Below are 107,325 nucleotides of genomic sequence, written 5' to 3'. Positions count from 1 at the left end.
CGCCGCCGGGCTGCTGCTGAACAGCTGGTGGCTGATCGCCATTCCGCTTGCCGGCTACGGCTTTGCCTGGGGCGCGCATTTCGGCGTCGAGCGCAACCGGCCGGCAACCTTCACCTATCCGCTCTGGTCGCTCTGGTCCGATTACCGGATGTTCTTCCTGTGGATCGGCGGGCGGCTGGGGCCGCACCTGAAGCGGGCGGGAGTCGCGGAATAGATTGCGTTGCTTGCCTCTGCCGGGGGCGGGCTCCTATCTAGCGCCCATGCACGTTTCCCAGAACACGCTCGCGCTGATCGGCAACACGCCGCTCGTCCGCCTCAAGGGCCCCAGCGACGAAACCGGCTGCGATATCTTCGCCAAGTGCGAATTCGCCAATCCCGGCGCCTCGGTGAAGGACCGCGCCGCGCTGTACATCGTCAACGATGCGGAGGAGCGCGGCCTGCTCGCGCCCGGCGGGACGATCGTCGAGGGAACGGCGGGCAATACCGGCATCGGCCTTGCGCTGGTCGCCAACGCCAAGGGCTATCGCACGATCATCGTGATGCCCGAGACCCAGTCGCGCGAGAAGATGGACACGCTGCGCGCGCTCGGCGCCGAGCTGGTGCTGGTACCGGCGGCGCCCTATTCCAACCCCGGCCATTTCGTCCACACCAGCCGGCGCATCGCGGAGGAGACGCCGAATGCGGTCTGGGCCAACCAGTTCGACAATACGGCGAACCGCAAGGCGCATATCTACGGCACGGCGGAAGAGATCTGGGCGCAGATGGACGGCCGGATCGACGGCTTCACCTGCGCGGCGGGCACCGGCGGCACGATCGCCGGCGTGGGGCTGGGGCTGAAGGCCAAGGACGAGGCCGTCACCATCGCGCTCAGCGACCCGCACGGCGCGGCGCTCTACGAATATTATGCCTGCGGCGAGCTGCGGGCCGAGGGCTCCTCGGTTGCCGAGGGCATCGGCCAGGGGCGGATCACCGGCAATCTGGAAGGCGCACCGATCGACACCCAGTTCCGCATCTCCGACGAGGAGGGGCTGGAATGGGTGCGCCGGCTGCTGGCGGAGGAGGGGCTGTGCCTCGGCCTCTCCTCGGGCATCAACGTCGCCGGCGCGGTGCGGCTGGCCAGGGCGCTGGGGCCGGGCAAGCGGGTGGCGACGATCCTGTGCGACACCGGCTTCCGCTATCTCTCGACGCTCTACAATGCCGAATGGCTGCAGGCGAAGGGGCTGACGGTGCCGCCATGGTTGACGCGCGGTTGAGGCTGCGCTCGACAAGCGCGCGCTTGTGCGTTACATTTATGCCACAGTCATGAAAATCGGCCCGCACCAGGATCACGCCCAGGCCATGCAGCGCATCCGCGTCGGCATGACCGGACTCGCGGCCGTGATCCTGCTGATGGTGCTGTCCTTCGCGATCTTCTCCTCGGCCAATCGCGAGGCACCGGTCAGCGCGGCGGGGGCATCCAATGCGTCCGTCGTCGCCAACCTGACGGGAGTCGACAATGTCGCGGCGGATCGCTCCCGCGACGAACCGCTTGCCGAACTGGGCGTGGCACCCAGCACCGACGATCCGGCCGGCGCTGCCCAGGCGCGCGAACAGGCACATCGCGACGACGCCGCAGGCAAGTAACGCCGCGGCCATCGACTCGGCGGGGATTCGTCCCCCACTGCAATTGCATCTCGGGGAACGACGGGGAATTCGCCCCACTTTCACGGGCGGCTGAAGCCGCGCGGCGATCGCCCATCTGATGTCGTGATAAAAATGCTTCAGTTTCTGTAACTTGCGGGTTCTTGCGCGAACGGCCGCGTTCCGGAGCCGGTTTTGCCGGATGGACTGATTGTGCGCCGGATTAAGGAATTAACCGGACAGACGGGCGCGGTGGCAGGATCACAAAGAGAACATAACGGGATCAATGCAGGAAAAGCGGCCAAAGGTGGCGATCAGTGGCTGAAATTCCCGTGCTATCCCCAACTGTCCCGTTGTCTCCCGCGCTATAATGTGATTAAAAGGGCACACTAAAGGGGGGCACGAACCCTTTTTCTCCCGAACATCACCAGCTGGAGCACGATCCGCGTGACTCCGGCGGCGGGAGAGTCGTGCCCGGCTTGGGGTTTGGCGTGGCAGACAGGGAGCTCTTCGAGGGATTTGCGCTCCAGGCGGTCGACCAGAAAGGTCGCGTCGCCATACCCGCAGACCTGCGCGCTGCTGCCGAGCGCAATTCGGATGTCCGCCAGATCGTCGTCGGCGTGCATGCGGAGGATCCGTGCCTCTCCGCGCACGATACCGGCTGGTCGCAGAAGAAGTATGATCGCATCGACAAGCTCGACCAGCAGGCGCTCGACCGGGGCGAACAGCCCAGCGCGGCTCCCAAGCGGCGTGCCTTCGGCCTCGTCGAAAAGGCCCCCTATGACGATAGCGGCCGGTTCGTGCTGCCGCCCTTCTTCCGCGCCAAGGCCAAGATCCAGAAATGGGCGTTCTTCGTCGGCAGCGGCGACACGTTCGACATCTGGGCGCCCGACGTCCTGCTCGCGAGCGAGACGGCCGATCCCGAACTCAAGGAAATCTGCGCATTCCTGATGCAGCAGAAGGGGGCGATGTGACCGACGCTCCTCATATCCCCGTGCTGCTCGACGAAGTGCTCGATGCGCTCGCGATTCAGCCCGGCGAGGCCCATGTCGACGGCACCTTCGGCGCCGGCGGCTATACCCGCGCCATGCTCGGCGCCGGTGCGCAGGTGGCGGCGTTCGATCGTGATCCGACCGCCATCGCCAATGGCGCGCGGCTCGTCGCGGAGAGCGACGGCAAGCTGGAGCTGATCCATGCGCCGTTCAGCCGGCTGGCCGAAGAGCTGGGTGCGCGCGGCCTGGCGCCGGTGGACGGCGTCGTGCTCGATATCGGCGTGTCCTCGATGCAGCTCGACCAGGCCGAGCGCGGCTTCTCGTTCCAGCAGGACGGGCCGCTGGACATGCGGATGGCAGGCGAGGGGATGAGCGCGGCCGACTGGCTCAACAGCGCCGACGAGGGCGAGATCGCCGATGTGCTGTTCCACTATGGCGAGGAACCGCGCGCCCGGCGGGTGGCCAAGTTCATCGTCGGCGCGCGGCCGCTGACCCGCACCTCGGACCTTGCCTCGGTGGTGCGCAAGGCGCTCGGCTATCGCCCGCACGACAAGAAGGATCCCGCCACGCGGACCTTCCAGGCGGTGCGCATCCACATCAACCGCGAGCTGGACGAGCTGACCGACGTGCTGGCGGCGGCGGAGCGGGTGCTGAAACCCGGCGGGCGGCTGGTGGTGGTCACCTTCCACAGCCTGGAGGACCGGCTGGTCAAGCGCTTCTTCCGTGAACGCAGCGGCAGCACGCCGGCGGGTTCGCGGCACCGCCCGGCCGTGGGGCCGCGGGCGGAACCGAGTTTTGAGACGCCCGCCAAGGCCGTGCGCCCTGGCGAGGCGGAGTTGGTGCGTAACCCACGCGCCCGTTCGTCCACGTTGCGCGCGGCGCGGCGGACGAGCGCGGCGCCGTGGTCGGGTGAGGACAAGGTGTGATGGCAGTGCATGGCTTCAGGGGGCTTGGCTGGTTCCTGTGCGGCGTCATCGTCGCGCCGACCTGCTACATGGTGACGTCGCACGGCGCGGCGGAGCGCGCGAAGCTGCGCGCGATGGACTCCGCCATCGTGCAGGCGCACAAGGACATTCGTGGCCTGGAAACGGAGTTCGACACCCGCGCCAACATGGCCCAGATCGAGCGCTGGAACGGCGACGTGCTGGCGATGAACGCCCCTCAGCCGCAGCAATATCTGGCGAGCGCAAGCGGCCTGGCGGCACTCGACCAGCCGGCAGCGGCGGTGCCCGCGGCCGGCGGCGACGCGAAGGTGGAGACGGCGGCGCTCGTGATCCCGACCGGCACCCGCCCGGTGGAGACCGCGGCAGTGGCGCCGGAGACTGCGAAGCCGGTCGCGACGGCGGCTGCCGTGGCGGTGAAGGTCGTTGCCGCCAAGCCGGTCGCGACTGCCGCCGCCACGCCCGTGAAGCTGCCTGCCGCCAAGCCCGCTGCCTCCACCGTGGTGCGGGTCGCGCAGGCGGACAGCAAGCCCGCGCAGGACCTTGGCCGACTGATGCAGAAAGTCGACAAGGCACGGCTGGCCAAGCCGGACCGGCCGCTGCTGAGTGCTGCGACGATCAGCGATCTGCGCCGGGTGGCGAAGCGCGAGCAAACGGCACAGCGATGATCGTCGTCGTCGCCCCTCCTGCGCGTGCGCGGGGATCGGGCGGCGGGCGCGAGGCGCTCGTCGCGGTGGCGCAACTGCGCCTGATGATCCTCTCGATCCTGTTCGGGGCGGGCGTGCTGGCGATCCTCGGCAAGCTCGCCTTTCTGGCATTGTCGGCGGGGCCGGCCGGTCCGCGCGACCTCTCCAATGCGCTGCTGCCGGCACGTGGCGACATCGTCGACCGCAACGGCACCCCGCTCGCGCGCAGCATCGACGCCTGGACGATCGCGATTCACCCCAACCAGGTGATCGGCGACAAGGCCGCGCTGGCGCAGAAACTCGCCGAACTGATGCCCGAGCGCAGCCAGGGGCAATATTATGCGCTGCTGAACAGCGGCGGCGGCTTTGCCTTCCTGAAGCGCCGCGCGCTTCCCGAACTGGTCAACCAGGTGAACGCGCTGGGCGAGCCGGCGATCGAGTTCCAGCGCGAGACCGACCGGCTCTACCCCCAGTCCGACATGGCGGCGCACGTCCTCGGCTATCTCGACGACAAGGGTCGCGGCGTCACCGGCATGGAGAAGGTGCTGGAAGCGCGGCTGACCGATCCTGCACAGCGGGGCAAGCCGGTGACGCTGTCGCTCGACACGCGGGTGCAGGCGGCGCTGGAGAGCGAGTTGGGCCGCGCGATGACCGACCTGCAGGCGCGCGGCGCCGCGGCGGTGGTGCTCGACGTGAACACCGGCGAAGTGGTCGCGATGACGTCGCTGCCGAGCTTCAACCCCAACGCGCTGGGCGGCCCGCCGCCGCGCAACAACGTGACGCAGAGCGTCTACGAGCTCGGCTCTACCTTCAAGCCGATCGCGGTGGCGGCCGCGATCGATTCCGGCACCATCACGTCGATGTCGCGGCGCTTCGATGCGACCGCGCCGATGAAGGTCGGCCGCTTCACCATCCATGACGATCCGGGCGACGAGCAGTTTCGCTGGCTCAACATCCCGGAAACATTGATCTATTCGTCGAACATCGCCACCGCGCGGATCGCCGACGAACTGGGCGCGGAGAAGATGCAGGACATGTTCCGCCGCCTCGGCTTCGACCAGCGGCCGAGCATCGAGATCGGCGCCGTCCGCCCGCTCTGGCCGGCGAACTGGGGCCGCATCACGGTGATGACCACGGCCTATGGCCACGGCATCGCGGTGACGCCCCTCCACCTCGCCGCCGCCTATGCCGCGATGGTGAACGGGGGCATGTGGCACCCTGCGACGCTGATGAAGGTAGATGCCGAGCATCCCGTGCAGGGGCGCCGCGTACTGCAGGAATCGACCAGCGCGCGGATGCGCCAGCTGCTGCGGCTGATCGTGCTCAAGGGTACCGGCCGCAAGGGCGAGGCGCCGGGCTACCGCGTGGCGGGCAAGACCGGCACCGCCGAGGCGGCGAGCGAGGGCGGCTATGACAAGCACCGCAACGTCTCCACCTTCGCGGCGGCTTTCCCGATCGAGGCGCCGCGCTATGTGGTGGTCGCCATGCTCGACTCGCCCAAGGCCAATGCCAACACGCCGCGCACCACCGCGGCCTGGACCGTCGCGCCGGTCGTCTCGCGCCTGATCGCGCGGACGGGTGCACTTCTGGGCATCGCGCCCGACAATGCCCGCGACATCGACGAGCGCGAATTGCTGCCGCTCGTCGATCGTTCGCCGGCGCCGGGAGCGGGAACCGAATGAGACTGGGACAATTGATCGGCACTGCGGACGACGCGGTCGTCACCGGCTTCGCAATCGATCATCGCAAGGTGGCGCCGGGCACGATCTTCGGCGCGTTCGAAGGCGCGCGCGTCAACGGCGAGGACTTCATCGAGGCGGCCGTGCGGGCCGGGGCGATCGCTGTCGTGGCGCGGCCCGAGGCACGGGTGGAGGGCGCGGTGCGCATAGCCGACGCCAATCCGCGCCAGCGGTTCGCCGGGCTGGCGGCGCAGTTCTTCGCGCCGTTCCCGGCGGTGACGGCGGCGGTGACCGGCACCAACGGCAAGACCTCCACGGTGGAGATGACTCGCCAGCTGTGGCGGATGGCCGGCTTCCACGCCGCCTCGATCGGCACCCTGGGCGTCACCACGGCGGACGAACGCGTTTCCACCGGGCTCACCACGCCGGACATCGTCACCTTCCTCTCGAACGTCGCCGGGCTGGCGCGCGAGGGCGTGACGCATGTCGCGTTCGAGGCGTCCTCGCACGGGTTGTCGCAGTACCGGACCGAGGGATTGCCGGTGCGCGCGGCGGCCTTCACCAATCTCAGCCGCGACCATCTCGATTATCATGGCGACATGGCGACCTATTTCACCGCCAAGATGCGCCTCTTCGCCGAGGTGCTCGCAGACGACGGCACGGCGGTGGTGTGGGCGGACGACCCGCATGCGCCCCAGGTCGAGGACCTCGCGCGGATGCGCGGCAACCGGCTGATCACCGTCGGCGAGCACGGCCAGACGCTGCGGCTGGTGGGCCGCACGCCCACGCTGCTCGGCCAGACGCTGGAGATCGAAGCGGAGGACAAGCTGCACACCGTGAAGCTGCCGCTGATCGGGGCGTATCAGGCGGCGAACGCGCTGACCGCCGCCGGACTGGTGATCGCGACCGGCGGCGACGTCGCCGCGACGCTGGCGAACTGCGCACGGCTGCAGCCGGTGCGCGGGCGGCTGGAGCGGGCGGTGATCGCCGCCAATGGCGCGCCGGTCTATGTCGACTATGCCCATACCCCCGATGCGCTGGAGGCGGCGATCGCGGCGCTGAAGCCGCATACCGAAGGTCGACTGATCCTGGTGTTCGGCGCCGGCGGTGACCGAGACCCGGGCAAGCGCGAGCTGATGGGGCAGGTCGCAGCGTCCGGCGCGGACGTGGCGATCGTCACCGATGACAATCCCCGCACCGAGGATCCCGCCGAGATCCGCCGCGCGATCCTGAAGGGCGCGCCCGACGCTACCGAGATCGGCGATCGCCGCGCCGCCATTGCCGCAGCGATCACAATGGCGGAACCGCACGACATCGTGCTGATCGCCGGCAAGGGACATGAGCAGGGGCAGATCGTGGGCGAAATGGTGCTGCCGTTCGACGACGTCGCCGTGGCGCGGGAGTGCGCGGCGTGAGGGGGCGTCTCCTTCGATCCTCCCCTGCAAGGGGAGGTGTCGCGAAGCGACGGAGGGGTGTCGTCGCTGGAGAGGCGGTCCTTCGTTTCGGGCGGGGACACCCCTCCGTCAGCCCTTCGGGCTGCCACCTCCCCTTGCAAGGGAGGATTTGAAGATGACCAACACGCTTTGGACCTCCGACGAAATCGCGGCAGCTACGGGCGGCACCGCCTCTGCCGACTTCGCCGTCTCGGGCGTCGCGTTCGATTCCCGCGAGGTCGGTCCCGGTGACCTGTTCCTGGCGCTGAAGGGGGAGAGCACCGACGGCCACCGCTTTCTCGACCAGGCCTTTGCACAGGGCGCAGTGGGCGCGGTCGTGTCCGACGCGACCGACCACCCGAGCGTTCGTGTCGCCGACACGACTGCGGCGCTGAACGCGCTGGGTGCCGCTTCCCGCAAGCGCTCGTCCGCCAAGATCATCGGCGTCACCGGCTCGGTCGGCAAGACCGGCACCAAGGAAGCGCTGTTCGCCGCGCTCGACCGCATCGATCCCGGCTGTGCGCACCGCTCGGTGAAGAGCTACAACAACCATACCGGCGTGCCGCTGAGCCTCGCCCGCATGCCGCAGGGCGCGCGCTACGGCGTGTTCGAGATGGGCATGAACCATGCCGGCGAACTCGCGCAATTGACCCGATTGGTGCGCCCCCACGTCGCCATCGTGACGGCCATTGCGCCGGCGCATCTGGGCTTCTTCGACAGCGTGGAAGCCATCGCGGATGCCAAGGGCGAGATCTTCCAGGGGCTGGGGGCAGGCGGCACGGCGATCGTGCCATTCGACAGCCCCTATCGCGATCGGCTGCTCGATGCCGCGCGACCCCATGCGACCAGGATCGTCACCTTCGGGCTGGGCGAGGGCGCCGATTACCGCGCGGTCGAGACGATGCGGGCGCGGAGCGGCGGCACCTTCGTGATGGCGCGCTTCGGCAATCGCGAGCTGAGCTTCACCATTTCCCAGCCGGGGGACCATTGGGTCTCGAACGCCATGGCGATCCTTGCCGCCGTCGATGCGGTGGGTGGCGACCTGGAAGTGGCCGGCCTCGCGCTGGCCGAGCTTGGCGGGCTTGCCGGCCGCGGCGCGCGGATGACCGTGCCGGTGGGCGACGGCACCGCGCTGGTGATCGACGAGAGCTACAACGCCAATCCGAGCTCGATGCGTGCGACGCTGAAGGTGCTGGCCGCAGAGCCCGGCCGCAAGATCGCGGTGCTGGGCGAAATGCGCGAGCTAGGGGTGCATGCCGATGCGCTCCATGCCGAGCTGGCCGGCCCGATCGCCGAGGCGGGGGTGAGCCGTGCCATTTTGGTGGGCGAAGCGATGGCGCCGCTGGCCGCTGCGCTTGAGGGTCGGCTGGATTTCGTCCATGTGGCCGATGCCGCAGCTGCGAAGGCAGAGCTCGAATCGACGCTCGCGCCGGGCGACGCGGTTCTCATCAAAGGGTCGAACGGCGTGCGGCTGGCGACGATCGTCGCGGCGCTGGCGGAAAGGCAAACATGCTCTATCTGATCGCGGAGCAGCTGGGCTTCCCCGGCGTCCTCAATCTGTTCCGGTATCTCTCGTTCCGCAGCGGCGGGGCGGTGGCGACCGCGCTGCTGATCGGGCTGCTGGTGGGGCCGAAGTTCATCGGCTGGCTGCGGCTGCGCCAGGGCAAGGGCCAGCCGATCCGCACCGACGGACCGCAGAGCCACCTCGCCAAGCGCGGCACGCCCACGATGGGCGGGCTGATGATCCTGACCAGCCTTACCCTGTCGCTGCTGCTGTGGATGGACCTGCGCAACGCCTATGTGTGGGCGTGCATGTTCGTCACCCTGGGCTTCGGCGCGATCGGCTTCCTCGACGATTACGACAAGGTGCGGAAGCAGAAGACGGCGGGCGTCTCCGGCAGGGTGCGACTGATCGGCGAGTTCATCATCGCCGGCATCGCCAGCGGAATCATCCTCTTCGCGGAGGGCAATACCCAGCTCTACGTGCCCTTCTTCAGCTGGGTGCACCCGGATCTGGGCTATTTCTACGTCGCGTTCGCAGCGTTCACGATCGTGGCGTTCGGCAATGCGGTGAACCTGACCGACGGGCTGGACGGGCTGGCGACGATGCCGGTGGTGATCGCGAGCATGGCGTTCATGCTGATCGCCTATCTGGCCGGCAACAAGATCTACGCGACCTATCTGGGCATCCCGCACGTCTATGGCGCGGGCGACCTCGCCATCTTCTGCGGCGCGATGATTGGGGCGGGGCTCGCCTTTCTGTGGTTCAATGCGCCGCCGGCGGCGGTGTTCATGGGCGATACCGGCAGCCTGGCGCTGGGCGGGGCGATCGGCACCATCGCCGTCACCACCCACCATGAGCTGGTGCTCGGCATCATCGGCGGCCTGTTCGTGATGGAGGCGCTGAGCGTCATCATCCAGGTGTTCTTCTTCAAGCGCACCGGCAAGCGGGTGTTCCGCATGGCGCCGATCCACCACCATTTCGAACAGCTCGGCTGGTCCGAGCCGACCGTGGTGATCCGCTTCTGGATTATCGCCTTCGTGCTCGCGCTGGCCGGTCTCGCAACGCTCAAGCTGCGGTGATCACCAGCCCCGCCTGGCGCGGCAAACGCTTCGCGGTGCTCGGGCTCGCACGCTCGGGCGCAGCGACCGTGCGCGCGCTGGTGGCGAGCGGGGCGGGGGTGCTGGCGTGGGATTCGAATGAGGCGGCGCGGGATGCCCTCTCTAAAGCCCCTCCCCTTCAGGGGAGGGGTTTGGGGTGGGGCAGTGTCTCACCGAGACAAACAGAGGTTCTGGAATCCCTCCACCCCAACCCCTCCTCCGAGGAGGAGGGGCTTATCGAGTTCGCCGACCCCCTCGCATCCGACCTCACCGGCTATGCTGGCATGGTCGTCTCCCCCGGCGTGCCGCTCAACCGGCACCCGATCGCCCCGCATGCCCGCGGGGCGGGCGTACCGCTGATCGGCGACATCGAGCTGTTTGCGCAGGCGCGCGCCGATCTGCCGGCGCACCGCGTCGTCGGTATCACCGGCACCAACGGCAAGTCGACCACCACCGCGCTGATCCATCACATCATCGAGACCGCAGGCATTCCCACCCGCCTCGGCGGCAATATCGGTCTGCCGATCCTCGGGCAGGAGCCGCTTCCGCAAGGCGGCGTCTATGTGCTCGAGCTGTCGAGCTACCAGATCGACCTGACCCACAGCCTCGACTGTAACGTCGCGGTGCTGCTCAACATCACGCCCGACCATCTCGACCGCTATGACGGGTTCGAGGGCTATGCCGCCTCCAAGGCGCGGCTGTTCGGCATGCAGAGCAAGGGCCACGCCGCGATCATCGGCATCGGCGACGCCGCGTCGGCCAACATTGCCCGCCAGGTCGCGCTTTCCGGGCGTGGCGAGGACGTGACCAGGATCGCGCCCGGCGTGTGCATGGACCAGTCCCGCTGGCCGGCACTGCAGGGGCCGCACAACGCCCAGAACGCGCTTGCCGCGATCGCCGCCTGTGAGGCGCTGGGCATCGACCGCGCCGCGATCGACAAGGGGCTGGAGACCTTCCCCGGCCTGTCGCACCGGATGGAGCGGATCGCCACCCGCAACGGCGTGCTGTTCGTCAACGACAGCAAGGCGACCAACCCGGAATCGACCGCGCCCGCGCTCTCCGCCTATCCCCGCATCCACTGGATCCTCGGCGGCGTCGCCAAGACCGACAGCCTGGAGGCGTGCCGCCCCGGCTTCGGCCATGTCGTGCGCGCCTATACGATCGGTGAGGCGGGGCCGCTGTTCGCGGGCTTGCTGGAGAGCGACATGCCCGTCGAGCAGTCCGGCACGCTGGAGGCCGCCGTCCGCGCCGCCGCCGCTCAGGCCCAGCCTGGGGACGCCGTGCTGCTCTCCCCGGCCTGCGCCTCGTTCGACCAGTTCCGCGATTTCGAGGCGCGGGGCGATGCCTTTCGTGCCGCCGTGGAGTCGCTCGGGTGAGCCGCCAGTCCGTGGACGGGGAAGAGAAGCACGCCGGACTACCGCGCATCTCCAACCAGCTCAGCCGCGCCAGCAAGTCTCGCGCGGGCATGTGGTTCTGGGAAGTGGACCGCGTGCTCCTCTTCCTGCCGCTGCTGCTGATCGCGATCGGGCTGGTGGCGGTCGCCGCCGCCTCGCCCGCCACCGCGCGGCGCTATTCGGATGCAGCGCACATCGTCCAGCCGATGTATTATTTCTGGCGGCAGCTGATGTGGGTGTGCATCTGCGTTCCGGTGCTCATCATCGTCTCGATGCTGCCCACTTCGGCGGCGCGGCGGCTGTCGCTGGCGGGCGCGCTGGTCTTCCTTGTGCTGATGATGCTGCTGCCGATCGTCGGGCATGAGGTGAACGGGGCGAAGCGCTGGATCAGCCTGGGCATTTCGGACCTGCAGCCTTCCGAGTTCCTGAAGCCGCTGTTCATCGTCTCGACCGCCTGGATCCTTTCCTTCCGGGCCAAGGATCCCGAACTGCCGGTGATGATCGTCACCGGCGCGATCACCGCGCTGATCGCGGTGCTGCTGATGCTCCAGCCCGATTTCGGGCAGACCATCCTGTTCGGCACGGTGTGGGTGATCCTGCTGATGCTCTCCGGCATCTCGCCCGCCGCGATCGCGAGCCTGGGCGGCATGGCGGTGGCGGGGGTCGTCGCGGCGTACCTGTTTTACGGCACCGCGCGCACCCGCATCGACAATTTTCTGTTCCCCACCAAGGAAGCCGCGCTCGCCGATCGCTACCAGGTGGAAATGGCGCACGACACGCTGACCGCCGGCGGGCTGTTTGGCGCGGGGCCGGGCAGCGGCCAGATCAAGTTCCGCCTGCCCGAAGCGCATACCGATTACATCTTCTCGGTGATCGGCGAGGAATTCGGGCTGATCGCCTGCGCGGTGATCGTGCTGCTCTATCTCGCCATCGTCGTGCGGGTGCTGATGAAGCTGCTGGACGAGGAGGATCCGTTCCGGCTGCTCGCCGCCGCGGGGCTTGCCTCGCAGTTCGGCGTGCAGGCGCTGATCAACATGGCGGTGAACACCGGCATTGCGCCGTCCAAGGGCATGACGCTGCCGTTCATCAGCTATGGCGGCTCGTCGATGATCGCGCTTTCGATCGGCTATGGGCTGCTGCTCGCTTTCACGCGACGAAACCCGTATCTGAAGCGCTCCCCCTATACCGGCCGCTGGAGCAAAGCCGCATGACCGAACGCCGTAGTTACGTCCTCGCCGCCGGTGGCACCGGCGGGCACATGGTGCCCGCGGCTGCCTTGGCGGTGGAGCTCGCACGGCGCGGGCATCAGGTGGCGCTGGTCAGCGACGAGCGCGGCGTGCGCTTCCCCGGGCTGTTCGAGGGGGTGGAGACGCATGTGCTGCCCGCCGGACGGCTGGGCGGCGGCCCGATCGGCTATCTGAAGGCGGCGCGGCAGATGATGGCGGGCCGGGCGATGGCGCGGAAGCTCTACAAGCAGCTGCGCCCGGCCGCGGTGATCGGCTTTGGCGGCTATCCCGCATTCCCGGCGCTGTCGGCGGCGTTCAGCGCCCGCATCCCCACCGTGATCCACGAGCAGAATGCCGTGCTCGGCCGAGTCAACCGGCTGGTCGCGGGGCGGGTGGCGGCGATCGGCACCTCCTACGACAAGGTCGAGCGGATGAAGCCCGGCTGGGAGGCCAAGACGCATCTCACCGGCAACCCCGTGCGCGAGGCGGTGCTGGCACTGCGTGCCAAGCCGTATCCGATGCTCGAGGAAGACGGCCTGTTCCGCGTGCTCGTCACCGGCGGCAGCCAGGGCGCCTCGATCCTCAGCCAGGTGGTGCCCGACGGGCTGGCGCTGCTGCCGGTGCATTTCCGCCGCCGGCTGCAGGTGACGCACCAGGCGCGCATCGAGGACATCGAAATGGTCCGCGCCAAATATCAGGAACACGAGATCCCCGCCGAGGTCGCCACCTATCTGCCCGACATGCCCGAGCGGCTCGCCTGGGCGCATCTGGTGATCGCGCGGGCAGGGGCCTCTACCATCGCCGAGCTGACCGCCGCCGGGCGTCCCGCGATCCTGGTGCCGCTGCCCAGCGCCACCGACGATCACCAGACGGCCAATGCGCGCGAGATCACCGAGGCAGGTGGCGCGCGGACCATCCCGCAGCGCGCCTTCACCGCGCCCGAGCTCGCCAAGCAGATGCAGAAGCTGGGGCTCGACACCAAGGCGCTGGAGAATGCGGCGGCGCGGGCGCGCGGCGTCGGCCGGCCCGATGCGGTGCGCGACCTGGCCGACCTCGTCGAATCGATCCATGCACCCAAGGCCCCGGTGGGGAAGGTGCAGAAAGCCAACAAGAACGGAAGGCCTGCTTTTGCGTAAGGATCTTGGCGCATGAAGGGCGTCGCCACCGACATCGGTACCATTCACTTCGTCGGCATCGGCGGCATCGGCATGTCGGGCATTGCCGAGGTGATGCACAACCTCGGCTACAAGGTGCAGGGCTCGGACGTCGCGGACAGCTACGTCGTGCAGGGCCTGCGCGACCGCGGCATTCCCGTCACCATCGGCCATGCCGCCGAGAATCTGGGCGAGGCGGCCGTGGTGGTGGTCTCCACCGCGATCGTTCGCACCAACCCCGAGGTGGAAGCCGCCTACCAGAACCGCATCCCCGTGGTGCGTCGCGCCGAGATGCTCGCCGAGCTGATGCGCCTGAAGTCCACCATCGCGGTGGCCGGCACCCACGGCAAGACGACGACCACTTCGATGGTCGCCGCGCTGCTCGATGCGGGCGGGGTGGACCCGACGGTGATCAACGGCGGGATCATCAACCAGTATGGCTCCAATGCGCGGCTGGGCGACAGCGACTGGATGGTGGTCGAAGCCGACGAGAGCGACGGCAGCTTCCTGCGGCTCGACGGCACCTATGCGATCGTCACCAATATCGATCCCGAGCATCTTGATCACTACGGCTCGTTCGAGAAGGTGAAGGCGGCGTTCGTCGAGTTCGTCGAGAATGTGCCCTTCTACGGCGCGGCATTGCTGTGCCTCGATCATCCGGAAGTGCAGGCGATCATCCCGCGCGTGCGCGACCGGCGGATCGTCACCTATGGCTTTGCCGCCAGCGCCGATGTGCGCGGGGTGAACGTGACGCCGCACGGCGGGGGCAATCGTTTCGAGGTGATCATCCGCCACCGCGACGGCTCCACGCGCTCGATCGAGAATATCGAGCTGCCGATGCCCGGCCGCCACAATGTCCAGAATGCACTGGCCGCGATCGGCGTGGCGCTGGAACTGGGCATCCCCGACGCGACGATCCAGCAGGGCTTCGCCAAGTTCGGCGGGGTCAAGCGCCGCTTTACCAAGGTAGGCGAGGTCGCGGGCGCGGCGATCATCGACGATTACGGGCATCACCCGGTGGAGATCCGCGCGGTGCTGGCGGCGGCGCGCGAGAGCACGCGCGGCCGGGTGATCGCGGTGGTGCAGCCGCATCGCTATTCGCGGCTGGGCAATCTGATGGACGAGTTCGCCCAGGCGTTCAACGACGCGGACATGGTGTATGTGGCGCCGGTCTATCCCGCGGGCGAAGCGCCGATCGAGGGCGTCCATGCCGATGCGCTGGTCGAGCAGATCTCGCACCGCGGGCACCGGGCGGTGGCGTCGACCACGGATGCGACCGCGCTGGCGAATGCGCTGGGCGGCGTCGTGCGTGAGGGCGACATGGTCGTGTGCCTCGGCGCGGGCGACATCACCAAATGGGCGGCGGGCCTGGCGCCCGCGATCGCGGCTGCGCGGGGGGATGCGTGAGCTTGGCGATGGTTCTTCTTCTTAAGCCCCTCCTCTTTAAGGGACGGGTTGGGGTGGGGGACTCCGCTACGTGCGGAGGCCTCGCCTCTCTGTCATGCCCCACCCCCAACCCCTCCCCTGAAGGGGAGGGGCTATGAGTAGTCTGCCTCCCGTTCGCGGCAGGCTCACCCCGAACGCGCCCCTTGCACCGCTCGTATGGTTCAAGAGCGGCGGCGCGGCGGAGTGGCTGTTCGAGCCCGCCGATGCCGAGGATCTCGCGACCTTCCTCGCTGCGCTGGACCCGCAAACCCCGGTGATGGGCCTCGGCCTCGGCTCGAACATGATCGTTCGCGACGGTGGCGTGCCGGGCGTGGTGATCCGTCTCGGCAAGGCCTTTGCCGCGGTCGAGCAGATCGACGATACCACGCTGCGCTGCGGCGGCGGCGCCTCGGGCATCCTCGTCTCGTCGAAGGCGCGCGACTGGGGCATTGGCGGCATCGAGTTTCTCCGCTCGATCCCCGGCACCGTCGGCGGCTTCGTGCGGATGAACGGCGGCGCCTATGGCCGCGAGACCTGCGACATCCTGGTCGAGTGCGAGGTCGTGCTCCGCTCGGGCGAACGCCGCGTGCTGGCCAATGCCGATCTCGGCTACACCTATCGCCACAGCAATCTGCCCGAGGGCGCGATCGTGGTCAGCGCTACCTTTCGCGGTTTCCCCAAGACCTCGGAGGACATCCAGGCCGAGATGGACCGCATCGCCGCCGCCCGCGAGGAATCGCAGCCGCTGCGCTCGAAGACCGGTGGCTCGACCTTCAAGAACCCGGAAGGGCACAAGGCCTGGGCGCTGGTCGACGCGGCCGGCTGCCGGGGACTGCGCCGCGGCGACGCGCAGGTGAGCGAAAAGCATTGCAACTTCCTCCTCAACCTGGGGGAAGCTACCAGCGCCGACATCGAGGCGCTGGGCGAGGACGTCCGTGCAGCCGTCAAGGCGCAGTCGGGCGTGGAACTGGAGTGGGAGATTCAGCGAGTGGGTGTTGCGCGTAATGACTGAGGCTCTCCACATCGCCGTGCTGATGGGCGGCTGGTCGGCCGAGCGCGAAGTGTCGCTGATGTCGGGCAACGGCGTTGCGGACGCGCTGGAGGGCCTCGGCCACCGCGTCACCCGGATCGACATGGACCGGAACGTCGCCGCGCGCCTCACCGAAGCAAAGCCGGACGTGGTGTTCAACGCCCTCCACGGTACGCCGGGCGAAGATGGCAGCGTGCAGGGCATGCTCGACCTGATGGGCATCCGCTACACGCATAGCGGCATGGTCACCTCGGTAATCGCGATCGACAAGCAGCTGACCAAGCAGGCGCTGGTGCCGCACGGCATCCCGATGCCCGGCGGACGGATGGTGTCGCGCGAGGAGCTGTACCGGCAGGACCCGCTGCCGCGGCCCTATGTGCTCAAACCCGTCAACGAAGGTTCGTCGGTGGGCGTGGCGATCGTTACCGCCGACAGCAATGTCGGCAACCCGATCCACCCGGATGCGCGTGGGCCCTGGCAGGAGTTCGAGGAACTGCTCGCCGAGCCGTTCATCCGCGGGCGCGAGCTGACCACGGCGGTGCTGGGCGACCAGGCGCTGGGCGTGACCGAACTAAAGCCCAAGAGCGGCTTCTACGACTATGATTCCAAATACACCGACGGGCTGACCGAGCACGTCTTCCCGGCGCAGATCCCGGACGAGGTGGCCGAGGCGTGCAAGCGGATCGCGCTCGATGCGCACCGGCTGCTCGGCTGCAAGGGCGCGTCGCGCGCCGATTTTCGCTGGGACGACACGCAAGGCGTGGAGGGGCTGTTCCTGCTCGAGGTCAACACCCAGCCCGGCATGACCCCGCTCAGCCTGGTGCCCGAACAGGCGCGCCATCTGAACATCGATTATGCTAGTCTCGTGCAACGGATCGTCGAGGAGGCATTGTGAGCCGCAGGCCCGCCCAAGCGCAGCGCGCGACCACCCGGCGCGGCGACAAGCCGAAGCCGCGCGGCACCGCGCGCCGGCCGCAGCGGGCGGGCGTGCTCGACCAGGCCATCGCCGGCCTGCCGATGAGCCCGGAGACGCTGCACAAGGTCACCACCTGGAGCATTGTCGGCGCCGTCGGCGCGGTGGTGCTGACGATCGGCATCCTTGCCGGCGTGCCGCAGATGATCGGCGTCGGGTTCGCGCAGGCGGTGGGCGATGCCGGCCTGAAGGTCGACGAGATCCAGATCGACGGGCTCAAGCGGATGGACCGCGCGACTGTCTATGAGCAGGTGCTCGACCAGGATTCGCGGGCGATGCCGCTGGTCAGCCTGGAAGACGTGCGGCAGCGGCTGCTGAAGTTTCCCTGGGTGAAGGACGCGCGCGTGTCGCGGCGGCTGCCGAGCACGTTGCACATCGCGATCGAGGAGCGGGCGCCTGCTGCCGTCTGGCAGAACCACGGCCAGCTGATGCTGATCGACCCCTCGGGCGTGCCGCTGGAGGCGGTATCGCCCGACGCGATGCCGGACCTGCCACTGCTGATCGGCGAAGGCGCAAACACGCAGGAAGCGGCGCGCAAGCATCTGCTGGAGACCCAGCCGGGCCTCAAGCCGCTCGTCAAGGCGATGAGCTGGGTCGGCAACCGGCGTTGGGACGTGTTCTTCACCTCGGGCGAGAAGCTGCAGCTGCCCGAGGGAGAGGACGAGGCGGTGGCCGCGCTCAAGACCTTCGTTTCGATCGACGGAACGCAGCGTCTGCTGGGCCGCGGCAATCGCGGATTTGACATGCGGGTCGCAAACAAGTTGGTTGTGCGCCGGCAGGGCGTGATCGAACCGCCGCCGCCGATTTCCACGGCGCCGACGACGACTGCACCGACCACGCCTGCAACGACGACGACGACGCCGCCGGCGGGCACCGGCACGGGGGAAGGCTGATGGCGAAAGTAGCACCCGAAGGGTTGATCACCGCGCTCGACGTGGGATCGTCGAAGGTCTCCGCGCTGATCGCGCAGCGGACCGACGAGGGCAATCTGATCGTGCTCGGCACCGGCCAGCGCGAGAGCCGGGGCGTGAAGCGCGGCTATGTCGCCGACATGCACGCCACCGAAATCGCGATCCGCGAGGCGGTGGAGCAGGCCGAGCGCATCGCCGGCTTCAACATCGAGGATGTGTGGGTCAGCTTCTCGGCGGGCGGGCTGGTCTCCAGCGTCGTCAAGGTGGAGGCGGATCTGGGCGGCCATAGGGTCGAGCAGGCGGATATCGACGATCTGCTCAAGGCAGGGCGGGGCGCGATCGACCCGCAGGGGCGAATGGTGCTCCACGCGCAGCCGACGCGCTACACCGTAGATGGTCTTGGCGGGGTCAAGCGGCCGCTGGGGCTCCATGCCGATCGGCTGGGCGTCGACGTGCATGTCGTCACCACCGAGGGATCGCCGGTGCGCAATCTCGACCTGTGTGTGCGCTCGGCGCATCTCGAGGTCCGCTCGATCATCGCCGCGCCAGTGGCTACCGGGCTCGCCTGCCTTACCGAAGAGGAGCGCGAGCTGGGCGTCGCGCTGGTCGAGATCGGCGCGGGCGTGACCAACGTCTCGGTCTTCGCGCAGGGCGTGCTGGCGGGGCTGGCGTCGATTCCGATGGGTTCGGCCGACATCACCGACGACATCGCCGCCGCCTTCGGCACCGCGCGTGCCTGGGCAGAGCGGACCAAATGCTTCCACGGCTCGGCCAATCTTTCCCCGCGCGACAATCGCGAAACGATCGACGTGGCACCGGCCACGGCGGACGAGGGGATCGAAGGGCCGCGCATCACCAAGGCAGCGCTCAACACCGTCATCCGCCAGCGGCTGGAGCGCATCGTCGCCGAGATCCAGAAGGAGCTGAAGAAGCTCAACTTCCAGGAGCCGGTGGGGCGCCAGATCGTGCTCACCGGCGGTGGCGCGGAGCTGGCGGGGATCGCCGATTATGCGCAGCAGGCGCTGGGCAATGCGGTCCGCGTCGGACGGCCGCGCGGGCTGCTCGCCATGCCGAACGCGCATGCCGGCCCGGCCTTCTCGACGCTGGCGGGGCTCACCCAATTCGCGGCCGCGGATCCGATCGACCTGCGTACCCTGGAGCCGAGCCGGCACCAGCTGGTGACGCGGGCGAGCCCGGGCGCTCTGTTCCAGCGGTTGATCGCTGCGTTCCGGGCGAATTATTGAAGAAAAGCGAATGCCGGGGTGCTAGGGATGGCTGGAGTCGTCGCTTCGCTTCGTGCATCAGAGAATATCAGGCTGTGCAGCGTGCGCGTGCGCTGCCACGGGAGACCATAGAATGAGTATCGATTTCCTTCCGCCCGACGTGGACGAACTGACGCCGAAGATCGCGGTGATCGGGGTTGGCGGCGCTGGCGGCAATGCCATCGCCAACATGATCCGCGCCGAGGTGCAGGGCGTCGAGTTCCTGGTCGCCAATACCGATGCGCAGGCGCTGAAGCAGTCGGTCGCCCCGCAGCGCATCCAGCTGGGCGCGAAGATCACGCAAGGCTTGGGCGCAGGCTCGCGGCCCGAGATCGGCCGTGCGGCGGCGGAAGAGACCATCGAGCAGGTCCAGCAGTCGCTCGAAGGCGCGCATATGTGCTTCATCGCCGCCGGCATGGGCGGCGGCACCGGCACGGGTGCGGCGCCGGTGATCGCCAAGGCGGCGCGCGAGATGGGCATCCTGACCGTCGGCGTGGTGACCAAGCCGTTCGCGTTCGAGGGCAAGCGCCGCGCGCAATCGGCCGAGGCGGGCATCGAAGAGCTGCAGAAATATGTCGATACGCTGATCGTCATCCCGAACCAGAATCTCTTCCTGATCGCCAATGCGAACACGACCTTCAAGGAAGCGTTCGAGATGGCCGACGAGGTGCTGCAGCAGGGCGTGCGCGGCATCACCGACCTGATGGTGATGCCCGGCCTGATCAACCTCGACTTCGCCGACGTCCGTTCGGTGATGCAGGAGATGGGCAAGGCCATGATGGGCACCGGCGAGGCGGACGGCGACGACCGCGCGCTGATCGCCGCCCAGAAGGCGATTGCCAATCCGCTGCTGGACGGCGTCTCGATGAACGGCGCCAAGGGCGTGATCGTCTCGATCACTGGCGGCGAGGACATGCGCCTGCTCGAGGTGGACGAGGCTGCGAACCATATCCGCGAGCTGGTCGATCCGGACGCTAACATCATCTGGGGTTCGGCGTTCAACCCGGAGCTGGAAGGCCGCATCCGCGTGTCGGTGGTCGCCACCGGCATCGACGCGAATGTCGAGAACCGCCCGGCAGCACCGGCCGAGCAGCCGCGCGTCTTCTCCTTCTCCACCCCGCGCCGCACCACGGCTGCGCCCGCGCACGAGCCGGTTGCGGCTCCCGCACCGGCACCCGCCGCGCCGGAGCCGGTCGCGCCTGCGCCCGCACCGGTGGCCGAGGAAGCACCGGCACCTGCGCCGATCGCGCCCGCGCCGGAGCCCGTCGCTGCCGCACCGGCGCCCGCGCCCGAGCCGACCCCGCCGGCCCCGGCTTCGGACGAGCTGCTGCTCGGCACCGAGGCACTGGTGCCACAGGCGGCGCCCGCGGCTGCCCCCGCACCGGCGCCCGAGGCACCGGCCGGCCGCCGCCGCTGGCTGACCGGCGGTGACGACGATGCCGATACGCGACCGCGTCCCAAGACCGGCGGTACGCTGTTCGAGCGGATGGCGTCGGCCTCGCGTGGCACCAAGGCCACCGAGGAAGAGGACAAGGATCCGCTGGACATCCCGCGCTTCCTGCGCAGCCAGAACAACCAGTAAGACAGCGCACGGGTGGCACGGTTCGCCGGCCACCCGTCGCACTTTTCAGCGGCCGTTCAGCGCCGCCTCGCTAGCGGTTAGCCCGACATGATCAGCAAGAAACATCTCGGCATCGGCGCGTTCGCGTCGGCGCTGCTCCTTGGCGCGTCGCCGGTATGGGCGCAGGCCGAGATCGTCCAGGCGCACAATCCCGATGCGGACGCGCTCGCAACCCAGATGCGCGTGCTCGCCGAGAATCCGCGTGACGTGGAGGCGCTGCTGGCGGCGGCCCGGCTGAGCACAAGGCTGGGCGATCTGACCGGCGCGCTGGCGCTGCTCCAGCGGGCCGAGAGCGTCGATCCGAGCAATCCGCGCATCGCCAGCAACCGTGCGGCGGTGCTGGTGCGGCAGGAGCGGCCGGGCGAGGCGCTGCGGCTGTTCCAGCGGGCGGAGCAGCAGGGCGTCGACGTACGCGAGTTCGCCGCCGATCGCGGCTTCGCCTATGATCTGCTCGGCCAGCCTTTGCTCGCGCAACGTGACTACAAGGTCGCCCTTGTCACCAGGCGCGAGGACGATGTGGTGCGGCGATACGCGCTGTCGCTGGGTATCAGCGGGCACCGAGTCGAGGCCGAACGCGAGCTCGATGCGCTGCTGCGGGCGCAGGATCGTGCCGCGTGGCGAGACCGCGCCTTCATCCTGGCGATGAACGGCGACGTCGCCGGGGCCGAAAAGATCGCCGGCACCGTGCTGCCGGGTGCGGCGGGCAAGAACCTGCTGCCCTTCTTCCGGCGGATCGCGACTCTGGGGCCTGCCGACCGCGCCTTTGCCGTGCATTTCGGCGAGCTGTCGCCCACGCCGGCGCGGCTGGCGGACGCACGGATGGCGCCTTCGCTGCCGGCCTATGCCGGTCCGGCGCCGGTCCAGATCGCGCAGACCCAGCCCTCCGCCGTGATACCGACACCGAGCACCCGCAAGACTGCTCCGCAGCCTGCGCCGGTACAGGTGGCCAGGGCCGAGGTCGTGCCGGTCGCGCGGCCGGTAGCAAGCCAACCCGCGCCGCAGCCCGTCGCGCAGCCGACGTCAGCGCCGCGCCCGGCATGGCAACCGACGCCGGTGCCCCAGCCGAGCCCGGTCTCCAGGCCCGTCGTGCAGCCGACCCCGGCACCGCAGCCCGAAGTCCGCCATGTCGCGCCCGCCAGCTCGCCGCTCGCGTCGATCATCGCCAATATCGACGTGCCGGCCAGCGAGCGCGCGCCTGCCTCCCGCCCGATTGTCGCCGCGCCTGCGCCGAAGCCGGTGGCCACCGTCCGCCCCAAGCCGGAGCCCAAGCGTGCGCCGTTGACCGAGGCGGAAGACGCCAAGCCCGCGAAGCCGACGCCGAAAAAGGGCGCCAGGGTAGAAGACGAAGCGGATGCCAAGCCGGCCAGGCCCGGTGCCAAGAAGGGCGCAAAGCCTGGCGACGAGGCGGATGCGAAGCCGGCAAAGGGCAAGAAGCCCGAGCCCAAGAAGCCGGATCCGAAGAAGGCCGATCCAGAGCGCGTCTGGGTGCAGGTGGCGAGCGGCGCAAACGAATCGACCGTGGATCGCGCCTGGAAGAGCGTCGCGGCCAAGTCGCCCAAGCTTTTGAAGGCGCGCGGCGGCTGGTGGATGCCGTTCAAGGCGACAAACCGCATCGTGACGGGGCCGTTCAAGACCAGCGGGGAGGCGCAGGCCTTCGTCAACAAGCTGGCGGGGGAGGGCGTCTCGGCGTTCGTCGTCACCAGCGAGGCGGGGCAGAAGGTCTCCAAGATCGCGCCTTGACCCTTCGACATGGGGCAAGGCTTGGGCTAGGGCCGCGGCCGTGAAACAGCTTTCCTCCTGGGCCTGCATGCCCGGCCTGTCCCGCGGACGCCTGCATCCCGAAGCGGGTGGCGGCGCCCGCGGCCCGCGCGACGCCTTCCAGCGCGACCGCGACCGGATCATCCATTCGATCAGCTTCCGCCGGCTGCGCCACAAGACGCAGGTGTTTCTGGCGCCGGACGGCGATCATTTCCGCGTGCGCCTGACGCACAGCCTGGAAGTGGCGCAGATCGGCCGCGCCATTGCGCGTGCACTGGGCTTGAACGAGGATCTCACCGAGGCGCTGTGCCTCGCCCACGACATCGGCCATTCCCCGTTCGGCCATGCCGGCGAGGATGCGCTGGAGGTGGCGCTCGCCGGGCGGGGCGGGTTCGACCATAACGGCCAGACGCTGCGCACGCTGACCCTGCTCGACAGCCCCTATCCCTCGTGGAACGGGCTGAACCTCACCTGGGACACGCTGGAAGGCCTCGCCAAGCACAACGGCCCGATCCACGAGCCGCAATGGGCGCTGACCGCCGCCGATGCCGAATTTCCGCTGGAGCTGGACAGCTGGCCCTCTCTGGAGGCGCAGGTGGCGGCGATCGCCGACGACATCGCCTATGACAATCACGATATCGACGACGGCCTGCGCGCCGGGCTGCTGACGCTCGATCAGATCATGGCCGTACCGATGATCGCAAAAGCCTGGGCCGACGTGCAGGCCCGCTTCCCGCACGTGAGCGCCAAGCGGCTGACGGGCGAGCTGATCCGCTCGCAGATTGGGCTGATGGTCAACGACTTCATCGCGGAGACGCGGGCGCGGATCGCGGACTTTGGGGTGGAGACGGTGGCGGATGTGCGCGGGGCAGGCCGCTGCCTGGCCGGCTTCTCGCCCGCGATGCGCGATGCCGAGCGCGGGCTGAAGCGGTTCATGTACGCGAACCTCTACCATCATCCGAGCCAGCTGGCCGCGGCGGCCTCCGCGCGGCAGGTCGTGTCGGGGCTGTTTGCCGCCTATGCCGCCGATCCGGCACTGATGCCCGCGGAGTGGCGCGAGGCGCTGCCGGCGGAAGAGCCCTGGCGCAGCCGCCACATCGCCGACTTCATCGCCGGCATGACCGACCGCTACGCCATTGCCCGGTATCGCGAGATATGCGGGACGATCGACCTCCCCGAGGGATTCTGATCGTGCGTCCCCTCCCGCGAGCGGGAGGGGCGCCGTTGCTCAGAATGCCGCGCTGACCGAGAACACCACCTGGCTGCCGGCGATGGTGGAGCCGTCCTTGGTGCTCGAGAAGTTCGGCTGCAGATAGTCGCTGTCGCGCCGGCTGATGCTGGTGTCGACATAGGCGACGCCGAGCACGACCTTGCCCAGCGCCAGATCCGCGCCGACCAGCCAGTCGGCATAGCTGCCCGTTGGCGCGACGCTGGTGCCGTTGGGCCCCAAGCCTGGATTGCCGTCCGAATAGCCGAGATGCGCCTTGAGCGTGATCGGCGTCTTGGGCACGGCGGTGCTGATGTCGCCCCAAAGGTACAGATTGTCCTCCTTGTCGCCGGCCCTGCTTTGCGGCGTGTTGCTCCAATTGCCGAGTGCTTGCTGCGCGGGCGCATAGGCGACGCCGGCGAGTGCGGAGACAGGGCCGATGCTGCCGCTGAGCTTCACATAGGGTTCGGCCAAGTCGGTCTTCGACGCGCCGCCCGGATACATGTACCAGGTAACGCCGACGTCGAGCGCGGCGCCCTTGCCGATCGGCAGCTTGTAGCCGCCAACCACGTCCAGCTCCATGTTGGCGCCGCCAAAGGTGCCCCAGCCTGAAAGATTGGAGCCCCAGAGCGACCCGTAGAGTCCGCTTTCGTGGCTGACGGTGAGGCCGCCCTGGACGGCCATCTGCTTGTCCGTCTGGGAAACGCCGCGGAAGCGGTAATCGGAAACCAGCGCAACGCTGCCGGAGACGGTGACGGGCTTGGGCGGATCACTCTCCTGCGCAAAGGCGGGTGAGGACAGGCCGAGCAGGGCTGCGGCGGCAAGACGAATCTTCATGGAACATTCCCTCTCGGTAGCGAGTGAAGTTCCAGCCTGCGTGGCACGGCGACTCGTTCTCTAGGACGAGCCTGTCGTTCCACTTCCGATCATTGCGGTGCAGCATGTCCAATTCATGGCTGAAATGTAAGAAAGTGTTGCTGTCTCGGAAAGCAGCGCCAAGCAACAGTTCGTTACAGCTGCGCAAGTGAGAGGCAAAGCCGGTTGGGTAAACGGTGGGGTAAGGAGAGATGCCCAACCATGAGGACCAGCACCGTGAAGCTTGCCACCATCGCGCTGCTTTCCGCGACCGTCGTCGCGGCTCCCGCGGCTGCGCAGTCACTCCACGAAACCCATGAGCGGGTGTGGATGCCCGCCGGCAAGAGCCATGTCGTTACATGGCGGATGAAGGGCCACAAGGCCGAGGCCACCCAGGCCCATCACCAGGCCGGCAAGCAGCAATATCTGCCGCCCCGCAAGGCCACGGCCGAGACGGCGCGCCGCGAGAGCGGCAGCAGCGCGATCGGCACCGCCAACTAAGTTCAGTTTCCGTCCCCCCAGAACGGAAAGCCCCACGGCCGCCCCGGCGACCGTGGGGCAATCTTTATGCGCGCAAGACGAGGCCGGTTGGTCCGGCGGTCTTCGCCGAACACGAAAAGGCCCCGCGGTCGCCAGGCGAGCGCGGGGCTTTTCGAAAGTGTTGCGGGCAGGCGGCGCTTAGCGCGACGCGACCTGCACCTTGGTCACCTTGGGCACGCGGAACGACACGCGGGTGCCGGCGGCGTTGCCATCGACCCAGCCGTTGCGGACGACGAGGCGGAACTTCTGGTTGCCCGGCTTTGCGACGCCTTCCAGGATCTGCGCGTCACCCTTCGGGGTCGACGTGTAGACATAGGTCACGCCGTCACGGGTGAAGCTGCGGGTGTCAGCGTTGTCAGCGGCAAAAGCCGGAGCGGCGGCGAAGAGGGTAGCTGCGAGCGCGATGGTGAAACGGGTCACGATCTTTCTCCTTCGTGGGTCCAAAAGAGCCAGATCGGCATCCTTCGTATGTTCTTGATAGACAAAATGTTGCGGTGCAGCAGATTCGGCAACCGCAAAGCACGCGGGTCTTGGTTGCATGTGGCGCAACCGTGTTGTTGCGGGACGAACGGTGCGGCGATGCGATGAGCCGTTTGCCTTGGCAAACTTCTGCGACACTCGGCAGTTAGAAAGGCTGCGACAGTGCGGAGGCTTCGCCCATGGCGGACAAGAGTATCGCGTACAACCGCTTTGGCCTGGGTGCGCGCCCGGGTGACGAAACGGGCGCCGATCCGCGCGCCTGGCTGGATCAGCAGCTCAGCCGCTACGTCGCGGTGCCGCCGGTGCTGGCGGACCAGCCGGGCAGCGGCACGCTCGTCGCGCGCTTCGTAGATTATCGCGACCGGCTGGCGCAGCTCAAAAAGCCTGCGACCCCTGCGGCGCCGGCCAGCGGCACGGGTCCGATGGTTCCCCAGCCGCCGGTGGTGCCGGCGGCGGACGATCCGACCGAGGCCTTCCGCAAGCAATTCGGACAAGCGAGCCGCGAGCTCTATAATGGCGCGGTCACCGCCCGCGCGCTCGCCGCGATCCAGTCGCCCGCACCCTTTGCCGAGCGGCTGGTGCATTTCTGGGCCAATCATTTCGCCGTCTCGGGCGACAAGATGGAGGTCACCAACCTCGCCGGCGCGTTCGAGTTCGAGGCGATCCGCCCGCATGTGATGGGCAGCTTTCGCGACATGCTGTTCGCGGTCGAGCGGCACCCGGCCATGCTGCTGTTCCTCGACCAGGCGGTATCGGTGGGGCCGAACAGCGCCCTCGCAATGCGCGCGGCGACCCGGCCCGCCGCGCGCCGGGGCCTCGGCCTCAACGAGAACCTCGCCCGCGAAATCCTCGAGCTGCACACGCTGGGGGTACGCGCCGGCTACAGCCAGGCGGATGTGACCGAGTTCGCCCGCGCGCTGACCGGCTGGACGATCGCCGGCTTCGGGCGGGGGCCGGTGGCGAAATTTGTCGGCGGCACCGGGCGGCAGGGTGACTTCGTCTATGCCGATGCGCTGCACGAGCCCGGCACGCGCACCATCCTCGGCAAGCAATGGGCGCAGGCGGGCGAGGCGCAGGCAGCCGCGGTGCTCGACCATCTCGCGACGCACCCCGCCACGGCGCGCCACATCGCCACCAAGCTTGCCCGCCACTTTGCCGGCGACGATCCGCCGCCGAAGCTGGTTGCGCGGCTGGAGGCGAATCTCCGCAGGACCGGCGGCGACCTGCCGAGCCTTTATCGCACGCTGATCGCGTCCCCGGAATGCTGGACGCCGGGGGCGGTGAAGTTCAAGTCGCCCTGGGAATGGTCGATCTCGGCGATGCGCGCGCTCGGCACCCAGCAGCTTCAGCCCAATGCCGTGCCGGGGCTGATGAACCAGCTCGGCCAGCCGGTGTGGAAGCCGGGCTCGCCGGCGGGATGGGACGATGTCGCCGGCGCCTGGGCCGGGCCAGATGCCGTGCTCCGCCGGGTCGAGGCCGCCGAGCGGATGGCGCAGCGCACCCGTGACCAGATCGACCCGCGCGCCCGCGCCGCGGCGATGTTCCCGGAAGCGCTCAGCCCCGCCACCACCCAGGCGATCGCGCGGGCGGAAAGCAACAGCCAGGGGGTCGCGCTCTTGCTGGTCGCACCCGAGTTCCTGCGGAGATAGCGTCATGATGCTCCATCGTCGCCAATTGCTCGCCGCCGGCGCCACCGCGCTGATGGTATCTCCCTTGGGCGCGCGCATGGCCTTCGCCGCCGCGCCCACCGAACGCCGTTTCGTCTTCCTCATCCAGCGCGGCGCAGCCGACGGGCTGGGAATCGTCGCCCCGGTGGGCGACCCCGCCTATGCCGGGGCGCGCGGCGACCTCGCCGCCGATTTCGCGAGCGCGCCCAGGCTCGACGGCATGTTCGCGCTGCACCCGGCGATGCCGAACACGCTCGGGCTCTACCAGGCGAAGCAGGCGCTGTTCGTCCATGCCGTCGCCTCGCCGTACCGCGACCGCTCGCATTTCGACGGGCAGAACGTGCTCGAGACCGGCGGCGTCTCGGCCTATCAGCTCAAGGACGGCTGGATGAACCGGCTGCTCCGCCTGCTGCCTGAAGGCGACAAGGCGATCGCGCTCGCCGCCGCGGTGCCGATGGCGCTGCGCGGGCCGGTGGAGGTGGCGAGCTACGCGCCCTCCTCGCTGCCCGAGGCCTCGGACGACCTGCTCGCGCGGGTGACGGCGATGTACGAAGGCGACCGCCAACTCCACCCGCTCTGGCAGGAGGCGATGGCGACCCGGATGCTCACCGGCGACCTCGGCAGTGACGGGGGGAAGAAGGCGGCGGATACCGGCACGCTGGCGGCCAAGCTGCTCTCGGCCCCCGGCGGCGCGCCGATCGCGATGATCGAGACCGGCGGCTGGGACACGCATTCCGGCCAGCGCGGGCGGCTGGGCGGGCAGCTCAAGGGCCTCGACGCGATGGTCGCGGCGCTGAAAGCCGGGCTGGGGCCGCACTGGGACAACACGCTGGTGGTGGTGGCGACCGAGTTCGGCCGCACCGTGAAAGCCAACGGCACCGGCGGCACCGATCACGGCACCGGCTCGGTCGCGATGCTGCTCGGCGGCGCGGTGCAGGGCGGCCGGGTTCAGGCCGACTGGCCGGGGCTGGGCGACGCGGCGCTGTACGAGGGACGGGACCTGAAGCCCACCACCGCGCTCGACGTGCTGATCGCGAGCGCGGTCTCGCGGCATTTCGGGCTGGCACCCGAGCGGACGGCGAAGGCGCTGTTCCCGGCGATGACCACGGCGGCGGCGATGGAAGGGTTGGTGCGGGGATAGGGGGGCAGTTGTTCGCCTTGAGCGATCGAAGGAGCTGAAGCCTCAGAGAAACGGTGCTGACAGGTGCCAACAGCCACTACTTAAAGTATGGAATGATGCGCCGACACCATGTTAGCGTCGGATAATGAGCTACTCTCTTTTGGAACTCGACGACTACGAGCGCGCTCCGTCCGAGCCGCATCGCAAGTTTGCAGTGCTGGAGCAAGCGGCGAGGCGCCGCATGAACGAGATAATGGACAGCACGCAGTCCGGGAATTTGGCCGAGGAACTGCGTACGCAGTATATGACGCTGACTATCGCTATGGCGAGTGCGCTTGGTATCCCAGGTGTAACGTATCCTGATGGCCATTTCGAAAGGGAATGGGAGGAGTATCAGGCGTTTTCACTCAAAGTTCAGGGCGTCATCGCAGGGATAATGCTGAACAGCGAGTTGGTGGCGGGCCCGCAATCCGTGCAACTTGCCACGTCGACAAAGGCCAAGATCGAAGGGCAGCTGTCCATATTGCGGAGCTTCGTCGAGAACTCCGACATGCCAGCTAAGCGTCGAACCAAACTAATCGCTCAGCTAGATGAATTTGCGATCGAACTTAATCGCACGCGGCTAAACTACGCCGCGATAGCGGTTATCGCAACCGCTTTTCTGGCTGGGGTTCAAGGTGTTACGTCGACGTTGGCAGATGCGCCTAATGCCTATCAGACAATCGGTTCTATTCTGAAATGGATCGGTCAGGACAAAGACGCCGAGGAACGAGAGCGTGAGCGTTTGGGTGCACCCACTCATATGTTGCCCCCGCCCCCAGGGCCCACCTCCAAGCTGGTTCAGGCGCCACCGCCTTCGTTCGGTGGATTTCCAGATGACTTGGATGATGACGTTCCGTTTTAGGCTTTCCTAAACTCTCAAGTCCCGAAGCCGATTGCTTCTCCCGTAGCGTATGTCTCCGCGCACAGGCTGATGCTGTGCTCACGAGTGCGGAGCGGTGGATATGGCGTTGCCGTTGCGTCGGAGGGGTTGAACCTACCGTCCACGCTAACCGCCGTCAGTTTTTGGTCTGTGAGCTACGCTTGCAGTAATGTATCCGGGGTCCCAATAGGGATGACGGCGCCGCGCCACTGCGCTACAGCCGCCGCTCCCATTCCCCATTGGATTGCTCAATGACGCTTTATGCTCGTTTCGCCGCGCATCTGAATCTGGCCCTGGATGCGCTCGTCCTCGCCGGCGATCTGCCTGCGGGACTGGAGCGACGCGCGGTCACGGTCGAGCCGCCGCGCGATCCGAGCCATGGCGATCTCGCCACCAATGCCGCGATGGTGCTCGCCAAGCCCGCCAGCACCAATCCGCGCGCGCTCGCCGAGAAGCTGGTCGCCGAGCTGGAGAAGCTGGACGAGGTTTCGGCCGTGTCGGTCGCCGGCCCGGGCTTCATCAACCTGACGCTGACCGAGGACACGTGGCGCGGCGAAGTCACCGAGATCCTGCAGGCCGGCGCCGACTATGGCCGCTCGTCGCTGGGCGCGGGGACGACGGTCAACGTCGAATATGTCTCGGCCAACCCTACGGGTCCGATGCACATGGGCCATTGCCGCGGCGCGGTGGTGGGCGATGCGCTGGCGACGCTGCTCGAGTTCGTCGGGCACAAAGTGATCCGCGAATACTACGTCAACGACGCGGGCGGCCAGGTCGACGTGCTCGCCCGCTCGGCGCACCTGCGCTACCGGGAGGCGCTGGGTGCTGCGATCGAGATCCCCGAGGGCCTCTATCCGGGCGACTATCTGAAGCCGGTGGGCCAGCAGCTCGCCGCCGAGTTCGGCGATAAATATGTCGATGCGCCCGAGAGCGAATGGCTGGTGCTGTTCCGCAAGGCGGCGGTCGCGGCGATGCTCGTCATGATCAAGGACGATCTGGCGCTGCTCGGCATCCGGCACGACCTGTTCTCGTCCGAGGCGGAGCTGCAGGCCGCCGGCAAGCCCGAGCAGGCCGAGGCATGGCTGCGCGAGCGCGGGCTCGTCTATGACGGCGTGCTGGAGGCCCCCAAGGGCGAGACGCCCGAGGATTGGGAGCCGGTGGAGCTGCCGCTGTTCCGTTCGACCCAGTTCGGGGACGACCAGGATCGCCCGATCAAGAAGTCGAACGGCCAGTGGACCTATTTCGGCGCCGATCTCGCCTACCACTTCCAGAAGGCGCAGTCGGCCGACCAGCTGATCGACATCTGGGGCGCCGATCATGCCGGCACGGTCAAGCGCATTGTCGCCGCCGTCCAGGCGCTGACCGGCGGGCAGACCCGGTTCGACGTCAAGCTGGTCCAGATGGTCCGCCTGCTGCGCGCCGGCGAGCCGGTGAAGATGTCCAAGCGCGCGGGCAATTTCGTCACGCTGGCGGACGTAGTGCGCGAAGTGGGCAAGGACGTGGTGCGCTTCACCATGCTCACCCGCAAGGCCGACGCCCAGATGGACTTCGACTTCGCCAAGGTGCTGGAGACCTCCAAGGAAAACCCGGTCTTCTACGTGCAATATGCCCATGCCCGCGTGGCATCGGTGCATCGCCGCGCGGCCGAGGCGGGGATCAGCCTGGACGAGGCGGCGGACCTGGCGCTGCTCGACGGGCGCGAGCTGGCCGTCGCGAAGCTCGCCGCGCAGTTCCCGCGCGTGGTGGAAGCGGCGGCAAGTGCCCGCGAACCGCACCGCATTGCCTTCTATCTCTATGATCTGGCGGCAGAGTTCCACGCGCTCTACAATCTGGGCAACGACTCTGCCGATCGGCGTTTCCTGATGGTCGAGCAGCCGGCGCTGACCCGCGCGCGGCTGTTCCTCGGCCGCTCGATCCAGCAGGTGATCCGCAACGGCCTCGCGCTGATGGGCGTGGAGGCGGTCGAGGAGATGTGATGCGGATGGGCGCCCGGTACGACGACAGCGAGCGGCTCCCCTGGCTGGAGACGGTGGAGGAAGCCTATGAGGAGCCGCGGCAGGGCCGCGTGTTCGTCACGATCTTCCTCGCCCTGCTCGTGCTGGGCGCGGCGGGCGGCGTCTATTACTGGCTCAAGCACCAGGCATCGCGCGACGGCAATGGCGCGCTGATCGCCGCCCCGGCCGAGCCCTACAAGGTGCGGCCGGACCAGCCCGGCGGGATGCGCGTCGACGGCGAGGGCGACATCGTCTTCCGCACCAGCCAGGGCGGGCCGAGCGAGGCGGGCATCAATGTCGGCGCGCTCCCCGAGGCGCCGGTGGAAGGGCAGAAGCCCCAGAAAAGCGCGCAGGCGGGCCCGAAGGCCAGCAGCAGCGCGACGATCGCGCTGCCCGCGCCAACGCTGGTCAAGCCGACACCGAGCCCCAAGGTGGTGGCGGCGGCGAGCGGCGCGGGTGAGGGCGCTGGCGCGCTGGTGCAGCTGGGCGCCTTCCCGAGCGAAGGTGCGGCGAACATCGCCTGGACGCGGATGTCGAAGCGCTTTGCCTATCTCGCCCCGCTGGGCAAGCTGGTGGTGCCGTTCGCCACGCCCGAAGGCAAGACCGTCTACCGGCTGCGGGTGAATGCCGGCAGCAATGGCCAGGCGCGCGAGATCTGCGGCAAGCTGAAGGTCGCCGGCGAGAACTGCTTCGTCGCGAGCTGACAGGGGTTGCGGGGCGAGCCGGATCGGCTAGGCCTGCTCCCCATGAAGCCCGTGATCTTCGGCCTGTCCGGCCCGACGCTTACCGACGACGAACGCGCCTTCTTCCGCGAGGCGGCGCCGCTCGGCTACATCCTGTTCAAGCGCAACTGCGTCGATCCCGAACAGATGCGGGCGCTCACCGATGATCTGCGCGCGCTGAGCGGGCGAGCCGACCTGCCGATCCTGATCGACCAGGAAGGCGGCCGCGTCGCGCGGATGCAGCCGCCGGTCTGGCCGACCTTCCCGGCGGGTGCTGCGTTCGATGCGCTGTACGAACGCGCGCCGATCTCCGCGATCGAGGCGGCGCGGGCGAACGGCCAGGCGCTGGCGCACATTCTTCGCGAAGCGGGCGTTACCGTGGACTGTGCGCCGCTGCTCGACGTGGCCGTCGAGGGCGGCACGGCCGCAATTGGCGACCGCGCGTTCGGGCGCGATCCGATGCGGGTGGCGGCACTGGGCCGTGCGCTGCTCGACGGGCTGCATCGCGGCGGTGTGGTGGGTATCGTCAAGCATATGCCGGGGCATGGCCGGGCGATGGTCGACAGCCACCTGGAGTTGCCGCGCGTGAAAGCGAGCGCCGAGGAACTGGAGGCGGACCTGCTGCCGTTCCAGCGGCTGGCGCAGGCGCCGATGGGGATGACCGCGCATATCGTGTTCGAGGCCTGGGACGCGGAACTGCCCGCGACGCTGTCACCTACGGTGATCCGCGAGATCATCCGTGACAGGATCGGCTTCGACGGGCTGCTGTTCACCGACGATATCGACATGAAGGCGCTCTCCGGCACTGCAGGCGAAAAGGCCGAGCGGGCGCTGGCGGCGGGCTGTGACGTGGTGCTCGATTGCTGGGCGCGGATGCGCGAGATGGTGGAGATCGTTGCGCGCATTCCGGATGCACCGGCGGCGTGCCTTGAGCGACTGGCGCGGGCGATGGGCTCGGTGGGGGAGGCGGAGGACGTGCCGCTTGCCGAGCTGCTGGCGAAGCGGGATGCGCTGCTGGGGGTGTGACCTCCCTTAAGCCTCTCCTCCTGGGAGGAGGGGTTGGGGTGGAGGGATTCCAGAACTTCTGTTGGTCTCGGTGAGACACAGCCCCACCCCAACCCCTCCCCTGAAGGGGAGGGGCTTAAGTTTGCTCGGCGATTGCCCGTCTCGCTCCCCCCTCCTATGACCAGCCCAGTGGACGGGGGCGACGATATCCTGAAGATCGAGGTCGAGGGCTGGGAAGGCCCGCTCGACCTGTTGCTGGCGCTGGCGCGTACGCAGAAAGTGGATTTGCGCCAGATCTCGATCCTCGAGCTGGTCGAGCAGTATCTCGCCTATGTCCACGCCGCGCGCGAACTGCGGCTGGAACTGGCCGCCGACTATCTCGTGATGGCGGCGTGGCTCGCCTATCTGAAGTCCGCGCTGCTGCTCCCGCGCAACCCCGCCGAGAGCCCGAGCCCCGAGGAGCTGGCGCTGCGCCTGCAACTCCGCCTCGAGCGGCTGAGCGCGATGCGCGAGGCGGGGGCGCGGCTCATTGCGCGCGACCGCATGGGGCGCGACGTCTTCCCGCGCGGCGCGCCCGAAGGGCTCCGCGTCCAGCGCCAGGCGAAGTGGGAAGTGGAGATCTACGACCTGATCGCCGCCTATGGCCGGATCAGCGCGCGCACGCGGCCGGTGATGCACGTCGTCGCCCACCGCGACGTGATGACGCTGGAGGCGGCGCTGGAGCGGCTCTCCACCCAGCTCGGCACGCGGATCGAGTGGGAGGTGATCGAAAGCTTCCTGCCCGAAGGCGCCAGCGACCTCTATCGCCGGTCCGCACTTGCCTCCTCCTTCGCCGCGGCGCTGGAGCTGGCGCGGCAGGGGCGGCTGGAGATCCGCCAGGACGCGCCGTTCGCGCCGCTCTACCTCAAGGCAATCCCGCAATGATCGACGCGGGCGACCCCGTGCGCGCGGTGGAGGCGGTGCTGTTCGCGTCGGAGGCCCCGCTCAGCGTCGACGAAATCCGCGCCTATGTCGGTGCGGACGTGGATGTCCGCGCGGCGCTGACGGTGCTTGGCGACGTCTATGCCGGGCGGGGTATCGAGCTGGTACGCCGCGGCGACCGCTGGCATTTCCAGACCGCCGCTGACCTCGCCCATCTGCTCCGCCGCGACCGCGAGGACAGCCGCAGGCTGAGCCGCGCGGGCATCGAGACGCTGGCGATCATCGCCTATCACGAGCCGGTGACACGCGCCGAGATCGAGGCCATCCGCGGCGTGCAGATCTCCAAGGGTACGATCGACGTGCTGATGGAGGCGGGCTGGGTGCGCCCCGCCGGCCGCCGCGAAGTGCCGGGGCGACCGCTGATGTATGCTACCACGCCGGGCTTCCTCAGCCATTTCGGGCTCGCCAGCCGGCGCGACCTCCCCGGCATCGAAGACCTCAAGGCGGCGGGCCTGCTGGACCCGGTCGATCTCGCGCTGGAACAGCTCGATGCCGCGGAGGCGGCGGCTGAAAGCGAAACTGTCACGGACGAGGAATAGGCGCATCCTCTCCGATTCGGCCGGTCCATTGCCCGCTGGGGGTGATCAACCGTTGCCGTGGGGAGCCGCGGGCCTTAGATAGGTCGGGATATCAAGGAGAATTCTCATGGGTAGCTTCAGCCTGATGCACTGGCTGGTCGTCGGCATCATCGCCATCCTGCTGCTGGGCGGCGGCCGTTTCTCCAACATGATGGGCGACGTCGCCAAGGGCATCAAGAGCTTCAAGAAGGGCATGGCCGAGGACGACACCGTCACGCCGCCGACCCGCATCGAAGGAAAGGCCGCGCCTGAGCCCGGCTATACCCCCGAAGCCGAGCGCGCCCGCGAGGAGCAGCGCTAAGCCCGCCCTCGGGCGCCGGCCACGGGCCGGCAGCCCGGAGATTGATCGCAGTGTGCCGGAAGTTCCGGCACATGCCGTGCGAGTGGAAACGCCGAAAGAATGTTCGATATCGCGCCCAGCGAGTTCTTGCTCGTGGCCATCGTAGCCCTGGTATTCATCGGCCCAAAGGACCTGCCGCGGGCGATGCATTTCGTCGGCAAATGGATGGGCAAGGCACGCGGCGTCGCCCGCCAGTTCCGCTCGGGACTCGATTCAATGGTGCGCGAGGCCGAACTGGCCGAGCTGGAGAAGCAGTGGGCAGCGGAGAATGAGCGAATCATGCGCCAATACCCGCCGCATGCGCTGGCTGCGCCCGACGCGCATGCCACGCCCGCCGCGATCGAGCACCTGCCCCAGGATGGCACGACGGAGGACGACCAGGGTCCGGTGATGACGCCGAAGCCCGACATCCATCCCGATCCCGTGCCCGAGACAGTTTCAGCTGCCCAGCCGGCAACGACCGACGCCCGGCCGGTGCCGCCCGCAGGCGAGGTGCAGCCGTGAGCGAGATCGACGATACCCAGGCACCGCTGCTCGACCACCTGATCGAGCTGCGCCGTCGGCTGATCTGGTCGATCGTGTCGCTGCTCGTGGCGTTCGGCGGCTGCCTCTATTTCGCGCGCGGTATTCTCGGCTTCCTGGTGGCGCCGCTGAAGGCTGCCGGGCAGGTGAAGATCATCAACACCGAGATCTTCGGCGGCTTCCTGGTTGAAGTGAAGGTAGCGTTCTTCGCCGGACTGATGATCGCCTTCCCGGTGATTGCCAACCAGCTGTGGCAGTTCGTCGCCCCTGGACTGTATCGCCGCGAGAAGCAGGCGCTGCTGCCCTTCCTGCTGGCGACACCGGTGCTGTTCACCGCGGGCGCCGCGATGGCCTATTTCGTCGCGATCCCCGTCGCGCTGAAATTCCTGCTGGGCTTCCAGGGGCCGCTTGGCGGGGTCGTCCAGGAAGCGCTGCCGGACGTGAACAGCTACCTCAAGTTCATCATGCAGTTCATCTTCGGCTTCGGGCTGTCGTTCCTGCTGCCGGTGCTGCTGATGCTGCTCGAGCATGCGGGCATCGTCACCTATGAGCAGCTGAAGGGCGCGTGGCGCTATGCCATCGTGGCCGCCGTGGCGATCGCGGCGGTGTTGACGCCGCCGGATGTGGGCTCGCAGCTGCTGCTGGCCGGGCCGCTGGTGGGGCTGTACTTCCTGTCGCTGGTGGCGATCTACTTCACCCGGCGCCGCCGCGAGCGCAGCGCGGCAACCGATATCGACGGCGAGACCCAGTCCGCCGAATGAGCGATGCCCCCGCCGCAGGCATGCGGCAGGGGCGCGCTGAAATCCTTACTTGGATTTTTCGGCCGTGTTGGCGACCGTGTCGCCCGCCGAGGACACGTCCTTGCCGACGCCTTCCACGGTGTTGCAGGCGGCGATCAGCAGCGTGCCGGCAAGCGCGGCGCAGGCGATGAGTGTACGCATAGAACATCTCCTTCATTCCCCGTTGTACGGGACGGGAGGTTCAATGCTGCGCAGATGGAAACGTTCCTGCGGCGCATCGCTTAAGCGGGGCGCGACGTTCGATACCGAAGATGCTGGAACGTAGTAGGCCCGGAAGCGCCACCGGGGGGGGGAGGGTAGACGCTTCCGGGCCCATGTCGTGGATAGCGAGAGCGGGGGGGCAAAAGGTCACTATCCGAAGTTCAGAACGCCAATCTTGGCGGGTGGTTCCGGCGATCCCCGCAGATTTTTAGAAGCGGCCGTTGATCGCGATCGTCGTCTCGTAGGCGCCGACAAGCGGGTCATGGTGCAACTGGGTGCGCAGTTGCCGCGCGAGGCCCATCAACACCCGGCCATAGCGCTTCTCCACCAGACCCTCGAAGGTGGGGCCCCCGACCAGCGCAGGCGAGGAGACGCGCACCACCGCGCGGTCGCCGTTCTCGGGCGCCTTCATCGAGATTCGGATCTGCGCGGCCGGATTGCAGGTGATCGCCAGTTCGATCATCTCGGTCAGCAGGAACGCCACGGCGATTGCCACGTCCTGCGTGACGAGCAGCGATTCGACTTCCAGCGTGATGCCCAGCCCGCGCGCCTGCTCCGGCGCGGTGGCGCGCAGATTGGCGGCCAGTTCGCCGATCACCGAGCGCAGTTCCAGCCCGCGATTTTCCTCCATCTCGGCATAATGGTGGCGATGCACCACCGCGAGCGCATCGACGCGGCGCTGGATCGAGGCATAGGCGTTGGCTGCCTCCTCGCCCTTGGCGGCACGGGCGTGGAAGTTGATGAGGCTGGAGATGACCTGCAGGTTGTTCTTCACCCGGTGATGCACCTCGCGGGTGAGCCGCGTCTGCTGCACCAACCCCTTGGCAAGATCGGCCTCATGGGCCTGCACGGTGCGGCTGATCTCGCTGAACGTGTCGCCCAGCTCGCGGATCTCCTGCGCCGGGATGGGGCCCAGACGATCCGTGTCGATCACGTCCCCCGGCTGGTAATTGGCCACGCTGCTCCGCAGCCGCCGGAGCGGGCGGATCAGCAGGATGTCGACAACGAACCAGCCGATCGCGGCGGCGGCGATCCACATCAGCACCAGCAGCACCGTTGCGATAACCAGCGGCGAGGTGATCGGCGCGCCGGGCATCGTCGTCTCGAGCGCGAGATCGTCGACGCCCAGGTTGCTGCGCAGGCTCTTGCCGCGATCCAGTGGACCATTGTCCTTCAGCGCGCGCAGGGTCAGTCGATCGCCATGGCCGATCAGCGCCGCGCCATATTCTGGCACGAACCCGCTGGGGCGCGCGAGCCCGGCGAGCAGGTCGCGCGGGTAATAGGCAGTAGCGTTCGCGCCGCTGCCGCCGCTGATCCGCAGAAGGAGGCCACCGGGGACGATGCGCGCGGCCACGTCGCCGCGCGGGGCATCGAGCATTCCTGCCTGTTCGAAGGGACGGCCGCACAGCGTGCGCCCGCGGCTGTCGCGGACGACGAAATGCGCCTGTCCCTGTGCCGCATAGGTGCCGGCGAGGCGCGTGCAGCTGGGGGCATCCTCGGGATTGCGTTCAAGCGCAGCGAGCGCTTCGCCGAGTTGCGCGACGTGATTTGCAAGGAGATTTTCGAGATTGCCTGCGCTCTCCTGCGCAGTGACGCTCAGCCGCTCGCGCGCTTCGTCGTCGGCGCTGCGCGTCGTCTGCAGCGTCGTGAACAGCGCAATCAGTGCCAGCGGCAGCAGCGCGCCGACCAGAATCAGGAATACCTTGGCGCCCGTGGGCAACCGCCCGAGCGCCGCCGAGAAACCTCGGCCGCGGAGTGGGGAATCCAGGCCGTTCATGCGAGGATTCGTTTAATCGAGCTTCTTCAACAGGTCGAGCAGATCATCCGGCACGGATTCGTTCAGCGTTTCGTCATATGCGCGGCGCAATACGTCCCCCACGTCGGCGTTGGGACGCGGCTTCTTGTCGCCTCCCTGCTCCGGCTTCGGCTGCTTGCCCTGATCATCTTTAGCGGAATGCACCAATTCCCCCTCAAGGGTCCGGAAATGTCCGGACACCCGGACGTATGAACGACGTGACCGCTACCGCGAATACCGCGAACGACGCCGAGTGCAAGCACCCGGCGTCGCGGCAGCCATTCACGCGGTCCGGACGATGAAACCAAAGAGCGCCTCGATTGTTCCACCATCGATGCGAAATCCGGGGAGGGGCTTCTTCGGGTGACGGAATCAATTGAAATAAGGCCCGCCGGGGGCGACAAGGCTCCCGCACTCGATGGAGAATACACAGCTCATGTCGCTTGGTCAGCAACTCGCGCCGCACCTTCCGCTCCTGCGTCGCTATGCCCGTGCGCTCACCGGCAACCAGGGCGAAGGCGATCGTTATGTCCGCGCCGCCCTGGAGGCAATCGTGGAGGCCCCGGATCAGTTCCCCCGCGATGTCGACGCGCGGCTCGGTCTGTATCGCACCTTCCAGGTCATCTGGCAGTCGAGCCAGTGGGATGACAGCATCGATGCCGTCGAGCAGGGCAACGACGCCGAGTCGATTGCGCGCAAGCGGCTTGCCCGCCTCACGCCGCTGTCGCGCCAGGCGCTGCTGCTGACGACGGTGGAAGGCTTCCCGCCCGAGGATGCGGCGTATCTGATCGGCGAGGAAACGGCGCGCGTTTCCGAGCTCGTGGCAGAGGCGGTTTCCGAAATCGAGCGCCAGACCCGCACCCGCGTGATGATCATCGAGGACGAGCCGCTGATCGCGATGGACCTCGAGCAGATCGTCCGCGACCTGGGTCATGACGTGACCGGCGTCGCCGTCACGCGCGACGAGGCGGTGGCGCTGGCGATGGAGGATCGGCCGGGCCTGGTGCTCGCCGACATCCAGCTGGCCGACGACAGCTCGGGCATCGACGCGGTGAAGGACATCCTCGCCGAATTCGCGGTGCCGGTGATCTTCATCACTGCCTTCCCGGAGCGACTGCTCACCGGCGAACGCCCCGAGCCCACCTTCCTGATCACCAAGCCGTTCCAGCGGGAAACGGTGAAGGCAACGATCAGCCAGGCGCTGTTCTTCGACGAAGCGACCGTGCCTGCCTGAACGAGAAAATGAGGCGGGTTCCACCCGGTACGGACCCTAAACGGTTTTCGTGTGTTTAGCATGTCATGGCTGAGCAAGATGAACCCGCCTCCCTCTCCACGGATCGTGCCCGCGCCGGCACTACCCCGGGAGTGGCGCGCTATGTGCTGATCATCGGCACCCTGCTGGTCATTGTGATTTTTGCTGTTATCTTGTTGGTTTGACGCGAAATGCTTCACAGCACGATGCTTGACATCAAGCCGTCCGACCCCAGCTTGACAACGAACCGCGACGCCCAGCGCGCTAACGAACGGGATTGCATGACGGAAGCTACCCACACGGATCACGACGAGCCGGGCGCGACTGCGGCCCCGGTGGAACATGTTTCGCTGTCGGATCCCGAGTTCAAGACGCAGCTGGCCCAGGTCATTCCGCACCTGCGCGCCTTCGGTCGTTCGCTGTCGGGCAGCCGCGACCTCGCCGACGACCTGGTGCAGGAAACGCTGCTTAAGGCATGGGCGGCGCGCAAGCGCTTCCAGGCCGGCACCAACATGCGTGCCTGGACCTTCATCATCCTGCGCAACCTCTATCTCAGCCAGATGCGCCGCGCGCGCTTCAAGGGCGAGTGGGACGATCTCGTCGCCGATCGGCTGCTGGCCGCGCCGGCAAGCCAGGATCGCCACGTAGAGCTGGCGGACATGCAGCGCGCGCTGCTCCATCTGCCGCAGCCGCAGCGCGAGGCGCTGATCCTGGTCGGCGCGGGCGGCTTCGCCTATGAGGAAGCGGCCGAAATCTGCCAGGTGGCGGTGGGCACCATCAAGAGCCGTGTCGCCCGCGGCCGCGTGGCGCTGGAAGCGCTGATGTCCGAAGGGCAGCTGCCGTCGCGACGCTCGACTGCGCTCAACGAGGACGGGCGTACCGCGCTCGACACGATCATGGGCGAAGTGGACGATCTCAGCCGCGAACGCTGAGGCGGTCGTCCACGGGCCTGTGGACATTCCCTATCGTGGCCGCAAGCACATCGTGAAAACCTGCCCTTCCTTGCAGGAGGGCAGGTTTCATGCGTCTCGATCGTTCCAGTCATCGTCAATCGGGCTTCGGGCCCACAGCGGCAAGCGCGATCGCGCTGATCGCCATGGTGGCCATGCTGTGGCTCGTGCTGTGGAAGCTGTTCCAGGTCACCGGCTGAGCGGCACGTCACCCCCTGAAATCGGCCCTTGCCACCCGCGGCGGCTTCCCCCATATGCGCCGCGGGAGTCGGGCGGACGGGATCGTCGCCAACCCGGTCAGGTCCGGAAGGAAGCAGCCGTAACGATTTCGTCCCGGGTCGTTCCGGCTCCCACCCATCACCCCACATCGCTGGATCCGTGAAGCTCCCGATGGCGCGCGTGCGTGCCCCGGGCGAAAAGCCGTGCATGCAGGGCAAAGGAGCGGGCATGCGGCGTGCGGGCGAGATCGGGCTGTTCCTGTTGGTGGCCTTCGGCATTTCCTGGGCCGTGTGGCTCCCGATGGCCCTGCGCGGCGTGATCGTGCGGCCGGGCATGCTGCCCACCCATTTTGCCGGGCTGCTGGGGCCGTGGATTGCGGGGGCGGTGTGCATGTTGGCAACCGCGCGCAGGGCCGCGCGCGCCGAGTGGTTGCGCCGGCTGATCCGCCTGCCCGGCGGCGTGTGGGGCTGGCTGCTCGCGCTGATGCCGCTTCTGTCCATCGCCGGCTTTTGCGGCGGAGCGGCGCTGATCGGCCGGCCGGTGCACCTCGAGTCGCTCGAACGGTTCAGCGGATTGCCCGTCCTCTCGCCGCCGCTGCTGGTCGCCATCGTGTTTCTGGTGAACGGCTATGGCGAGGAAGCGGGCTGGCGAGGCTATCTCCTGCCGCGGCTGCAGGCGTGGTTCGGCCCGGTGCGCGGCGTGCTGGCGCAGGCGGCGATCTGGATCGTCTGGCATGCGCCGCTGTTCTGGATCGTCGCGACCTATCGCGGCATGGGCGCGGGCATGCTGATATTCGGCTTCGGACTGGGGCTGGTCCTGGGCGGCTTCGTGCTCGCGCAGGTGACCACGGCTGCACGGGGAAGCGTGCTGGCGGCTGCCTTGTGGCACATGGGCTATAATTTCGGCACCGCGACCGAGGGCGGGGCACTGCTTCAGTCCGGCCTCTCCGCGATCGTGATGACCTGGGGCGGGGCGCTGCTGCTCTGGGCGCTGGTTTCGCCCGCCGGTCGTCGGGCGATCACCGTGCCGGACTTCGACAAACGCCGCGCGGCCCCCTAGATAGGTGCGTGATGTCCGATTCCCTGCTTGGCCTTGAAGAACCGCCGCAGCCCGCAAAGGCGGAAGCCTATCGCGTGCTCGCCCGCAAATACCGGCCGCAGACGTTCAGCGCGCTGATCGGCCAGGATGCGATGGTCACCACGCTGGGCAACGCGATTCGGCGAGACCGGCTGGCCCACGCCTTCCTGCTGACCGGCGTGCGCGGCGTGGGCAAGACCTCTACCGCCCGGCTGATCGCCAAGGCGCTCAACTGCATCGGCCCGGACGGGCAGGGCGGCCCGACGATCGATCCGTGCGGCGTGTGCGAGCCCTGCCGCGCGATTGCCGAGGGGCGCCATATCGACGTGATCGAGATGGACGCCGCCAGCCACACCGGCGTCGACGACGTGCGCGAGATCATCGAGGCGTCGCGCTACGCCGCGGTTTCGGCGCGCTACAAGATCTACATCATCGACGAAGTCCACATGCTGTCCAAGAACGCGTTCAACGCGCTTCTGAAGACGCTGGAGGAGCCGCCCGGGCATGTGAAATTCCTGTTCGCGACCACGGAAGTGAACAAGGTGCCGGTGACAGTGCTGTCGCGCTGCCAGCGTTTCGACCTGCGCCGCATCCCGGCCGAGCTGCTCGCCGAGCATTTCGCGCGCGTGTGCGAAGCCGAACATGTCGAGGCCGAAGCCGAGGCGCTGGCGCTGGTCGCCCGCGCGGCCGAAGGCTCGGCGCGCGACGGCCTCTCGATCCTCGACCAGGCCATCGCGCATGCCGGGCTGGAAGGCGAGGGTGTGAAGGCGGAAGCCGTGCGCCAGATGCTCGGCCTGTCCGATCGCGGCGCCAATCGCGATCTGTTCGGCACGCTGGTCGAGGGGCAGGCGCAGAAGGCGCTCGCTGGCCTGCGGGCGCAATATGATCTGGGCGTCGATCCGCTGGCGGTGCTGCGCGCGCTGCTGGAGACGGTGCACGGCGTGACCCTCGTTAAGCTCGGCACCCACCGGCTTTCCGGCCAGTCGACCGAGGAACGCGAGGCGATGGAAGCCTGGGCGAGCCGACTGTCCTTCCCGGCGCTGCACCGGCTGTGGCAGCTGCTGCTGCGCGGGCATGACGAAGTCGCCAAGGCGGCGCTGCCGATCGAAGCGACCGAGATGGCGCTGCTGCGGGTGATCCATGCCGCCCAGCTGCCGGATCCGGGCGAGCTGGCGAAGCAGATCCTGAGCGGCACCATTGCGGTGCCTGCGGGGGCGCCTGCCGCCGCTGCGCCGGCCGTGGTCACCGCACCCGCGCCTGCGACGGTGCAGGAAACCGGGCCGGTGCTGCCGACCAACCTGAGCGAGCTGGCCGAGCATCTGGAGGAACATCGCCGCCTTCAGCTCGCGATGTTCGTGCGCGATTACATGCGCCCGGTGCGGTTCGAGGGCAGCGAGATCGATTTCGGCGCAGCGCGGCCGCTGCCGCAGGACTTCGTGCGCGAACTGGGCGGCGCGCTGAAGGACAGCACGGGCGTGCATTGGAAGATTACCCTCGTCGACGGCGCCACGGCGATGACGCTGCGCGAGGAACAGGCGGCGAAGGAAGCGGCCGAGCGCGAGGCAGTGCTCGCCTCGCCGATCGTCGCCGCCGCGATTGCCGCTTTTCCAGATGCCGAGTTGATCGGCTGGACCAAGACCGGGAGTGACGGATGAAGAGTCTCGAAGATATCATGGCCATGGCGCAGAACGTGCAGGCCGAACTCACCAAGGCGCAGGCGAGCCTCGATTCGGTTGAGGTCGAGGGCGTCTCGGGCGGCGGGCTCGTCAAGGTGACGGCCAGCGCCAAGGGGCGCATCATCGGCATCGCGATCGACGATTCGCTGGTCAACGCCGCCGAGAAGGCGATGCTGGAGGATCTGCTGGTCGCCGCGTTCAACGATGCGCGGGTCAAGGCCGATGCCGCTTCGTCGGAAGCGATGAGCAAGATGACCAGCGGCCTGCCGCTGCCGCCGGGCTTCAAGCTCCCGTTCTGAGACAATAGGTTAGGGAACCAGAAGTTCGTCCCCTCGGTTGCTGTCGCCAGTATAACCGAGGAGAGACGATCATGGCCGAACGTATCGTTGAAGACGGTGTGGCGACCGACCGCGCGACCCACACCACGGTGATCGAGCGCCGCAGCGGGGGCGGTGCCGGCATGGCGCTGATCGGCCTCGCCGTACTGATCGCGGTGGTGGTCGGCGCCTTCTACCTGTTCAACCAGAATGCCCGCGAGAACGCCAAAACCAACGCGGTGACCAGCGCCGCGAGCAGCGTCGGCGATGCCGCGAAGGATGTCGGGGACGCGGCCAAGGACGCGGCGAAGTAAGCCCCTCTAAACTCCCCTCCCGCTTGCGGGAGGGGCTGGGGGAGGGGCTGACGTGGTAGAAGCGCTGCTAAGTTTCAGCCCCTCCCCCCGACCCCTCCCGCAAGCGGGAGGGGAGCGCAGGAGCCGAAGCGTCCGCTCACTTCAAACACCGATCCAGCCCGTTCCCCGCAACCACGTTGATCCGGGCATTGATCTTATTGCCATAGCGCCGGGTGAACCCGCGCGGGTCGATCGCCGCGCGCTTCTTGGGCAGCGGCAGCACCGCGGCGATCAGCGCCGCCTCGCGGTCCGAGAGCTGCGACGCGTCGTGGTGGAAGTAGCGCTGCGCCCCGGCATTTACGCCGTAGGTGCCGATGCCGGTCTCGGCGACGTTGAGGTACACCTCCATGATCCGCCGCTTGCCCCAGATATTCTCGATCAGCACCGTAAAGTATGCTTCGAGACCTTTCCGGAAATAGCCGCCGCCCTGCCACAGGAAAACGTTCTTGGCGGTCTGCTGGCTAATCGTCGAGCCGCCGCGAATCTTGTGATTGCCCTGCGCATTGCGCTGATAGGCCTTCTCGATCGCCGCGAAATCAAAGCCGTTATGCTGGCAGAAGCGTGAATCCTCGGCGGCGATCACTGCGCGCGCCATGCTCGGGTCCACCCGGTTGAGGCTCATCCAGTCCTTGGTCACGCCGTGCCCGCCAAACACGTCCCCGATCATCGTCCAGGTGATCGGCGGGGGCACGAAGCGATAGACCGTCACCATCAGCAGCGACAGCAGCACGAAGCCGAGAACGAGTTGGAACCCCAGCACGAACAGCCGGCGCCACCAGGGCTTGCGCGGGCGGGCCGAAGAGCGGCGGGGGGAGGAGGGGCGGACGCGATTCTTGCTCACGCACCCGCCATGCCCCAGCCGGGGCGGTTCCTGCAATCACCTGGCAGGAACCGCGCGCCGGGATCAGTGGGTGGCGAGCAGGCGGCGGTCGCCTGCGAGGCGCATCATCGCCTTTTGCAGCTTCTCGAACGCACGCACCTCGATCTGGCGGACGCGCTCACGCGACACGCCATAGACCTGGCTCAGTTCCTCGAGCGTCTTGGGATCGTCGGTCAGGCGACGCTCGGTGAGGATGTGCTTCTCGCGCTCGTTCAGGTCTTCCATCGCCGAGACGAGCATGTCGTGGCGGACGTCCGCCTCCTGCGCCTCGGCAACGGCCTCGTCCTGCAGCGGGCCTTCATCGGCCAGCCAGTCCTGCCACTGGCTCTCGCCATCCTCGCGCATCGGCACGTTGAGCGAGGTGTCGCCGCCCATCGCCATGCGGCGGTTCATCGAGGTGACCTCGTCCTCGGTCACGCCCAAATCGGTGGCGATCTTGGCCAGGTTCTCGGGGGAAAGGTCGCCATCCTCGAACGCGTCGAGCTTGGCCTTCATCCGGCGCAGGTTGAAGAACAGCTTCTTCTGCGCGGCGGTGGTGCCCATCTTCACCAGCGACCAGCTGCGCAGGATGAATTCCTGGATCGAGGCGCGAATCCACCACATCGCATAGGTGGCGAGGCGGAAGCCGCGATCGGGCTCGAACTTCTTCACGCCCTGCATCAGGCCGATATTGCCCTCGGAGATCAGCTCGGACACCGGCAGGCCATAGCCGCGATAGCCCATCGCGATCTTCGCCACGAGGCGAAGGTGCGAAGTGACCAGCTGCGCCGCCGCATCGGTGTCGCCATGTTCCTGGAACCGCTTGGCGAGCATATATTCCTGCTCGGGGCTCAGGATGGGGAATTTCTTGATCTCGGAAAGATAGCGATTGAGGCTGGCCTCGCCGCCGAGCGCCGGAATCGTCGCGGGGACGTTGCTGCCGGTAGCCATGATCGTTTCTCCCTTTCCTTCAGGCGCCCCTCCCACCGGGATGCGAGCGCCATAAACTCATACGATAAGCTGGTTGAACAGTTCCTGCATGTCTGCAGGCATTTCGCTATCGAACGACAAAGCGTTGCTTGTTATCGGGTGGATGAACCCGAGACGTGCCGCATGCAAGGCCTGGCGTTGGAAACCCAAGGTTGCCAGAAGTCCGCGATGGGTGGAACGCATACTTCCATATAGAGGGTCCCCGACGAGCGGGTGGCCCAGCGACGCCATATGAACCCGCACCTGATGTGTCCGGCCAGTTTCCAGCCTGCATTCTACATAGGTTGCATCGCGAAGTTCACGAATTTTGCGCCAATGGGTAATTGCATGCTTGCCATGACCCTCCGCACAGACCGCAATCTTCTTGCGATTGCTTGGCGAGCGGGCAAGCGGCGCGTTCACCGTGCCCTGGGCCAGCCGGAGCTTGCCGCCGGCGATCGCCTGATAGCGACGATCGATGGTGTGCGCCTTGAACTGGTGTGCAAGCCCCACATGCGCGGGATCGGTCTTGGCCGCGACCATCAGGCCCGAGGTGTCCTTGTCGATCCGGTGGACGATGCCAGGGCGCGCCACGCCGCCAATGCCGGAAAGCTGGCCGGCGCAGTGGTGGAGGAGGGCGTTGACCAAGGTGCCGTCGAGATTGCCCGCTGCCGGGTGGACGACGAGGCCCGCCGGCTTGTCGATCACGATCAGATGCTCGTCCTCGAACACCACCTGGAGCGGAATATCCTGCGCTTCGTTGTGCGCAGGCGCGGGATCTGGGACCACGACCTGGAAGATCGCCCCGCCGGTCGCCTTGCGCGCAGGATCCCGCGCGAGCATGCCATCCGGCCCGGTGACAGCGCCGGACGAGATCAGCGCTTTCACGCGTTCGCGCGACAGCGTTGGCAGCGCGTCGGTCAGGGCACGGTCCAGCCGCCAGCCATGCGCCTCGTCCGCGATCCGCGCTTCTAAGATGGAAACCCCCTGATTCATGTTTTACCGGAAATGGGCATGGGCGTTACGATTTCAAGATCTATACTGGCCGGTATGAAAAAAGCTTCCATGGCGGCCGCGCCGCGCGAGGCGTGCGGGCTGTTGCTGGGGGCTGGACGAGAAATCGAACGCTTCACGGAATGTGCAAACGTTTCCGAAGTGCCCGAGATCCGGTTCGAGATCGAGCCCGCGGCGCTGTTCGCCGCGCTTCGGGCCGAACGGGCGGGCGGGCCGGCGGTACTTGGCTATTGGCACTCGCACCCGAGCGGCGATGCGACGCCCTCGCGTACCGATGCGGCCATGGCAGCACCGGACGGCAAGCTGTGGGTCATCCTGGGCGGCGGCGCAGTCACCTGCTGGCGGGCGGGCGCGGCCGGGCTCTGGGGCCGCTTCGCCGCCGAGGCGTGGACGATCGTCTAGCGAAAACAGGTGCTCAGACCGCGGTGCATTCAAGCTGCTCTTCCGCCGCGGCGCTTTCGTCCGCCCGGCCCGCCAGAAGCAGCCTGCCGCATTCGATCAGCTCGGCCAGATGGGCTGCATAATGGTAGCGGACCGTCGGGAAGCCCTCAGGGTGGAAGGCCCGGCGGCTGGGTCCGACATGCAGGAGGAAGCGGTTGGCTTCCGCCCGCTTGAGCAGGCGGCGGACATGCGGCTGCGAGACGGCGAAGCGCTGCGACAGCGCCGTCAACGGCACCGTCGCGCCCTCGATCGGCACGAAGCCTTCATCGGTGCAGGCGAGCGCCAGCGTGTGGAGGATGGCGCACCCGGCCAGCGGGTGCAGGAAGGAGGCGCGCAGGCTGGGGAAAGGGTCCGGCTCGCTTGCCAGCGCGTAGAGGCGGCAGGCCTGGATAGCGAGGAAATGCTGGTACATCCCCGGGTCGTCGAGCGCTGCGGGAACCGGGGCCAGCGCAGGGTCGAGCAGGGCGACCGGCTCCAGCGCCGCCTGAATGTGCCGGCACCAGGCCTTCTGAAAGGCGGGGGTGGTTCGATAGCAATGATCCGGCGCGGCTTCGAGCACGCCGATGTGGAGCATGAAGTCGATCAGTGCCGCGGCGCGATTGGCCGTCAGCAGGCCGGTTGCGGCGCAAATCTGCCGCAACAGCGTCAGGTTCAGGCCGCCGCGCGTATCAAGATAGGCAGCCGACATGGCCACGACATAATGGCCAGCATCCTTAAATACCGCCGCCAAGGTCTTGTCTTCACAGGCGACGGCAAGAATGTTGCTGGCGAAACGCCGTGCCGCGAAGCCAAAGTTGGGGTGCCCTGCGACCTCGACCCATCGCGGAGGCAATAGCTCCGGATTCGTTGTTGCCGCCTGAAGCACCGTCTTCGACCCCCCATGTACTAAACGCGCACTAGCACGTTACTTTTATAGGGAACAATTCGATTCCGTAACAAAAGCCGGGCGTAGCGTCTCACGCTGCTTCGGCTGCGATCTGGCGCAGCGCCTGCTCGAATGCCTCGGGCGGCTGCCCGCCCGAGATCAGGTAGCGCTGATCGATCACGATCGCGGGCACCGACTGGATTCCGCGCGATTGCCATAGCGCTTCTTCCGCGCGCACCGCGTCGGCATAGGTGCCCTCGTCGAAAACGCGGGCGGCTTCCGCAGGATCGAGCCCGGCCTGTTCGGCAGCGGCCAGCAGCACGGCCCGCGTTCCGGGGTTCTTGCCCTCGGTGAAATAGGCGGTGAACAGCGCAAGCTTGAGCGCCCGTTGGCCGCCCGCCAGCCCGGCCCAGTGGAGCAGGCGGTGCGCGTCGAAGGTGTTGTAGATGCGGGACTCGTCCCCCATCACCATGGTGAAGCCGAGCGCAGCGGCACGCTCGCGGATCATCGCGCGCGTGGTGGCGGACTGTTCGGGTGTGGCGCCGTATTTGCGGCCGATATGCTCGACGATGTTCTCGCCTTCGGGGGCCATGGCCGGGTTGAGCTCGAAGGGATGGAAGCGGATCTCCGCGGTTACCGCGTCCCCGGCGCGTGCCAGGGCTTCCTCCAGCCCCTTCAGGCCGATCACGCACCACGGGCACACGATGTCGGACACGAAGTCGATCGTCAGCATTCGGGGCATGGGCGTGCTCCTTGGGGTCCGGGTGCCGGGCTAGCCCAGCGCGAAGCATCTGAAAAGTCGAACATTACGGCGCGAGGCGGAACGATCGCGCCCCTCCTCACGTTGACCCGACCGACTTTCAGGGAGTGATGCAATGCTTTGGACGCTTGTCGTAATTCTGATCGTGCTGTGGCTGCTGGGCTTCTCGTTCCACATCGCCGGCGGCATCATCCACATCCTGCTGGTTATCGCGCTGGTCATCGGCCTGATCCAGCTCTTCACCGGCCGCAGAGTCTGACCAATGTCCGGCGGGGCGCCGATGCACCCCGCCGGACGACGCCGGACATGTACCGCCCGGCGACGATTTTCTGCCCCTCCGGCAAGCGCAGCGCTGCGACGCGTTTCGGCGTCGCCCCGGCGCCGCAATCCCGGTTCGTCCGACGCGGGACTCCGATCACGCGACGCGGGCGCCACGACTGCTTGCAGCTTCATGTCGGCTGCGCCAAAGGGGATCCACAGCTGGAGCCCGAAACTTGAATATCAGCCCTACCGAATTCGCGAGTCTGCTTTGTTCGCGCCTGTGCCATGACTTGTTGAGCCCCGTCGGGGCACTCAACAATGGCCTGGAACTGCTTGCAGACGAACATGATCCGGAGATGCGCGCCCGCTGCCTCGAGCTGCTGGCGGAGAGCGCCCGGGCGAGCGCCAACAAGCTGAAGTTCTTCCGCCTCGCCTTCGGGGCCGCAGGCGGATTCGGCGAGACGGTGGACACGCGCGAGGCGCAGGCCGCGCTGGAAGGGCTGTTCGGCGACAATCACCGCGTCAAGATCGGCTGGATGGTCGAGGAGCCGGTGATGGCCAAGCAGGCGATCAAGGTGCTGCTCAACCTGGCACTGATCGGCGGCGATGCGCTGGTCCGCGGCGGCCAGCTGGATATCGGCGCCGAAACCAATGAAGGCACGATCGAGATCGTGATCCGCGCCGACGGCCCCCGCATCGTGCTCGACCCCGAGCTGCGCGGCGCACTGGCCGGCGGCCGCGAAGAGACGCCGATCACGCCGCGCGCGGCGGCCGCTTTCCTGGCGCACGAGCTCGTTGTCCAGCATGGTGGCCAGCTGCAGGTCAGTCCGCCGGATTCCGAAGTCCTGCTGTTCGGCGCGTCCTTCCCGGTCGGCTGAGCGGGGCTCAGCCCCGCTCGTACCAGGCGCGCGTGCGCTGCACGATCGCGACGACCGAGAGCATCACCGGCACTTCGACCAGCACGCCCACCACGGTGGCGAGCGCCGCGCCCGAGCGCAGTCCGAACAGCGAGATGGCGGCGGCGACCGCCAGTTCGAAGAAGTTCGACGCGCCGATCAGCGCCGCCGGTGCCGCCACGCACCACGCCACGCCGAGCCGCCGCGACATCCAATAGGCGATGCCGGCGTTGAGATAGACCTGCACCAGAATCGGCACCGCGATGATCGCGATCACCAGCGGCTGGGCAAGGATCGCTGCGCCCTGGAAGCCGAACAGCAGCACCAGCGTCGCCAGCAGTGCGGCGAGCGACAGCGGTGCGAGGGTGCCGAGCAGCCGCTCCAGCCCTGCCTGGCCGCTACGCGCCAGCACCACGCGCCGCAGCAGCTGCGCCGCGATCACCGGCACCACGATGTAGAGCAGCACCGACAGCAGCAGCGTGTTCCACGGCACGCTGACTGAGGCGACGCCGAGCAGCAGCCCGACCAGTGGCGCGAACAGGAACACCATCAGCACGTCGTTGAGCGCGACGTGGGCAAGCGTGTAGTTCGGTTCCCCGTCGCACAGATTCGACCAGACGAAGACCATCGCGGTGCAGGGCGCGGCGGCAAGCAGGATCAATCCGGCGATATAGCTGCCGATCTGCTCCGCCGGCAGCAGCGGCGCGAAGAGGTGGGCGAGGAAGAAGGTGCCAAGCAGCGCCATCGAAAACGGCTTCACCGCCCAGTTGACGACCAGCGTCACGGCAACGCCCTTCCAGTGCCGGCGCACCGATCCGAGCGCGGCGAAATCGATCTTGAGCAACATCGGGATGATCATCAGCCAGATCAGCGCGGCAACGACGAGGTTGACCCGAGCGAACTCCGCTCCGGCGATCGCGGCGAAGGGACCTGGAAGGGCCTGGCCGAGCGCGATGCCGGCAATGATGCACAGCGCCACCCAGACCGAAAGATAGCGTTCGAATGTCCCCATGGGGGGGCGCGCGGGGGCAGGGGTCAGCGTCGCCATCAGCCGACCCTTGTGCCGGTAGAATCAATCACCCGTTCGCCGTCTTCCTTGGCGAAGGCGCCCTGTTGCGGCGCGGGCAGCAGGTCCAGCACCCGCTCCGAGGGGCGGCACAGGGCCACGCCCAGCGGAGTCACCACCAGGGGACGGTTGATCAGGATCGGGTGCGCCAGCATTGCATCGAGCAGCGCGTCGTCGTCCATCGTCGCGTCGTCGAGCCCGAGCGCCGCATAGGGCGTGCCCTTCTCGCGCAGCAGGTCGCGCGGGGTAAGCCCTGCGCGGGCAATCAGCTGGGCGAGCAGCGCACGGGCGGGCGGGGTCTTCAAATATTCGATCACATGCGGTTCGATGCCGGCATTGCGGATCATCGCCAGCGCGTTGCGCGAGGTGCCGCAGTCCGGATTGTGGTAGATCACGATATCGGTCGCCATGGCGGTTCCCTTCAGCAGCAGGTGAGTTCGGTGCGCAGCGGCTCGCACAACTCGGCGCGGCCTTCGCAGCAGTCGCGGGCGAGGAACACCATCAGTGCACGCAGCCGGTCGAGATCGGCATGCTGGACGAGATGGCGGCCCTGCTTCTCGGCGGTAACGAGGCCGGCGCGGGCGAGCACCGCCAGATGCGTGGAGAAAGTGCTCTGCGGCAGCCCGATCGCTTCGGCGAGCGCGCCGGTGGCAAGACCGTCGGGCGCATGGCGCACCAGCAGCCGGAAGGTTGCCAGCCGGGTGGGGTGGGCGAGGGCGGCGAGTGCCGCGAGGGCGTCCTGCTCGATCATGCATCGGTAATAACCGATGCGTCCGCCCGCCGCAACACCCATCGGTGAAACCCGATGGATGTCAGGCGGCGGCTAACCCGGAATTAACCCTCGGCCGCCATGGTGGTCCTGGAAATTTCCACCGGGGCCCCATGGACGACCTGCTGCAGGACTTCATCGCCGAGACGCGCGAGACGCTCGAGGCGCTTTCGGGCGAGATCGTTGCCTGGGAGTCGCAGCCCGACGACCGCGCGCGTCTCGATGCCATCTTCCGCTTCGTCCACACCGTGAAGGGAAGCTGCGGCTTTCTGGACCTGCCGCGGCTGGAGCGGCTGGCGCATGCCGCCGAGGATGTGCTGGCGCAGGTGCGCGACGGCGCGCGCGTGCCCGATCGCGCGCTGGTCAATGCGGTGCTGGCGGTGGTCGATCGGATCGGGGAGATCGTCGAGGCGATCGACGCCGGGGTGGCACTGGCCGACAGCGGCGAGGAACTGCTGATCGCTGCACTGGAAGAAGGATCCGAAGAAATCGTGCTGCCGGCGGCGGTTGCGCAGCGGGCCCCTTCGCGCAGCGTGCGGCTGGGCGTGGATCTGCTCGACCGGATGATGAGCGGCATGTCCGAGATGGTGCTGGCGCGCAACGAACTCGCCCGCCGGCTGCGAGCGGGTGAGGTGGATCCGGCGGTGGAGGCGGCGCTGGAGCGCCTCTCGCTGACCGTGGGCGAGATGCGCGACACGGTGACGCGTACCAGGATGCAGAAGATCGACGCGCTGTTCTCGCCCCTGCCGCGTATGGTGCGCGATACGGCTGCGGGTCTGGGCAAGTCGGTGGCGCTGCACATCGACGGATCGGACGTCGAACTGGACCGCGAGATGATCGAGGTCATGCGCGATCCGCTCGTTCACATCATCCGCAACGCGATCGATCATGGCATCGAGGCGCCGGCCGAGCGCCGCGCCGTCGGCAAGCGCGAGGCGGGGCGGCTGGCCGTCTCCGCGCGCCAGTCGGGCAATCAGATCATCGTCGAAATCGCCGATGACGGGCGCGGCGTGAATGTCGAGCGGCTGATCCAGAAGCTGGCGGCGAGCGGCGTGCGTTCCGAACGCGACCTGCGCGCGCTGCCAGACGCCGCCAAGCTGGAGCTGATGTTCCACCCCGGCCTGTCGAGCAAGGACAGCGTCTCCGAAGTCAGCGGCCGCGGCGTCGGCATGGACGTGGTGAAGGCGAGCATCGACCAGATCGGCGGCCGGGTCGAGCTGGACAATATCCCCGGCAAGGGCCTCCGCATCGCCATTCATGTCCCGCTGACGCTGTCGATCATCTCGGCGATCATCGTCGGGGCGGGCAAGCAGCGCTTCGCCATTCCGCGTCAGTCGATCGAGGAAATCGTCAGCGAGCGGGGCGATGCGATCCGGATCGACCAGCTGGGCGGGACGCCGATCGCCACGGTGCGCGAGCGGCGCATGCCGTTGCTCGACCTGGGCCATCTGCTGGAGCTGTGCCTGAACCGCGGGCAACAGGGGCCGCGGATGCTGGTGATCGTGGGGGCAGGCGCGGGGAGCTATGCGCTCGCGGTCGACGAAGTGCTCGACAACGAGGAACTGGTGATCAAGCCGGCGTCGCCCGCGGTGATGGCGACGGGGATCTACGCCGGGCAGACCCTGCCCGATTCCGGCCTGCCGATGCTGCTGCTCGACTGCGCGGGCATGGCGCGCGTGGGCGGGCTCGATTTCAGCCGCGACCTGAACGCCGCGTTCGGCGATCCGGCGGCCGATGTCGTCGCACCCGGCCTGCCCGCGCTGCTGTTCGACGATCTGGATGGGGTGCGCCGGGCGGTACCGCTGACCGCCGTCGACCGGGTCGAGAAGGTTTCGGCCGCGCAGGTGCAGCTGGCTGCGGGAAGTCACCGGCTGGCGATTGACGGGCGGATCGTGCCGCTGGCGATGCAGGGATCACTCGACGGGCGCGAGCGATTGAGCGTGCTGCGGCTGAAGGACGAGGATGCCGAAGTCGCCTACGCAATCCACGAGGCGATCGAGATCGTGACCCTGCCGGCGGAGATCGCCCCGGCGCGCTCTCCGGGCGCTGCGATGGGAGTCGCGCTGGTCGAAGGCGAGCAGATCGAAGTGCTGGACGTGCTGTGGGTGTTCGACACGCATGTGGACCGCGTAGCGGCGGCGGATGCGCCGCTTTGCCTGCTCGCGGGGGACAAGGACGGCTGGCTGGCGACCTTCGTGCGGCCGCTGCTGGAGACCGCAGGCTATCGCGTGGCGGCGCACCTCGAGCCGGGCGAGATCCCGGCGGTGGTGCTTGCCGCCGATGCCGCCGAGCCGGTCACCCCTGCTGCGCCGGTGGTGCGCCTGCGCCGCAAGCGCCAGGCCGAACCGGGCGACGACAGCGTCTATCGCTATGACCGTGCCGGGCTGCTCTTCGCGCTGGAGGCGCGGGTCGGCGCACGGGGAGGGTGCTGATGGCACAGCAGCTCTATCTGATCGCAGAGGTGGCGGGCCGCACCGTCGCGATCGATTCGGACCAGGTCGAATCGGTGGTCGACATCGGCGAGGTGACGGCGGTGCCGCGTGCCGCAAAGGCGGTGCGCGGGCTGGCTGCGCTGCGCAGCCGCGTGGTCACGGTGGTGGATACCGAGGCGGCGCTGGGCCTGAACGGCTGCACGCTGGCACGTCGGGCGGTGATCACCCAGATTGACGGGCACCATTATGCGATGCTGGTCGATACGCTGGAAGACGTGGCGCCGTTCGAGCTGCGCCCGCTTGCCACCGGCATCGCGCTGGAGGGCAGCTGGCGCGATGCGGCGCGCGGGCTGGTCGAACGCGACGGCGAGCCGATTCTCGTCGTCGATCTGGCGGCGCTGGTCCCGGCATCGGCGCTGCTTTCCTGAACGCGATTAACGCGACGCTTACACCTTCGCACGTACTGTGGAATTTCAGAGACGCCTGCCAGGGGATCAGGGACCATGAAGACGTGCCTCGTCGTGGACGATTCGAAAGTGATCCGGAAAGTTGCCCGGCACATCCTCGAAACCCTTGATTTCGAAGTGCGCGAGGCCGGCGACGGCCGCGAAGCCCTTGATTCCTGCTTGGCCACCCCTCCCGATGTGGTGCTGCTGGACTGGAACATGCCGGTGATGAGCGGCATGGATTTCCTGCGCGCGCTCAAGAATTCCGGCCTGGAACAGCGGCCGAAGGTGGTGTTCTGCACCACCGAGAACGGCATGGCCTATATCCGCGCGGCCATTGAAGCCGGCGCCGACGAATATGTGATGAAGCCGTTCGATCGCGAAACGCTGGAAAGCAAGCTGCAGATCGTCGGCGTCGCCTGATACCTCTCCGCCGGAGCGCGCCCGCGTGACGAGCCAGCCCATTCCCCATCCGTCGGAGCCGGCCACTGCCCTCGCACCTGGCCGCGTGCTGATCGTCGACGACTCGGTCGTCGCCCGTTCGGTGCTGAGCCGGATGATCGAGGGTACGCGCCGATTCCGTGTCGCCGCCGCGCTGAGCGAGGCGCGGGCGGCGCTCGACTATCTCGCCCGCGAGACTGTCGACATCATCCTGCTCGACATCGCCATGCCCGGTATCGACGGGCTCACTGCGCTGCCGGACGTGGTCGCTGCGGGCAAGGGCGCGAAGGTGCTGATCGTCTCCTCCTCGGCAGACGAAGGCGCTGCGACAACGTTGCAGGCGCTCGCGCTGGGCGCTGCCGATACGCTGGTGAAGCCGGGCGTGGGCGCATTCGGCGGCCGCTTCGCTGAGGTGCTGGAGGAACGGCTCGCCAAGCTGTTCGACATGCCGGGCGACCCTGTCGCTACCTGCGCGACCGCAGCGTCGCCGCGGGTGACAAGCGCCGGTGCCGCCGTGCAGCTCGATCCCTTCCACATCGTCGCGATCGGCGCCTCCACCGGCGGCATCCACGCGCTCAGCCAGCTGTTCCGCCAGATCCCGGCGAGCTTCCAGCTGCCGATCCTGGTCACCCAGCATCTTCCGCCCAGCTTCATGAGCTATTTCGCGACCCAGCTTGCCGTGCTCGGCAGCCGGCCGTGCGACGTGGCGACGGATCGGATGCGGATCCGGCCCGGCCGCATCGTCATCGCGCCCGGCGAAGCGCATCTGAAGGTCGTCCGCACGTCGGAGGGAGCCGCGATCCGGCTGAGTACCGAATGGGTGCGCAGCGGCTGCATGCCCTCGGTCGACCCGATGTTCGACAGCATTGCCGAGGTGTTCGGCGCCCGTGCGCTGGGCGTGGTGCTGAGCGGCATGGGGCGCGATGGCTGTGACGGTGCCGGGCGGCTCGTCGATGCCGGTGCCAAGGTGCTGGTGCAGGACCAGGCGACCTCTGTCGTGTGGGGGATGCCCGGTGCCGTGGCGACGGCGGGGCGCGCGAGTGCGGTGCTGCCGCCGGAAGAGATTGGCCGGCTGATTGGCCGGGGAGGCGCGCGATGATCGAGAATATGGCGCTCAGTGGCGGGGCGATGCAGCTGATCGGCGCGCTGCTCGAACAGCGCACCGGCCAGCAGATCGCCGCCAATCGCGCATGGCGCATCGAAACGGCGCTGAAGCCGGTGCTGCGCGAGCGCGGCCTGCCGAGCCTCGATGCGCTGGTGGGGCAGCTGCTGGGCGCGCGATCCGGCGAACTTGCGGATCAGGTAGTGGACGTGCTGCTCAACCAGGAAACCAGCTTCTTTCGCGACGTGGCGGTGCTCGAACAGATCGCGGCCGCCGCAGTGGCGATGCAGGCGGAGGCCGGCCACCGCCGGCTGCGCATCTGGTCGGCCGGTTGCTCCACGGGCCAGGAGCCGCTGTCCCTGGCGATGCTGTTCGCCGAGAAGGCGGAGGCCTTCCCCACGCCGCCGGAGATCGTGGCAACCGACGTCTCCGCCGCCGCGCTCGCCCGCGGGAAAGCGGGTCGCTATTCGCAGTTCGAGATCCAGCGGGGCTTGCCGGTGCGCCGGATGGTCGAATGGTTCGACACCGAGGGCGGCGATTGGGTCGCGCGGCAGGAGCTGGTGCGCCGTATCCAGTTCCGCCAGCAGAACCTCACCGCCGACGTGCCGCCGCCGGGCAGGTTCGACATCATCCTGTGCCGCAACGTCATGCTCTATTTTTCGCTGCCGCTGCGCCGCCAGGTCTTCGATCGGCTGGCGACTGCGATCCAGCCGGGCGGGCTGCTGGTGCTGGGGGCGGGGGAGACGGTGATCGGGCTGACCGAGCATTTCACCCCGAGCGAGGCGTTCCGCGGCTTCTACCGTCCCGCCGATGCGGGGCCCGCGACGTTGGCCGTGGCGGGCTGATCGCGGCGGATTGCCAGCGCCGACACGCGCAGTAGAAGAATGCATGACCAGCGGACTGGATATCCTTGACGCCCCGTCGCCGAATTTCGGCGAACGACTGTCCCCCGTCTCCATGATCGTGCTGCATTACACCGGCATGGAAAGTGGCGAGGCGGCGCTGGCGCGGCTGCGCGATCCCGAGGCGCAGGTCTCCGCGCACTATTTGATCGAGGAGGATGGTCGCATCTTCCGCCTGGTTGGGGAGGACAAGCGCGCCTGGCATGCCGGCCGGGCCCACTGGCGCGGCATCGACGACGTGAATTCGGCATCGATCGGCATCGAGATCGTCAATCCGGGCCATGAATTCGGGTATCGGCCGTTCACGCCCGAGCAGATGAGCTCACTGATTCCGCTGGTCGCGGACATCAAGGAGCGCCACGGCATCACCCGCGGCAACGTCGTCGGCCATTCGGACGTGGCGCCGGCGCGCAAGCAGGACCCGGGCGAGCTGTTCAACTGGCACGCGCTGGCCCGCCTGCGGCTCGCGCTGCCGCGGCCGACGCGCAACCTGGTCGATCCCGGCTGGCCCGAAGGCGGCTTCATGCTGGCGCTGGAGCGGTTCGGCTATGACGTGACCGATCCTGTGGCGGCGGTCACCGCCTTCCAGCGGCGGTTCCGCCCCGAGCTGATCGACGGCGAGATCGACATGGAGTGCCGCTGCATCCTGCTCGCGCTGCTGCTGCCCCGCCCGCAAGGCGACGACTAGAACGGCGAATCGCCCTCCGGTAACCATGATTGGTTACGGAATTCTAAGCGAATTCTGGTGTGGTGCCCACCGGAGGTACTAACGGTGAGCATGTCGATTCGCGGTGGAGCGGCCCCGTTGGGGCCGGTACATGTACGGCTGACGGGATTGGTTCGCGGCGACGACAAGGGCCCCGGAATCGGCATCGTCAACGCGCCCACTGCAGCCGAGGCCACGGCCGAACTCCACCGCGTGGCGCGCGTCGCGGGTGCGGACAAGGTGGTGAGCGTCGCTGCGGACTATCGTCGCGCCGCGCTCGCCGGCGGGACGACCAGCACGCAGTGGCGCATCGAGGTTCAGGCCTGGGGGACCGCGATGGGTCCCGTGAAGACCGAACCAAGCGACGATGCCGAGGACAAGCGCGATTCCGAGGCCGCGAAGGCGAAGGCAAAGGACCAGGACGCGGCGAAGAAGGCCGGCGACGCGCAGGATGCGCGGGACGAGGTATCGCAGGCGAAGGCGGATAGCGCGGCGACGGAACAGGCGGCTACGCAGCAGGCCGATGCGGCCGCAGCCCCGCAGGCGAGCGCCGATACGGGCAGTTCGGCCGATCCCGGAACGCCACCGCCCGCTTCTGCCCCGTCTGCGGATCGCTGAACCGCTTGCGCGCCGGCGCGGAGCCGCTAGAGCGGTCCGCGCCAGAGGGTCGGGCGGCCGCCGCTTGCAGCGATGCAAGGGGAGGAAAGTCCGGGCTCCACGGAACGACGGTGGCGGGTAATGCCCGCCGGGGGTGACCCCAGGGAAAGTGCCACAGAGAGCAGACCGCCCACTGCCTCGGTTCGCCGAGGTAAGGGCAAGGGTGAAAGGGTGCGGCAAGAGCGCACCGCGCGACCGGTAACGGAAGCGGCTTGGTAAACCCCACCGGGAGCAAGACCGAATAGGGACGGCACATGCGCCTCGTTCCGGCGCGTCGTCCGGGTTGGTTGCTGGAGCGGCGGAGCAATCCGTCGCCTAGAGGAATGGTCGCCTATCCCTCGCAAGGGGTGGACAGAACCCGGCTTACAGACCCTCTGGCATTTGATTTTGGCAGGTGCTGCGGTGCGGCAGGCTCTGGCCTTTGGCGGCCCCCATGCCTATTTGGGCGAGTTATGGCGCGACACACGCGATCGATGGACTGGGGTTTTCCCCGCTGGCGCGAATATGGCTCGGAGCGCGAGGCCGCGCGCGTGCGCCTGTGCGACCGCGACGGCTGCGACAAGCCGGGCGACCGGCCCGCGCCCAAGTCGCCGAACAACCCGGATCGCTGGTATTTCTGCGAGGAACATGCCGCGGAGTACAACCGCAACTGGGACTATTTCGCCGGCCTGACCGCGGAAGAGGCGGCGCAGCGCGAAGCGAACGAGCGCCGCACGGCGAACGGCTATGCCCATTCGGCGACCAACAGCTGGGCAGGCCCGGGCGACGGCAGCCGCTCGCGCGACGAGATGAAGGCGCTGGAAGTGCTGGAGCTGGAGGTCGACGCGAGCTTCGAGGCGGTGCGCGGCGCCTGGCGACGGCTCGCCAAGGAATATCACCCGGACGTGCGCCCGAACGACGCCGCCGCGGCGAAGCAGTTCCAGGCGATCCAGGCGGCGTACGACGTGCTCAAGACCGCCGAGGACCGGCGCCAGTGGAAGCCGCAATGACCCAGCTGGTCGCCTCTAACTGGGGCAATGCGGTGCTGGTCTGCGGAAAATGCTCGAAGAAGCTCGGCGGCGGGTTCGGGCCCAAGGGCAAGACCTCGCTTACCAAGGCGCTCCGCAAGGAGTTCGGGCTCGGCAAGGGCCGCAAGGCGGAGGTCGGCGTGGTCGAGACCAAGTGCCTGGGCGTGTGCCCGGGGGGCGCGGTGACCGTGGTGAACGGCGCGCAGGCCCGCGAGTGGCTGATCGTGAAGAAGGGCGCCGATCTGGAAGAGGTCGGCAAAGAGCTCGGGCTCTCGTAGCGTCTCCTCTCCCTTGAGGGAGAGGATAGCGTAGCTTGGCGGCGTGCCGCCTAGCGCAGCTTGGAGAGGGTGAGCGACGCGTCAGCGTCGCGCGAGGCAGCGCCTCGCTGTGCCCCTCTCCCTCCCACCGCCTTTGGCGGCGGGCCCCTCCCTCTCCCCGGAGGGGAGAGGGGTTTTACGCGTAGCGCGCCGCCGTTTCCCGGATCAGTGCGATCATGTTGGGGATGCCCTGGGTCCGGTTCGAGCTGAGCTGGGCCTTCAGGTCGAACGGCGCCAGCGCGCCCTCGATGTCCGTTGCCTGGATCTCCGCGGGCGTGCGGTCCTGCACGGTCAGCAGCACCAGCGCGATGATGCCCTTGGTGATCGCAGCATTGGAATCCGCCAGGAAGTGCAGCCGGCCGTCGTCCAGCCGGGTGGGATAGACCCATACCGCGGCCGAGCAGCCGCGCACCAGCGTTGCATCGGTCTTGAGCGGTTCGGGCATCGCCTCGAGTGCCTTGCCGAGATCGATCAGCAAGCGATAGCGATCGTCGGCGTCGAGAAACCCGTATTCTTCCTGGAGATCGTCGAGGCTGGTCATGGCGTCCGCGCTAGCCTGAGCCCGCGCGCTTTTCCAGCCTCGTGCTTACTTGGCCATCGGTGCGTCGTAGCGCAGGCCGAGCCGGGGGCGGGGGGGGCGCACCGGCGCCGGGGCGGGCTTGGCCTCCGCCACCGGCGGGGTTGCCTGGCTCACAGGTCCACCCCGGCGGCGATCGCTTCCAGCTTGCGGATACGTTCCTTGAGGTCGGCCAGCTCGATGCGGGAAGCTGGGCTGGGCATCGTCGCGACTGGTTCGGGCCGGCGGAGCTCCACCAGTTCGCGGTGCTTCAGCGCCAGCCAGCCGCGCCAGCCGGACAGCGCGGCGGCAGTGATCATGCCCAGGCCGGCCAGGCCCGATACGGCAAGGGTGATGGTGGTCTGCGGGTCGACGGTCATGGGGTTCGCTCCCAGAAACATGGCTCAGATCCGGTTCTTGTCGCGCAGCTTCTCGATCTCGTGGTCGAGCCGCAGGCTGTTCTCGTTGTCGGTGATGACGCGCTCCAGCACCTGGACGCGTTCCTTGAGGGCGCGGATCTCGTCGCGCAGTCGTTCGGCCTCGAGCTTTTCGGCCGGATCGCGGCTTGCCAGTCCTTCCAGTCGGCCGTCGCGGCCCTTCACAACGCCGTAGCGCGCCTGGAGAACCTTGCCGATCGTGATCACGACGATGATGGCCACGACCATTTCGAACGGGTTCATTGCACCTTACTCCCCTAATCGGCGCATGCGGCGCCTCAGTTTGCTGCCTGCGCTGCCTCGGCAGCGCGGAGGGCGCGGCGGCGGGGGCGATCGCGGCTTTCGGCGAGGGCAATAGCTCCCCCGCACAGCGCGGCAAGCACTGCGAGCATGATAATCATCGAAATTTCCTTGCTTAGAAGAAGGTGTAAACGTTTCTTCAGTTCAGCGGCGCATCGCGCAGCTTCTCGATCTCTTCGGCCAGCCCAATACCGCGATCGGTGATGATCCGTTCAAGGACCTGGACCCGCTGCTCCAGCCGTGCGGTCTGGGCGGCGTATTGCGCGGCCTTTTCAGCCGTCATCTGGGCCTCGATTTCCATGCGGCGTTCCCAGAGCTTGAACAGCGGGCGGAAGAAGACACCGCCGATAATCGCCACGAGGCCGCAGCTGATACCGAGGATCGGGATGAGAATGGGGGAAAGCATGATCGCGTTCCTTTCAGTTCGAGCGGCCGCGGAGCGCTTCGATCTCGCGATCGAGCTGGTGCGCGCCGTCGGTCACGATGCGTTCGACATTGGCGAGCCGGTCCTTGATCGAGCCGAGCTCGGCGCGCAGCTGGGCATTTTCCTGGCTGAGCAGTTTGATCCGCTCGATCGCCTCGTCGTTGCGCTGCGGGTACACCGCCTTGCCCCAGCTGTTTTCCAGCGGATAGCCGTTCTTGACGCGGAGCCAGGTGGTGAAGAGCCAGCCGGCGACAGCGGCAAATCCCATGGCGATGCCCGAAAGGATGATCCAGGGCAGGAAGGGGGCGAGGGCTAGTTCGATCATCGGTGGTCTCCTCGAGTTCAGCGCAGCGCGTCGATGGCGCGGGCGGTGCGCTCGGCGGGATCGGTGGCGATCCGTTCGAGCACGGCGATCCGGTTTTCCAGCCGGCTGATCTGGCCTGCGAGCCGTTCGTTGTCGGCTGCGAGCAGGTCGATCTTCCTCGCGGCGTCGGCATCGATCTTGTCGATATTCTTGCCGTTGTCGTCGCTGATCGAATAGCCGTGCCTGGCGCGGATCCAGTTGTTGGCCAGCCACCCGAGGGTGGAGATCGCTACCAGTGCGATCACGAAGCCGGGGCCACTCCAGTCCATCCTCTTCCCTCCCTGTTGACCGCCTGCGCCTCAGCGCAGGCTGTCGATCTCGTCGGCGAGCCGGGTGTTGCGGCTCGTGTAGAACAGCTCGATGTCGGCGAGCCGGCGATCGATGTCGCGGAACTTCGAGCGGACCTCGGCGGTCGAGCGCTTGGGGCTCGACCGGACACCCTGCCAGAAGCGTTCGTCTTCCGGCGTGTCGTAGAGGCCCACCGGCTTGGGGTTCGCGATCCAGGCGATCACGAAATAGCCCAAGGCTACCCAGCCGGTGGCGACGGTGAGCAGCACGGTGGCCACTCGCACCCAGGTCACGTCGATCCCGGTGTAATCCGCCAGGCCGGCGCAGACGCCCATGAACTTGCGGTTCTGCTTGTCGAGATAGAATTTGGTGCGAGCGGACATCTCAGTTCCTCCGTGAAGGATCGTAGGGGGCCGGCTCAGGGCGTTGCGCCGAGTGCGGGCGGTAGTCGGGGTTGTCGGCGGCGATGATGCGTTCGACCGTCACCAGCCGGTCTTCGAGCATCCGCGCCGTGCGGTAGAGGTCGTCGAGCAGGTTCTCGTCTTCCCGGGTGATCGTCCCGGCCTGCTTCCACTTGGTCACATAGTGGAAGACGATCCAGGGCAGTCCGATGAAGAGGATAGCGCAGATGAAGACCGGGATGAGGAAGTCGTTCACGCATCAGGCTCCCTTGTTGAGACGAGCCTTCAGTGCCTCGAGTTCGGCATCGACCTTTTCCGACGAGCGGAGTTCGGCGATTTCCTCTTCGAGCGTCTTCGGGTTGCCACCCAGGCCCATCGCATCGGCGCGACCTTCGGCCAGATCGACGCGGCGTTCCAGGATGTCGAAGCGCGAGAAGGCGTCCTGCATCTTCGACCCGTTGGTCATCTCCCGCAAGCGGGCGCGGTTGTTGGCGCTTTCCAGCCGGGCGACGACCGAGTTCTGCCGAACGCGCGCCTCGCGCAGCTTGTTCTGCAGCTTGTTGATGTCCTCTTCCGAGGCGCGGAGCGCGTCGTCGAGCACCGCGATCTCCTGCTGCAGCTGGTCGCACATGTCGGCGGCCTTCTGGCGTTCGACCAGTGCTGCCTTGGCGAGGTCCTCGCGGTCCTTCGACAGGGCCAGCTCTGCCTTCTCGGTCCAGCTTTCCTGAAGCTTTTCCAGCTTGGCGATGTGGCGGCGCATTTCCTTCTGATCGGCAATGGTGCGAGCCGCACTGGCGCGAACCTCGACCAGCGTTTCCTCCATCTCGAGGATGATCATGCGGATCATCTTCGCCGGATCTTCGGCCTTGTCGAGCAGGTCGGTGACGTTGGCGGCGATGATGTCGCGGGTTCGCGAGAAGATACCCATGATATTGCGCTCCTTCGTATGTTCTTTGGGGGTGCCGCCGGAAGGGATGGGGGCCCTTCCGGCGGCCCCGGCACGGCAAGGGAATGTCGTGCCGGGGAGACCTCGTGTGCCCGCCTCAGGCGATCGCCGGGGCCACCGCGCCAGCGGTGAGAACCACGCTGGCGAGGAAGGCGAAGGAAACCGCCACGAAGGCGTTGCGGAGGGTGTGGATCTGGTTGGTCATCGTCTTGTTCCTGAACCTTGGTAGGTTGAAGTTGGTGCCCGTCATCGGGCTTGCCTCCATCTTTGCAGGAGGCGTGCCAGTTTCTGAAAACGACGGAAAAGCGTCATTTTGACTCCGACTACAAATGTAGTTCACAAAAACAGGCTTGCTAACAGTTGGGAAAATTCGCCAAGCTTGGGGAATGGAGCGGACTACCCAGGTCATCGGCCAATCCTCGGCCTTTCTAGACGCGCTGGAACGCGCCAGCCGGGCGGCTGCGCTGGACCGGCCGGTGCTGGTGATCGGCGAGCGCGGGACCGGCAAGGAGCTGGTCGCCGAGCGTCTCCACCGCCTAAGCCCGCGCTGGGACCAGCCGCTGGTCACGATGAACTGCGCCGCGCTGCCGGAGACGCTGATCGAGGCCGAGCTGTTCGGGCACGAAGCCGGTGCCTTCACCGGTGCCACCAAGGCGCGCACCGGGCGGTTCGAGGAGGCCGATGGCGGCACGCTGTTTCTCGACGAGCTTGGTACGCTCTCGATGGGCGCGCAGGAGCGACTGTTGCGCGCGGTGGAATATGGCGAGATCACGCGGATCGGCTCCTCGCGCCCGGTGCGGGTGGACGTTCGCATCGTCGCGGCGACCAACGAACATCTGCCGCACCGGGTAGAGAAGGGCACGTTCCGCGCCGATTTGCTCGATCGGCTGTGCTTCGAGGTGGTGACGCTGCCGCCGCTGCGCCATCGCAGTGGTGACGTCGAGGTGTTGGCGGACTTCTATGGCCGCCGCATGGCTTCCGAGCTGGGCTGGCAGGAGTGGCCGGGTTGGGGCCCGCACGCGCTGGATGCGCTGCTTTCCTATGACTGGCCGGGCAATGTCCGCGAGCTGCGCAACGTGGTGGAGCGGGCGGTCTATCGCTGGGAGCAGGGCGGGCCGATCGACCGCATCGAGATCGATCCCTTCGCCTCGCCCTATCGCCCGCGGCCGATGGCGTCGTCGATGAGCCCCATGGAAAGGCCGGCCGAGGCTGCAGCGCCCCCCGCGCCGGCGGCGCAGCCAGCGTCCGAGCCTGCGGACCTGGGCGGCGACTTCAAGACGCGGGTGTCGCGCTTCGAGAAGCAGCTTCTCTCCCAGGCGCTGGCGGAACACCGGTTCAACCAGCGCGCGACCGCCGAGGCGCTGGGGCTCACCTACGACCAGCTGCGCCACGCACTGCGCCGGCACGATCTGCTGGGGGCGGGCGGGTAGTTGTTGCGATAGGTTCTCAATAGTATCGAGAATCGGTCTCAACAAGTCGCGGTAGCTAATCGTCGAATGCGTGCGCCGCGATGAAATCCGCCACCTGCTTCCCTTGCGGCGTCTCCGGCGTGATGATGTTGAAATGGTCGGCACCGCCGGGCGCTAGCTTCACCACCGTATCTCCCGAGGCGAGCGCCGCCTGGGTGTAGGGCGTCGTCATCATGCCCAGCGCGCCGACGACGATCAGCTGGTGGACGCCGAGCGGCAGATGGTCCTGCGGGCTGGCCAGTCCATAGGCCGCGGGCCGCTCGGCGGGGGTGCCGCCCATGAACGACACGATCGCCGGCGTGCGGCATAGGTCCGCGTCGATCCCCACAAATGGCGCCAGCGAACCCGGCCCGTCGATCGCCACCGCCGTCACGGGGCGCACGGCCATCGTTCCGGCAATCGGGTCCTTGAGCTTCGGGCGGGAGGCGACCCACAGCGCCAGATGCGCGCCCGAGCTATGGCCCACCACCGCCACATGCGTGAGGTCCAGCGGCTGCGCGGCGGCGAGCACCGCCAGATAATCCGTCGCCGCGGCAATGTCCTCGAAGGTGCCGGGATAGCCGCCACCGGGGTTGCCGGTGCGACGATACTCGATGTTCCAGCTGGCGATGCCGCGCGCTGCCAGTGCCTCGGCGAGTGGCGCGGTGCCCTGCCAATCCTCCATCCCTGCATTCCAGCAGCCGCCATGGATCACCACCGCGACCGGGAAGGGGCCCTTGCCCTTGGGCAGGCGCAACTCGCCCTTCTGCAGCGGATCGGCGCCGTAGCGGGCGATCAGCGTCGGTTCCGGCAGTCGGGTCTTTGCCGCGTTGAGAATGCTGCGGGAATCGGATTGGGCGAGCGCGGGAACCGCAGCGGCTACCAGCAAGAGCGGCAATATCGAGCGGTGCATCGGTGCAATCCTGTTCTTGCGAAGCGGCCGGAGCGTCGCCCTCCGTTTTTTGTACGCAACCCTCGGGTCGATTGCGAGCGCCAGCCCGGCGCAGTTCATTTCACTTCGCGGGCGCAGCGCGATGTGATAGAGGAAGCGACAGGTCGCATGCGCGTTCAGCGGCTGCCGCGAGCAGCCGAGACGCATTTCGTCATACTCACCGGGGGGTGAAGATGCGCGCCTTTCTCATGTTTTTGTCGTCGCTTGCGCTGTGCTGGCCGGGCTTTGTCACTGCTCAGGAACTTCCGGCACTGGGTGCGGATCCTGCCAAAGTCTCCGTCTCGGGACTTTCCTCGGGCGGCTTCATGGCGGTGCAATATGCTGTCGCCTGGTCGAGTGAGGTGAGGGGTGTCGGCGTGATCGCGGGAGGCTTGTACAACTGTGGTGCCGTGTTTCGCGCGGCCGGGGCCAAGCCGTTCTGCATGGACCGGGCCTGGTCCCCCGCGCGGAGCTGGGACGCGGTAACCGGGTTCGCACGCGATCGCGTGATCGATCGGGCGGCCAACATCGCCAGGCAGCGCGTCTATTTGTTCAGCGGCAGCAAGGATTCGGTGGTGGCGCCGGCGGTGATGCAGTCACTCCGCGAATTCTACGCGCTGGCTGGCGTTCCAAGGTCCGCGCTGCGCAATGTCGACACGCTGCCGGCGAGCCATGCCTTTGTTTCCGCAGCCATTGTCGGTGGCCAATGCGGCGACACGAACGCGAGCTTCGTCGTCTCGTGCCGCTACGAAGGGGGCTATTATGATCAGCCCTACGCAATCCTGAACCACATCTATGGGCTGAAGGCGCGCCCGCCGGCTGTCCTCTCCGCCGCGCCGACGCCGTTCGACCAGCGCCTGTACCGGGGACGCCCGGCGATGCTGGCGAACACCGGCTTTGTCTTTGTGCCTGCCGCGTGTCGGGAACGAGGTGCGGCGTGCGCGGTGCATGTGGTGTTCCATGGCTGCCTGCAGAGTGCCGACACGCTCGGCAGCGACATCGTCTATGCGCGGCTCGGCTATAACCGCTGGGCGGACAGCAACCGGATCATCATGCTCTATCCGCAGGTCGACAAGACAACCGTTGCGGAGGGTAACCCGCTAGGCTGCTGGGACTGGTGGGGCTATAGCGAGCCGTTCGGCTTCCAGCTGCGGCACGGCCTGCAGATCGACGCGGTGCGGCGAATGGTGGCGCGGCTGGAGCAGCAGCCCTGAGAGCATCTCCGGGTAGTGATATCGCGGACCCGTACGCGACGTGAATATCACCCCTTGGTGATGCGGTGATCGAACGCCGCGCGTGACGCTTCAATTCGCTCAAGATTGGCGGCGGCCCACAGCCACACCCCGCAGAACGCCTCGCCCAGGCTCTGGCCAAGATCGGTAAGGCGATAGTCCACGCGCGGGGGGATCACCGGATGGATGGTGCGAATGACCAGGCCGTCGCGCTCCATCTGGCGCAGCGTCTGGGTGAGCATCTTCTGGCTGATCCCGGGCACTGCCTTGCCGACCTGGGTAAAGCGCAATTCGCCCTGCTCGGCCAGCGCCTCCAGGATCAGCATCGTCCATTTGTCGGCGACGCGCCCGATCACGTCCGTCACCAATGCCTCGACGCGCGGATCGATTTCGGCGGGACAGGGCTTGGCAGCGGTGGGAAGGGCGGCCATCGGGTCACTCTCTTTCAGGTGCGTATAAATCTTTCGGGTGCCTTCTTTCGTTAGGAGCCTAGCGGCGTACATCGCCGCCAGCAATTCAGCATTGGAGGCTATGATGAAGACCAGCGGGAACACCATCCTGATCACCGGCGGCGGCTCCGGTATCGGCGCGGCACTCGCGCACCGCTTCCACGATGCGGGCAACACCGTGATCGTCGCAGGGCGGCGGCGCGAGGCACTGGAGGCGGCGTGCGAAGGGCGTCCGAACCTGCATGCGCTGACTCTCGACGTGGAAAGCGCCGACGGCGTGGCGGACTTCGCGAGCCGGCTGCTCGCCGCGCATCCGAACGTCAACGTGCTGGTCAACAATGCGGGGATCATGCGGTTCGAGGCGCTGGACACCAAGCGGGACCTCGCCGATGCCGAGGCGACCATCGCCACCAACCTGCTCGGTCCGATCCGGCTGATCGATGCGCTGATCGAGCATCTCGCGGCGACGCCCGACTCGGCGATCGTTAACGTGACCTCGGGGCTCGCCTTCGTGCCGCTGGTGACGACGCCGACCTACAGCGCCACCAAGGCGGCCTTGCATAGCTATACCGTTGCCTTGCGCGCGGCGCTGGAGGGGCGCGTGGAAGTGATCGAGCTCGCGCCGCCGGGCGTGCAGACGGACCTCACGCCGGGCCAGGCCCAGCGCCCGCATTATCAACCGCTCGAGGCGTTCGCCGACGAGGTGATGGCGCTGTTGGGCGGAACTCCGACGCCGCGCGAAGTGCTGGTCGAGCGTGTTCGCGCCTTCCGCAATGCCGAGCGCAACGGCAATTTCGACGAGACGCTGTCGCAGCTTACGTCCTTCGCCAAGGCCGAGCGCGAGGCGGTGGAGGGGTGAGCCACCCTTCTTAAGTCCCTCCCGCTCGGAGGAGGGGTTTGGGGGGGAGGGATTCCAGAACGTAGCTTGGTCTCTGCGAGACACGGCCCCACCCCAAAACCCCTCCCCTGAAGGGGAGGGGCTATATGCCCACAGCAAAACGGCCGGGGATCGCTCCCCGGCCGTTTCGTTTTCCGGATGGGCCGTCGCGGGAGTTAATCCCGCGACGTCGGACGCGGCGGCGCCGCGCCGGCCGGCCTTCGCCGTCTCAGGGCGAGCGGGGCTCGCCCTGTGCGGCTCAGGCGAACAGTTTCGCCCAGCCGCGCTTGGCGCGGTCCTTCCAGTAGCCGCGGTGATAGGCGTCGCTGGCCAGCAGCGGCATCACCGAACCGGCTTCCGCGAACACCATCTGCTCGATGCCGGTGTTCACCTTGCCCCAGCTGGCGGCTTCCTGCAGCGTCGAGGACGAGCAGGCGCCGTCGCGCACGTCGGCCACGGTGATTTGCACCGCATACTTGTGCACTTCCACGTCCTCATGGCCGAGGATTTCGGCGCAGACGACGGTGTCCTGGATGAAGTTCTTCGGCACGCCGCCGCCGATCATCAGCAGGCCGGTGGTGCCCGCCTGGATCTTGATCTCGGTCAGCTCGCGGAAGTCCGCCACCGCGTCGATCATCAGGTACGGCTTGCCCGCCTTCATCTGGTCGACCTGGTGCTTGACGAGGCCGAAGCCGGCCGAGCTGTCGACGAACGCCGGGCAGAAGATCGGCACGTCATGCTCATAGGCGAGCTTGACGAGGCTGTTTTCCTTCTTGCCGTGCTCCGACAGATACTTGCCCATCTCGCGGATGAACGCGCGGCTCGAATAGGCGCGCGGCTCCAGCTCGTTCGCGATCTTGTTGATCGTGAAGTCGCAGTCCTGGAGCTGCTCCTCGTCGATGTACGTGTCGTAGATGCGGTCGATATAGAGCGAGCGCAGCGTGTCGTCGTCGGGGATCTCAAGCGCCTGATAGTGCTTGTGGCCCAGGCCCTCGAAGAAATCCATGTCGACGATGGTGGCGCCGGTGGCGACGATCACGTCGACCATGTTGTTGCGCACCAGATCCGCATAGAGGTCCATGCAGCCGCCGGCCGAGGTCGAGCCCGCGATGACGAGGCAGACCGTGCAGTCCTTGTCGGCCAGCATGTCGTTGTAGATCTTGGTCGCGCGGCCGAGATCGCGGCTGGTGAAGCTCATGTCGCTCATCGCGTCGACGATAGGACGCGCGTCGAAGCTCTTGATGTCGATGTGCTTGACCTGCTTGGAAAGCAGCTCGGCCTTGCGGGTATCGTTGATCGGGGCGTTGGCCGCCGCGGTCTTGGTGAGGGTGTCGGACATGGGAACTCCCAATACTTCCTATGGCCGCCGTCATTCAAAGGGGACGCGGAAACCCATAATGCCCCTTCCGCTTGCGGGAGGGGTTAGGGGAGGGGCTGTTCGGCCGCTCCCAACCAGGAATACGCCATGCCCTCCCCCGACCCCTCCCGCAAGCGGGAGGGGAGCGAGGTCGGATAGGCCGTGTAGATTACAGCTTGACGACGTTCGACGGGGTGGCGGCAGCCGCCTCGTCTTCGCCGGTGTAGAGCGAGACCATCGGCTCGTCATCGACGATCACCGTATCACCCGCCGTGAAGCCGTTGAAACCCGTACGCATCGCCGCACCATAGGCGCCGAGCATGCCGATCTCGATATAGTCGCCTGCCTGGATGTCGGCCGGCAGCTCGAACGGGCCCGCCATGCGATCCATGTCGTCGCAGGTGGGACCATAGAAGCTGAAGCCGATGTCCTTGGCGTTCGAATCCGGCTCGCGAAGGAGACGGACCGGGAAGCGCCAGCCGATATGGGCCGCATCGAACAGCGCGCCATAAGCACCGTCGTTGATGTACAGCTCATCGCCGCGACGACGCTCGACGCGCACGATCAGCGAGCTGTACTCGGCGCACAGCGCACGGCCCGGCTCGGCCCACAGCTCTGCCGAATAGGAAATCGGCAGGCTTTCGAAGGCGCGGTGGATCGTCGCGAAATAGCGCTCGAGCGGCGGCGGCTCCATGCCGGGATAGCTGGACGGGAACCCGCCGCCGACATCGACGACGTCCACGGTGACGCCCGCCTCGACGATGGCGGCGCGGGCGCGCTCCATCGCATTGGCATAGGCTTCCGGCGACATCGCCTGGCTGCCGACATGGAAGCAGATGCCCAGGGCATCCGCCACCTGGCGAACCGCGATCAGCAGGTCCTTGCTCTCGCCCGGGCCGACGCCGAACTTCGACGCGAGGCTCAGCTTCGAGTGATCCGACGAAACGCGGAGGCGTACGCACAGCGTGAGATCGGTGGCGCCCTTGGTGGCGCGGACGATCTTGTCCAGCTCTTCCATGCTGTCCAGGCTGAAGACGCGAACGCCGTGCTCGAAATACGCCTCGGCGATGGCTTCCTCAGCCTTTACCGGGTGCATGAAGCACAGGGTTGCTTCCGGCGCGACATCGGCGACGAGGCGGACCTCGGCGATCGATGCGACGTCGAAATGCGTGATTCCGCTCTCCCACAGGATCTTGATGAGATCCGGCGAAGGATTGGCCTTCACGGCATACATCGAACGACCCGGGAACTTCTCTGCGAAGAACCGGGCCGCACGCGATGCGGCGTGCGGGCGGACGAGCGTTACCGGCTGGACCGGACGAAGCTTAGCGATATCGGCCACGCGGGTGGTGCCGACGAGGGTGGTCGCTAACCCCAGCGCGCGATGATGCTTGTGCAACTCAAGGGACCTCCAAATGCCGTGAGGCAAACATTGACGAAAAGCTGCCTTGCGGTTGGAAGTCCCATGGGGCAGCGGAGGAGCGCACATATGCGCGTCGGACCCCCGTGTAAAGTGATTCCGGGGTCCGTTTTTTCACGGTGAGGGATGCCCTGTGACGATTTTGCGACAGCCCACCCGCGCAGGCGTTCGCGATGCGGCCGCCAAGGTGGCGGCCATCCTGCCGCCGACGCCTCTGCTGGTGCAGGCGGTGCGCGGCGTACCCGTCGCGTTCAAGGCCGAAAGCCTGCAGCCGATCGGCGCCTTCAAGATCCGGGGAGCATGGCACCGGCTGACGGCGCTGGACGATCGGGTGCGGGACAAGGGCGTCGTCGCCTTCTCGTCGGGCAACCATGCGCAGGGCGTCGCCTGGGCGGCGAAGCGGCTGGGGATTCCCGCGGTGATCGTGATGCCGGCGGACGCACCGAAGGTGAAGCTGGAGGCGACGCTGGCACTGGGCGCGGAAGTGGTGCGCTACGATCGCCGCAGCGAGAGCCGTGAGAAAATCGCCCAGCAGCTCGCCCATGCGCGCGGTGCCGCGCTGGTGCCGAGCTTCGACGACCCCTGGATCATCGAGGGGCAGGGCAGCGCCGGCATCGAAGCCGCGAAGCAGATGGCGGACGCGGGGCTGGAGGCGCCGGCGCGGGTGCTGGTGCCGTGTGGCGGCGGCGGCCTCTCCGCCGGGATCGCACTGGCGCTTGCCGAGGCGGAAGTGGTGCCAGTCGAGCCCGAGGGATGGGACGACATGCGCCGCAGCCTCGAGGCCGGCTGGATCGAACCGGTAGGGGACAGCCCGCCGCCCACTTCGTGCGATTCCCTGCAAACCCAGCGGGTTTCGTCGCTCACCTTCGACGTGCTTTCCCGCCGCGGCGCGACGGGCGTCGCCGTAAGCGAATCGGAGATACGGTCTGCGCAGCGCTGGGCTGCCGCGAAGCTGCGGTTGGTGGTCGAGCCCGGCGGGGCGGCGGGTATCGCCGCGTTGCTGGCGGGAAAGATCCCGGCGGAACCTGGAACGCTGGTGATCGTTTCGGGCGGCAACGTGGACCAGGAGGATTATGCGCGAACGCTCGGGAGCACGAAATGATCTCGGCAATCCCGTCGGCGGCGCCATTGCTCGCGTGGCCAGCATCGGCACGCTTGCGCTCGGTCACTTCCTTTGGTTCGCGCTCCGCATCGCCTATCGCAGCGAGCCTCGGGTTGCGGCGGCCGCGGCGTGCGGCTGCGTTTGTCTGGTCACGGGGCTGACGATATGGGTGGTGGCGACCTGAGCGGCCTTTCCGGGCTGCATCCGCTGATGACGAGCATCGCCGTGCTGGCGGTTCTGGCGCTTGCCTGGGGCGGGGTGACGGTACTGCGGCGCGGCGACCGGCAAAGGGGCGTGCTGATGCTGATCTGCGCGCTGGTGATACTGGGTAACGTGCTGATCTGGACGGTGTAGAGCCGCCCGCGTGCTCCCCACGGTAGTCCTTCCTCGGCTCCTGCCGCAGGCGGAAGGAGTAGGCAGGTCGTGCAGGTCGTTACATCTTGCGACCTGTTTTGATTCGTTCCTGCTCGTCTTCCTGCGATAGGATGCATCAACAGCGGGAGATGCCGGAATGCGCGCGATCGGATGGATGGTGGCTGGGCTGCTTCTCGCCGGGGCGCCGGTGCTCGCGCACCAGCAGGCGGCGTCGCTATCGCCGGTTGCCATCGCGCCGAAGCGGGACTTGGCCTATGGCGCGCTGGCCGAGCAGAAGCTGGATTTCTTCCCACCGGTCACCCGCACCCGCACGGCTCCGCCGCTGATCTTGTTCGTGCATGGCGGCGGCTGGGAACACGGCAACAAGGACAATGCGACCGGATCGGCCAAGATCCGGCATTTCACGCAAGCGGGCTATGCCTTGGCGACGGTCAACTATCGGCTGGTGCCGGGCGCCACCGTGGAGCAGCAGGCGCAGGACGTGGCGGCGGCGATCGCCTGGCTGGTGGCGCATGCCCGCGAACTGGGCTTCGATCCCAATCGCATGGTGCTGATGGGGCATAGCGCCGGTGCGCATCTCGCCGCGCTGGTCGGCACTGATCCGCGCTACATGCACGGGCAGAAACTGATGCTCGACCAGCTGCGCGGCGTCGTGCTGCTCGATGGCGCCGCCTATGACGTGCCGGCGCAGATGGCGGATGCCGGGCGCTTCATGGCGCCGATCTATGCAAAGGCCTTTGGCAGTGACCCGGCGCGGCAGCGCACGCTGTCGCCCATCGCGCATACGGCGGGTCCCAACGTGCTCTCGTTCCTGATTCTGCACGTCCAGCGCGAGGACGGCGCCCGCCAGGCCGCCGCGTTGGCTGCAGCGCTGCGTGCCGAAGGATCGAAGGTGGAACTGCAGGGCTTTCAAGGCCGGGGCCTGCGCGGCCATGTGGCGATGAACCGCCAGCTCGGCGAGGCGGATTCTCCCGCCACCGCCGCCGTCGATCGCTGGCTCAGCGCAACCTTCGCGCCGCGCTGAGCCAAGTCGATCCTCAGCGGATCGGGCAGTTCGGGTCGAGCCGCATGTCGAGATAGCGGTCGACGGAACCCATCAGCTGATCCATCTCGTGCTCGAAGAAATGGTTCGCGCCGGGCACGGTGTCGTGGTGGATGGTGATGTGCTTCTGGGTGCGCAGCTTGTCGACCAGCTTCTGCACTGCGCCGGGCGTCACCACCTCGTCCTGCTCGCCCTGGATGATGATGCCCGAGCTGGGGCAGGGCGCGAGGAAGGTGAAGTCGAACATGTTCGCCGGCGGCGCGACCGAGATGAAGCCGCGAATTTCCGGGCGGCGCATCAGCAGCTGCATGCCGATCCACGCGCCGAAGCCGAAGCCGGCGACCCAGGTCGACGACGCTTCGGGGTGGAAGCTCTGCACCCAGTCGAGCGCGCTGGCGGCATCCGAAAGCTCGCCGATGCCGTTGTCGAAGGTGCCCTGGCTCTTGCCGACGCCGCGGAAATTGAACCGCAGCGTGGCGAAGCCCCGGCGCTGGAAGGTCTTGTAGAGATCCTGCACGATGCGGTTGTTCATCGTGCCGCCCGCATTGGGATGCGGGTGGAGGATCATCGCGACCGGTGCGCGCGGGCGCGGAGCGGGGGCGAAGCGGCCCTCGAGGCGGCCTTCGGGTCCGGGGAAAATGACTTCGGGCAAGGCGGATCCTGTTCAATAGGGAGATGCGCGGTGGAGCGCAGGAACTTGGCCGCTATATAGGCAGCCGGTCCCTTCACGCAATTGGAACGCCATTGGCCGCTCGACTCTATCTGGATCACGCCGCGACGACCCCGATGCTGCCGGAGGCGGTGGCGGCGGTGGTCGAAGGCATGCAGTGCTGGGCGAACCCGTCGTCTCCGCATGGCGACGGTCGCGCGGCGCGCGCCGCGCTGGAGGATGCGCGGCGCCGCATCGCGGCCGCTTATGGCTGGGCGCACGAGCTGCTGCTGACCAGCGGGGCGAGCGAATCGCTGGCGATCGCAATGGGCCGTAGCGTCGCCGCGCGGCGGCTGATCACCGCGGTGGAACATGATGCGGTGCTGCGGCTCGGGGAGGGCGCGCACGTGCTGCCGGTAGCGGCGAACGGCCTGCTGGATGCCGCCGCGCTGGCAACCGCGCTGCAGGGCGCGGGTCGGACGCTGGTCTGTGTGCAATGGGCCAACAGCGAGACGGGCGTGCGCCAGCCGATCGCGGCCATCGCCGAACTGGTGCACGGCGCGGGCGGGCTGTTGCTGGTCGACGCCGCGCAGATGCCCGCGCATGCCGATGTCGAGGTGCTCCGCCACGCGGATCTGGTGGCCGTATCCGCCCACAAGCGCGGCGGGCCGCCGGGAATCGGCGCGCTGCTGGTGCGCGATCTGGGCGTGCTGCTGCCGACCGGCGGGCAGGAGAAGGGCTATCGGCCGGGGACCGAGAACCTGCCCGGGGCGCTCGGCTATGCGGCAGCGCTTGCGGTGCCGGAGGACCTGACCGAAATGGCGCGGCTGCGGGCGCGGCTGGAGGCGGCGATCGTCGGCGCCGGCGGCGCGGTCGTCGGGGCCGAGAGCCCGCGCAGCGCGCTGATCGGCGCCTACAGGATGCCGGGCGTTTCCGCTGCGGCACAGCTGATCCGGTTCGACCTTGCGGGCATCGCGGTTTCGGCGGGAAGCGCCTGCTCCTCGGGGAGCATGCGGCCAAGCCATGTGCTGACCGCGATGGGCTGGGCGGAACCGGCGCTGCGTGAAGTGGTGCGGGTCAGCTTCGGTCGGACGACCACGGAAGCGGATGTCGACGGTTTCGCCGAACGCTGGTGCGCCACCTTCGCCGATGCGCGGGCGCGGGCGGCATGATCTATCTCGACTATCAGGCAACCACGCCGCTCGATCCGCAAGCGCTGGCCGCGATGCTCCCCTGGCTGGAGTCGCAGCATGCCAACCCGCATTCGCCCCACGCGCCGGGCCGCGCGGCGAAAGCGGCGGTGGAAGTGGCGCGCGGGCACGTGGCGGCGCTGCTGCCGCCGGGGGGCACGCTCGCCTTCACCAGCGGCGCCACAGAGGCGCTGAACTGGGCGATCAAGGGCACGACCGGCGCGATCGTGACGCTCGCCACCGAGCATGCCGCGGTGCTGGATACGGTGGCGGCGAGCGGCAGACCCGCAACCGTGCTGCCGGTCGGCCCGGACGGGCTGGTCGATCTGGAGGTCGCGCGGGCGGCGATCGTGCCGGGCACCGGCCTCGTCGCGGTGATGCTGGTCAACAACGAGATCGGGGTGGTCCAGCCCGTCGAGGCGCTGGCCGAGATTGCCCATGCGGCGGGCGCGCTGTTCCTGTGCGATGCCGTGCAGGGCTATGGCCGGGTACCGATCCCGCCGAGCTGCGACCTGATCGCGATCTCCGCGCACAAGATTCACGGGCCCAAGGGCATTGGCGCGCTGTGGGTGCGCGATGGGGTGACGCTGGCGCCGCTGCTCCATGGCGGCGGGCAGGAGGCGCCCGGGCGATCGGGCACGCTGTCGCCGGCACTGTGCGCCGGGTTCGGCGCGGCGGCGAAGGTTGCGGCTGTGCGGCAGGAGGAGGATGCCGCGCATGTGGCGCAGCTCCATGCGGCAGCGGTCGCGCGGCTGGCGAGCAGCTGGCAGCGCAACGGATCGGCAACCCGGCGCTATCTCGGCAATCTCAACATCCGCCGCGACGGCCTGGATGTTGCGCGCCTGATGTCCGATCTGCGCGACATCGCCTTCTCCGCAGGCTCGGCCTGTGCGAGCGGGTCGGGGCGGTCCAGTCACGTGCTCCGCGCGCTGGGGCTTTCCGACGCGCAGGCGCGTTCGAGCATCCGTATCGGCTTCGGCCGGATGACTACCGAGGAGGAATTGATGACCGCACTCGACCGCATTTGTGCCGCCGCTGACGCCCAGCGGGTGGCCGCATGATCCGGGTGCGGTTCGAAGGTGCACGGGAGGGCGCGGTGCAGGAGGTGCAGGCTCCGCCCGGCGCGCGCCTGCTGGAAGTGGCGCAGAATGCCGGGCAGCCGCTGGAAGGCACGTGCGAGGGCCAGATGGCCTGTTCCACCTGCCATGTGATCGTCGCGCCCGCGGACTTCGACCGGCTGCCGCCGGCGAGCGAGGAGGAAGAGGACATGCTCGATCTGGCGATCGGCGCCGTGCGGACCAGCCGGCTCGCCTGCCAGATCGTCCTCAGCGATGCGCTGGACGGCCTGACGGTGCGGATGCCGTCGGCCCACCGCGACATGCAGGGCCGGTGAGCGTCACCAGATGCAGCGAGGATCGCGGTCGTTCAGCTTGGCGAGCAGCGCCGCCATGTCCTGCGGCAAGCCCTGGTCACGATCATACGCATTGGCAATCGCGCGCCCGATCCCGTCACAGGCGCGCGGCGCCTCGATGCGATAGGGAGTCGCCGCGCTTGCCTCTTGGGCCTTGGAGGGTATCGTCTGAACCACGGCCACAAAACGGTCATGTGGTGCATTCGTTGCCTGATATGTCTGCGTTTCACCGCAGCTTTACCGTTTTAGGACAATGAGTCTCGGCGTGATCGACCCCGCATCTTCCTCCGCGATCGAGCGGATTTCCGAACATTCGCCCTTTCTTGGCCTGGCGCTGCAACGCGAGCGCGACATCGCCGAGAATCCCGCCGCTGCGCTGGACGACCCGATCGGCGTCGCCGGCGCGCCGAGCGAAGGGCTGCCGGAGCCCCGGGCGCTGCGCCTCCAGCGACGGCGGCTGGCGCTGATCGCGGCGATCGGCGACCTGTCCGGTGCCTATGATTTCGGCCGCACCACGCGGCTGCTGAGCGACTTCGCCGACGAGGCGCTCGACCGCGCGATCCGTGCGGCGATCCGTGAGCGAACCCCGGAGGCCGAACCGCGGGGCTTCGCTGCGATCGCGCTCGGCAAGCAGGGCAGCCGCGAGCTCAACTACTCGTCCGACATCGATCCCATCCTGATCTTCGATCCGGCGACGCTGCCGTGCCGCCCGCGCGAAGTGCCCGAAGAAGCGGCGGTGCGGATCGGCCGGCGGGTGCTGGAGATCCTCCAGGCACGCGATGGCGACGGTTATGTGCTGCGAGTCGACCTGCGGCTACGCCCCTCGCCGGAGGTGACGCCGATCGTGCTGCCGGTGGAAGCGGCGATCAGCTATTATGAAAGCCAGGCGCTGCCCTGGGAACGCGCCGCGTTCATCCGGGCGCGAGCGGCGGCGGGCGACATCGCGCTGGGGCAGGGCTTTCTCGACGCGATCCGGCCCTTCGTATGGCGGCGCGCGCTGGATTACGGGACGATCCGCGAGATCCAGGACATCTCCCGCCGCATCCGCGACCATCACCATCAGGGGCAGCGTTTCGGCCCGGGCTACGACCTGAAGCGCGGGCGCGGCGGAATCCGCGAGGTGGAGTTCTTCGCCCAGATCCACCAGCTGATCCATGGCGGCCGCGATCCCGCACTGCGCGTGCCCGCCACCCGCGACGCGCTCGCCGCGCTGGCCGCCGCCGGGCGGATCGACGCCGGCGAGGCTGCTGCGCTGGACGAGGCCTATGTCCTCCTGCGGACGATCGAGCATCGGCTGCAGATGATCGATGATCGCCAGACGCATACCTTGCCGAGCGATCCCGCCGCGCTCGATCATGTCGCGCGGCTCCATGGGGTGGCGGACGGGCCAGCGTTGATCGCGCTGCTCCAGCCGCATGTCGAGCGGGTGGGGCGCATCTACGATGCACTGGCCGAGGGCGGTGGCAGCGGCCTGCCCACCGATCCGGACCTGCTCGGCGAGCGCCTGGGCAAGGCCGGCTTCCCCGATTCCGAAACGGCACGGCGCGTCGTGGAAGGCTGGCGCGGCGCGACCTATCCGGCGCTGCGCAGCCCGGCCGCGCAGAGCGCGCTCGAAGCGGTGCTGCCAACGCTGATGGCGGGCTTTGGCGGCGCGCCCGATCCGCAGCATGCGATCACCCGGTTCGACGCGATGCTCAAGCGGCTGCCCAGCGCGGTGAACATCTTTCGGCTGCTGGAAGCGCAACCCGCGCTTACCCGGCTGCTCAGCGCGATCCTGAGCCATGCGCCGACTCTCGCCGAACAGCTCGGCCGCCGTGCGGAGCTGCTGGACGGCCTGATCGATTCGACCGCGCTGGCACCGGTGGGACAGGTTTCCGAGCTGGTGGCGACGATGTCCGCGGCGGAGCGCGGTGCCGACTATCAGTGGCGGCTCGAACATGTCCGCCGCATCGTCAACGAAAAGAGGTTCGCACTCGGCGCGCAGATCGTCGCCGGCGCCAGCGACGCGCTGGAAGTCTCCGCCGGGTATGCGCGGGTGGCGGAGGCAGCGATCGAAGTGCTGGCCGCTGCCGCGATCGAGGAATTCGCGAGCCAGCATGGGCAAGTGCCCGGCAGCGAGCTGGTGATCCTGGCGCTGGGGCGGATGGGGGGCGCGGCGCTCACCCATGCCTCGGATCTGGACCTCATCTACCTGTTCACCGGCGACTATGCGGCGGAATCGGACGGGCGGCGGCCGCTGGGCGCGGTCACCTACTACAATCGGCTGGCGCAGCGGGTCACCGCCGCGCTGTCCGTGCCTACCGCGGCGGGGCCGCTTTACGAAGTCGATACCCGGCTGCGGCCCTCGGGCACGCAGGGGCCGCTGTCCGTCTCGCTCGAAGGCTTTGCCAGCTACCAGGAGAAGGACGCCTGGACCTGGGAGCATATGGCGCTCACTCGCGCGCGGCCGGTGTTCGGCTCGGCGGCGGCGCGGGCGCAGGTGCAGGCGATCATCGATCGCGTCCTGCATGGCGCCCGGCCCGAACGCGACATCCTTGCCGACGCCCGCAAGATGCGCGCCGACATGGCCGCGCACAAGCCGCCGGCCGGGCCGCTCGACGCCAAGCTGCTCGACGGCGGGCTGGTCGACCTGGAATTCGCCGTCCACGTCCAGCAGCTCTGTCACCGTAGCGGCTTTGATCCGCAGCTGGGCCGGGCAATCGATGCGCTGGTGGGGCAGGGCATCGTGCCGCCGGCGCTGCGTGCGGCGCATGATTTCCTGACGCGGCTGCTGGTGACGCTCCGCCTCGTCGCGCCCGACGCGCAGCCGCCGGGCGAGAGCACGCGAGCGCTGATCGCCCGCTCGCTGGCGCTGCCCGATTGGGAAGCGGTGGTTGCGACGCTCGATGCGACGCGGCAGGAGGTGCGCCAATGCTGGGCCGATATCCAGGCCCCAAGCTGACGGAGACCAGGCAATGAGCATCGAGCAGGGCGACGCGCTCCCCAACAGCGCGCTGGTGGCGGCGGACGGCAGCGCGCTGGCGCTTCCCGCATGGGGCGAGGGCACGCCGTTCGTCCTCTATTTCTATCCGAAGGACGACACTTCCGGCTGCACCCGCGAGGCGCAGGACTTCACCGCCCTGATGCCGGAATTCACCGCTTTGGGCGTGAAGGTGCTGGGCATCTCCAAGGATCCGCCCGCCAAGCACCAGAAGTTCACCGCCAAATATGACCTCGCCGTGCCGCTTGCCACCGACGAGGACGGCGCGCTGATGGAAACGCTGGGCGTGTGGGTCGAGAAGTCGATGTACGGCAAGAAATATATGGGCATCGAGCGCTCTACCTTCCTGTTCGACGCTTCCGGCAAGCTTTCTCGGAGCTGGCGCAAGGTGAAAGTGCCGGGCCATGCCGCCGAGGTGCTGGACGCGGCAAAGGCGCTCGGGTGACCGGACGACGCAGCGTAGGGCAGGCGGCGCGGGCGGTGCTCGACGCCGCCGAGCCGACCGAGAAGGTGATGGCCGCCCGCGCCGCCGCGCGCGACTGGCGGCTGGGGCGGCTCGACTTCCGTTTCGACGTTGCCATGCCCGATCGGCCCGCACGCCCGGCCGCGCCCGAGCTTCTGCCGCCGAACCGGATGCCCAAGCGCGGGCGCGGGGGCTCCGAACGTGGCCGGATCGCGCTGATCCATGCGCTGGCGCATATCGAGTTCGTCGCGATCGACCTGGCGTTCGATCTGGTCGGCCGCTTCGGCGCGCAGTTCCCGACGGGCTTCACGGACGATTGGATGCGGGTGGGCGCCGACGAGGCGATGCATTTCGCGTTGCTGGACCGGCGGCTGCGCAGCCTCGGCAGCCAGTATGGCGCGCTGCCGGCGCATGACGGCCTGTGGGATGCGGCGACCGAAACCGCCTATGATGCCAAGGCCCGGCTGGCGATCGTGCCGATGGTGCTGGAGGCGCGCGGACTGGACGTCACGCCGGCGACAATCGAACGATTTCAGGCAGCCGATGACAGCGTCACCGCAAAGATTTTGACCCGCATCGTGCACGACGAGATACGCCATGTAAGGGCTGGTACGGAGTGGTTTGAGTCGGCCTGCAAGGCCGCTGATTGCGCGCCCGAAACAACCTGGCAGGCGCTGGTGCGTACCCACTTTCGGGGTGCCGTTAAGCCTCCGTTCAACGACTCGGCGCGCGAAGCAGCCGGTCTGACGCGGGATTACTACCAAGCGCTTGCCGCTGGCTGATTATCCTCCAAAAGAGTCTCCAAGCGGGACGGCAAGGTCAGGGGCTGCCCAAGCCGTCCGCATCATCTTGAAGTGAAACGTCGGGTCGCTCCGGGTTCGCTTCCATGAATGCGCCGGGGACTCATGGCTGTACCGTCTGAACGCAAGAACGACGATTTCGCACGCAAGTTCCGGGACTTCTTCACCACCCGTGATGTGATTCTCCACGACGGCGGCAAACTGCGCCGCTTCAGCGTGGGCGGTCGTTCGCAGGCGCTGTTCGCCAGCGCCGCGACGCTGACCGTGCTGTTCTCGGGCTACGGCATGTCGCAGGCTATGGCCGGCGCGATCGCCTATACCGCACCGGTTGCCGGATCGCCCGAGGCGCAGGTCGCCGCGATGCGTGCCGAAGTTTCCCGCATGCGCGCCGAGGTTGCTGCCGCGAAGGAGGCCGCCAGGCTCCAGGCCGCCAAGATCGAGCGGCGCCAGGCGGTGCTGAACGCCGTGGTGTCCGGCAAGGCCGATCGTTCGGTGCTCGAGGCCGATCTTGCCACCGGCCCCAAGCAGACCAGCGCGCTGACCGAAGAAATCGTCGCGCCGCTGCGCAAGGTGGAAAGCCGCCAGGTGGCGCTCGCCGCGCAGGCGCAGAAGGTCGGCGAGGCGCGGGTGCGTCAGGCCGCCGCGCGCCTCCAGCATCTCGGCCTCGCGCCGAGCCGCTTCGTGAAGGTCAGCGTCGCGATGGGCGGCCCCTATGAGCCGGTCAGCGACGAAGACGCCGCGGTCGCAACCGGCGCCGATGCCGATGCGCAGTTCCGCTCGCTGTTCGAGACCTGGAAGAAGCTCGACTCGATTGAATCGGGCACCATCTCGATCCCCTCGATGCAGCCGGTGCAGCATGTCAGCTTCACCTCGCATTATGGCGTCCGTTCGGATCCGTTCCGCGGCACCGCTGCCATGCATGCGGGCGTGGACATCCCCGGTGAGCTGGGCACCCCGATCTACGCAACGGCCGATGGAATCGTCGCCCATGCCGGTCGTCAGGGCGGCTACGGCAACCTCGTCGAGATCAACCATGGCCGGGGCCTCGAGACCCGTTATGGACACCTCTCCAAGATCCTGGTGGCGGACAACACGCGCGTCCGCCGCGGCCAGATCATCGGGCTGATGGGCTCGACGGGGCGTTCGACCGGCACGCACCTCCATTACGAGGTTCGCCTGGACGGCCGTGCGATCAATCCGATCCCGTTCATCCAGTCGGGCGAATATATCGCGCAGGCACCGGTGACCGGCGGCGGGGTGGGCGGTCCGCGCTGAGCGCCGACCGCATTGCCGGACGGGCGCCGGCGCATTATCTGACGCCCATGACCACCTCTCTCGACCAGTCCGCCATTGCGCTGACGCCCGCCGCTGCGGCGCGCGTTGCGGCGATCGCCGCCAAGCAGGCCAAGCCCGCGATCCTGCGGCTTTCGGTGGAAGGCGGCGGCTGTTCGGGCTTCCAGTACCGCTTCGGCCTGGCCGAGGGCGTGGAAGCGGACGACAGCGTCGCCGAAGTCGACGGCGTGCGGCTGGTGGTGGATCCGGTGAGCCTGGACCTGGTCCGGGGCGCGCAGGTGGATTTCATCGACAATCTCGGCGGCGCGCATTTCGCGGTGACCAACCCCAATGCGGCATCCGGTTGCGGTTGCGGCACCAGCTTCTCGATCTGAGCACAAGCCTTTGAAAATCGTCAGCTACAACGTCAACGGCATCAAGGCGCGGATCGATCGCCTCGTTGAGTATCTCACCGAGCAGCAGCCGGACATCGTCTGTCTCCAGGAGTTGAAGAGCTCGGACGACACGCTGCCGGTCGCCGCGATCGAAGCGGCGGGGTACGGCGCCGTGTGGCATGGCCAGAAGGGCTTCAACGGCGTCGCGATCCTCGCCAAGGGGCAGCAGCCCGTCGAGCGCCAGCGTGGCCTGGCGGGCGATCCCGAGGACGCGCACAGCCGCTATATCGAGGCGGAGGTCGGCGACCTGATCATCGGCGGACTCTACCTGCCGAACGGCAATCCGCAACCGGGCCCGAAGTTCGATTACAAGCTGCGCTGGATGGATCGGCTGTACGATCGCGCCGCGCAATTGCTCGCGGAGGAGCGGCCGGCGATCCTAGCGGGCGATTTCAACGTCATTCCGAACGACGACGACACCTTCTCGGTGCGCGCGATGGCCGAGGACGCGCTGATGCAGCCGGAATCGCGCGAGCGCTACCGGATGCTGCTCGCGCGGGGCTGGACCGATGCGCTGCGCACGCGCTTTCCCAAGGGCGGGGTATGGACCTTCTGGGACTATCAGGCAGGCGCCTGGCAGCGCGACGCGGGTTTCCGCATCGACCACCTGCTGCTCAGCCCGCAGGCGGCCGACCGCTTCACCGGCGCCGGTGTCGACAAGGACTATCGCGGCCGCGAAAAGGCCAGCGATCATGCGCCGACATGGGTGACGCTGCGCTAGGCGGAGCGCGTTTCCTGTAAAGCAGCGATCGCGTTGGCGTCTGGCGCCAATCTTTGGCCATAAGTGCTGTATTGTGGTACTATGGCACTTTGACGAATTTAGCTAAGTCATTGAAAATGCTCGCCGGTCAAAACTGGCATGGGTCCTGCAAAACATCGAGTACCGGCGAAAGCGAAGGAGCGTCGGACCTCGAAGCAGACAGGAACCTGACATGAGCGCAATTCGCACCACCAACATCCTCGGCCTGATACCGGCCGCCGTGCTGCTCGCCACGACCTTGACTGCGGCTGCATCGGCCCAGGCAGCATCGGAGCCCGAGCAGGCCAAGGTCGCGGCAAAGAAGGACCTTCGCACGCTGGACCCGATCGAACGACGCCTCGTCTGGTGCGTCGAGCGGAAGGCCACCGACGGCGCGACCAAGAAGATCAAGCAGTGCAAGACCCGCGGCGACTGGATCCGCGAAGGCAACGATCCCCTCCGCGAATACTGATCGCCCAACACCCCCTCTGACATCGCAGCAAGCCCAGCAACCCACGCATCGCGTGCGGCGGAACGATCCCGCACGCCATTTTCAGGAGAAGCAACATGACCAACTTCGCTCGTACCGCTCGCATCGGCGCCACCCTGTTCGGCGCCTGCGCCCTGATCGCCATCGGCACGGTTCCGGCCAGTGCCGCCTCGGACAAGGAAAAGCGCGTCGAGGCGCCTGCGCAGACGGAGGCCGGTTCGGTTCGGGTGTGCGTGCAGCAGGAAGCGATGACCGGCACCCGCATCGCCCCGCCGCGCCAGTGCAAGAGCCGCGCCGAGTGGATCAAGGACACCGGCATCGATCCGCTGGCGCCCCGCCGCTAAGCATCGGCCGGCAGCGGGCGGACAGCACCGCCCGCTGCCCCGGTCCGGATCAGAGCGCCTTCTGGTAGATCAGATATTCGCGGTTGATCTTGCTTTCGATCGCGTCGGCAATCGCGATCATTCCCTGGTTGTCGTCCAGGATCCAGCCGATTTCGCCGCGCGTCGCACCATATTTGGTCACCGAGGCACGGCGGATATATTCGATCATCATGAAGGCCAGCTGGCTCGCCATGCGCGAGCTCTGCAGCCGCTTCACCACGCCCATCAGCGGCACGCGCATCGTCCGCGCCTTGGGGCGACGCAGCCACAGCAGCAGCTTGGCCCAGCCGAACGGGAAGAGCGAGCCCTTGAGCGGCTTCAGCGGCTCGTTGAGGTCGGGCAGCGTCACCATGAAGGCCACCGGCTCGCCGTCATATTCGGCGATGCGGATCAGGTCGTTGAACACCAGCGGCTTCAGCTTCTTGCCGACATCGTCCACCTCGGGCTGGGTGAGCGGCACGAAACCCCAATTGTCGCCCCAGGCATCGTTGAGGATGGCGAGGATGATCGCCGCTTCCTCGGCGAACTTGGCCTTGTTGACCTCGCGGATGCGGATGCGCGCATTCTTCTCGCCGGCGGCGACGATGCGCTGCACGATCGGCGGGAACTCCTTGCTGATGTCCAGCTCATAGGTGACGATCTTCTTGGCCGGAGCATAGCCCCGCGCCTCAATCCATCCCTGGTAGCGCGCCGGATGATGGCCCATCAGCACCGTCGGCGCATGGTCATGGCCCTTCACCAGCAGGCCGGGCTCTTCCCAGATCGAGAGGCTAACCGGGCCCAAGGCCTTGGTCATGCCCTTCGCGCGCAGCCAATCCTCGGCCTGCGCAATCACGGCGGCGGCGACCTCGGCATCCTCTGCCTCGAACAGGCCCCAGAAGCCGGTGCCGGGGCCAAAGCCCTGCTCGGGCGGCATCTGCAGCGCCAGCGTGTCGATATGCGCGGAGATGCGGCCGACCACCTTGCCCCCGCGCTCGGCGAGGAACAGCTGGCCCTCGGCATGGCTGAACCAGCCGTTCTTCTTCGGATCGATGGTACCCGCCACTTCGTCGCGGAGCGGCGCGACCCAGTTCGGATCGTCGCCGTTCAGGCGGTAGGCGAGCTCGATGAACGCCTTGGTGTCGGCCTTGCCCGAAACGGGCCGGACCTTGAGATCGGCACTAGCCACGCGGAGTCCCCCAGAAATTCTTGATACGGCGCAATGCAGTCTTGCGTCCGAAGGCGCCTGTCAAGCGCCAGGCATGCAGTGCAGCGCAACGGCCCCATGGACGCCCTGTAATGCCACCTTGTAGCCACTATCTAAGGCCAATGGCACTACCCATGACCCAATCGCTAGCCTTCGATCATCCGGACGCCGAGGTCTCGGCGACGATCGCGCGCATCCGGCTTTCGGGCGTTCCCGACGATCGCGCGATGCTGCGCGCCGCCGCGGAACTGACCCGCGATCTCCACACGCCGAACAAGGCAATGTACTGGACCGACTGCTTCCTTTCGGCGGCGATCGGCTATGCCGGCATGGCGACGGCAATGTTCGCCGCCTCGCCCTGGGTGGCGGTGATCGGCGGCATCATCGCGGTGCTCGCGCTCTATCGCGCGGAGCTGTTCATCCACGAGATCACCCATCTCAAACATTCGCTGCTGCCCGGCTTCCGCCCGGCGTGGAATGCGCTGGTGGGCGTGCCGCTGCTGCTGCCCTCGTTCATGTATGAGGGGATCCACACGATCCACCATGCCCGCACCCGCTATGGTACGGAGCAGGATCCGGAATATCTGCCGCTGGCGCGGATGAAGCCGTGGACGCTCCCGCTGTTCCTGCTCGTCTCGGTGCTGATGCCGATCGGGCTGCTGATCCGCTTCGCCGTGCTGACGCCGCTGTCGCTCTTCTCGCCGAAGCTGCGCCGCCTCGTCGTCGCACGCTATTCGGGGCTGCAGATCAACCCCTCGTTCGAGCGCCGCGCGCCCGAAGGCGCGTTCCGCCGCCAGTGGTTCTGGCAGGAATTGGGCGCCAGCCTGTTCGCGATCACGCTGATCGGCATCACCGTTGCCGGCATCCTGCCGCTGCGCGCCTTCCTCGCCTATGTCGTGATCGTCGCCTGTTCGGCGGTGCTCAACCAGATCCGCACGCTGGTCGCGCATCTGTGGGAGAACGAGGGCGAGCCGCTGACCGTGACCGCCCAGTATCTCGACAGCGTCAACGTGCCGGAGCCGGGCATCCTGCCCTATCTTTGGGCGCCGGTGGGCCTGCGCTATCACGCGCTGCACCACCTGCTGCCGGCGGTGCCGTACCACTCGCTGGGGGAGGCGCATCGCCGCCTGGCTGCCGCACTCGATCCGAGCTCGGCCTATCACAAGGCCAATTACCCCACGCTCTCCGGGCTGGTGGTGAAGCTGGCGCAGGGCACGATGCGCCAGCGCTGATCGCTGCATGATATGGAGCAGAAAGGGCCGGGCACCGGGCGGTGCGCCGGCCCTTTCTTTTGATCCCGCTACCTTGCCCCGCCGCGCCGCCGCGCTAGGCTGATTGCCGCATTTTCCGAGCCGTTGACCGTGCACGGTCAACTTGAAAATGCTCCAGGCTGATCGGCGACGAACAGGGAGAGGATGATGCGAGCGATGTTCCTGCAGGCCGCTGCGCTCTGCGTGCTGGCTGCGGTCGCGCCGACGGCGGTGGCGCAGACCCGGTGGCCGAACGGTGCGAAGGCAACCGTGGTGCTCACCTATGACGATGCGCTGGCTTCGCAGCTCGATCATGTCGTGCCGGCGCTGGATGCCGAAGGGTTCAAGGGGACCTTCTTCCTCGCCAATGTCCAGCAGGCGCATGTCGACCGCTGGCGCAAGGTCGCCGCCGGCGGCCATGAACTTGGCAACCACACGGTCTTCCACGCCTGCAGCAAGACCAGCTATCCGGCCGATCCCCGCTATGTGAGCGAGGCCTATACCCCCGCCAGCATGCTCCGCGAGATCGAGCAGCAGAACGTCTTGCTCCATGCTCTGGACGGCCGGCAAAGCCATGGGATGGCTACCCCGTGCGGGCAGAGCCTGGCCGGGGGCGCCGATTATCTGGACGACCTGCGCAGGGCCAGGCTGGTCACCTATGTGCGCGGCGTGGTGGATACGCCCGACGATGCCCGGGCGAACGTGGCCAAGGTGGATCCCATGCACATCCCGGCGCGCGGGTTCGGCGAGGGTGCGACGGCGGAAAAGATGATCGCCTATGTTCGCGAGGCGGAGCAGGGCGGCGGCTGGGCCGTGTTCCTGTTCCACGGCGTCGGCGGGGATTATCTGGCGGTGCCGGATGCCGAGCACCGCAAGTTCGTCGCGTGGCTGGCAGCGCATCGCGGCGAGGTGTGGGTGACGACGCTGCAGGGGGCGCTCGACTGGGCCAAGGCGCACCCCTGAGACCGACGCCGCGACCAGGCACGGCCTAAGGCTTCTCGCCTGGCTTCAGTCCCAGTGCAGACCAGGGGATGATTGCCCAGTCCGGTGCGTCGCAGGCGCGCTGCACGCGGGCGAAATAGGCGCCGAGCCACAGACCCTTGTCGGAAAGCGCCCAGGCGGGGAAATCCCAGACCTCGGGATCCGAATAATCGCATTCGTCTTCATCGCCGGCGGCCGGCGCTGTCATGTCTTCGGGATGATACCGCTTGAGCAGCGCCACCACGCCGGGCGCGAAGCGCTTGCTGCGGTAGCTGTACCAGGCGTCGCTGTCTTCGGCAGGGATTGGGCCCGAGCCGAAATGCAGCAGGTCGTCCAGCTTCAGTTCGCGGCCGGTCCGCATGTCGTAGCTGTACCCGGCCGTGCCGAAGTCCGGATGCGCGGTGCCGGCACAGCTCCAGCTCCCGTTCCAGACATAGCTGACATGGTTCGCGCCCAGCCAGGGCCGCTTCGCCTCGGCCACGTCGGTGCCGGGTCCGCCCTCGTACCCGGTGCAGGCAAACCACGCCGATACATTGGCCCATTGGTTGCGGGCGAGCGCGTGGTTGACCGCCGCCAGCGCCGGCGCCGCATAGCCGCTCTCGATGCGGAACAGCCGGATGCCCGACAGCGCCTCCCGATACCAGCGGATCGTCTTGCCGTTGATCGTCTCCGCCTTTTGCGGTGTGAGCTGGAGCCCGGTAAGGTGCCAGCGCTCGTAGGCGCTCAGCTTGGGCGGCAGATCGGCAGGCAGATCCGCCGGCGTGCCGGCCGCATGGAGGCTGACGGGCAGGCGTCGTGCCTTCGCCGTGGTCAGCGTGCCGTCGAGCCTCGTGCCGCGCCGCGTCAGGTGCAGCTTGTCGCCGGTCGTTCGCGACTCCAGGTCGAGCGTCTGGCCCTGCACCGCCCCCGAAAGATCGATGTCCAGCCGGGAGGACAGATAGAAATACTGGCCGGAGACCTCGGCCTTGTCCTCGCTCAGCGTCATCACGATGCGCGCGGTGCCGACGGTGCCCTGGTAGAGCTGGTCGGGTCCGGCCCAGGCGACGCCGGGGGCGAGGGTGAAAATGGCCGCGGCAAGCAGGCGGAATGGCGCTGTCGTCATGATCTCAGGCATACCATCGCGGCGTCATGCTGCCGGCCACGCTATTCCTCCGTCCGCAGCAGCACCGCCTCGCCGATCATCAGGAACAGCAGGAACGGTGCCCAGGCGGCGAGGAAGGGCGGGTAGGCGCCGAGATTGCCCATCGCCAGCGCGAAATTGTCCGCGACGAAATAGAGGAAGCCAAGCGCCATCCCGATCACCACGCGCACGAACAGCTTGCCGGAGCGCGCAAGGCCGAAGGCGGAGACTCCGCCCAGCAGCGGCATGAGCAGCGCTGAAAGCGGGCCGGAGAGCTTGTGCCACAGCGAACCTTCCAGGGCCTTGGTAGGGCGGCCGGCGGCCTTCAATTCGTCGATCGCGAGACGGAGTTCGGAAAAGGAGCTCGAATCGGGATCGACATGGGCCAGCGTGAACTGGTCGGGCCGCACACCTGCGCCGATCATGGTCGGTCCCACCGGGGTGAGCGTGCCGGCGGCGATATCGAACCGCTTCACGCCATCGACGCGCCAGCCATCGCCGGCCCGAACGCCGTGCTTGGCCGTGAGGATCGCGGTAAGCGAGCCCCGCGTCCGCTGATAGACGGTGATGTCGTACAATTGGGCGGCCTCGCCCTTGCCCTTGATCTGCTGGACGTTGATCAGGTTGCCGCTCGCCTGCACCCACACATTCGCGCGATCGCCGCGATCGACGGGCAGGGGGGCGAACTCCACCTTCTTCCACTGCTCCAGCGTGGCGGTGGCGCGGCTGACGATGCGGTCGTTGAAGGCGAAGGAAAGACCGGCGACGATCAGGCCCGAAATCATCAGCGGCGCCAGCACCTGGTGCGCCGAAAGCCCGCCGGACTTGAGCGCGACGATCTCGCTGTTCTGGTTGAGCTGGGCGAGGGTGAAGATCGCGCCGCCGAGCACCGAATAGGGCAGGAAGGTCGACACGATCTGCGGCACGCGCAGCGTCACGTAGCGCAGGATCTCGGCGTTGCCGTTGCCGGGATGCGCGAGAATCGCCGCGCTTTCGGTCAGCAGGTCGAGTGAGGTCAGCACCAGCACCAGCGCGCCGAGCAGCGCGAAGGTGCGGAACACGAACAGCCGCGCCATGTACAGCGAGATGGTGGGCGAGGGGAACAAACCGCGCAGGCTCATCGCGCCGCCTCCGCCTTGCGGCGTCGGCGCTTGCTGCCGGGCAGCAGCCTGCCGATCAGCTTCGCGGTCTTGGAGAATACGCGCTCCAGCGCGCCGATCGGCTGCCCGCCGGGCACATAGGCGACGGTGTAGTACATCCAGACGGTAAGCCCCGCAAAGATTGAGAAGGGCACCCATAGCGCGATGATCGGATCGACCAGCCCCAGGCTGCCCACGCCCTGCGCATACTCGTTCACCTTGTGATAGGTGACGATCATCAGGATCGACAGGAACACGCCGAGCATCGAGGTAGAGCGCTTGGGCGGGATCGCCAGCGCCACCGCCAGCATCGGCAGCAGGAACATCGTCGTCACTTCCGCCATGCGATAGTGGAAGGCCGAGCGGCTGGTCTCGCGATCAATCTCCGGTGCCGAACGATTGCGGCCGATCACTGCCAGTTCGGGCAGGGTGCGCTCGATGTTGCTGTCGCCGCGCTTGCGGAACTGCTCGTATTTCGGGAGCGGGATCGGCAGGTTGTGGGTGGTGAAGGTCAGCACCCGCGGCACCGGCGAGCTCTTGTCATAATGGACGAGCGTGCCGTTGGACAGGCGGAAGATGATCGTGTCGGGGTCGTCGGAGCGGAGGAACTGCCCCTTCTGCGCAGTGACCGCGAGCGGCGTGCCGTCCTTGTTGGTCATCTCCACGAAGATGCCGCGCAGGTCGCGGCCCTCGTCCTGGCTCGACTCGATCCGCAGCGTCATCTTCGAGCCGAAGCTGGTGAATTCACCGACCTTGATCGAGGCGCCGAGTGCGCCCGAGCGCAGCTCGAAGCGGAGCTGCTCGTAATTGTAGCGCGAGGTCGGCTGGACGAAGCCGACGATCGCGAAGTTCACCGCGGCCAGCACGATCGCGTACATGTACGGCACGCGCAGCAGGCGGGTGTAGCTGACGCCCACCGCCCGCAGCACGTCAAGCTCCGACGAGGTGGCGAGCCGGCGGAAGGCGAGCAGCACGCCCAGCATCAGCCCGATCGGGATGCCGAGGCCCAGATATTCGGGCAGCAGGTTGGCGAGCATGCGCCAGACTACGCTTACGGGGCCGCCCTCGGTCGCGACAAACTCGAACAGCCGCAGCATGCGATCGAGCACGAGCAGCATCGCGGAGATGATGAGGGTGGAGATCAGCGGCACTGCGATCAGCCGCGCCATGTAGCGATCGATCGAATTCATGCTGTTCGCTGAACGTCCTTCAGAGCTTGGATCCTTGCGCCCCTGTAACGGAAAATGGGCGGAAGCGATCCGGTCGCGTATAGCGGTGCTCAACGCCGATGCCACCCGGAAAGTGTCATTCCGGCACCGGCAAGTTCGCCAAAGAGTCTGCCGGGGGTGACGGAATCGCGCCGAACGTCTATGGGCCCGCGATGCATTTCCTCGATCAAGCCAAGATTTTCGTCCGCTCGGGTGCCGGCGGACCCGGTGCCGTGAGCTTCCGCCGCGAGAAGTTCATCGAATATGGCGGCCCCGACGGCGGCAATGGCGGCAAGGGCGGCGACATCGTCTTCGAAGCGGTAGCCGGCCTGAACACGCTGATCGACTTCCGCTACACCCAGCATTTCCGCGCGCCGCGCGGCAGCGGCGGGTCGGGCTCGAACCGTACCGGTGCAGGCGGCGACGACCTGGTGATCAAGGTGCCGATCGGCACCCAGATCCTCGCCGACGACGATGAGCGCACGCTGCTGGCCGACCTCACCAAGGAAGGCCAGCGCATCGTCTTCCTGCGCGGCGGCGACGGTGGCCGCGGCAATGCGACCTACAAGACCTCGACCAACCGCGCGCCCCGCCAGCACGGCACCGGCTGGCCGAGCGAGGAAGCCTGGGTCTGGCTGCGCCTGAAGCTGCTTGCCGATGCCGGGCTGGTCGGGCTGCCCAATGCCGGCAAGTCCACCTTCATCAACGCAGTGACCAACGCGCAGGCGAAGGTCGGCGAATATGCCTTCACCACCACCCGGCCACAGCTGGGCGTGGTGCGCCACAAGCAGCGCGAATTCGTCATTGCCGACATTCCCGGCCTGATCGCAGGCGCGGCGGAAGGCGCCGGTATCGGTGACCGTTTCCTAGGCCATATCGAGCGCTGCCGTGTGCTGCTCCACCTGATCGACGCGAACGACGAGGACGTGGCTACCAGCTACCAGATCGTCCGCGACGAGCTGGAGGCCTATGGCGCAGGACTGTCCGACAAGCCGGTGGTGATAGCGCTCAACAAGATCGACACGCTCGACGACGAACTGATCGCCGCGCTTTCGGCAGAGCTGCAAGAAGCGAGCGGCGCGCAGGTCATTCCGCTGTCCGGCGCCGCCGGCACCGGTGTCGACTGGGTGCTTGACCAGTTGCTGGAGGCGATCGGCCCGAACGAGAACCGGGCGGCCGACGAAGACTTCGAAGATGGTGAAGAGCCTGTTCAATGGTCGCCGGTCTGACGCATTTCTAGGGCAACCCTTCGCGTCTGATTCCTTTTTGGAGAGACGCGGATGGGTGCGTTCGGCTGGTTACGGAGACTGTTTGGTGCGAAGGCGCAGGCGGTTGGCGGACCCGAACCACACCGAATCGCGAGCGTCGCCGAACGCTCGTCCGAAGCGCGGGGACTGTTCTGGTCTGCGCTCGGCCCCGCAAGCGACCGCATCCTGTCCTCCGCACCGGCCGGTTCGCTATGGCCGGGCGGGCACGAGGCCTACCGGCTGATCCATCGCGGCAATGCGATCCTGCTCGCGACCGACGGGTTGTCCGATCCGTTCGACGACAGCGCAACCGCCAACGGGTTCGAGATCGAGCTGTTCGTCGAAGGGCCGGGCGAGGGTGCGCCCACGCAGGTGGCGGGCGATGGCTGGATGCTCGAGGTGCTGCGCCGCGTGGCGGCGATCGTCGCCGAGGAGCAGGGCATCCTCCGCCCGCTTGAACGCCACGGCCCGATCCCCCTGGAACTGACGAACGTTTCCAGCTCTGCGGCGATCGCGGCGCGATTGCCTGCCCATTTTCTCACCGCAGACGACGTGCTCGGCGTGATGATCGGCGGGCCGGAGCCCGATTTCGATACGCGAATCGAGGATATGCCGCTCAGTGCCGTGCGGGCGGTGCCGGTCGTGCTGCTGACGGCTGCGGAGCTGGGCGAGATCCGCGCCGGCGACAGCGACACGCGGGACGCCGTGCTCGCACGGCTGAAGGCGAGCGGGGTCGGCCATTGCAGCGACCTGCAGCGTGAATCGATCGTCTGATCGGCTTGGCAGATGCCGAACCGCACCGCTAAGAGCGCAGCCATGTCCGCGCTCGCCCGCCATGCCGACGCCATCGGTTTCAGCCCGTCCACCTGCGGCCGGCTGGTCGTGAAGGTGGGTTCCTCGCTGCTTGTCGACCCAGAGGGGCAGATCCGGCGCGACTGGCTTGCCGCGCTCGCCGCGGATCTCGGGTCGCGGGCGCGCGAGGGGCAGCAGCTCGTCATCGTCTCCTCCGGCGCGATCGCGCTCGGTGCGCGGCGGCTCAAGCTGCCCAAGGGGGGACGCGCCAGTCTGGAGGATGCGCAGGCGGCGGCCGCCACCGGCCAGATCGCGCTTTCCAGCATCTGGGCCGAACTGCTGCACGATCAGGGCATGACTGCCGCGCAGATGCTGGTGACGCTCGACGATCTCGAGGATCGCCGCCGCTATCTCAACGTCTCGGCGACACTCGACCGGCTGCTGCGGCTGGGCGTGGTCCCGGTGATCAACGAGAATGATTCGGTCGCGACCGAGGAAATCCGCTTCGGCGACAATGATCGGCTGGCGGCCCGCGTGGCGAGTGCCGCCAATGCGGACGGCGTGATCCTGCTTTCGGACGTCGACGGGCTGTACACCGCCAATCCTAACACCCATCCGGATGCGCAGCTGATCGAACTGGTCGACATCATCGACGAGCGGATCGAGGCGATGGCCGATCGTGGCTCGGCCTCGGGCATGGGGTCGGGGGGCATGGTCTCCAAAATCGAGGCGGCGCGGATCGCGACCAGCGCGGGCGCGCACCTTGCCATCGCCGATGGCCGGGTCGAACATCCGCTGGCGCGGCTTGCGACGAGCCGCCGCGGCACGTTGTTCCTCGGCCAGAAGGGCGCGGCGGCGCGCAAGGCGTGGCTACGCGGCGGGCTCACTGCCAAGGGCGCAGTCCATATCGACGAGGGCGCCGCGCAGGCGCTGAAGGAAGGGCGCAGCCTGCTCTCGGCTGGCGCGACGCGGGTCGAGGGCCGCTTCGCGCGCGGTGACCTGGTCGTGGTGGTGGGGCCGGACGGCAGGCACCTCGCGCGCGGGCTCGCCGAATATGGCCATGTCGATGCGTCCCGAATCGTCGGGCGGCGAAGCGAGGATCTGGTCGAGATCCTCGGCTATGCGCCACGCGCCGCTTTGGTCCACCGCAGCCACATGGCGCTGCTGTGAGCGTCTTGGCGGTAACTGGCGGCACCGGCTTCGTCGGATCGCGGCTGATCGACCTCGCGCTGGAAGCGGGGCACCAGGTTCGCGCGCTCACCCGTCGCGACCAGTCGGCGCGTGACGGCGTCACTTGGGTTCGCGGCGATCTCGACGCGGCGGCGGCGCTGGCAGATCTGTGCACCGGCGCCGATGCGGTGATCCATGTCGCCGGCGTGGTGAACGCGCCCGACCGCGAGGGCTTCGCGCGCGGCAACATCAACGGCACGGCGAACATGCTGGCCGCGGCGAAGGGTGCAGGGGTGCGGCGCTACGTGCATGTCTCCTCGCTCGCCAGCCGGGAGCCCGAGCTCTCCGCCTATGGCTGGTCGAAGGGCGAGGCCGACAAGCTGGTGCGCCAGTCCGGGCTCGACTGGACGATCGTCCGCCCACCGGCGATCTACGGCCCCGGCGACCTGGAGATGCTGGAGCTGTTCCGCGTCGCCCGCTTCGGGCTGGCGCTGTTGCCGCCGGGCGGCCGCATTTCGGTGATCGAAGTGAGCGATCTCGGCCGCCTGCTGCTGGCGCTCGCGGCGAATGAGAGTTTCCCCGGCGAGATTGACCCCGATGACGGTCGGGCAGGGGGCTGGAGCCATCCGGAGTTCGCCCGTGCCATTGGCCGCGCGGTCGGGCGGCGGGTGCTGGCATTGTCGCTGCCCAAGGCGGTGCTGATGGCCGGCGCCTATGTCGACCGGGCGCTGCGGGGCAAGCGCGCCAAGCTCACACCCGATCGCGTTTCCTATTTCTGCCATCCGGACTGGGTGGCGAACCCGGCGCACCGCGCGCCCGCCAATCTCTGGACGCCGCAGGTGGAGACCGAGGCGGGGCTGGTTGCAACGGCACGCTGGTATCGGCAGCAGGAACTGCTCTGATCCTGAAGGAAGGGGTGGCCGTTTCCGGCCGATATTCTCCTTCACCACCGTCAGTACCCTGTCCGGACGGCATAGTTGTCTTGACGTCAGTATTACCGCTATAGTCTTTCTGCGGGAATCCTGAGCGTATGCACTAGTTGTTCGCAGGGAGGGAATAATGAAGAAATTCTTGGGATTGCTTGCTGTTTCTGCCGTTTCGATCATGCCGGCGGCTGCGCAGGAGCGGCATGATGGCCATCATGGCGGGAACCATGGCGGGCGCTGGCGCAGCGTGGGCCTCCAGATGATCAACGGCAAGGGCGACCGCGACATCATCCGCGTTCGCGGCGAGCGGCGCGATCGGCAGATCCGCGTCTGCTCGGTCAACCATCCTTTCCGCCTGCGCGAGGTAGCAATCCGCTTTGCCAATGGTGGCCGACAGGATGTCGGCGTCCGCGAGCGCATCGAGGGGCGGGCCTGTACCCGCCCGATCGATCTGCGCGGGGAGCGGCGCAACATCGAACAGGTGGGGCTCACCTATTCGGCCATCGGCTCGGGCCGCATTCCATTGGTACGCGTCGAGGCGCGCTGAGCCCGCGATCGGGTTCCCGCACCGCAGTCTCTGCTTAACCATTCTATAAAGGGGGCATGTGGACCGCCCCGATCAAGCTCATCCTCTGGGACCTCGACGACACGCTGTGGGGAGGCACGCTCGCCGACGGCGATGCGGTCGTGCTGTTCGAGCAGCGTGCCGAGCTGGTCCGCGCCTTCAATGCGCGCGGCGTGGTCTCCTCGATCTGCTCGAAGAATGACTTTGACGCGGCGCGGGCGAAGCTGGAGGCCTTCGGACTGTGGGATGAATTCGTCTTCCCGCACATCGCCTTCACGCCCAAAGCCGAGGCGAGCCGCGGGATCATCGCTGACATGCAGCTGCGCGCCGTCAACGTCCTCTTCATCGACGACAACCCGCACAACCTCGCCGAAGTCCGCCACGCATTGCCCGAGATCCAGACGCTGGATGCCACCGCCGCAGACGCCGACGAACAGCTTGCCGGCCTTCTCGCGATCCAGACCGGCACGCGCAGCCGCGTCGCCGACTACCGCATCCTCGAGGCGAAGAAGCGCGACCGCACCGCCGTGGCCGGTCAGTCCAACGAGGCCTTCCTGCGCGCCTCCGGCCTGTGCGCCTGCGCGCCGTTCATCATGGACAATCTCGAGTTCGTGCCGCGCATCGCCGAACTGATCAACCGCGCCAACCAGCTCAACTACACCCAGTCGCGCGTCGAGCCCGCCCAGCTCGAACGCGACATCATCAACGTCACCCGACACGACAGCTGGTCGATCTTCGCCTGGGACAAATATGGCCGCTACGGCCTGGTGGGCTTCGTGATGTATGACCGGGTCGAACAGCGGCTGGTCCATTTCACCTTCTCCTGCCGCGCCATGCACATGGGGCTGGAGGCCTATGCGCTGAACAAGATTCGCGTGAACTGGCCCGACGCCGATTTCAGCGCGCTCGACAGCCGCTTCAGCCAGGCGACGCCCGACTGGATCGAGGACCACGGGTTCGACGAGCCCGAGGTGCGCGCCGCGATCCGTGCCGAGTTGCTCGCCGATCCGGTGGCTGAGGCGGGCATCCGCGTCATGTTCGACTGCCAGTCCGGCGGCATCGCGCACTACAGCCGGTATCGCCCCGCGATCGATTTCGACAACAATCCGCGGCTGTTCGCGCTAAGGATGATGGACGACGAGCGCTACAAGGCGCAGCACTTCCCGCCTTTCCTCGTCTACGGGGCCACGATCGACTATCTGGACAATCGCTGGCCCGGCAAGTGGCACCTGCTGGAACGCGGGGTGTACCAGAAATGCGTGCTGCGCCTGTGCATCCACCTGATCGAGAACGACCTGCGGATGCTGGTGGTGCTGCCGCCGGAGGATGCGCCGATCGACAAATATCGCCTGGGGCTCAACCATTCACCCGAACGCTGCCGGATGTTCAACGCCGTCTGGCGGCAGGTGGCGCGCGAGAATCCCGGCCGCATCTTCCTCCTCGAAATGGCGGACCTCCTCGACAGCTATGACGAGATGGCGGACGTGACGCATCTCCATCCCAGCCTGCTCCAGAAGATCGCCGCCCAGATGGATCTGTGGGTGCACGGCGTCCTCACCGGCGGCGCGGAGGAAGCGGCGGCCGCGGCCTGACCTTTGGGGCACTGCCCCGCCACGGGCCCGGTTTCGCCGCATTCGCTTGGCACCTGCGGCCGATCAATCTAAGGACCGGCCGCATGACTGACCGTGCAGAAATCTTCGACATCGTCGCCGCGCAGATCGAACCCTTCAACAAGAAGGGCGTCGCGCTCACCGAAACCACCAGCTTCGCCGGCGATCTCGAATGGGACAGCCTGACGGTGATGGATTTCGTCGCCGCGATCGAGGACGAGTTCGACATCGTCATCACCATGAACATGCAGGCCGAGATCGAGAATGTCGGCCAGCTGGTTGACGCCGTGCAGAAGCTCAAGGGCTGACCGCGATGACCGACCTGATGAGCAAGTTCGACGGGCTGATCGCCGAGCGCCAGGCGCTGCTCGACAGCGGCGTGATCGATCCGTTCGCGATCGTGATGGAGCAGGTGAAGTCGCCCACCGAGGCGGTGATCAAGGGCAAGGACACGATCCTGCTCGGCACCTACAACTATATGGGCATGACGTTCGACAAGGACGTGGTCCAGGCCGGCAAGGACGCGCTCGATCAGTTCGGTTCGGGTACCAACGGCAGCCGCATGCTCAACGGCACCTTCCGCGACCATATGGAAGTCGAGCAGGCGCTGCGCGACTTCTACGGCGTGTCCGGCGCGATCGTGTTCTCGACCGGCTACATGGCCAATCTGGGCATGATCTCGACGCTGGCGGGCAAGGGCGAGTATATCATCCTCGACGCCGACAGCCACGCCTCGATCTATGACGGCTGCAAGCAGGGCAATGCCGAGATCGTCCGTTTCCGCCACAACGACGTGGCCGATCTCGACAAGCGCCTCGGCCGGCTGCCGGCAGAAGCGGGCAAGCTGGTGGTGCTGGAGGGCGTCTACTCGATGCTCGGCGACATCGCGCCGCTCAAGGAAATGGTGGCCGTTGCCAAGAAGCACGGTGCGATGGTGCTCGTCGACGAGGCGCATTCGATGGGGTTCTTCGGCCCCAACGGCCGCGGCGTGTACGAGGACCAGGGACTGGAAGCGGACGTCGACTTCGTCGTCGGCACCTTCTCGAAGTCGGTTGGTACCGTCGGCGGCTTCTGCATCTCGAATCACCCGAAGTTCGAGGCGATCCGCCTGGCCTGCCGCGCATACATCTTCACCGCCTCGCTGCCCCCCAGCGTGGTGGCGACCGCGGCGACCTCGATCCGCAAGCTGATGACCGCGCACGAGAAGCGCGCGCGGCTGTGGGAAAACGCCCGTACGCTGCACGGCGGGCTGAAGGAAATGGGCTTCAAGCTCGGCACCGAAACGCCCGAAAGCGCGATCATCGCCGTGATCCTGGAGGACCAGGAACAGGCGGTGATGATGTGGCAGGCGCTGCTGGAGAACGGCCTGTACGTCAACATGGCGCGCCCGCCGGCGACTCCGGCCGGCACGTTCCTGCTGCGCTGCTCGCTGTGTGCCGAGCATCGGCCCGAGCAGATCGAGCGCGTGCTGGGCATGTTCCGCGCGGCCGGCCAGGCCGTCGGGGTGATTGCCTAACCGGCTTTTCACGGTCGTTTCAAACGCCTAGAGTCGAGGCCGGATGAGCGAAGCGATCCCGTCTCTGGAGCGTTCGGTTCACGCGAAGAACTGGCGCCTGGTACTGCTGGCAGCGCTGGCAGTAGCTGGCGTACTCGTGCTCGGCGCGCTGATCCTGATCCAGCAGCGCACCGATCTCGAGCGCGATCGCGCCATCGCGCTCCAGCAGCACAGCTTCGAAGTGATATTGCGCGCCAACCAGCTGTCGGGCGGCATTGCCTCGGCCGAGGCGGCGCTCGGCCGCTATGTGGTGAGTGCCGACCGCAATCTGGGCCAGCAATATGCCGATCAATGGGGCAAGGCGGGCGAGCAGCTGCAGCGGCTGCGGCAGCTGACCGGCGACAACCCAATATTGTTCGCGCAGGTCCGCCAGCTCCAGCGCGTCTTTGCCGAACGCGGCAAGGAGCTCGACGCCACCGCGCTCTACACCACCTTCAAGCGCAACAGCGATGCCTTCGGCGCCTATTATCAGGTGCGCGAGAGCCCGGCGCGCAAGCAGGTGGAGTCGATCCTCGACAACATCGTCGAGCAGGAACGGCGCCTGCTGCGGGACCGTACCCGGTCTGCCGCGCAGCTGATCGAGAACAGCAGCTATGCCTCGCGCGTGCTGAGCGGCTTCGGCCTGGTAATCGCGCTGGGCGCGGTCGTCTTCGGCTGGCTGGCGATCGAGGCGCAGGGCGATCGCGCGCTGGCCGATGCCGATGCTGCCTGGGAGCGGGAGCGCGCTGGCCAGCTTCGCGAGGCGGTGGCCGCCGCCACGGCCCAGCTGCGCGAGGAAGCGCGCGAACGGGAAGGCGCCGAAGCCAAGCTCCGCCAGGCACAGAAAATGGACGCGGTGGGCCAGCTGACGGGCGGCATTGCGCACGATTTCAACAACATGCTCGCAGTGGTGCTGGGCGGCGTGGAGCTGGCGCGGCGCCAGATCGACAGCGATCCCAAGGAAGCGGCCCGCCATCTCGACAATGCGATGGAGGGCGCGCACCGCGCTGCCGCGCTCACGCGTCAGCTGCTTGCCTTCTCGCGCTCCGAGTCGCTCGCGCCCGAGCCGGTCGATGCCGGGGCGCTGATTCGCGGCATGCGCGATCTGCTCGACCGCACCTTGGGCGACGCCATTCGGGTGGAGGCGCAGGATCGCGGCATGGGCTGGCGGATCTGGGTCGATCGCCACCAGCTCGAAAACGCCGTGCTCAACCTCGCGGTCAACGCGCGCGATGCGATGAACGGCCGGGGGACGCTGGTGATCACCACCGGCGAATCGCGGCTTGCGGCGAACGAGGTCGGCCATTGCGCGGCGGGCGACTATGTTTCGGTCGCCGTGCGCGACGACGGCTGCGGCATGACGCCGGCAGTGCTGGAGCGCGTGTTCGAGCCTTTCTTCACCACCAAGCCGGTGGGCAAGGGGACCGGGCTCGGGCTCAGCCAGATCTTCGGTTTCGTCCGCCAGTCTGGGGGCGGCATCACGATCGAGACGGCGCCGGACGAGGGCACCACCGTGACGCTCTATCTGCCGCGCTACAAGGGCGCGGTGACCGGCGCTCCGGCGGCGGTGGCCAAGATCGATCTGACCGAGGACAAGAGCGGCGACAGCTACGACATTCTCGTCGTCGAGGACGATCCGCGCGTCCTTGCCGCAACGCTGGCTGCGCTGCGCGAGCTGGGGCATCGTGCGGTCGGCTGCGCTGATCCCTTGGCCGCGCCTGCCGCGATCGAGGCGATGGCGGCGTTGGACCTGATAATGACCGACGTCCTGATGCCGGGACAGACGGGGCCGGAGATGATCGCCGCGATCGAGGCGCAGTTGCGCGGTGCGGCGGTGTTGTTCGTCACCGGCTTCACCGGGGAAGCGAGCCCGGAACAGCTCCGCGACCGGCCCGTGCTGCGCAAACCGTTCACCGTGGCGGCGCTGTCGCGGGCGGTGCGGGAAGCCGTGTCCGGCGAGGCCAAGCGGGTGGCGCAAGCGGCGGAATAGGGCGGCGGCAGTTGGGTGCCGCGATCGATTCCTGCGGCGGGCACCGTCGCCGGCACACGCCTTTGACGTAGTCGACGGCGCGAATTTCGACGGCGTTCTCGCGGGCACCGCCGCAACGAGACCTGCGCCCCAGATCATCCTCCGGTGAATCTCTTAAACTTCAAGTAACCATATAAATTTCTTGGCATAAAGAACCTGATAACGATTGAACCTCCAAAGGGGACCGGCAGGGGGCAGTAGCGTCTTGTCGTTGGTCGGCAGTTCCGACCCTTGGTCGCAGAAGCGGCCATAGTTCCTAGAAGGAAAGTATCATGGCATTTTCGGTTAACACGAACGTCGGCGCGATGGCGGCTCTCCAGAGCCTGACTTCGACCCAGAAGGACCTGGCCACCACCCAGAGCCGCATCAACACCGGCATGGCGGTGTCCTCGACCAAGGATGACTCGGCACAGTACACGATCGCTCAGGGCCTCCGCGGCGACCTGGGTGGCCTGAAGGCGGTTTCGTCGTCGCTCAGCCGCGCGAAGAGCGTGACCGACGTCGCCGTTGCCGGTGCCGAGCAGATCTCCGACATCGTCAACCAGATGAAGGCGAAGGCCACGCAGGCGGCTGACGCTGGTATCGACACCGCGACCCGTGACGCCCTGAACAAGGACTTCACCGCGCTGCGCGACCAGATCAGCACGATCGTCAACGCTTCGGACTTCAACGGCACGAACCTGCTCAAGGCTTCGGGTGGTCAGGTGACCGCGCTGCAGTCGCTGCAGGACTCGGACACGAGCTCGCCCACCACCTGGAACCCGGATTCGCTCAGCGTGGCGAACCAGGGTCTGGACCTCGGCGGTACGACGATCACCATTGCTTCGACCGGTAACATCAGCTCGCAGGCCAATGCGCAGGCGATGGTCGACACCCTGACGACCACGCAGAGCAACCTGAAGACCACGCTCAGCACGCTCGGCGCCGCTTCGCGCAAGATCGACGCGCAGTCGGCCTTCACCAGCAAGCTGTCGGACGTGATCGAAGGCGGCATCGGCAACCTCGTCGACGCCGACCTGGCGAAGGAATCGGCTCGACTGCAGGCTCTGCAGGTCAAGCAGCAGCTCGGTGTTCAGGCTCTGTCGATCGCCAACCAGGCGCCGCAGACGATCACTTCGCTGTTCCGCTAATAGCCCAAGGCCCTACCCTGGGGGCCGAAGGCTTGGAGGAGGCCGGGATGGTTCGCCATCCCGGCTTCTTTTCGTTTAGGCTGGCGGCGCGGGGGCGATGTTCCAGCCGCGCTTTTAGTCGGCGGCCGCAATGCGCTCGCGCAGCATTGCCGCCGCCAGTTCGCGCGCCTGGTCCCGCGGCAGCGCCAGGGCACGCGCCATGGGAGCTCCCAGCAGTGCATCGCCAAGTGCCATCAGCGTCAGTTGCAGCGTTTCCTCGCGGAGCGGCGCTCGGGCATCCTGGCCTTCGCTGATCCGGTCCACCAGCCGGTGGATCGCTTCCAGAATGGGATCCAGCGCGTCCTGGTTGCCGGTGAGCAGCATCCAGCTGGCCAGCGCACCGGCGCCTTCGCGGCCGAAGGCATCGAAGGTCAGATCCACGATCTCCCGCAGGTTGTGGTCCCCGCTGCGCGCGCGCAGCACCGCCTCGCCGATCTTCACTGTAACCGCCTCGGCCATGCTTGCCGCCAGTGCCTTTTGCAGGCCGGCGGCGGAGCCGAAATGGTGGAGCAGATTCGCGTGGGTGCGGCCGATGCGCGCCGCCACCGCCTTGAGCGTGACCGCCTGCGGCCCGTCCTCGATCAGCAACGTACGCGCGGCTTCGAGCGCTGCGTCGCGCGATTCTTCTGGGGAGAGGCGCCGGCGCGCCGCCTTGATCGTCAACGTGTCGGCCTTGTGTCCATTCGTTGACGGCTTAGTCGAGCTTGGCGGCGGGGGAAAGCGGCCTCCCCGGCAAGGCCGGGGAGGCGGCGCAGGATTTATGCCGCCAGGCGCGGTTCGGGGCCGGATCGGCAGTCTTCGGCGTCGAGGTCCATCGCGAATGCCACGCACGCCATCTCGCAGCCGCGGCCCTTTGACCAGAGCGGCTCGACCCTGCCGGTCGGCTGAAAGCCCAGCTTGCGCAGCACCCGTCCCGAGGCGGGATTGTCCACGGCATGGCGCGAGGTCACCCGGCGAATGCCCGAAGCACGTGCGGCGGCTAGAACGCCCCGCGCGGCTTCGGTCGCATAGCCCTTGCCCCAGGCGGAGGGCGTGAGCCAGTAGCCGAGTTCATGCGCCTCTGCGCCGGCCGGATCGATTCCGACGCAGCCGATCAGCGCCACGCTGCCGCCCTGATGTTCGAACACCAGGAAACGCATGTCGGTCCAATGCGCGAGGAAGGTCTCGGCCGCTTCGATCGAATAGGGCCAGGGCGCGCGCGACAAGTTGCGCACGACGGCCTCGTGGTCGATCGCCCGGGCCAGGGCAGGGGCGTCCTCGGGCCAGCCGGGACGTAACGTCAATCTTTGGGTCCGCACGAACATGACCACTCTCCTCGGTCCTGCGGCTTCTTTGCGCACGCCCTATGGCATGGCTGTTTCACCGCGGTGTCAGGGAGCAAGAAAAAAGGGAGACCGGGGCGACCCGTCTCCCTTTTCGCGTTGGTTCGTCGAACCCGGGTCGCCCTGGTGGGCAACCCGTGCGGTCGCCCGATGTTATTCGGCCGCCTCGGCAATCATGTCTACGGAGCAGAACTTGCGACCAAGCTTGCCTTCCTTGAACGACACGCGGCCGTCGGTGAGCGCGAAGAGGGTATGGTCCTTGCCCATGCCCACGTTCACGCCCGGGTAGAATTTGGTGCCGCGCTGACGCACGAGAATGTTGCCGGCGAGAACGGTCTCGCCACCAAACTTCTTCACGCCAAGACGACGGCCAGCAGAGTCGCGACCATTGCGGGACGAGCCGCCTGCCTTCTTATGTGCCATTGTCTATACTCCTCGTGTCTCGTCAGTCGCTTACTTGGCCGCGCCGATAGCAGTGATCTTGAGGATCGTGTGCTGCTGGCGATGGCCGTTCTTGCGGCGATAGTTGTGACGACGACGCTTCTTGAAGACGATGACCTTCTCGCCCTTCGCCTGCGCGACGATTTCGGCAGAAACGGTCAGGCCGTCAGTAGCCTTCAGCTCGCCGCCTTCGCCGGCCAGCAGGACGTCGCCCAGCGTCACCGACGAACCGGCTTCGCCATCGAGCTTCTCGACGACGATCTTGTCTCCTGCGGCAACGCGATACTGCTTGCCGCCCGTGCGCACGATAGCGAACATCGGTCTCTTCTCTGGTTCAAATGCATGTGCCCGCCAAGGTTGCACCTCGGCAGGAGGAAGGGCGCAACTATGCGAGGGGGGCAGGAATGTCAACCGTTCCGCAAGACGAAACTGCGATTTTCCGAGTCACTGCGGCCCGGCGGAAGGTTCAGTGTCGGTGGTTCGGCTTCAGCCGGTAGCGCCCTGCATCGAAACTGTCGAAAAGGCCGCTGATGCCGGGATGGTCCACCGGCTCGTCGCTGTCGTCGGCTACCAGGTTCTGCTGGCTGACATAGGCGATGTAGGTCGAGTCGGCATTCTCGGCGAGCAGATGATAAAAGGGCTGATCCTTCGCGGGCTGCATGTCGGCGGGAATCGAATCATACCATGCATCGGTATTGGCGAAGACCGGGTCGACGTCGAAGACCACGCCGCGGAAATCGAGCAGGCGGTGCCGCACCACGTCGCCGATGGCGAAGCGCGCACTGGCGATCGGGGGCATCGGCGTGCCCGAGTCGATGGAAAGAAGCGAACCATTGGTTTCTGACATGTCACCAATCTAGGGGTGCAGACGCAGGACGGCAACGGTGCCGCGCATCGGCCTTCCCGATCCGGGAAGGGAGCAGCAGGTCACCGCCGCTTCCCGGACTGCGAAAAAACTTGGAACTAGCCGCTTGCGGGCCCCAAAACTTTGCGCTAGTGGCCGCGCCTCACAGCGACCGGTACGCGGTTCGGGCCCATCCCGAGAGTGCGTATCCTCCCATGCGGAGAGGTGCCGGAGTGGTCGATCGGGGCGGTCTCGAAAACCGTTGTGCGGGTAACCGTACCGAGGGTTCGAATCCCTCCCTCTCCGCCATATTCTCTTTTTATCGCTGTGACATTCCCGTGCTGCTACGCCGCTACGCCCCTATGGGCGGGTGCCGGTTGGTGCCGGCGGGCGGGTCAGCCGCTTCGCCCCGAGTGCCGCAAAGCCCGCGATCAGCCCCCAGAACGCGCCGCCCAGGCCCCACAGTACCATCCCCGATCCGGTGACGAGGAAGGTCACTATCGCCGCGTCGCGGTCCTCCCTTTGCGCCAAGGCTGCCTCGAGCGCGCCGGCCAGGGCGGGGGTGAGCGCCACACCGGTCAGAGTTGCGATGGTGCTGGGCGGCAGTGCCAGGAACAGGCGGACGAGCATCGGGGCAAACAATCCCAGCACCAGGTAGAAGCCGGCATAGAGAATGCCGACAATCCAGCGACGCGCTGGATCGGAGTGTGCGTCGCTACTCGTGCAGATGGCAGCGGTGATCGCTGCAAGGTTGATCGCATGCGCGCCGAAGGGTGCCATGAGGACGGAGGCGAGGCCTGTGCCCGCCAGCAGCACGCCCGATCGGGGCTCATAGCCCGCCGTCTGCAGTACGACGAGGCCGGGCAGGTTCTGCGATACGAGCGTGACCAGGAAGAGCGGCAGGGCGATGCTCATCATCGCGGCGAGGTCGAAGCGCGGTGCGGTGGGCGTCACCTGGCCGAGTGCGGCGCCTGACGAAAGGCCCGCAATATCGTGGCGCAGGATAGACAGGGCGATGCCCGCCGCCAGCACCAGCAGGGTCGCGTGCACAGGGGCACGCTGGCGCGCCACCAAGAAGATCGCGACGGCGATTCCCACCATCAGCGGGTCGATGGCCGCGGCGCGGAAAAGGCCCAGGCAGAAGGGGAGAAGCACGCCGGCAAGCATTGCCGTGGCCACTGCGGCAGGGATGCGAGCGGCAAGCCGTCCGAGCGCGGGTACGGCGCCGAGCGCGACCATCAGGGTGCCGCTGATGACGAAGGCGCCGATCACTGCCGGCCACGCGAACCCGGGCGGCATTGCAGCGAGCAGTGCTGCGCCGGGAGTCGACCAGGCCAGCACGATCGGCATGCGCAGCCGTAGCGTCAGCAGCGCACCGGCCACCGCGATTCCGAAACACAGGGCGGTCACCGCCGATCCGGTCTGGTCGGCCGAGGCGCCGAGCACCGTCATTGCCTTCACGACGAGCGCGACCGTGCCGCCAAAGCCGATCAGGGCAGAAATCAGGGCGGAGGACCAGGCGGAAATCGGCGGGAGGCGGTGCAGCATGCCGTCGCTCCTAGCGCCCGATCAGCGAGGATGCACCCATTGCCAGCGATCGCGGATCGTCCGGGCACGGCGCGCGTGCCGAGGGATCGGGATCAATCGATCGGGAAAAGGCGTGGTGGACACACTTGGGCTCGAACCAAGGACCCGCTGATTAAGAGTCAGCTGCTCTACCAACTGAGCTATGTGTCCATACCGGAACGCGTCTGGGCAGAAGAAGAAGTGGTGGACACACTTGGGCTCGAACCAAGGACCCGCTGATTAAGAGTCAGCTGCT

At 67.5% G+C, this 107,325-nt stretch carries 123 protein-coding genes, 3 tRNA genes and 2 other RNA genes (2 of these 128 only partly in view); 86 read left to right on the top strand and 42 right to left on the bottom strand.

Translation table 11 applies throughout. The features are described from left to right. The 21 genes from V7E00_RS10225 to V7E00_RS10125 all read left to right on the top strand — a co-directional run. On the top strand, positions 1-214 hold the 3' portion of the coding sequence (locus tag V7E00_RS10225; RefSeq protein ID WP_333572560.1) for a DUF962 domain-containing protein. Its footprint begins 116 nt before the window's first position; only the last 214 of its 330 coding nucleotides appear in the window; its start codon lies off the left edge, out of view; the stop codon is at positions 212-214. Positions 215-260: 46 nt separating this feature from the next. Next, positions 261-1,253, top strand: a complete 993-nt coding sequence (locus V7E00_RS10220) for a cysteine synthase A (RefSeq protein ID WP_333572559.1) — start codon at positions 261-263, stop codon at positions 1,251-1,253. Positions 1,254-1,302: 49 nt separating this feature from the next. Next, positions 1,303-1,623: a hypothetical protein gene (locus V7E00_RS10215; RefSeq protein WP_333572558.1), complete on the top strand. Its 321-nt coding sequence runs from the start codon at positions 1,303-1,305 to the stop codon at positions 1,621-1,623. A 488-nt stretch (positions 1,624-2,111) separates the two neighbouring features. Further along, positions 2,112-2,594, top strand: coding sequence for a division/cell wall cluster transcriptional repressor MraZ (locus tag V7E00_RS10210; RefSeq protein ID WP_093297586.1), 483 nt, complete (start codon positions 2,112-2,114; stop codon positions 2,592-2,594). Then, positions 2,591-3,538 carry a 16S rRNA (cytosine(1402)-N(4))-methyltransferase RsmH gene (rsmH, locus tag V7E00_RS10205; RefSeq protein ID WP_333572557.1) on the top strand — a complete coding sequence of 316 codons (948 nt, stop codon included), beginning with the start codon at positions 2,591-2,593 and terminating at the stop codon, positions 3,536-3,538. Before V7E00_RS10210 ends, rsmH begins: the two co-directional genes overlap by 4 nt. Then, a complete protein-coding gene (locus tag V7E00_RS10200) occupies positions 3,538-4,221 on the top strand; it encodes a hypothetical protein (RefSeq protein WP_333572556.1) in 684 nt (227 codons plus the stop codon). The genes rsmH and V7E00_RS10200 overlap by 1 nt, the downstream gene beginning before the upstream one ends. Beyond that, positions 4,218-5,921: a peptidoglycan D,D-transpeptidase FtsI family protein gene (locus V7E00_RS10195; protein WP_333572555.1), complete on the top strand. Its 1,704-nt coding sequence runs from the start codon at positions 4,218-4,220 to the stop codon at positions 5,919-5,921. Before V7E00_RS10200 ends, V7E00_RS10195 begins: the two co-directional genes overlap by 4 nt. After that, on the top strand, positions 5,918-7,333 hold the full coding sequence (locus tag V7E00_RS10190; protein ID WP_333572554.1) for a UDP-N-acetylmuramoyl-L-alanyl-D-glutamate--2,6-diaminopimelate ligase: 1,416 nt from the start codon (positions 5,918-5,920) through the stop codon (positions 7,331-7,333). The genes V7E00_RS10195 and V7E00_RS10190 overlap by 4 nt, the downstream gene beginning before the upstream one ends. A gap of 154 nt (positions 7,334-7,487) precedes the next feature. Further along, on the top strand, positions 7,488-8,873 hold the full coding sequence (locus tag V7E00_RS10185; RefSeq protein WP_333572553.1) for a UDP-N-acetylmuramoyl-tripeptide--D-alanyl-D-alanine ligase: 1,386 nt from the start codon (positions 7,488-7,490) through the stop codon (positions 8,871-8,873). Further along, positions 8,861-9,934, top strand: coding sequence for a phospho-N-acetylmuramoyl-pentapeptide-transferase (gene mraY / locus V7E00_RS10180; RefSeq protein ID WP_333572552.1), 1,074 nt, complete (start codon positions 8,861-8,863; stop codon positions 9,932-9,934). Before V7E00_RS10185 ends, mraY begins: the two co-directional genes overlap by 13 nt. Next, positions 9,931-11,328 (top strand): UDP-N-acetylmuramoyl-L-alanine--D-glutamate ligase, encoded by a 1,398-nt coding sequence (gene murD / locus V7E00_RS10175; protein ID WP_333572551.1) that lies wholly within the window; start codon positions 9,931-9,933, stop codon positions 11,326-11,328. The genes mraY and murD overlap by 4 nt, the downstream gene beginning before the upstream one ends. Next, entirely contained in the window at positions 11,325-12,557 is a 1,233-nt protein-coding gene (locus tag V7E00_RS10170; protein ID WP_333572550.1) for an FtsW/RodA/SpoVE family cell cycle protein, read from the top strand. Before murD ends, V7E00_RS10170 begins: the two co-directional genes overlap by 4 nt. Further along, positions 12,554-13,708: an undecaprenyldiphospho-muramoylpentapeptide beta-N-acetylglucosaminyltransferase gene (murG, locus tag V7E00_RS10165; protein ID WP_333572549.1), complete on the top strand. Its 1,155-nt coding sequence runs from the start codon at positions 12,554-12,556 to the stop codon at positions 13,706-13,708. The genes V7E00_RS10170 and murG overlap by 4 nt, the downstream gene beginning before the upstream one ends. Positions 13,709-13,720: 12 nt before the next feature. After that, complete coding sequence (gene murC, locus V7E00_RS10160) at positions 13,721-15,133, top strand: UDP-N-acetylmuramate--L-alanine ligase (RefSeq protein WP_333572548.1); 1,413 nt, start codon at positions 13,721-13,723, stop codon at positions 15,131-15,133. Between the two features lie 133 nt (positions 15,134-15,266). Further along, positions 15,267-16,163 carry a UDP-N-acetylmuramate dehydrogenase gene (murB, locus tag V7E00_RS10155; protein WP_333572547.1) on the top strand — a complete coding sequence of 299 codons (897 nt, stop codon included), beginning with the start codon at positions 15,267-15,269 and terminating at the stop codon, positions 16,161-16,163. Next, on the top strand, positions 16,156-17,076 hold the full coding sequence (locus V7E00_RS10150) for a D-alanine--D-alanine ligase (RefSeq protein WP_333572546.1): 921 nt from the start codon (positions 16,156-16,158) through the stop codon (positions 17,074-17,076). Before murB ends, V7E00_RS10150 begins: the two co-directional genes overlap by 8 nt. Next, complete coding sequence (locus V7E00_RS10145) at positions 17,073-18,047, top strand: cell division protein FtsQ/DivIB (protein WP_333572545.1); 975 nt, start codon at positions 17,073-17,075, stop codon at positions 18,045-18,047. The genes V7E00_RS10150 and V7E00_RS10145 overlap by 4 nt, the downstream gene beginning before the upstream one ends. Then, positions 18,047-19,309, top strand: a complete 1,263-nt coding sequence (gene ftsA, locus V7E00_RS10140) for a cell division protein FtsA (RefSeq protein ID WP_333572544.1) — start codon at positions 18,047-18,049, stop codon at positions 19,307-19,309. Before V7E00_RS10145 ends, ftsA begins: the two co-directional genes overlap by 1 nt. 112 nt (positions 19,310-19,421) lie before the next feature. Continuing rightward, positions 19,422-20,909: a cell division protein FtsZ gene (ftsZ, locus tag V7E00_RS10135; protein WP_333572543.1), complete on the top strand. Its 1,488-nt coding sequence runs from the start codon at positions 19,422-19,424 to the stop codon at positions 20,907-20,909. An 87-nt stretch (positions 20,910-20,996) separates the two neighbouring features. Then, the gene (locus tag V7E00_RS10130) at positions 20,997-22,688 is read left to right on the top strand and encodes an SPOR domain-containing protein (RefSeq protein ID WP_333572542.1); all 1,692 of its coding nucleotides are present in this window, start codon (positions 20,997-20,999) and stop codon (positions 22,686-22,688) included. Positions 22,689-22,755: 67 nt separating this feature from the next. Beyond that, positions 22,756-23,895: a deoxyguanosinetriphosphate triphosphohydrolase gene (locus V7E00_RS10125; RefSeq protein WP_443019207.1), complete on the top strand. Its 1,140-nt coding sequence runs from the start codon at positions 22,756-22,758 to the stop codon at positions 23,893-23,895. A 39-nt stretch (positions 23,896-23,934) separates the two neighbouring features. On the opposite strand, the gene V7E00_RS10120 is transcribed toward V7E00_RS10125, so the two are convergent. Beyond that, on the bottom strand, positions 23,935-24,750 hold the full coding sequence (locus V7E00_RS10120) for a TorF family putative porin (protein ID WP_333572540.1): 816 nt from the start codon (positions 24,748-24,750) through the stop codon (positions 23,935-23,937). 240 nt (positions 24,751-24,990) lie between these two features. Here V7E00_RS10120 and V7E00_RS10115 point away from each other — a divergent pair, with 240 nt between their 5' ends. Next, a complete protein-coding gene (locus V7E00_RS10115; RefSeq protein ID WP_333572539.1) occupies positions 24,991-25,269 on the top strand; it encodes a hypothetical protein in 279 nt (92 codons plus the stop codon). Positions 25,270-25,446: 177 nt separating this feature from the next. Here the strand turns inward: V7E00_RS10115 and V7E00_RS10110 are convergent, their stop codons facing one another. Continuing rightward, positions 25,447-25,728 (bottom strand): hypothetical protein, encoded by a 282-nt coding sequence (locus V7E00_RS10110; RefSeq protein WP_333572538.1) that lies wholly within the window; start codon positions 25,726-25,728, stop codon positions 25,447-25,449. Between the two features lie 239 nt (positions 25,729-25,967). On the opposite strand from V7E00_RS10110, the gene V7E00_RS10105 reads away from it, so the two are divergent. From V7E00_RS10105 to tatC, 11 genes are all read left to right on the top strand, one after another. Then, positions 25,968-27,437 (top strand): DUF1800 domain-containing protein, encoded by a 1,470-nt coding sequence (locus tag V7E00_RS10105; RefSeq protein WP_333572537.1) that lies wholly within the window; start codon positions 25,968-25,970, stop codon positions 27,435-27,437. A gap of 4 nt (positions 27,438-27,441) precedes the next feature. Then, positions 27,442-28,596: a DUF1501 domain-containing protein gene (locus V7E00_RS10100; RefSeq protein WP_333572536.1), complete on the top strand. Its 1,155-nt coding sequence runs from the start codon at positions 27,442-27,444 to the stop codon at positions 28,594-28,596. A 124-nt stretch (positions 28,597-28,720) separates the two neighbouring features. Beyond that, positions 28,721-29,479 (top strand): hypothetical protein, encoded by a 759-nt coding sequence (locus V7E00_RS10095; protein WP_333572535.1) that lies wholly within the window; start codon positions 28,721-28,723, stop codon positions 29,477-29,479. A 269-nt stretch (positions 29,480-29,748) separates the two neighbouring features. After that, a complete protein-coding gene (gene argS / locus V7E00_RS10090) occupies positions 29,749-31,473 on the top strand; it encodes an arginine--tRNA ligase (RefSeq protein WP_333572534.1) in 1,725 nt (574 codons plus the stop codon). Further along, positions 31,473-32,195, top strand: a complete 723-nt coding sequence (locus tag V7E00_RS10085) for an SPOR domain-containing protein (RefSeq protein ID WP_333572533.1) — start codon at positions 31,473-31,475, stop codon at positions 32,193-32,195. Before argS ends, V7E00_RS10085 begins: the two co-directional genes overlap by 1 nt. Before the next feature lie 42 nt (positions 32,196-32,237). After that, positions 32,238-33,239 carry a beta-N-acetylhexosaminidase gene (gene nagZ / locus V7E00_RS10080; RefSeq protein ID WP_333572532.1) on the top strand — a complete coding sequence of 334 codons (1,002 nt, stop codon included), beginning with the start codon at positions 32,238-32,240 and terminating at the stop codon, positions 33,237-33,239. A gap of 156 nt (positions 33,240-33,395) precedes the next feature. Next, positions 33,396-34,142, top strand: coding sequence for a segregation and condensation protein A (locus V7E00_RS10075; protein ID WP_333572531.1), 747 nt, complete (start codon positions 33,396-33,398; stop codon positions 34,140-34,142). Continuing rightward, positions 34,139-34,738 carry an SMC-Scp complex subunit ScpB gene (gene scpB / locus V7E00_RS10070; protein ID WP_333572530.1) on the top strand — a complete coding sequence of 200 codons (600 nt, stop codon included), beginning with the start codon at positions 34,139-34,141 and terminating at the stop codon, positions 34,736-34,738. Before V7E00_RS10075 ends, scpB begins: the two co-directional genes overlap by 4 nt. Positions 34,739-34,844: 106 nt before the next feature. After that, the gene (locus V7E00_RS10065) at positions 34,845-35,078 is read left to right on the top strand and encodes a twin-arginine translocase TatA/TatE family subunit (protein ID WP_333572529.1); all 234 of its coding nucleotides are present in this window, start codon (positions 34,845-34,847) and stop codon (positions 35,076-35,078) included. Positions 35,079-35,177: 99 nt separating this feature from the next. After that, entirely contained in the window at positions 35,178-35,621 is a 444-nt protein-coding gene (gene tatB / locus V7E00_RS10060; protein WP_333572528.1) for a Sec-independent protein translocase protein TatB, read from the top strand. After that, the gene (gene tatC / locus V7E00_RS10055) at positions 35,618-36,400 is read left to right on the top strand and encodes a twin-arginine translocase subunit TatC (protein ID WP_333572527.1); all 783 of its coding nucleotides are present in this window, start codon (positions 35,618-35,620) and stop codon (positions 36,398-36,400) included. Before tatB ends, tatC begins: the two co-directional genes overlap by 4 nt. A 45-nt stretch (positions 36,401-36,445) precedes the next feature. On the opposite strand, the gene V7E00_RS10050 is transcribed toward tatC, so the two are convergent. From V7E00_RS10050 to V7E00_RS10040, 3 genes are all read right to left on the bottom strand, one after another. After that, a complete protein-coding gene (locus V7E00_RS10050; protein WP_066720432.1) occupies positions 36,446-36,580 on the bottom strand; it encodes an entericidin A/B family lipoprotein in 135 nt (44 codons plus the stop codon). Between the two features lie 268 nt (positions 36,581-36,848). Further along, positions 36,849-38,417 (bottom strand): sensor histidine kinase, encoded by a 1,569-nt coding sequence (locus V7E00_RS10045; protein WP_333572526.1) that lies wholly within the window; start codon positions 38,415-38,417, stop codon positions 36,849-36,851. A gap of 12 nt (positions 38,418-38,429) precedes the next feature. Then, a complete protein-coding gene (locus V7E00_RS10040) occupies positions 38,430-38,636 on the bottom strand; it encodes a NepR family anti-sigma factor (protein WP_333572525.1) in 207 nt (68 codons plus the stop codon). A gap of 235 nt (positions 38,637-38,871) precedes the next feature. On the opposite strand from V7E00_RS10040, the gene V7E00_RS10035 reads away from it, so the two are divergent. The 9 genes from V7E00_RS10035 (at position 38,872) to V7E00_RS09995 (ending at position 44,240) form a co-directional block, all read left to right on the top strand. Further along, positions 38,872-39,669, top strand: a complete 798-nt coding sequence (locus tag V7E00_RS10035) for a response regulator (protein WP_333572524.1) — start codon at positions 38,872-38,874, stop codon at positions 39,667-39,669. Positions 39,670-39,734: 65 nt separating this feature from the next. Then, positions 39,735-39,872, top strand: coding sequence for a hypothetical protein (locus V7E00_RS10030; protein WP_175488055.1), 138 nt, complete (start codon positions 39,735-39,737; stop codon positions 39,870-39,872). A 96-nt stretch (positions 39,873-39,968) separates the two neighbouring features. Next, positions 39,969-40,619 (top strand): sigma-70 family RNA polymerase sigma factor, encoded by a 651-nt coding sequence (locus V7E00_RS10025; RefSeq protein WP_333572523.1) that lies wholly within the window; start codon positions 39,969-39,971, stop codon positions 40,617-40,619. 89 nt (positions 40,620-40,708) lie between these two features. After that, positions 40,709-40,837 carry a hypothetical protein gene (locus V7E00_RS10020; RefSeq protein WP_333572522.1) on the top strand — a complete coding sequence of 43 codons (129 nt, stop codon included), beginning with the start codon at positions 40,709-40,711 and terminating at the stop codon, positions 40,835-40,837. Between the two features lie 60 nt (positions 40,838-40,897). Further along, positions 40,898-40,995: signal recognition particle sRNA small type (ffs, locus tag V7E00_RS10015), an RNA gene on the top strand. An 89-nt stretch (positions 40,996-41,084) separates the two neighbouring features. Beyond that, positions 41,085-41,915, top strand: a complete 831-nt coding sequence (locus tag V7E00_RS10010; protein WP_333572521.1) for a CPBP family intramembrane glutamic endopeptidase — start codon at positions 41,085-41,087, stop codon at positions 41,913-41,915. Positions 41,916-41,926: 11 nt separating this feature from the next. Further along, a complete protein-coding gene (locus V7E00_RS10005; protein WP_333572520.1) occupies positions 41,927-43,588 on the top strand; it encodes a DNA polymerase III subunit gamma/tau in 1,662 nt (553 codons plus the stop codon). After that, positions 43,585-43,908 (top strand): YbaB/EbfC family nucleoid-associated protein, encoded by a 324-nt coding sequence (locus tag V7E00_RS10000; protein WP_333572519.1) that lies wholly within the window; start codon positions 43,585-43,587, stop codon positions 43,906-43,908. Before V7E00_RS10005 ends, V7E00_RS10000 begins: the two co-directional genes overlap by 4 nt. A 71-nt stretch (positions 43,909-43,979) precedes the next feature. Further along, positions 43,980-44,240, top strand: coding sequence for a hypothetical protein (locus tag V7E00_RS09995; protein ID WP_333572518.1), 261 nt, complete (start codon positions 43,980-43,982; stop codon positions 44,238-44,240). Positions 44,241-44,376: 136 nt separating this feature from the next. Here V7E00_RS09995 and mtgA read toward each other — a convergent pair whose 3' ends face one another. From mtgA to V7E00_RS09980, 3 genes are all read right to left on the bottom strand, one after another. Further along, positions 44,377-45,120, bottom strand: a complete 744-nt coding sequence (gene mtgA, locus V7E00_RS09990; RefSeq protein WP_333572517.1) for a monofunctional biosynthetic peptidoglycan transglycosylase — start codon at positions 45,118-45,120, stop codon at positions 44,377-44,379. Between the two features lie 63 nt (positions 45,121-45,183). Further along, entirely contained in the window at positions 45,184-46,089 is a 906-nt protein-coding gene (gene rpoH / locus V7E00_RS09985; protein WP_333572516.1) for an RNA polymerase sigma factor RpoH, read from the bottom strand. A 57-nt stretch (positions 46,090-46,146) separates the two neighbouring features. Beyond that, on the bottom strand, positions 46,147-47,103 hold the full coding sequence (locus V7E00_RS09980) for an RluA family pseudouridine synthase (RefSeq protein ID WP_333572515.1): 957 nt from the start codon (positions 47,101-47,103) through the stop codon (positions 46,147-46,149). A gap of 54 nt (positions 47,104-47,157) precedes the next feature. Here V7E00_RS09980 and V7E00_RS09975 point away from each other — a divergent pair, with 54 nt between their 5' ends. Beyond that, positions 47,158-47,523, top strand: a complete 366-nt coding sequence (locus tag V7E00_RS09975; protein WP_333572514.1) for a M67 family metallopeptidase — start codon at positions 47,158-47,160, stop codon at positions 47,521-47,523. 13 nt (positions 47,524-47,536) lie between these two features. Here V7E00_RS09975 and V7E00_RS09970 read toward each other — a convergent pair whose 3' ends face one another. Together V7E00_RS09970 and V7E00_RS09965 are read right to left on the bottom strand one after the other, a co-directional pair. Continuing rightward, complete coding sequence (locus V7E00_RS09970) at positions 47,537-48,250, bottom strand: hypothetical protein (RefSeq protein ID WP_333572513.1); 714 nt, start codon at positions 48,248-48,250, stop codon at positions 47,537-47,539. Positions 48,251-48,518: 268 nt separating this feature from the next. Next, entirely contained in the window at positions 48,519-49,169 is a 651-nt protein-coding gene (locus V7E00_RS09965; RefSeq protein WP_333572512.1) for a DsbA family oxidoreductase, read from the bottom strand. A gap of 133 nt (positions 49,170-49,302) precedes the next feature. On the opposite strand from V7E00_RS09965, the gene V7E00_RS09960 reads away from it, so the two are divergent. Next, complete coding sequence (locus V7E00_RS09960) at positions 49,303-49,446, top strand: lmo0937 family membrane protein (protein WP_333572511.1); 144 nt, start codon at positions 49,303-49,305, stop codon at positions 49,444-49,446. A gap of 235 nt (positions 49,447-49,681) precedes the next feature. After that, the gene (locus V7E00_RS09955) at positions 49,682-50,326 is read left to right on the top strand and encodes a histidine phosphotransferase family protein (protein ID WP_333572510.1); all 645 of its coding nucleotides are present in this window, start codon (positions 49,682-49,684) and stop codon (positions 50,324-50,326) included. 7 nt (positions 50,327-50,333) lie between these two features. Here V7E00_RS09955 and arsB read toward each other — a convergent pair whose 3' ends face one another. From arsB to V7E00_RS09940, 3 genes are read right to left on the bottom strand one after another with little or no spacing between them, the layout of a single operon-like run. After that, positions 50,334-51,392, bottom strand: a complete 1,059-nt coding sequence (gene arsB / locus V7E00_RS09950) for an ACR3 family arsenite efflux transporter (RefSeq protein ID WP_333572509.1) — start codon at positions 51,390-51,392, stop codon at positions 50,334-50,336. Next, on the bottom strand, positions 51,392-51,820 hold the full coding sequence (gene arsC, locus V7E00_RS09945) for an arsenate reductase (glutaredoxin) (protein WP_333572508.1): 429 nt from the start codon (positions 51,818-51,820) through the stop codon (positions 51,392-51,394). The genes arsB and arsC overlap by 1 nt, the downstream gene beginning before the upstream one ends. A gap of 11 nt (positions 51,821-51,831) precedes the next feature. Further along, a complete protein-coding gene (locus tag V7E00_RS09940) occupies positions 51,832-52,161 on the bottom strand; it encodes an ArsR/SmtB family transcription factor (protein WP_333572507.1) in 330 nt (109 codons plus the stop codon). A 131-nt stretch (positions 52,162-52,292) separates the two neighbouring features. Here V7E00_RS09940 and V7E00_RS09935 point away from each other — a divergent pair, with 131 nt between their 5' ends. The 10 genes from V7E00_RS09935 to V7E00_RS09890 all read left to right on the top strand — a co-directional run bounded on the left by V7E00_RS09935 (position 52,293) and on the right by V7E00_RS09890 (position 60,150). Next, complete coding sequence (locus V7E00_RS09935) at positions 52,293-54,611, top strand: chemotaxis protein CheA (protein ID WP_333572506.1); 2,319 nt, start codon at positions 52,293-52,295, stop codon at positions 54,609-54,611. Then, complete coding sequence (locus V7E00_RS09930) at positions 54,611-55,039, top strand: chemotaxis protein CheW (RefSeq protein ID WP_333572505.1); 429 nt, start codon at positions 54,611-54,613, stop codon at positions 55,037-55,039. Before V7E00_RS09935 ends, V7E00_RS09930 begins: the two co-directional genes overlap by 1 nt. A 75-nt stretch (positions 55,040-55,114) precedes the next feature. Next, a complete protein-coding gene (locus tag V7E00_RS09925; protein ID WP_084580508.1) occupies positions 55,115-55,480 on the top strand; it encodes a response regulator in 366 nt (121 codons plus the stop codon). A 25-nt stretch (positions 55,481-55,505) separates the two neighbouring features. Next, positions 55,506-56,597, top strand: a complete 1,092-nt coding sequence (gene cheB / locus V7E00_RS09920) for a chemotaxis-specific protein-glutamate methyltransferase CheB (protein ID WP_333572504.1) — start codon at positions 55,506-55,508, stop codon at positions 56,595-56,597. Continuing rightward, entirely contained in the window at positions 56,594-57,445 is an 852-nt protein-coding gene (locus V7E00_RS09915; RefSeq protein ID WP_333572503.1) for a CheR family methyltransferase, read from the top strand. Before cheB ends, V7E00_RS09915 begins: the two co-directional genes overlap by 4 nt. A gap of 43 nt (positions 57,446-57,488) precedes the next feature. Further along, positions 57,489-58,190, top strand: coding sequence for an N-acetylmuramoyl-L-alanine amidase (locus V7E00_RS09910; protein WP_333572502.1), 702 nt, complete (start codon positions 57,489-57,491; stop codon positions 58,188-58,190). A gap of 117 nt (positions 58,191-58,307) precedes the next feature. Next, on the top strand, positions 58,308-58,826 hold the full coding sequence (locus V7E00_RS09905) for a hypothetical protein (protein WP_333572501.1): 519 nt from the start codon (positions 58,308-58,310) through the stop codon (positions 58,824-58,826). 41 nt (positions 58,827-58,867) lie between these two features. Continuing rightward, an RNA gene (gene rnpB, locus V7E00_RS09900) (RNase P RNA component class A) lies at positions 58,868-59,247 on the top strand. Positions 59,248-59,317: 70 nt separating this feature from the next. Then, positions 59,318-59,854, top strand: a complete 537-nt coding sequence (locus tag V7E00_RS09895) for a J domain-containing protein (protein WP_333572500.1) — start codon at positions 59,318-59,320, stop codon at positions 59,852-59,854. Then, on the top strand, positions 59,851-60,150 hold the full coding sequence (locus tag V7E00_RS09890) for a (2Fe-2S) ferredoxin domain-containing protein (RefSeq protein ID WP_333572499.1): 300 nt from the start codon (positions 59,851-59,853) through the stop codon (positions 60,148-60,150). The genes V7E00_RS09895 and V7E00_RS09890 overlap by 4 nt, the downstream gene beginning before the upstream one ends. 175 nt (positions 60,151-60,325) lie before the next feature. On the opposite strand, the gene V7E00_RS09885 is transcribed toward V7E00_RS09890, so the two are convergent. From V7E00_RS09885 to V7E00_RS09835, 11 genes are all read right to left on the bottom strand, one after another. Continuing rightward, positions 60,326-60,730, bottom strand: a complete 405-nt coding sequence (locus V7E00_RS09885; RefSeq protein WP_333572498.1) for a SufE family protein — start codon at positions 60,728-60,730, stop codon at positions 60,326-60,328. 149 nt (positions 60,731-60,879) lie between these two features. Continuing rightward, positions 60,880-61,125: a hypothetical protein gene (locus V7E00_RS09880; RefSeq protein WP_333572497.1), complete on the bottom strand. Its 246-nt coding sequence runs from the start codon at positions 61,123-61,125 to the stop codon at positions 60,880-60,882. Positions 61,126-61,149: 24 nt separating this feature from the next. Next, positions 61,150-61,425, bottom strand: a complete 276-nt coding sequence (locus tag V7E00_RS09875; RefSeq protein ID WP_064313837.1) for a hypothetical protein — start codon at positions 61,423-61,425, stop codon at positions 61,150-61,152. Between the two features lie 35 nt (positions 61,426-61,460). Next, on the bottom strand, positions 61,461-61,583 hold the full coding sequence (locus V7E00_RS09870) for a hypothetical protein (protein ID WP_333572496.1): 123 nt from the start codon (positions 61,581-61,583) through the stop codon (positions 61,461-61,463). A gap of 38 nt (positions 61,584-61,621) precedes the next feature. Then, positions 61,622-61,888: a hypothetical protein gene (locus V7E00_RS09865; RefSeq protein WP_333572495.1), complete on the bottom strand. Its 267-nt coding sequence runs from the start codon at positions 61,886-61,888 to the stop codon at positions 61,622-61,624. Positions 61,889-61,901: 13 nt separating this feature from the next. Beyond that, positions 61,902-62,231, bottom strand: a complete 330-nt coding sequence (locus V7E00_RS09860; protein WP_333572494.1) for a hypothetical protein — start codon at positions 62,229-62,231, stop codon at positions 61,902-61,904. Positions 62,232-62,248: 17 nt separating this feature from the next. Next, entirely contained in the window at positions 62,249-62,539 is a 291-nt protein-coding gene (locus tag V7E00_RS09855) for a hypothetical protein (protein WP_333572493.1), read from the bottom strand. 30 nt (positions 62,540-62,569) lie between these two features. Further along, complete coding sequence (gene pspC / locus V7E00_RS09850; RefSeq protein WP_333572492.1) at positions 62,570-62,941, bottom strand: envelope stress response membrane protein PspC; 372 nt, start codon at positions 62,939-62,941, stop codon at positions 62,570-62,572. Between the two features lies 1 nt (position 62,942). After that, on the bottom strand, positions 62,943-63,215 hold the full coding sequence (pspB, locus tag V7E00_RS09845) for an envelope stress response membrane protein PspB (RefSeq protein WP_333572491.1): 273 nt from the start codon (positions 63,213-63,215) through the stop codon (positions 62,943-62,945). Positions 63,216-63,218: 3 nt separating this feature from the next. Next, positions 63,219-63,887: a phage shock protein PspA gene (gene pspA, locus V7E00_RS09840; protein ID WP_121078195.1), complete on the bottom strand. Its 669-nt coding sequence runs from the start codon at positions 63,885-63,887 to the stop codon at positions 63,219-63,221. Between the two features lie 115 nt (positions 63,888-64,002). After that, positions 64,003-64,155 (bottom strand): hypothetical protein, encoded by a 153-nt coding sequence (locus tag V7E00_RS09835; RefSeq protein ID WP_333572490.1) that lies wholly within the window; start codon positions 64,153-64,155, stop codon positions 64,003-64,005. Positions 64,156-64,291: 136 nt separating this feature from the next. Here V7E00_RS09835 and pspF point away from each other — a divergent pair, with 136 nt between their 5' ends. After that, on the top strand, positions 64,292-65,335 hold the full coding sequence (gene pspF, locus V7E00_RS09830; protein WP_333572489.1) for a phage shock protein operon transcriptional activator: 1,044 nt from the start codon (positions 64,292-64,294) through the stop codon (positions 65,333-65,335). A gap of 55 nt (positions 65,336-65,390) precedes the next feature. Here the strand turns inward: pspF and V7E00_RS09825 are convergent, their stop codons facing one another. Then, complete coding sequence (locus tag V7E00_RS09825) at positions 65,391-66,266, bottom strand: alpha/beta hydrolase (protein WP_333572488.1); 876 nt, start codon at positions 66,264-66,266, stop codon at positions 65,391-65,393. 212 nt (positions 66,267-66,478) lie between these two features. Here V7E00_RS09825 and V7E00_RS09820 point away from each other — a divergent pair, with 212 nt between their 5' ends. Next, positions 66,479-67,498 (top strand): extracellular catalytic domain type 2 short-chain-length polyhydroxyalkanoate depolymerase, encoded by a 1,020-nt coding sequence (locus V7E00_RS09820; RefSeq protein ID WP_333572487.1) that lies wholly within the window; start codon positions 66,479-66,481, stop codon positions 67,496-67,498. Positions 67,499-67,545: 47 nt separating this feature from the next. Here the strand turns inward: V7E00_RS09820 and V7E00_RS09815 are convergent, their stop codons facing one another. Continuing rightward, positions 67,546-67,947, bottom strand: coding sequence for a winged helix-turn-helix transcriptional regulator (locus V7E00_RS09815; RefSeq protein WP_333572486.1), 402 nt, complete (start codon positions 67,945-67,947; stop codon positions 67,546-67,548). 103 nt (positions 67,948-68,050) lie between these two features. Here V7E00_RS09815 and V7E00_RS09810 point away from each other — a divergent pair, with 103 nt between their 5' ends. Further along, complete coding sequence (locus V7E00_RS09810; RefSeq protein ID WP_333572485.1) at positions 68,051-68,824, top strand: SDR family oxidoreductase; 774 nt, start codon at positions 68,051-68,053, stop codon at positions 68,822-68,824. A gap of 277 nt (positions 68,825-69,101) precedes the next feature. On the opposite strand, the gene V7E00_RS09805 is transcribed toward V7E00_RS09810, so the two are convergent. After that, a complete protein-coding gene (locus V7E00_RS09805) occupies positions 69,102-70,181 on the bottom strand; it encodes a 1,9-bis(guanidino)-5-aza-nonane synthase (protein ID WP_333572484.1) in 1,080 nt (359 codons plus the stop codon). A gap of 187 nt (positions 70,182-70,368) precedes the next feature. After that, positions 70,369-71,598: a type III PLP-dependent enzyme gene (locus V7E00_RS09800; RefSeq protein WP_333572483.1), complete on the bottom strand. Its 1,230-nt coding sequence runs from the start codon at positions 71,596-71,598 to the stop codon at positions 70,369-70,371. Positions 71,599-71,752: 154 nt separating this feature from the next. Between V7E00_RS09800 and V7E00_RS09795 the strand changes: the two genes are divergently transcribed. The 4 genes from V7E00_RS09795 to V7E00_RS09780 all read left to right on the top strand — a co-directional run bounded on the left by V7E00_RS09795 (position 71,753) and on the right by V7E00_RS09780 (position 74,120). Continuing rightward, positions 71,753-72,721: a threonine ammonia-lyase gene (locus V7E00_RS09795; RefSeq protein ID WP_333572482.1), complete on the top strand. Its 969-nt coding sequence runs from the start codon at positions 71,753-71,755 to the stop codon at positions 72,719-72,721. Next, entirely contained in the window at positions 72,693-72,905 is a 213-nt protein-coding gene (locus V7E00_RS09790; RefSeq protein ID WP_333572481.1) for a hypothetical protein, read from the top strand. The genes V7E00_RS09795 and V7E00_RS09790 overlap by 29 nt, the downstream gene beginning before the upstream one ends. Positions 72,906-72,931: 26 nt before the next feature. Beyond that, entirely contained in the window at positions 72,932-73,075 is a 144-nt protein-coding gene (locus V7E00_RS09785; RefSeq protein ID WP_333572480.1) for a hypothetical protein, read from the top strand. Positions 73,076-73,232: 157 nt separating this feature from the next. After that, entirely contained in the window at positions 73,233-74,120 is an 888-nt protein-coding gene (locus tag V7E00_RS09780; RefSeq protein WP_333572479.1) for an alpha/beta hydrolase, read from the top strand. 13 nt (positions 74,121-74,133) lie between these two features. Here the strand turns inward: V7E00_RS09780 and V7E00_RS09775 are convergent, their stop codons facing one another. Continuing rightward, positions 74,134-74,790, bottom strand: coding sequence for an alpha/beta hydrolase (locus V7E00_RS09775; protein WP_125977433.1), 657 nt, complete (start codon positions 74,788-74,790; stop codon positions 74,134-74,136). A gap of 92 nt (positions 74,791-74,882) precedes the next feature. On the opposite strand from V7E00_RS09775, the gene V7E00_RS09770 reads away from it, so the two are divergent. Genes V7E00_RS09770 through V7E00_RS09760 form a run of 3 tightly spaced genes read left to right on the top strand, consistent with a single transcriptional unit; the run spans position 74,883 to position 77,370 of the window. Continuing rightward, a complete protein-coding gene (locus V7E00_RS09770; RefSeq protein WP_333572478.1) occupies positions 74,883-75,959 on the top strand; it encodes a cysteine desulfurase family protein in 1,077 nt (358 codons plus the stop codon). Further along, positions 75,956-77,038, top strand: coding sequence for a cysteine desulfurase family protein (locus tag V7E00_RS09765; RefSeq protein WP_333572477.1), 1,083 nt, complete (start codon positions 75,956-75,958; stop codon positions 77,036-77,038). The genes V7E00_RS09770 and V7E00_RS09765 overlap by 4 nt, the downstream gene beginning before the upstream one ends. Next, complete coding sequence (locus V7E00_RS09760) at positions 77,035-77,370, top strand: 2Fe-2S iron-sulfur cluster-binding protein (RefSeq protein WP_333572476.1); 336 nt, start codon at positions 77,035-77,037, stop codon at positions 77,368-77,370. Before V7E00_RS09765 ends, V7E00_RS09760 begins: the two co-directional genes overlap by 4 nt. Positions 77,371-77,373: 3 nt before the next feature. On the opposite strand, the gene V7E00_RS09755 is transcribed toward V7E00_RS09760, so the two are convergent. After that, positions 77,374-77,571, bottom strand: a complete 198-nt coding sequence (locus V7E00_RS09755; protein WP_333572475.1) for a hypothetical protein — start codon at positions 77,569-77,571, stop codon at positions 77,374-77,376. A 70-nt stretch (positions 77,572-77,641) separates the two neighbouring features. Here V7E00_RS09755 and V7E00_RS09750 point away from each other — a divergent pair, with 70 nt between their 5' ends. From V7E00_RS09750 to V7E00_RS09715, 8 genes are all read left to right on the top strand, one after another. After that, the gene (locus V7E00_RS09750) at positions 77,642-80,329 is read left to right on the top strand and encodes a bifunctional [glutamine synthetase] adenylyltransferase/[glutamine synthetase]-adenylyl-L-tyrosine phosphorylase (protein ID WP_333572474.1); all 2,688 of its coding nucleotides are present in this window, start codon (positions 77,642-77,644) and stop codon (positions 80,327-80,329) included. A gap of 13 nt (positions 80,330-80,342) precedes the next feature. Next, positions 80,343-80,813, top strand: coding sequence for a peroxiredoxin (locus V7E00_RS09745; RefSeq protein ID WP_333572473.1), 471 nt, complete (start codon positions 80,343-80,345; stop codon positions 80,811-80,813). After that, positions 80,810-81,613: a ferritin-like domain-containing protein gene (locus V7E00_RS09740; protein ID WP_333572472.1), complete on the top strand. Its 804-nt coding sequence runs from the start codon at positions 80,810-80,812 to the stop codon at positions 81,611-81,613. The genes V7E00_RS09745 and V7E00_RS09740 overlap by 4 nt, the downstream gene beginning before the upstream one ends. A gap of 123 nt (positions 81,614-81,736) precedes the next feature. After that, positions 81,737-82,906, top strand: coding sequence for a M23 family metallopeptidase (locus V7E00_RS09735; protein ID WP_333572471.1), 1,170 nt, complete (start codon positions 81,737-81,739; stop codon positions 82,904-82,906). A 47-nt stretch (positions 82,907-82,953) separates the two neighbouring features. Continuing rightward, positions 82,954-83,298 carry an iron-sulfur cluster insertion protein ErpA gene (gene erpA / locus V7E00_RS09730; RefSeq protein WP_333572470.1) on the top strand — a complete coding sequence of 115 codons (345 nt, stop codon included), beginning with the start codon at positions 82,954-82,956 and terminating at the stop codon, positions 83,296-83,298. A 10-nt stretch (positions 83,299-83,308) separates the two neighbouring features. Continuing rightward, the gene (gene xth / locus V7E00_RS09725) at positions 83,309-84,079 is read left to right on the top strand and encodes an exodeoxyribonuclease III (protein WP_333572469.1); all 771 of its coding nucleotides are present in this window, start codon (positions 83,309-83,311) and stop codon (positions 84,077-84,079) included. 211 nt (positions 84,080-84,290) lie between these two features. Further along, complete coding sequence (locus V7E00_RS09720) at positions 84,291-84,569, top strand: hypothetical protein (RefSeq protein ID WP_333572468.1); 279 nt, start codon at positions 84,291-84,293, stop codon at positions 84,567-84,569. Between the two features lie 95 nt (positions 84,570-84,664). After that, positions 84,665-84,931, top strand: a complete 267-nt coding sequence (locus V7E00_RS09715; RefSeq protein ID WP_333572467.1) for a hypothetical protein — start codon at positions 84,665-84,667, stop codon at positions 84,929-84,931. 49 nt (positions 84,932-84,980) lie between these two features. Here V7E00_RS09715 and V7E00_RS09710 read toward each other — a convergent pair whose 3' ends face one another. Continuing rightward, positions 84,981-86,138 carry an N-acetyltransferase gene (locus V7E00_RS09710; protein ID WP_333572466.1) on the bottom strand — a complete coding sequence of 386 codons (1,158 nt, stop codon included), beginning with the start codon at positions 86,136-86,138 and terminating at the stop codon, positions 84,981-84,983. A 152-nt stretch (positions 86,139-86,290) separates the two neighbouring features. Here V7E00_RS09710 and V7E00_RS09705 point away from each other — a divergent pair, with 152 nt between their 5' ends. After that, complete coding sequence (locus V7E00_RS09705) at positions 86,291-87,388, top strand: fatty acid desaturase family protein (protein ID WP_333573843.1); 1,098 nt, start codon at positions 86,291-86,293, stop codon at positions 87,386-87,388. 183 nt (positions 87,389-87,571) lie between these two features. Further along, entirely contained in the window at positions 87,572-88,369 is a 798-nt protein-coding gene (locus V7E00_RS09700) for a polysaccharide deacetylase family protein (RefSeq protein WP_333572465.1), read from the top strand. Positions 88,370-88,394: 25 nt separating this feature from the next. Here the strand turns inward: V7E00_RS09700 and V7E00_RS09695 are convergent, their stop codons facing one another. The 3 genes from V7E00_RS09695 to lptF are packed head-to-tail and all read right to left on the bottom strand — an operon-like array spanning position 88,395 to position 91,836. Beyond that, entirely contained in the window at positions 88,395-89,489 is a 1,095-nt protein-coding gene (locus V7E00_RS09695; protein WP_333572464.1) for a hypothetical protein, read from the bottom strand. Positions 89,490-89,530: 41 nt separating this feature from the next. Continuing rightward, positions 89,531-90,628, bottom strand: a complete 1,098-nt coding sequence (gene lptG / locus V7E00_RS09690) for an LPS export ABC transporter permease LptG (protein WP_333572463.1) — start codon at positions 90,626-90,628, stop codon at positions 89,531-89,533. Further along, positions 90,625-91,836, bottom strand: coding sequence for an LPS export ABC transporter permease LptF (gene lptF, locus V7E00_RS09685; protein WP_333572462.1), 1,212 nt, complete (start codon positions 91,834-91,836; stop codon positions 90,625-90,627). Before lptF ends, lptG begins: the two co-directional genes overlap by 4 nt. Before the next feature lie 191 nt (positions 91,837-92,027). On the opposite strand from lptF, the gene obgE reads away from it, so the two are divergent. The 10 genes from obgE to V7E00_RS09635 all read left to right on the top strand — a co-directional run bounded on the left by obgE (position 92,028) and on the right by V7E00_RS09635 (position 102,857). After that, a complete protein-coding gene (gene obgE / locus V7E00_RS09680) occupies positions 92,028-93,083 on the top strand; it encodes a GTPase ObgE (RefSeq protein ID WP_333572461.1) in 1,056 nt (351 codons plus the stop codon). 51 nt (positions 93,084-93,134) lie between these two features. Continuing rightward, complete coding sequence (locus V7E00_RS09675; protein ID WP_333572460.1) at positions 93,135-93,875, top strand: hypothetical protein; 741 nt, start codon at positions 93,135-93,137, stop codon at positions 93,873-93,875. Between the two features lie 42 nt (positions 93,876-93,917). Continuing rightward, positions 93,918-95,063 carry a glutamate 5-kinase gene (gene proB / locus V7E00_RS09670; RefSeq protein ID WP_333572459.1) on the top strand — a complete coding sequence of 382 codons (1,146 nt, stop codon included), beginning with the start codon at positions 93,918-93,920 and terminating at the stop codon, positions 95,061-95,063. Beyond that, a complete protein-coding gene (locus V7E00_RS09665; RefSeq protein WP_333572458.1) occupies positions 95,060-95,965 on the top strand; it encodes an NAD-dependent epimerase/dehydratase family protein in 906 nt (301 codons plus the stop codon). Before proB ends, V7E00_RS09665 begins: the two co-directional genes overlap by 4 nt. Positions 95,966-96,122: 157 nt before the next feature. Next, the gene (locus tag V7E00_RS09660) at positions 96,123-96,536 is read left to right on the top strand and encodes a hypothetical protein (RefSeq protein ID WP_333572457.1); all 414 of its coding nucleotides are present in this window, start codon (positions 96,123-96,125) and stop codon (positions 96,534-96,536) included. Positions 96,537-96,592: 56 nt separating this feature from the next. Next, entirely contained in the window at positions 96,593-98,146 is a 1,554-nt protein-coding gene (locus V7E00_RS09655; protein WP_333572456.1) for a hypothetical protein, read from the top strand. An 83-nt stretch (positions 98,147-98,229) separates the two neighbouring features. Then, the gene (locus V7E00_RS09650) at positions 98,230-98,472 is read left to right on the top strand and encodes an acyl carrier protein (protein ID WP_333572455.1); all 243 of its coding nucleotides are present in this window, start codon (positions 98,230-98,232) and stop codon (positions 98,470-98,472) included. A gap of 5 nt (positions 98,473-98,477) precedes the next feature. Further along, positions 98,478-99,680, top strand: a complete 1,203-nt coding sequence (gene spt, locus V7E00_RS09645) for a serine palmitoyltransferase (RefSeq protein ID WP_333572454.1) — start codon at positions 98,478-98,480, stop codon at positions 99,678-99,680. Positions 99,681-99,723: 43 nt separating this feature from the next. Continuing rightward, on the top strand, positions 99,724-101,688 hold the full coding sequence (locus V7E00_RS09640) for an ATP-binding protein (protein ID WP_333572453.1): 1,965 nt from the start codon (positions 99,724-99,726) through the stop codon (positions 101,686-101,688). Between the two features lie 311 nt (positions 101,689-101,999). Further along, complete coding sequence (locus V7E00_RS09635) at positions 102,000-102,857, top strand: flagellin (protein ID WP_333572452.1); 858 nt, start codon at positions 102,000-102,002, stop codon at positions 102,855-102,857. 114 nt (positions 102,858-102,971) lie between these two features. Here V7E00_RS09635 and V7E00_RS09630 read toward each other — a convergent pair whose 3' ends face one another. From V7E00_RS09630 to hspQ, 5 genes are all read right to left on the bottom strand, one after another. Then, positions 102,972-103,553, bottom strand: coding sequence for a TetR/AcrR family transcriptional regulator (locus V7E00_RS09630; RefSeq protein ID WP_333573842.1), 582 nt, complete (start codon positions 103,551-103,553; stop codon positions 102,972-102,974). A 101-nt stretch (positions 103,554-103,654) separates the two neighbouring features. Then, positions 103,655-104,200 (bottom strand): GNAT family N-acetyltransferase, encoded by a 546-nt coding sequence (locus V7E00_RS09625; protein ID WP_333572451.1) that lies wholly within the window; start codon positions 104,198-104,200, stop codon positions 103,655-103,657. Positions 104,201-104,371: 171 nt separating this feature from the next. Beyond that, positions 104,372-104,641 carry a 50S ribosomal protein L27 gene (rpmA, locus tag V7E00_RS09620; protein WP_010545913.1) on the bottom strand — a complete coding sequence of 90 codons (270 nt, stop codon included), beginning with the start codon at positions 104,639-104,641 and terminating at the stop codon, positions 104,372-104,374. A 30-nt stretch (positions 104,642-104,671) separates the two neighbouring features. Then, the gene (rplU, locus tag V7E00_RS09615; RefSeq protein ID WP_064313799.1) at positions 104,672-104,977 is read right to left on the bottom strand and encodes a 50S ribosomal protein L21; all 306 of its coding nucleotides are present in this window, start codon (positions 104,975-104,977) and stop codon (positions 104,672-104,674) included. A 148-nt stretch (positions 104,978-105,125) separates the two neighbouring features. Further along, positions 105,126-105,506, bottom strand: a complete 381-nt coding sequence (gene hspQ / locus V7E00_RS09610) for a heat shock protein HspQ (RefSeq protein ID WP_333572450.1) — start codon at positions 105,504-105,506, stop codon at positions 105,126-105,128. A 216-nt stretch (positions 105,507-105,722) separates the two neighbouring features. Here hspQ and V7E00_RS09605 point away from each other — a divergent pair. After that, positions 105,723-105,812, top strand: a tRNA-Ser gene (locus tag V7E00_RS09605). Positions 105,813-105,863: 51 nt separating this feature from the next. On the opposite strand, the gene V7E00_RS09600 is transcribed toward V7E00_RS09605, so the two are convergent. The 3 genes from V7E00_RS09600 to V7E00_RS09590 form a co-directional block, all read right to left on the bottom strand. Then, complete coding sequence (locus tag V7E00_RS09600) at positions 105,864-107,051, bottom strand: benzoate/H(+) symporter BenE family transporter (RefSeq protein WP_333572449.1); 1,188 nt, start codon at positions 107,049-107,051, stop codon at positions 105,864-105,866. Between the two features lie 113 nt (positions 107,052-107,164). After that, positions 107,165-107,240, bottom strand: a tRNA-Lys gene (locus V7E00_RS09595). Between the two features lie 31 nt (positions 107,241-107,271). Next, positions 107,272-107,325 (bottom strand) — tRNA-Lys (locus tag V7E00_RS09590); it runs 122 nt beyond the window's last position.

The sequence above is a fragment of the Sphingomonas sp. genome, from assembly GCF_036731925.1.
Lineage (GTDB): Bacteria > Pseudomonadota > Alphaproteobacteria > Sphingomonadales > Sphingomonadaceae > Sphingomonas.
This window is presented reverse-complemented; position numbering and strand designations above follow the sequence as displayed.

Coding starts and splice junctions, on each gene's coding strand:
- V7E00_RS10220 (WP_333572559.1), top strand. CDS start 261: ATGCACGTTTCCCAGAACACGCTCGCGCTGATCGGCAACACGCCGCTC.
- V7E00_RS10215 (WP_333572558.1), top strand. CDS start 1,303: ATGAAAATCGGCCCGCACCAGGATCACGCCCAGGCCATGCAGCGCATC.
- V7E00_RS10200 (WP_333572556.1), top strand. CDS start 3,538: ATGGCAGTGCATGGCTTCAGGGGGCTTGGCTGGTTCCTGTGCGGCGTC.
- V7E00_RS10195 (WP_333572555.1), top strand. CDS start 4,218: ATGATCGTCGTCGTCGCCCCTCCTGCGCGTGCGCGGGGATCGGGCGGC.
- V7E00_RS10190 (WP_333572554.1), top strand. CDS start 5,918: ATGAGACTGGGACAATTGATCGGCACTGCGGACGACGCGGTCGTCACC.
- V7E00_RS10185 (WP_333572553.1), top strand. CDS start 7,488: ATGACCAACACGCTTTGGACCTCCGACGAAATCGCGGCAGCTACGGGC.
- mraY (WP_333572552.1), top strand. CDS start 8,861: ATGCTCTATCTGATCGCGGAGCAGCTGGGCTTCCCCGGCGTCCTCAAT.
- murG (WP_333572549.1), top strand. CDS start 12,554: ATGACCGAACGCCGTAGTTACGTCCTCGCCGCCGGTGGCACCGGCGGG.
- murC (WP_333572548.1), top strand. CDS start 13,721: ATGAAGGGCGTCGCCACCGACATCGGTACCATTCACTTCGTCGGCATC.
- murB (WP_333572547.1), top strand. CDS start 15,267: ATGAGTAGTCTGCCTCCCGTTCGCGGCAGGCTCACCCCGAACGCGCCC.
- V7E00_RS10150 (WP_333572546.1), top strand. CDS start 16,156: ATGACTGAGGCTCTCCACATCGCCGTGCTGATGGGCGGCTGGTCGGCC.
- ftsA (WP_333572544.1), top strand. CDS start 18,047: ATGGCGAAAGTAGCACCCGAAGGGTTGATCACCGCGCTCGACGTGGGA.
- ftsZ (WP_333572543.1), top strand. CDS start 19,422: ATGAGTATCGATTTCCTTCCGCCCGACGTGGACGAACTGACGCCGAAG.
- V7E00_RS10130 (WP_333572542.1), top strand. CDS start 20,997: ATGATCAGCAAGAAACATCTCGGCATCGGCGCGTTCGCGTCGGCGCTG.
- V7E00_RS10125 (WP_443019207.1), top strand. CDS start 22,756: ATGCCCGGCCTGTCCCGCGGACGCCTGCATCCCGAAGCGGGTGGCGGC.
- V7E00_RS10120 (WP_333572540.1), bottom strand. CDS start 24,750: ATGAAGATTCGTCTTGCCGCCGCAGCCCTGCTCGGCCTGTCCTCACCC.
- V7E00_RS10115 (WP_333572539.1), top strand. CDS start 24,991: ATGAGGACCAGCACCGTGAAGCTTGCCACCATCGCGCTGCTTTCCGCG.
- V7E00_RS10105 (WP_333572537.1), top strand. CDS start 25,968: ATGGCGGACAAGAGTATCGCGTACAACCGCTTTGGCCTGGGTGCGCGC.
- V7E00_RS10100 (WP_333572536.1), top strand. CDS start 27,442: ATGATGCTCCATCGTCGCCAATTGCTCGCCGCCGGCGCCACCGCGCTG.
- V7E00_RS10095 (WP_333572535.1), top strand. CDS start 28,721: ATGAGCTACTCTCTTTTGGAACTCGACGACTACGAGCGCGCTCCGTCC.
- argS (WP_333572534.1), top strand. CDS start 29,749: ATGACGCTTTATGCTCGTTTCGCCGCGCATCTGAATCTGGCCCTGGAT.
- V7E00_RS10085 (WP_333572533.1), top strand. CDS start 31,473: ATGCGGATGGGCGCCCGGTACGACGACAGCGAGCGGCTCCCCTGGCTG.
- nagZ (WP_333572532.1), top strand. CDS start 32,238: ATGAAGCCCGTGATCTTCGGCCTGTCCGGCCCGACGCTTACCGACGAC.
- V7E00_RS10075 (WP_333572531.1), top strand. CDS start 33,396: ATGACCAGCCCAGTGGACGGGGGCGACGATATCCTGAAGATCGAGGTC.
- scpB (WP_333572530.1), top strand. CDS start 34,139: ATGATCGACGCGGGCGACCCCGTGCGCGCGGTGGAGGCGGTGCTGTTC.
- V7E00_RS10065 (WP_333572529.1), top strand. CDS start 34,845: ATGGGTAGCTTCAGCCTGATGCACTGGCTGGTCGTCGGCATCATCGCC.
- tatB (WP_333572528.1), top strand. CDS start 35,178: ATGTTCGATATCGCGCCCAGCGAGTTCTTGCTCGTGGCCATCGTAGCC.
- V7E00_RS10050 (WP_066720432.1), bottom strand. CDS start 36,580: ATGCGTACACTCATCGCCTGCGCCGCGCTTGCCGGCACGCTGCTGATC.
- V7E00_RS10045 (WP_333572526.1), bottom strand. CDS start 38,417: ATGAACGGCCTGGATTCCCCACTCCGCGGCCGAGGTTTCTCGGCGGCG.
- V7E00_RS10035 (WP_333572524.1), top strand. CDS start 38,872: ATGTCGCTTGGTCAGCAACTCGCGCCGCACCTTCCGCTCCTGCGTCGC.
- V7E00_RS10030 (WP_175488055.1), top strand. CDS start 39,735: ATGGCTGAGCAAGATGAACCCGCCTCCCTCTCCACGGATCGTGCCCGC.
- V7E00_RS10025 (WP_333572523.1), top strand. CDS start 39,969: ATGACGGAAGCTACCCACACGGATCACGACGAGCCGGGCGCGACTGCG.
- V7E00_RS10020 (WP_333572522.1), top strand. CDS start 40,709: ATGCGTCTCGATCGTTCCAGTCATCGTCAATCGGGCTTCGGGCCCACA.
- V7E00_RS10010 (WP_333572521.1), top strand. CDS start 41,085: ATGCGGCGTGCGGGCGAGATCGGGCTGTTCCTGTTGGTGGCCTTCGGC.
- V7E00_RS10005 (WP_333572520.1), top strand. CDS start 41,927: ATGTCCGATTCCCTGCTTGGCCTTGAAGAACCGCCGCAGCCCGCAAAG.
- V7E00_RS10000 (WP_333572519.1), top strand. CDS start 43,585: ATGAAGAGTCTCGAAGATATCATGGCCATGGCGCAGAACGTGCAGGCC.
- V7E00_RS09995 (WP_333572518.1), top strand. CDS start 43,980: ATGGCCGAACGTATCGTTGAAGACGGTGTGGCGACCGACCGCGCGACC.
- rpoH (WP_333572516.1), bottom strand. CDS start 46,089: ATGGCTACCGGCAGCAACGTCCCCGCGACGATTCCGGCGCTCGGCGGC.
- V7E00_RS09980 (WP_333572515.1), bottom strand. CDS start 47,103: ATGAATCAGGGGGTTTCCATCTTAGAAGCGCGGATCGCGGACGAGGCG.
- V7E00_RS09975 (WP_333572514.1), top strand. CDS start 47,158: ATGAAAAAAGCTTCCATGGCGGCCGCGCCGCGCGAGGCGTGCGGGCTG.
- V7E00_RS09970 (WP_333572513.1), bottom strand. CDS start 48,250: ATGTCGGCTGCCTATCTTGATACGCGCGGCGGCCTGAACCTGACGCTG.
- V7E00_RS09965 (WP_333572512.1), bottom strand. CDS start 49,169: ATGCCCCGAATGCTGACGATCGACTTCGTGTCCGACATCGTGTGCCCG.
- V7E00_RS09960 (WP_333572511.1), top strand. CDS start 49,303: ATGCTTTGGACGCTTGTCGTAATTCTGATCGTGCTGTGGCTGCTGGGC.
- arsB (WP_333572509.1), bottom strand. CDS start 51,392: ATGGCGACGCTGACCCCTGCCCCCGCGCGCCCCCCCATGGGGACATTC.
- arsC (WP_333572508.1), bottom strand. CDS start 51,820: ATGGCGACCGATATCGTGATCTACCACAATCCGGACTGCGGCACCTCG.
- V7E00_RS09940 (WP_333572507.1), bottom strand. CDS start 52,161: ATGATCGAGCAGGACGCCCTCGCGGCACTCGCCGCCCTCGCCCACCCC.
- V7E00_RS09935 (WP_333572506.1), top strand. CDS start 52,293: ATGGACGACCTGCTGCAGGACTTCATCGCCGAGACGCGCGAGACGCTC.
- V7E00_RS09930 (WP_333572505.1), top strand. CDS start 54,611: ATGGCACAGCAGCTCTATCTGATCGCAGAGGTGGCGGGCCGCACCGTC.
- V7E00_RS09925 (WP_084580508.1), top strand. CDS start 55,115: ATGAAGACGTGCCTCGTCGTGGACGATTCGAAAGTGATCCGGAAAGTT.
- V7E00_RS09915 (WP_333572503.1), top strand. CDS start 56,594: ATGATCGAGAATATGGCGCTCAGTGGCGGGGCGATGCAGCTGATCGGC.
- V7E00_RS09910 (WP_333572502.1), top strand. CDS start 57,489: ATGACCAGCGGACTGGATATCCTTGACGCCCCGTCGCCGAATTTCGGC.
- V7E00_RS09895 (WP_333572500.1), top strand. CDS start 59,318: ATGGCGCGACACACGCGATCGATGGACTGGGGTTTTCCCCGCTGGCGC.
- V7E00_RS09890 (WP_333572499.1), top strand. CDS start 59,851: ATGACCCAGCTGGTCGCCTCTAACTGGGGCAATGCGGTGCTGGTCTGC.
- V7E00_RS09885 (WP_333572498.1), bottom strand. CDS start 60,730: ATGACCAGCCTCGACGATCTCCAGGAAGAATACGGGTTTCTCGACGCC.
- V7E00_RS09880 (WP_333572497.1), bottom strand. CDS start 61,125: ATGACCGTCGACCCGCAGACCACCATCACCCTTGCCGTATCGGGCCTG.
- V7E00_RS09875 (WP_064313837.1), bottom strand. CDS start 61,425: ATGAACCCGTTCGAAATGGTCGTGGCCATCATCGTCGTGATCACGATC.
- V7E00_RS09870 (WP_333572496.1), bottom strand. CDS start 61,583: ATGATTATCATGCTCGCAGTGCTTGCCGCGCTGTGCGGGGGAGCTATT.
- V7E00_RS09865 (WP_333572495.1), bottom strand. CDS start 61,888: ATGCTTTCCCCCATTCTCATCCCGATCCTCGGTATCAGCTGCGGCCTC.
- V7E00_RS09860 (WP_333572494.1), bottom strand. CDS start 62,231: ATGATCGAACTAGCCCTCGCCCCCTTCCTGCCCTGGATCATCCTTTCG.
- V7E00_RS09855 (WP_333572493.1), bottom strand. CDS start 62,539: ATGGACTGGAGTGGCCCCGGCTTCGTGATCGCACTGGTAGCGATCTCC.
- pspC (WP_333572492.1), bottom strand. CDS start 62,941: ATGTCCGCTCGCACCAAATTCTATCTCGACAAGCAGAACCGCAAGTTC.
- pspA (WP_121078195.1), bottom strand. CDS start 63,887: ATGGGTATCTTCTCGCGAACCCGCGACATCATCGCCGCCAACGTCACC.
- V7E00_RS09835 (WP_333572490.1), bottom strand. CDS start 64,155: ATGACGGGCACCAACTTCAACCTACCAAGGTTCAGGAACAAGACGATG.
- pspF (WP_333572489.1), top strand. CDS start 64,292: ATGGAGCGGACTACCCAGGTCATCGGCCAATCCTCGGCCTTTCTAGAC.
- V7E00_RS09825 (WP_333572488.1), bottom strand. CDS start 66,266: ATGCACCGCTCGATATTGCCGCTCTTGCTGGTAGCCGCTGCGGTTCCC.
- V7E00_RS09820 (WP_333572487.1), top strand. CDS start 66,479: ATGCGCGCCTTTCTCATGTTTTTGTCGTCGCTTGCGCTGTGCTGGCCG.
- V7E00_RS09815 (WP_333572486.1), bottom strand. CDS start 67,947: ATGGCCGCCCTTCCCACCGCTGCCAAGCCCTGTCCCGCCGAAATCGAT.
- V7E00_RS09810 (WP_333572485.1), top strand. CDS start 68,051: ATGAAGACCAGCGGGAACACCATCCTGATCACCGGCGGCGGCTCCGGT.
- V7E00_RS09805 (WP_333572484.1), bottom strand. CDS start 70,181: ATGTCCGACACCCTCACCAAGACCGCGGCGGCCAACGCCCCGATCAAC.
- V7E00_RS09790 (WP_333572481.1), top strand. CDS start 72,693: ATGCGCGAACGCTCGGGAGCACGAAATGATCTCGGCAATCCCGTCGGC.
- V7E00_RS09785 (WP_333572480.1), top strand. CDS start 72,932: ATGACGAGCATCGCCGTGCTGGCGGTTCTGGCGCTTGCCTGGGGCGGG.
- V7E00_RS09780 (WP_333572479.1), top strand. CDS start 73,233: ATGCGCGCGATCGGATGGATGGTGGCTGGGCTGCTTCTCGCCGGGGCG.
- V7E00_RS09765 (WP_333572477.1), top strand. CDS start 75,956: ATGATCTATCTCGACTATCAGGCAACCACGCCGCTCGATCCGCAAGCG.
- V7E00_RS09760 (WP_333572476.1), top strand. CDS start 77,035: ATGATCCGGGTGCGGTTCGAAGGTGCACGGGAGGGCGCGGTGCAGGAG.
- V7E00_RS09750 (WP_333572474.1), top strand. CDS start 77,642: ATGAGTCTCGGCGTGATCGACCCCGCATCTTCCTCCGCGATCGAGCGG.
- V7E00_RS09745 (WP_333572473.1), top strand. CDS start 80,343: ATGAGCATCGAGCAGGGCGACGCGCTCCCCAACAGCGCGCTGGTGGCG.
- V7E00_RS09735 (WP_333572471.1), top strand. CDS start 81,737: ATGGCTGTACCGTCTGAACGCAAGAACGACGATTTCGCACGCAAGTTC.
- erpA (WP_333572470.1), top strand. CDS start 82,954: ATGACCACCTCTCTCGACCAGTCCGCCATTGCGCTGACGCCCGCCGCT.
- V7E00_RS09720 (WP_333572468.1), top strand. CDS start 84,291: ATGAGCGCAATTCGCACCACCAACATCCTCGGCCTGATACCGGCCGCC.
- V7E00_RS09715 (WP_333572467.1), top strand. CDS start 84,665: ATGACCAACTTCGCTCGTACCGCTCGCATCGGCGCCACCCTGTTCGGC.
- V7E00_RS09705 (WP_333573843.1), top strand. CDS start 86,291: ATGACCCAATCGCTAGCCTTCGATCATCCGGACGCCGAGGTCTCGGCG.
- V7E00_RS09700 (WP_333572465.1), top strand. CDS start 87,572: ATGATGCGAGCGATGTTCCTGCAGGCCGCTGCGCTCTGCGTGCTGGCT.
- V7E00_RS09695 (WP_333572464.1), bottom strand. CDS start 89,489: ATGACGACAGCGCCATTCCGCCTGCTTGCCGCGGCCATTTTCACCCTC.
- lptG (WP_333572463.1), bottom strand. CDS start 90,628: ATGAGCCTGCGCGGTTTGTTCCCCTCGCCCACCATCTCGCTGTACATG.
- lptF (WP_333572462.1), bottom strand. CDS start 91,836: ATGAATTCGATCGATCGCTACATGGCGCGGCTGATCGCAGTGCCGCTG.
- obgE (WP_333572461.1), top strand. CDS start 92,028: ATGCATTTCCTCGATCAAGCCAAGATTTTCGTCCGCTCGGGTGCCGGC.
- V7E00_RS09675 (WP_333572460.1), top strand. CDS start 93,135: ATGGGTGCGTTCGGCTGGTTACGGAGACTGTTTGGTGCGAAGGCGCAG.
- proB (WP_333572459.1), top strand. CDS start 93,918: ATGTCCGCGCTCGCCCGCCATGCCGACGCCATCGGTTTCAGCCCGTCC.
- V7E00_RS09660 (WP_333572457.1), top strand. CDS start 96,123: ATGAAGAAATTCTTGGGATTGCTTGCTGTTTCTGCCGTTTCGATCATG.
- V7E00_RS09655 (WP_333572456.1), top strand. CDS start 96,593: ATGTGGACCGCCCCGATCAAGCTCATCCTCTGGGACCTCGACGACACG.
- V7E00_RS09650 (WP_333572455.1), top strand. CDS start 98,230: ATGACTGACCGTGCAGAAATCTTCGACATCGTCGCCGCGCAGATCGAA.
- spt (WP_333572454.1), top strand. CDS start 98,478: ATGACCGACCTGATGAGCAAGTTCGACGGGCTGATCGCCGAGCGCCAG.
- V7E00_RS09640 (WP_333572453.1), top strand. CDS start 99,724: ATGAGCGAAGCGATCCCGTCTCTGGAGCGTTCGGTTCACGCGAAGAAC.
- V7E00_RS09635 (WP_333572452.1), top strand. CDS start 102,000: ATGGCATTTTCGGTTAACACGAACGTCGGCGCGATGGCGGCTCTCCAG.
- V7E00_RS09625 (WP_333572451.1), bottom strand. CDS start 104,200: ATGTTCGTGCGGACCCAAAGATTGACGTTACGTCCCGGCTGGCCCGAG.
- rpmA (WP_010545913.1), bottom strand. CDS start 104,641: ATGGCACATAAGAAGGCAGGCGGCTCGTCCCGCAATGGTCGCGACTCT.
- rplU (WP_064313799.1), bottom strand. CDS start 104,977: ATGTTCGCTATCGTGCGCACGGGCGGCAAGCAGTATCGCGTTGCCGCA.
- hspQ (WP_333572450.1), bottom strand. CDS start 105,506: ATGTCAGAAACCAATGGTTCGCTTCTTTCCATCGACTCGGGCACGCCG.
- V7E00_RS09600 (WP_333572449.1), bottom strand. CDS start 107,051: ATGCTGCACCGCCTCCCGCCGATTTCCGCCTGGTCCTCCGCCCTGATT.